71 protein-coding genes and 3 pseudogenes are annotated in these 107,180 nt (G+C 41.9%); 38 read left to right on the forward strand and 36 right to left on the reverse strand.

Going from position 1 to position 107,180, the window contains the following annotated elements; translation table 11 throughout:
* Positions 1 to 125: 125 nt before the first annotated feature.
* The 6 genes and pseudogenes from CDG79_RS05325 to CDG79_RS05350 all read left to right on the forward strand — a co-directional run.
* A pseudogene (locus CDG79_RS05325) lies at positions 126 to 278 on the forward strand (translation initiation factor); the annotation flags it as partial.
* Positions 279 to 419: 141 nt separating this feature from the next.
* Complete coding sequence (locus CDG79_RS05330) at positions 420 to 578, forward strand: YqaE/Pmp3 family membrane protein (RefSeq protein WP_094328686.1); 159 nt, start codon at positions 420 to 422, stop codon at positions 576 to 578.
* Positions 579 to 1,114: 536 nt separating this feature from the next.
* A pseudogene (locus CDG79_RS43425) lies at positions 1,115 to 1,306 on the forward strand (sugar dehydrogenase); the annotation flags it as partial.
* Between the two features lie 94 nt (positions 1,307 to 1,400).
* A complete protein-coding gene (locus tag CDG79_RS05340; RefSeq protein WP_189524888.1) occupies positions 1,401 to 2,804 on the forward strand; it encodes a glycoside hydrolase 100 family protein in 1,404 nt (467 codons plus the stop codon).
* 255 nt (positions 2,805 to 3,059) lie between these two features.
* On the forward strand, positions 3,060 to 3,362 hold the full coding sequence (locus CDG79_RS05345; RefSeq protein WP_094328685.1) for a hypothetical protein: 303 nt from the start codon (positions 3,060 to 3,062) through the stop codon (positions 3,360 to 3,362).
* Between the two features lie 104 nt (positions 3,363 to 3,466).
* On the forward strand, positions 3,467 to 3,940 hold the full coding sequence (locus CDG79_RS05350) for a hypothetical protein (RefSeq protein ID WP_094341204.1): 474 nt from the start codon (positions 3,467 to 3,469) through the stop codon (positions 3,938 to 3,940).
* Positions 3,941 to 3,997: 57 nt separating this feature from the next.
* Here the strand turns inward: CDG79_RS05350 and CDG79_RS05355 are convergent, their stop codons facing one another.
* The 3 genes from CDG79_RS05355 to CDG79_RS05365 all read right to left on the reverse strand — a co-directional run bounded on the left by CDG79_RS05355 (position 3,998) and on the right by CDG79_RS05365 (position 7,581).
* Positions 3,998 to 4,180, reverse strand: a complete 183-nt coding sequence (locus CDG79_RS05355) for a hypothetical protein (protein WP_094328683.1) — start codon at positions 4,178 to 4,180, stop codon at positions 3,998 to 4,000.
* Between the two features lie 109 nt (positions 4,181 to 4,289).
* The gene (locus tag CDG79_RS05360; RefSeq protein ID WP_094341205.1) at positions 4,290 to 7,319 is read right to left on the reverse strand and encodes a UPF0182 family protein; all 3,030 of its coding nucleotides are present in this window, start codon (positions 7,317 to 7,319) and stop codon (positions 4,290 to 4,292) included.
* Between the two features lie 46 nt (positions 7,320 to 7,365).
* A complete protein-coding gene (locus CDG79_RS05365) occupies positions 7,366 to 7,581 on the reverse strand; it encodes a hypothetical protein (RefSeq protein WP_094341206.1) in 216 nt (71 codons plus the stop codon).
* Positions 7,582 to 7,857: 276 nt separating this feature from the next.
* Here CDG79_RS05365 and CDG79_RS05370 point away from each other — a divergent pair, with 276 nt between their 5' ends.
* The gene (locus tag CDG79_RS05370) at positions 7,858 to 8,103 is read left to right on the forward strand and encodes a type II toxin-antitoxin system Phd/YefM family antitoxin (protein ID WP_223278019.1); all 246 of its coding nucleotides are present in this window, start codon (positions 7,858 to 7,860) and stop codon (positions 8,101 to 8,103) included.
* Between the two features lie 531 nt (positions 8,104 to 8,634).
* Here the strand turns inward: CDG79_RS05370 and CDG79_RS05380 are convergent.
* Entirely contained in the window at positions 8,635 to 12,855 is a 4,221-nt protein-coding gene (locus tag CDG79_RS05380; protein WP_094341209.1) for an nSTAND1 domain-containing NTPase, read from the reverse strand.
* 72 nt (positions 12,856 to 12,927) lie between these two features.
* Between CDG79_RS05380 and CDG79_RS05385 the strand changes: the two genes are divergently transcribed.
* Positions 12,928 to 13,263, forward strand: coding sequence for a CU044_2847 family protein (locus CDG79_RS05385; protein WP_094341210.1), 336 nt, complete (start codon positions 12,928 to 12,930; stop codon positions 13,261 to 13,263).
* A 373-nt stretch (positions 13,264 to 13,636) separates the two neighbouring features.
* Here the strand turns inward: CDG79_RS05385 and CDG79_RS05390 are convergent, their stop codons facing one another.
* Both CDG79_RS05390 and CDG79_RS05395 read right to left on the reverse strand, forming a co-directional pair.
* Entirely contained in the window at positions 13,637 to 14,110 is a 474-nt protein-coding gene (locus CDG79_RS05390) for a hypothetical protein (protein ID WP_094341211.1), read from the reverse strand.
* A gap of 152 nt (positions 14,111 to 14,262) precedes the next feature.
* A complete protein-coding gene (locus tag CDG79_RS05395) occupies positions 14,263 to 14,868 on the reverse strand; it encodes a transposase (protein ID WP_094341212.1) in 606 nt (201 codons plus the stop codon).
* Between the two features lie 167 nt (positions 14,869 to 15,035).
* Here CDG79_RS05395 and CDG79_RS05400 point away from each other — a divergent pair, with 167 nt between their 5' ends.
* From CDG79_RS05400 to CDG79_RS05410, 3 genes are all read left to right on the forward strand, one after another.
* Complete coding sequence (locus CDG79_RS05400; RefSeq protein ID WP_094341213.1) at positions 15,036 to 17,438, forward strand: GH116 family glycosyl hydrolase; 2,403 nt, start codon at positions 15,036 to 15,038, stop codon at positions 17,436 to 17,438.
* 1,879 nt (positions 17,439 to 19,317) lie between these two features.
* Positions 19,318 to 19,740: a HetP family heterocyst commitment protein gene (locus CDG79_RS05405; protein ID WP_094341214.1), complete on the forward strand. Its 423-nt coding sequence runs from the start codon at positions 19,318 to 19,320 to the stop codon at positions 19,738 to 19,740.
* Positions 19,741 to 19,985: 245 nt separating this feature from the next.
* Complete coding sequence (locus CDG79_RS05410) at positions 19,986 to 20,258, forward strand: hypothetical protein (protein ID WP_094341215.1); 273 nt, start codon at positions 19,986 to 19,988, stop codon at positions 20,256 to 20,258.
* Positions 20,259 to 20,525: 267 nt separating this feature from the next.
* On the opposite strand, the gene rpe is transcribed toward CDG79_RS05410, so the two are convergent.
* Positions 20,526 to 21,233, reverse strand: a complete 708-nt coding sequence (rpe, locus tag CDG79_RS05415) for a ribulose-phosphate 3-epimerase (protein ID WP_094341216.1) — start codon at positions 21,231 to 21,233, stop codon at positions 20,526 to 20,528.
* 212 nt (positions 21,234 to 21,445) lie between these two features.
* On the opposite strand from rpe, the gene CDG79_RS05420 reads away from it, so the two are divergent.
* Both CDG79_RS05420 and CDG79_RS05425 read left to right on the forward strand, forming a co-directional pair.
* Complete coding sequence (locus tag CDG79_RS05420) at positions 21,446 to 23,041, forward strand: S8 family serine peptidase (RefSeq protein ID WP_094341217.1); 1,596 nt, start codon at positions 21,446 to 21,448, stop codon at positions 23,039 to 23,041.
* Positions 23,042 to 23,726: 685 nt separating this feature from the next.
* The gene (locus tag CDG79_RS05425) at positions 23,727 to 25,058 is read left to right on the forward strand and encodes a serpin family protein (protein WP_094341218.1); all 1,332 of its coding nucleotides are present in this window, start codon (positions 23,727 to 23,729) and stop codon (positions 25,056 to 25,058) included.
* A 24-nt stretch (positions 25,059 to 25,082) separates the two neighbouring features.
* On the opposite strand, the gene CDG79_RS05430 is transcribed toward CDG79_RS05425, so the two are convergent.
* Positions 25,083 to 26,246 carry an AI-2E family transporter gene (locus CDG79_RS05430; RefSeq protein ID WP_094341219.1) on the reverse strand — a complete coding sequence of 388 codons (1,164 nt, stop codon included), beginning with the start codon at positions 26,244 to 26,246 and terminating at the stop codon, positions 25,083 to 25,085.
* 109 nt (positions 26,247 to 26,355) lie between these two features.
* Between CDG79_RS05430 and CDG79_RS05435 the strand changes: the two genes are divergently transcribed.
* The 4 genes and pseudogenes from CDG79_RS05435 to CDG79_RS05445 all read left to right on the forward strand — a co-directional run.
* Positions 26,356 to 26,814: a hypothetical protein gene (locus tag CDG79_RS05435; RefSeq protein ID WP_223278020.1), complete on the forward strand. Its 459-nt coding sequence runs from the start codon at positions 26,356 to 26,358 to the stop codon at positions 26,812 to 26,814.
* 286 nt (positions 26,815 to 27,100) lie between these two features.
* Positions 27,101 to 28,522, forward strand: coding sequence for an LCP family protein (locus CDG79_RS05440; protein ID WP_094341220.1), 1,422 nt, complete (start codon positions 27,101 to 27,103; stop codon positions 28,520 to 28,522).
* A 111-nt stretch (positions 28,523 to 28,633) separates the two neighbouring features.
* Positions 28,634 to 28,807, forward strand: a complete 174-nt coding sequence (locus CDG79_RS42105) for a hypothetical protein (RefSeq protein ID WP_189524889.1) — start codon at positions 28,634 to 28,636, stop codon at positions 28,805 to 28,807.
* Positions 28,801 to 29,163, forward strand: a pseudogene (locus tag CDG79_RS05445) (hypothetical protein); the annotation flags it as partial. The gene CDG79_RS42105 and the pseudogene CDG79_RS05445, both read left to right, overlap by 7 nt.
* Before the next feature lie 180 nt (positions 29,164 to 29,343).
* On the opposite strand, the gene CDG79_RS05450 reads toward CDG79_RS05445, so the two are convergent.
* The 7 genes from CDG79_RS05450 to CDG79_RS05480 form a co-directional block, all read right to left on the reverse strand.
* Entirely contained in the window at positions 29,344 to 30,396 is a 1,053-nt protein-coding gene (locus tag CDG79_RS05450) for an anthranilate phosphoribosyltransferase family protein (protein WP_094341221.1), read from the reverse strand.
* A gap of 79 nt (positions 30,397 to 30,475) precedes the next feature.
* A complete protein-coding gene (locus tag CDG79_RS05455; RefSeq protein ID WP_094341222.1) occupies positions 30,476 to 31,423 on the reverse strand; it encodes a LysR family transcriptional regulator in 948 nt (315 codons plus the stop codon).
* Between the two features lie 335 nt (positions 31,424 to 31,758).
* On the reverse strand, positions 31,759 to 32,004 hold the full coding sequence (locus CDG79_RS05460; RefSeq protein ID WP_094341223.1) for a hypothetical protein: 246 nt from the start codon (positions 32,002 to 32,004) through the stop codon (positions 31,759 to 31,761).
* Positions 31,988 to 32,263: a BrnT family toxin gene (locus CDG79_RS05465; protein ID WP_094341224.1), complete on the reverse strand. Its 276-nt coding sequence runs from the start codon at positions 32,261 to 32,263 to the stop codon at positions 31,988 to 31,990. The genes CDG79_RS05460 and CDG79_RS05465 overlap by 17 nt, the downstream gene beginning before the upstream one ends.
* A 49-nt stretch (positions 32,264 to 32,312) precedes the next feature.
* Positions 32,313 to 33,902, reverse strand: a complete 1,590-nt coding sequence (locus tag CDG79_RS05470) for a DUF262 domain-containing protein (RefSeq protein WP_094341225.1) — start codon at positions 33,900 to 33,902, stop codon at positions 32,313 to 32,315.
* 292 nt (positions 33,903 to 34,194) lie between these two features.
* A complete protein-coding gene (locus CDG79_RS05475; RefSeq protein WP_094341226.1) occupies positions 34,195 to 35,493 on the reverse strand; it encodes a HEAT repeat domain-containing protein in 1,299 nt (432 codons plus the stop codon).
* A 17-nt stretch (positions 35,494 to 35,510) separates the two neighbouring features.
* Positions 35,511 to 35,924: a QcrA and Rieske domain-containing protein gene (locus tag CDG79_RS05480; protein WP_094341227.1), complete on the reverse strand. Its 414-nt coding sequence runs from the start codon at positions 35,922 to 35,924 to the stop codon at positions 35,511 to 35,513.
* Between the two features lie 560 nt (positions 35,925 to 36,484).
* Here CDG79_RS05480 and CDG79_RS05485 point away from each other — a divergent pair.
* Positions 36,485 to 38,071, forward strand: coding sequence for a ferredoxin--nitrite reductase (locus CDG79_RS05485; protein WP_094341228.1), 1,587 nt, complete (start codon positions 36,485 to 36,487; stop codon positions 38,069 to 38,071).
* A gap of 3 nt (positions 38,072 to 38,074) precedes the next feature.
* Here CDG79_RS05485 and CDG79_RS05490 read toward each other — a convergent pair whose 3' ends face one another.
* The gene (locus CDG79_RS05490; RefSeq protein WP_189524890.1) at positions 38,075 to 38,365 is read right to left on the reverse strand and encodes a hypothetical protein; all 291 of its coding nucleotides are present in this window, start codon (positions 38,363 to 38,365) and stop codon (positions 38,075 to 38,077) included.
* A gap of 39 nt (positions 38,366 to 38,404) precedes the next feature.
* Here CDG79_RS05490 and CDG79_RS05495 point away from each other — a divergent pair, with 39 nt between their 5' ends.
* The 7 genes from CDG79_RS05495 (at position 38,405) to CDG79_RS05525 (ending at position 47,221) form a co-directional block, all read left to right on the forward strand.
* Positions 38,405 to 39,907 carry a NarK family nitrate/nitrite MFS transporter gene (locus CDG79_RS05495; RefSeq protein WP_094341230.1) on the forward strand — a complete coding sequence of 501 codons (1,503 nt, stop codon included), beginning with the start codon at positions 38,405 to 38,407 and terminating at the stop codon, positions 39,905 to 39,907.
* Positions 39,908 to 40,009: 102 nt separating this feature from the next.
* Complete coding sequence (locus tag CDG79_RS43430) at positions 40,010 to 40,237, forward strand: hypothetical protein (protein ID WP_223278021.1); 228 nt, start codon at positions 40,010 to 40,012, stop codon at positions 40,235 to 40,237.
* A gap of 347 nt (positions 40,238 to 40,584) precedes the next feature.
* Positions 40,585 to 42,798: a molybdopterin oxidoreductase family protein gene (locus tag CDG79_RS05505; protein ID WP_094341265.1), complete on the forward strand. Its 2,214-nt coding sequence runs from the start codon at positions 40,585 to 40,587 to the stop codon at positions 42,796 to 42,798.
* Positions 42,799 to 43,083: 285 nt separating this feature from the next.
* Entirely contained in the window at positions 43,084 to 43,542 is a 459-nt protein-coding gene (locus CDG79_RS05510) for a phosphate-starvation-inducible PsiE family protein (protein ID WP_094341232.1), read from the forward strand.
* Positions 43,543 to 44,013: 471 nt separating this feature from the next.
* Positions 44,014 to 44,466 (forward strand): nitrate reductase associated protein, encoded by a 453-nt coding sequence (locus CDG79_RS05515; RefSeq protein ID WP_094341233.1) that lies wholly within the window; start codon positions 44,014 to 44,016, stop codon positions 44,464 to 44,466.
* Between the two features lie 329 nt (positions 44,467 to 44,795).
* On the forward strand, positions 44,796 to 45,398 hold the full coding sequence (locus tag CDG79_RS05520) for a DJ-1/PfpI family protein (RefSeq protein WP_094341234.1): 603 nt from the start codon (positions 44,796 to 44,798) through the stop codon (positions 45,396 to 45,398).
* A gap of 440 nt (positions 45,399 to 45,838) precedes the next feature.
* On the forward strand, positions 45,839 to 47,221 hold the full coding sequence (locus tag CDG79_RS05525; protein WP_094341235.1) for a PrsW family glutamic-type intramembrane protease: 1,383 nt from the start codon (positions 45,839 to 45,841) through the stop codon (positions 47,219 to 47,221).
* A 341-nt stretch (positions 47,222 to 47,562) separates the two neighbouring features.
* On the opposite strand, the gene CDG79_RS05530 is transcribed toward CDG79_RS05525, so the two are convergent.
* The 4 genes from CDG79_RS05530 to CDG79_RS05545 all read right to left on the reverse strand — a co-directional run bounded on the left by CDG79_RS05530 (position 47,563) and on the right by CDG79_RS05545 (position 53,260).
* Complete coding sequence (locus tag CDG79_RS05530; protein WP_094341236.1) at positions 47,563 to 48,210, reverse strand: hypothetical protein; 648 nt, start codon at positions 48,208 to 48,210, stop codon at positions 47,563 to 47,565.
* A 147-nt stretch (positions 48,211 to 48,357) separates the two neighbouring features.
* A complete protein-coding gene (locus CDG79_RS05535; protein WP_094341237.1) occupies positions 48,358 to 49,938 on the reverse strand; it encodes a CHAT domain-containing protein in 1,581 nt (526 codons plus the stop codon).
* Positions 49,939 to 50,084: 146 nt separating this feature from the next.
* Entirely contained in the window at positions 50,085 to 52,352 is a 2,268-nt protein-coding gene (locus CDG79_RS05540) for a PP2C family protein-serine/threonine phosphatase (RefSeq protein WP_094341238.1), read from the reverse strand.
* 542 nt (positions 52,353 to 52,894) lie between these two features.
* Complete coding sequence (locus CDG79_RS05545) at positions 52,895 to 53,260, reverse strand: NAD(P)H-quinone oxidoreductase subunit M (protein ID WP_094328651.1); 366 nt, start codon at positions 53,258 to 53,260, stop codon at positions 52,895 to 52,897.
* Between the two features lie 891 nt (positions 53,261 to 54,151).
* Between CDG79_RS05545 and CDG79_RS05550 the strand changes: the two genes are divergently transcribed.
* On the forward strand, positions 54,152 to 54,436 hold the full coding sequence (locus tag CDG79_RS05550) for an Npun_R1517 family heterocyst differentiation transcriptional regulator (protein ID WP_069070488.1): 285 nt from the start codon (positions 54,152 to 54,154) through the stop codon (positions 54,434 to 54,436).
* A gap of 549 nt (positions 54,437 to 54,985) precedes the next feature.
* Here the strand turns inward: CDG79_RS05550 and CDG79_RS05555 are convergent.
* Both CDG79_RS05555 and CDG79_RS05560 read right to left on the reverse strand, forming a co-directional pair.
* Positions 54,986 to 55,681 (reverse strand): response regulator transcription factor, encoded by a 696-nt coding sequence (locus CDG79_RS05555; protein WP_094328649.1) that lies wholly within the window; start codon positions 55,679 to 55,681, stop codon positions 54,986 to 54,988.
* Between the two features lie 32 nt (positions 55,682 to 55,713).
* Positions 55,714 to 59,376, reverse strand: coding sequence for an NACHT domain-containing protein (locus tag CDG79_RS05560; protein ID WP_094341239.1), 3,663 nt, complete (start codon positions 59,374 to 59,376; stop codon positions 55,714 to 55,716).
* Positions 59,377 to 59,828: 452 nt separating this feature from the next.
* Here CDG79_RS05560 and CDG79_RS05565 point away from each other — a divergent pair, with 452 nt between their 5' ends.
* Entirely contained in the window at positions 59,829 to 65,453 is a 5,625-nt protein-coding gene (locus CDG79_RS05565) for a calcium-binding protein (RefSeq protein WP_094341240.1), read from the forward strand.
* An 89-nt stretch (positions 65,454 to 65,542) separates the two neighbouring features.
* Here CDG79_RS05565 and CDG79_RS05570 read toward each other — a convergent pair whose 3' ends face one another.
* Both CDG79_RS05570 and ctpB read right to left on the reverse strand, forming a co-directional pair.
* On the reverse strand, positions 65,543 to 66,532 hold the full coding sequence (locus tag CDG79_RS05570) for a glycosyltransferase (protein ID WP_094341241.1): 990 nt from the start codon (positions 66,530 to 66,532) through the stop codon (positions 65,543 to 65,545).
* Positions 66,533 to 66,680: 148 nt separating this feature from the next.
* Complete coding sequence (gene ctpB / locus CDG79_RS05575; protein WP_094328645.1) at positions 66,681 to 68,021, reverse strand: carboxyl-terminal processing protease CtpB; 1,341 nt, start codon at positions 68,019 to 68,021, stop codon at positions 66,681 to 66,683.
* A 310-nt stretch (positions 68,022 to 68,331) separates the two neighbouring features.
* Between ctpB and CDG79_RS05580 the strand changes: the two genes are divergently transcribed.
* Entirely contained in the window at positions 68,332 to 69,030 is a 699-nt protein-coding gene (locus CDG79_RS05580; RefSeq protein WP_189524891.1) for a YdcF family protein, read from the forward strand.
* Positions 69,031 to 69,036: 6 nt separating this feature from the next.
* On the opposite strand, the gene CDG79_RS05585 is transcribed toward CDG79_RS05580, so the two are convergent.
* A complete protein-coding gene (locus CDG79_RS05585; RefSeq protein WP_094341242.1) occupies positions 69,037 to 70,239 on the reverse strand; it encodes a 3-dehydroquinate synthase in 1,203 nt (400 codons plus the stop codon).
* A 473-nt stretch (positions 70,240 to 70,712) separates the two neighbouring features.
* On the opposite strand from CDG79_RS05585, the gene CDG79_RS05590 reads away from it, so the two are divergent.
* The 7 genes from CDG79_RS05590 to CDG79_RS42110 all read left to right on the forward strand — a co-directional run bounded on the left by CDG79_RS05590 (position 70,713) and on the right by CDG79_RS42110 (position 79,207).
* Positions 70,713 to 71,627: an EboA family metabolite traffic protein gene (locus CDG79_RS05590; RefSeq protein WP_094341243.1), complete on the forward strand. Its 915-nt coding sequence runs from the start codon at positions 70,713 to 70,715 to the stop codon at positions 71,625 to 71,627.
* 97 nt (positions 71,628 to 71,724) lie between these two features.
* Entirely contained in the window at positions 71,725 to 72,630 is a 906-nt protein-coding gene (locus CDG79_RS05595; RefSeq protein WP_094341244.1) for a TatD family hydrolase, read from the forward strand.
* An 82-nt stretch (positions 72,631 to 72,712) separates the two neighbouring features.
* Complete coding sequence (eboC, locus tag CDG79_RS05600; protein ID WP_317616571.1) at positions 72,713 to 73,645, forward strand: UbiA-like protein EboC; 933 nt, start codon at positions 72,713 to 72,715, stop codon at positions 73,643 to 73,645.
* Between the two features lie 469 nt (positions 73,646 to 74,114).
* Complete coding sequence (gene eboE / locus CDG79_RS05605) at positions 74,115 to 75,341, forward strand: metabolite traffic protein EboE (RefSeq protein ID WP_094341245.1); 1,227 nt, start codon at positions 74,115 to 74,117, stop codon at positions 75,339 to 75,341.
* A gap of 259 nt (positions 75,342 to 75,600) precedes the next feature.
* On the forward strand, positions 75,601 to 76,974 hold the full coding sequence (locus tag CDG79_RS05610; RefSeq protein WP_094341246.1) for an alkaline phosphatase family protein: 1,374 nt from the start codon (positions 75,601 to 75,603) through the stop codon (positions 76,972 to 76,974).
* Between the two features lie 207 nt (positions 76,975 to 77,181).
* Complete coding sequence (locus CDG79_RS05615; protein ID WP_094341247.1) at positions 77,182 to 78,675, forward strand: catalase; 1,494 nt, start codon at positions 77,182 to 77,184, stop codon at positions 78,673 to 78,675.
* A 211-nt stretch (positions 78,676 to 78,886) separates the two neighbouring features.
* A complete protein-coding gene (locus tag CDG79_RS42110) occupies positions 78,887 to 79,207 on the forward strand; it encodes a hypothetical protein (protein WP_189524892.1) in 321 nt (106 codons plus the stop codon).
* A gap of 239 nt (positions 79,208 to 79,446) precedes the next feature.
* Here CDG79_RS42110 and CDG79_RS05620 read toward each other — a convergent pair whose 3' ends face one another.
* The 3 genes from CDG79_RS05620 to CDG79_RS05635 all read right to left on the reverse strand — a co-directional run bounded on the left by CDG79_RS05620 (position 79,447) and on the right by CDG79_RS05635 (position 83,671).
* The gene (locus tag CDG79_RS05620; protein WP_094341248.1) at positions 79,447 to 80,739 is read right to left on the reverse strand and encodes a tetratricopeptide repeat protein; all 1,293 of its coding nucleotides are present in this window, start codon (positions 80,737 to 80,739) and stop codon (positions 79,447 to 79,449) included.
* The gene (locus tag CDG79_RS05625; RefSeq protein ID WP_094341249.1) at positions 80,733 to 82,181 is read right to left on the reverse strand and encodes an NB-ARC domain-containing protein; all 1,449 of its coding nucleotides are present in this window, start codon (positions 82,179 to 82,181) and stop codon (positions 80,733 to 80,735) included. Before CDG79_RS05625 ends, CDG79_RS05620 begins: the two co-directional genes overlap by 7 nt.
* A 314-nt stretch (positions 82,182 to 82,495) precedes the next feature.
* Entirely contained in the window at positions 82,496 to 83,671 is a 1,176-nt protein-coding gene (locus CDG79_RS05635) for a hypothetical protein (protein ID WP_094341251.1), read from the reverse strand.
* A 208-nt stretch (positions 83,672 to 83,879) separates the two neighbouring features.
* On the opposite strand from CDG79_RS05635, the gene CDG79_RS43435 reads away from it, so the two are divergent.
* Complete coding sequence (locus tag CDG79_RS43435) at positions 83,880 to 84,062, forward strand: hypothetical protein (protein ID WP_094341252.1); 183 nt, start codon at positions 83,880 to 83,882, stop codon at positions 84,060 to 84,062.
* A gap of 22 nt (positions 84,063 to 84,084) precedes the next feature.
* On the opposite strand, the gene CDG79_RS05645 is transcribed toward CDG79_RS43435, so the two are convergent.
* Positions 84,085 to 84,519, reverse strand: a complete 435-nt coding sequence (locus CDG79_RS05645; RefSeq protein WP_094341253.1) for a hypothetical protein — start codon at positions 84,517 to 84,519, stop codon at positions 84,085 to 84,087.
* 360 nt (positions 84,520 to 84,879) lie between these two features.
* On the opposite strand from CDG79_RS05645, the gene psbQ reads away from it, so the two are divergent.
* Both psbQ and CDG79_RS05655 read left to right on the forward strand, forming a co-directional pair.
* A complete protein-coding gene (psbQ, locus tag CDG79_RS05650; protein WP_094341254.1) occupies positions 84,880 to 85,335 on the forward strand; it encodes a photosystem II protein PsbQ in 456 nt (151 codons plus the stop codon).
* 146 nt (positions 85,336 to 85,481) lie between these two features.
* Positions 85,482 to 86,600, forward strand: coding sequence for an NAD(P)/FAD-dependent oxidoreductase (locus tag CDG79_RS05655; protein ID WP_094341255.1), 1,119 nt, complete (start codon positions 85,482 to 85,484; stop codon positions 86,598 to 86,600).
* Positions 86,601 to 86,648: 48 nt separating this feature from the next.
* On the opposite strand, the gene CDG79_RS05660 is transcribed toward CDG79_RS05655, so the two are convergent.
* The 7 genes from CDG79_RS05660 to CDG79_RS05690 form a co-directional block, all read right to left on the reverse strand.
* The gene (locus CDG79_RS05660) at positions 86,649 to 87,086 is read right to left on the reverse strand and encodes a hypothetical protein (RefSeq protein WP_094341256.1); all 438 of its coding nucleotides are present in this window, start codon (positions 87,084 to 87,086) and stop codon (positions 86,649 to 86,651) included.
* Positions 87,087 to 87,104: 18 nt separating this feature from the next.
* The gene (locus tag CDG79_RS05665) at positions 87,105 to 88,778 is read right to left on the reverse strand and encodes a GUN4 domain-containing protein (protein ID WP_094341257.1); all 1,674 of its coding nucleotides are present in this window, start codon (positions 88,776 to 88,778) and stop codon (positions 87,105 to 87,107) included.
* Positions 88,779 to 88,808: 30 nt separating this feature from the next.
* Entirely contained in the window at positions 88,809 to 90,842 is a 2,034-nt protein-coding gene (locus tag CDG79_RS05670; protein ID WP_094341258.1) for an ABC transporter ATP-binding protein/permease, read from the reverse strand.
* A 27-nt stretch (positions 90,843 to 90,869) separates the two neighbouring features.
* Positions 90,870 to 95,222: a non-ribosomal peptide synthetase gene (locus CDG79_RS05675; protein WP_094341259.1), complete on the reverse strand. Its 4,353-nt coding sequence runs from the start codon at positions 95,220 to 95,222 to the stop codon at positions 90,870 to 90,872.
* Positions 95,223 to 95,485: 263 nt separating this feature from the next.
* Entirely contained in the window at positions 95,486 to 95,992 is a 507-nt protein-coding gene (locus CDG79_RS05680) for a Uma2 family endonuclease (protein ID WP_094341260.1), read from the reverse strand.
* A 52-nt stretch (positions 95,993 to 96,044) separates the two neighbouring features.
* Entirely contained in the window at positions 96,045 to 103,805 is a 7,761-nt protein-coding gene (locus CDG79_RS05685) for a non-ribosomal peptide synthetase (protein ID WP_094341261.1), read from the reverse strand.
* Between the two features lie 109 nt (positions 103,806 to 103,914).
* Positions 103,915 to 107,085, reverse strand: coding sequence for a non-ribosomal peptide synthetase (locus CDG79_RS05690; protein WP_223278022.1), 3,171 nt, complete (start codon positions 107,083 to 107,085; stop codon positions 103,915 to 103,917).
* Positions 107,086 to 107,180 lie beyond the last annotated feature (95 nt).

Here is a 107,180-nt window from a genome sequence, read left to right on the forward strand (position 1 = left end):
GGTGAGGTGTCCGTACTGCATGAGCGGCTAGACACCATTGAACGGTTGCTAGAGGTTAAAGATGTTTTATCGCCTACTGAGATTGAAGCTTACCAGCCGGATGCCAAGGTAATTAAGGAGCGGGAACTTTGGCAGATTTGGTGAAGCAGTTGAAAACCCAGTGTGGGACAGGTGGAACACTTAAAGATAACGAAATTGAAATTCAGGGTGAACACAAGCAGAAAATTGTTGAGATTTTGACCAAGCTAGGTTATAAAGCCAAAATTAGCGGTGGCTAATCTTGAGTGCGGTTTACCGCATCTTAAGCGTGACCTCGATTGAGAGAGAGAATGTTATCTTTGAAAAGTACAAATATGCTTGAACAGTGGTGAATAACTTCCTCAACAAGCTATTTTAGTTGAGATTAATAGGAGGTTTAAATGGATTTAGTTCGGATTCTGTGTGCCATTTTCGTACCGCCTTTGGGAGTCTTTTTACAAGTAGGCTTTGGTACAGACTTTTGGATTAATATTGTTTTGACACTTTTCGGTTACATTCCTGGAATTATTCATGCAGTGTGGATCATTGCTAGGAAATAATTTTTTGTAGCGGTAGGTTGGGTGTCATTGGTGTTAACTTAACGCGAAATGGGCGGTTAGAAACCGCGTCTACACAAAGAAAATCCACCTCTGTGGGTTAAAAAGCCTTAATTTCGTGTTAGTTCGCGTAGGCAGACTTTGCCTGTGTAGCCGCGAATTATATTCGCTGGGGCTTAAGTTGACACCAATGGTTGGGTGTACCAATCTCGACAGAGGCAATTCCTGGATTGCCTCTATAACAAGGCTTATAAGTTTGATATCTGCACTAATATTTTACTTTAATACTGTAGAGAAGAAGTAACTATTTTTTTACTGACAATAAAACTTTTAAAGGCACTATAAATCATGTCTATAAAGTATTAATCTCTATAGGAGTTAATACCAAATTAGCTCTCATTCTTTAACAAGTCCCACTAGATATATTGAAAAGAATAATCTAAAATCCCAAATTGTTTGACTGAGTTCAAATTCAAGCAAAAGCAGCTTAGGGAGGAAATATGATAGGGTTATAGGGAAAGAACGCTTTAAGTCAGGCGATCGCTATCAGACTCGCTCAACAAGGGTGCAATATCGCCATAAATTACCGCAAAAACCCTGAAGCTGCGGTAGATAGAGAAGAAATGGCATTGCAAAAAGCCTGCGGAAATATCAAAAATTGGGGTGTGAAGTCGCTACTGCTTCAGGCAGATGTCTCCCAAGAATCAGACATTGTTGAGATGAATTCTGTATGCTGACTTTTAGAAAACCCGGTCAGCTTGAGATAAGGCTGGCGTACTTTCCACAATTAAGCCGATACATATTATGTAGTGGAATTAAACGCCCATGAATAGCGCGATCGATCCGAACAGTCAACTGGAAGCAGAAGCCTGGGAATTTTTGGAAAAGTCCATAATCTATTACCAGGGAAAACCCATTGGGACTGTAGCTGCCCACGATCCAGAGGTAGATGCACTCAATTATGACCAGTGCTTTCTCCGCGATTTTGTGCCTTCTGCCTTGGTGTTTCTGATGTACGGAAAGGCAGAGATTGTCCGTAACTTCTTAGTAGAAACACTGAAATTACAAAGTCATGAAAAGCAAATGGATTGCTTTGAAGCAGGAGCGGGTTTGATGCCTGCAAGTTTCAAAGTACATTTTAATGGGAATGAGGAATTTTTGGTCGCTGATTTTGGTGAGCAGGCGATCGCTCGTGTTCCCCCAATTGATTCTTGTATGTGGTGGATTCTCTTGCTACGGGCTTATGAAAAGGCTACAGGCGATTTGTCCTTGGCGCGTCAGCCAGATTTTCAAGCCGGAATCAAATTAATTTTGGATCTTTGCCTAGTACATCGGTTTTCCATGTACCCAACCATGTTAGTTCCCGATGGCGCGTTTATGATTGACCGTCGGATGGGAGTCTACGAACATCCTCTAGAAATTCAAGCTTTGTTCTACGCGTCTCTGAGGGCAGCTTGTGAATTGCTTTTATCAGATGGAGACGGCGATATTTACCTCGGCAAAGTCAATAGGCGATTGGGATCTTTGAAATATCATATCCGCAACTATTATTGGCTAGACCTAAAGCGATTGGGGGAAATATATCGTTATAAGGGTAACGAATTTGGTAAAGAAATTGTTAATAAATTCAATATCCACTCAGAATCAATCCCCACTTGGTTAACCGAGTGGTTGCCCGAAACTGGAGGATATTTAGCGGGAAATCTAGGGCCGGGACGGATGGATTTTCGCTTTTTTGCTCTGGGAAATCTAATGGCAATTTTAGCTTCCTTAGCCAGCGACAAAGAATCTGAAAGCATTATGAATTTATTTGCCCAACGCTGGCAAGACTTGATCGGCTATATGCCTGTTAAAATTTGCTTTCCAGCAATGGATGGTTTAGAGTGGAGAATTGTTACAGGATGTGACTCTAAGAACAGCGCTTGGTCTTATCACAACGGTGGTAACTGGCCAGTTTTACTGTGGTTATTTGTGGCTGCGGCACAGAAAGCAGGTAGAACAGAACTTGCTCAAGCAGCAATCGCGATCGCCGAAAAGCGTTTATTTAAGGACAAATTCCCGGAATACTACGATGGCAACAATGGTCGTTTAATTGGCAAAGAAGCCAGAATCAATCAAACTTGGAGTATTGCCGGATTACTGGCCGCTAAAAAGTTCGTGGAAAATCCAGATTACTTAGAATTAATCTGTTTTCCAGAGGGTCTTGAAGGCCCAGGCTGTAGCCTGTAGGTACTGAATACCTTATAAGGCTCTAACCCAAAGATGATTTCGCAGTCCGATTATTAAGGTGTCTCTGCTAACTATTTCCCCAGTCCCCCAATCCCTAGTCCCTTCTTCTCTAATCGTAAAAAGAGAAAATTAACCTCAAATTCTCAAAGACTCGATAACTGATACACTATATTGTAAGAGGTATCTGAAGTGTCATACTTAGTAATATCACCAGATAGTCTTTGCATAATTAACACGTTTTAACGTGTATAACACATGAAAACTACTTCAGATTTAATTCCAGAATTTGAAAAACTATTCAGACAAAAATTACAGCTAAATAATTGTAAGCTTAGAAAGAAAAGACAAGAGAATAATTATGAAATTATTACTCCAGCTAAAGACATTTTTTTGATGTATTGGTCTGAATTTCCAGACATTAACTTAATATATCAGGCTGTAGGTGTACGCACACAACAGACTAGTGTTTATGAGCGAGCTATCCGCTTGCATATTAGTTCTTGTTTGAGTAGTATCCAGGAGAATCCTACCTCTGAATCACCATTATTGGTGAAATAACTAATACTTAGATAACCCACATAATATTTACTAAGCTCTCGCCAGTTTTTGTCATATAACTGACGAGAGCTTCTCACCTAAAATCTGTTGATCGAGAGATAAAAATGCAATCCGAAAAAAATCAAGATCGAGATCAGCTAGATTATAAAACCTTGTTAGCCAATGCAAAGCAAGCCTTAAAACTTGAATACCAGAAATCAGCCGCTTTAGCATCCCAATTGCAAGCTATAAAAACTCAGTTAGAGCAAGTTCAGGCTGAGAACAAAACTCTGAGGGAAAGTGCTTATGAAGATGTAGTTAAGCACTTTGAGGCGCGGACTCAAGCAGCAGAAGCACTAGCATTAAAAACAGAAGTACACCAAAGATTTATTGAAGCAGATGGTTGTAAAGATGATGAGAGCTTCGATAGTCTATGGGATAGCATTAAAAATAAGATTCAGATCCAAGACGGTGAAGTGAGAATCGTTGCTCAAAATGGTACTCCTAAGTTCACCTTAACGGGCAGTATGATGACTTTGAGGGATTTTATTCAATCCCTCAAAAAAGACCCAATCTCTGAAAAATTCTTCTTGAGCTAGAGAACCAAATTAATAAAAGACTTTCGCTACAATTAGACTAAAGATTGTGGCAGAAAGCTATTCATCTTCGTCTCCTGGCGGTCTTTCGCTCTCGCTTTGTTGGGCGTTCCACTCCAAAATAATCCGTTCCAGCATCTCAGACTGCGTACAGTTATTAACATCGGCGTACATTTTAATCAACTGCCTCACTTTCGGACTAATGTGGCGGATCTCTAGTTGGTTACTTTGTAGCATGTTCATTAACTTTTAGTGTCTATTACATTATGTTGGACTATTAAACTATGTCTGTTGTAATAAATTTTGTTAATGGCAATCGCTCCCTGTCGCCTACTATGTTTTTTATAATCCCTTAACCTGGTGGGGCAACTTCTTCAAAAGGACGGATAATTGCAGGGGCTGGTGTAACTTCTGGTTTAAAAATTGCCTGCAATGCTTGCTCTAAAGTTTGGGCCATGACAATTCGATTTTCGTAAGCCACTACTACCCGCACCAAGGTTGGTAAGCTATTTTGTGCAGCTTCTAAATAGATTGGCTCGACATACAGCAGCGATTGCTCAATAGGAATTACTAATAGATTGCCTTGAATGGCTTTCGAGCCCTGGCGATTCCAGAGGGAAATTTGCTGAGAGATTACTGGGTCTTGGTTAATCCGCGCTTCGATTTGCTCTGGCCCATAGACCAGTCTTTCTTTAGGAAAAGTATATAACAATAACTTACCGTAATTAACACCATCCGATCGCGCCGCTAACCAAGCGATTAAATTAGTCCGTTGTCTGGGAGTATAGGGTAGAAGCAAAATAAACTCTTCTCTACCAGAGGCTGCGCCAACAACCGGTGCAGTGGGTAGACTAGTAATCAAATAGTAGGGCTCTACAGGACGGGGTTCACTGCCATAGATTTCATTAGGAATCTGCCACTGGTCTTCCCGATTGTAAAATACCTGGGGATCGGTCATGTGGTAGGTCATCAACCGCTCAGATTGAATTTTGAAAAAGTCCACAGGATAGCGGGTATGACTGCGGAGATTAACAGGCATTGTACTGAGCGGTTTAAACATTTGGGGAAATATCCCTGACCAAGTGGCAATTATCGGATCGCTGGAATCGGCAATATAAAAATTCACACTGCCGTTGTAGGCATCAACCACTACTTTGACAGAATTGCGAATGTAGTTGATCCCATCGCTACCAGTGTCTGAGTAGGGATAGCGATCGCTCGTTGTGTAGGCATCAATAATCCAGTAAAGATAACTGGGATTACTGGGGAAATCTTGATTAGCAACAGCAGCTACTAAATAGGGATCGCTATCAAATTTCAAAAAAGGTGCGATCGCTTGAATTCTTTGCTTGACATTTCGCCGCAGGAGCAATTTTGTCTCTGGTAAAAAGTCTTGCGTCAGCGCCATCTGCCAATCTTTCAAATGCATGGCAAATAACCAGCGTCGCCATGCTGAACCGATTTCAACGCCACCCAGACCATCGTAAGAGTTGTAAACATTGTCACTACCACTGGGGTAGTCTAACTCTCTAACTCTTGTGCCAGTCATTACATAAGTATTGGCTATTTCACCGTAATAAATTCGGGGTTGCCCAATAGGAATACTTTCACGAATGGCTTTACTGGAAGTTGTGAGAGCGCTACTATCATCACTAATATCTTTGACAAAATATTCTGGTAGTCCACCTGGCCCAACTGTATTAACTGGGCTAACAGTAAACCCGAAACCGTGGGTATAAATTAAATGGCGGTTAACCCATGTTTGAGCTTCCTGGGGTACAGCATTGTAGTCTAATTCTCGCGCAGCAATCAGTACTTGTTGCCGTTCTGTTGGTTCAATTGCTTCCTGCTTAGGTTCTGGTAACTTTTGGGACGCTAATGGTTGGCGTGAAGTTACATCTGTTTTCAGAGTATATCGATCGATATCGGCATCGGGAAACCGATAATACGGCCGAATTTGTTGTAGTTGACGGTTAGTTTCTAATAGTGGTCGCTGATCCCAAAGGCGAATATTCCGAATTGTCAAGTCATTTTTTTGAATATCAGCTTCAGTCAGTGTTCCTTGAGGATTGAAGCCTTTGGCATCGATCGCTTCTAAATCGAATGCTTGGCGAGTTAAGGCAATAGTACGCTGAATGTAGGGTTGCTCTCGCTGCAACTCATTCGGTTGGACAATTAAATATTCCACCATAGTAGGTAGAACAACGTCAGCTGCTACAACTAGTACTAGATAAATCCCCAAACTGTAAAATACTAAGAGACGATGCTGAGATTTAGGTTTCCAGAAAAACGTTCGCCAAAGTAGGTAAAAGGCGATCGCCACAGCCACAAAGCACAAAAAGGTGTAAGCTGGCAACTGGGCTGTGACATCCGTATAGCTGGCACCATAACTTACTCCCCGGCTAGAATACACGAGTTCATAGCGACTTTGCCAATAACTTAAAGCCACCACCAGCATCAACAAGCCACCCATACCGAATAAATGACGCTGCTGCTGGGGCGAAAAACCAGGGAAAATTCCCTGACTCAAACTGTCTGCTGACAAAAGATAAGTGAGGGTAACGGCGACGAAGCCATACAAACATAATCCCATCAGCCAAAGTTCTAACAGTTCCCAAACGGGTAAAGAAAATATGTAAAAGCTGATATCTCGACCAAATAAAGGGTCAGTGGTGTTGAAAGGGGTGGGGTGGAAATATTGCAGCACCTTTGGCCAGTGTTGGAATAGGATGAATGCAAAAATGGGACAGAATAAAATTGCGATCGCAGTGAGTAAAAATTGGGGATAGATTAAGATTGCGATCGCTACTCCCCCAATTAAACCGAGATACCAGACTTGAGAGACAATTTGCCTCAAGAGTTGCCAGATTGTCTCTGGTCGAAATAGAGCAGGAATGGGTAGAATACCCCGATCAACTGGAGAATGCCAGTAAGAAAGAGCAATTTGACCATAGTGAACCAGCATCAACCCGATTAACAAACTCAGTACTAGAGTTAGAGGTAATAACCCCCGCAATCTCAGTTTTTTAAAGCGTTGCGGCGGAAGTCTCCGGGTTTCGTTGCGTCTTGGATAACTAGGGCTGAGAAAATTTGTTAATTCACTGGTGAGTTCTGCTTCCTCACGCCTGACTTCTTCAATCTTCAGAGACTGGGAATATTTTAGTCGTTGTGCTAGAGCCAGATTTAATAGTAGATAGGCAGCAGTTACCCCAGCCACGACTACCCACAAAATACCGCGAGTCAACAGCCTCAAAAGAAAAACTTGGAGGTAGCCGACTTCCTGAAACCAAAAAATCTCTGCTCCCAGGCGGGAACCCAGATCCAGGAGTAGCCACAGCCCCAAGAATACAATTAATAGTCTAAAGCCCCATTTCCGATACATTCCGTGGCAGCCAAACTAAAGGTGCGATCGCGTAACTAACCCATGATTACAACTCGATTTCGTTAGGTGGTAGCAGTTCGTCTCTGTAGGACTCAAAAATGATACTTTCTACTACACCTTGATGTTGCATAATTGTTTCTGGCCAAGTCGTGGGTTTTGTTTCTAAGAAAGTAACAAAAACTCTGCTTTCACTAATACCTTGTGGTGTTTGGGCTAGTTCGATTTTGCCGTTTTTATAAATTCCTTCAATGGTTCGTAGCATTATTGTTTACCTCCTATCTAATTTCTAGTAGGGGCACAGCATTGCTGTGCCCCTACTGCGTGGTCTATTTACTGAAAATAGCTGTAAATGTGATTTGTGCCATCAGCGATCGCAAACAATGTAGTTCCAGTTTAGAATATCCGAGTTCTCAGGGTAAGCGTAGACGTACCATTAGACACCAAGCAATGGCATTTTTGATGATCAAAGCGATGCTCCCTACTTACTTGCATAAGTTTGTAGATAAACTAAAGTAAAGTTATCGTCAGCTAAAAAAGCATGATGTCTTCGCTTCCTGTCAACGATGCTCAAAATAATTTACAAGAACTGATAGACCAAGTTGCAGAGCAGGGTAAGCCTGTGATCATTCAGGGCGATCGCGGTAATGCGATTCTGCTGGCGGAAAAAGACTGGTCTGCAATTCAGGAGACTCTTTACTTGTTATCTATACCTGGAATGGGAGAATCTATCAAAGAAGGGCTAGCAACTCCGATCCAAGAATGCGATGAGGAGTTGGATTGGTGATTGTTTGAAAAGTCCTATTGTAGGTAGCAAAACGTTCTAGATCCCCCTAAATCCCTCTTAAAAAGGGGGACTTTGATTTCGGTTCCCCCCTTTTTTAAGGGGGGTTAGGGGGGATCGATAAGTGCCTAAAATCACAGCTAAATACTTTTCAAACATCCTCTAAGTGATTGTAATCATGTATCTGTTAATTATGGATTGACTATTAATAATCGCCCTTCACTCAGCATGATTGAGCCTGGGATCTCGGATGTTGCTGTTCTGAGCATGAACTTCCGAGTTCAGAGGTCAAAGTTCCGAGTTCAAAGGTCGAAGTTCCGAGTTCAGAGGTCGAAGTTCCGAGTTCAAAGGTCAAAGTTCCGAGTTCAGAGGTCGAAGTTCCGGGTTCAAAGGTCGAAGTTCCGAGTTCAAAGGTCGAAGTTCCGAGTTCAGAGGTCGAAGTTCCGAGTTCTGAAGGTGAAAACTGGAGTTCTGAGCCTAAATGGTGGAGATAATAAGTACAGACCATTGTAGGGGCACGGCATTGCCGTGCCCCTACCCATGTTCTTTACTCCAAACATATTTACGGCAGACTTCGCAAGCGGCTTTTGCTTCCTCAGTTTGCGGATTGGTGAAGATGGGATGGTAGCGCAACCTGTTGCAACAGACTTGCAACCATGCACGCCAACCACCCCGCCACAACCGCACTGTGCCGTCTTTACCGCCACTGACAATCGTCTGCCCATCGGCACTGATGGCGACAGAATAGACAGAACCTTCATGACCACGCAAAGGTTCAGTTAAGGACTGGCCTTGCAGGTTCCACAATCTCACTGTGCTGTCTTTACCAACACTGACAATCGTCTGCCCATCGCCGCTGATGGCGACAGAATAGACAGAATCTTCATGACCACGCAAAGGTTCAGCTAAGGACTGACCTTGCAGGTTCCACAACCTCACTGTGCTGTCACTACCACCACTGACAATTGTCTGCCCATCGCTGCTGATGGCGACAGAATAGACATAACGTTCATGACCACGCAAAGGTTCAGCTAAGGGAAGACCTTGCAGGTTCCACAACCGCACTGTGTTGTCACTACCGCCACTGACAATCGTCTGCCCATCGCCGCTGATTTCCACAGAATGAATAGAACCTTCATGACCACGCAAAGGTTCAGCTAAGGGAAGACCTTGCAGGTTCCACAACCTCACTGTGCCGTCACGACCGCCACTGACAATCGTCTGCCCGTTGCCGCTGATAGCGACAGAATGGATAGAACCTTCATGACCACGCAAAGGTTCAGCTAAGGACTGACCTTGCAAATTCCATAACTGCACTGTGCCGTCACGCCCGCCACTGACAATCGTCTGTCTATCGCTGCTAATGGCGACAGAATTGACAATACCCTGATGACCACGCAAAGGTTCAGTCAAGAACTGACCTTGGCGGTTCCACAACCGCACTGTGCCGTCACGACCGCCACTGACAATCGTCTGCCCATCGCCGCTGATGGCCACAGAAGTAACCCAACCCTCATGATTACGGAATGATTCGGCTAAGGGAAGACCTTGCAGGTTCCACAACTGCACTATACCGTCACGACCACCACTGACAATCGTCTGCCCATCGCTGCTGATGGCAACAGAACTGACATCATCTTCATGACCACGCAAAGGTTCAGCTAAAGACTGACCTTGGCGGTTCCACAATCTCACTGTGCCGTCACGACCGCCACTGACAATTGTCTGCCCATCGCCGCTGATGGCTACAGAAGTGACAAAATTGCTATGACCACGCAGTGGTTCAGCTAAGGACTGACCTTGGCGGTTCCACAACCGCACTGTACCGTCACGACCGCCACTGACAATTGTCTGCCCATCGCCGCTGATGGCGACAGAATAGACAACACGTTCATGATCGCCTAATGGTTCAGGTAAGGACTGACCTTGGTGGTTCCACAATCTCACTGTGCCGTCACGACCGCCACTGACAATCGTCTGCCCATCGCCGCTGATGGCTACAGAAGTGACAACACGTTCATGACCACACAATGGTTCAGGTAAGGACTGACCTTGGCGGTTCCACAATCGTACTGTCCTGTCTTCACCACCACTGACAATCGTCTGCCCATCGTCACTTATGGCCACAGAAGTGACAACATTGCTATGACCATGCAAAGGTTCAGCTAAGGGAAGACCTTGCAGGTTCCACAACCTTACTGTACCGTCACTACCGCCACTGACAATCGTCTGCCCATCGCTGCTGATGGCCACAGAACTGACATCACCTTTATGACCAAGCAAAGGTTCAGCTAAAGACTGACCTTGGCGGTTCCACAACCGCACTGTGCCGTCACGACCGCCACTGACAATCGTCTGCCCATTGCTGCTAATGGCGACAGACCTGACATAATACTCATGACCATGAAAGGGAATGGAGACTATTGCTTTATTTGTCACTTTATTCAAGCTGTTCTGAACTGGTGCGAGAATCTGCTGGGGTAGTTTATCCAGATTCTCACCCATAGCTTGAATTGCCAAAACTAGACTTTCTAGGGGTTGGACTGTCAATAAATTGTCTACCCTCGTAGCTTTCTCTCGCAATCGTGATTCAGTGAGTGCCGTTTCCAGTTCGGCAATGCGGTCTTTTTCGTGGGCATCGCTGCGCTGGTAAAAATCCTCATCTTCTTGGGGTGATTGTAAATGGGGCTGCAATTGTTGCCAGCTATCCCTCACTTCCGCCAGCAATCCCCCTTGCATTAAATATTTGTCATCCTGCCTTTTGTTCACCCATTCCAGCCGCGTATCTTTTAACCTTTGACTCAACCGCCGCAAATCTCGGTCTTGTTGTCGCCACCAAGCAAACTGCTGCCAACTTTCAATTAAAGCTTCATGGGCTAAATCAATCCAAGCTTTTCCTTGTTCATCTTTCCCTGTAACCAACAAGCGTCCCTTAACTAATCCCGCTTCCCCATCTAGTAACTCACTAAGTTGTTGCTGCTGATTGGCGTCATCACCTGCAATATTTAATAGTGTGGCTTTTGGTTGGCGCTGTCGGGTGTCTTTTTCCGCCTCTCCCGTTCGTACTAAGCGCAGAAAAATTCGCTCAATCCATTCTTTTTCCTGCTGAGTGCGTTCTTGGGTTGGGGATTCCTCCTCATAATTTTGGTAAAGATAAACATTTTCTGCATGGAGATTCAACGCCCCTGTTAATTCTCCCAATTTTTCATATTCTTCTAGGGTGAGTTGATGTTGATTGCGATCGCGTTTTTCCCAGAGTTTGGTTAAAGCAAACTCCAACAGAGGCAAAAACCCTGGTTCTTGTTTCACATCTTCAAAAATCTTCAGTAGTAGCCCTTCTTCAACACTATGACCTTGAAGTTTGGCTGGTTCGGCGATCGTGTCCTTTAAATCAACTCCGGTTAAAGGTGGCATATAAACAGCCTGGGTTTGAATTAACTGAGTCAGGGAGGGATATTGCAAACAGGGTTCGAGAAAATCCGCCCGCATAGTAATCACAACTGCTAACCGCGAATCGGTAATCTCTACTACCTGAGTCAGTAAGTCAATAAATCTCTGCTTTTCTTGCTGACTAGCACCGCCAGTAAATACTTCCTCAAACTGATCCACTACCAATAAAAGTTTTACTGAACTAGGAAGATTTTCGAGAATTGCAGATAAATTATTCTGCTCATTGTCAATTAAATCCTTCAGTTGCTTCTCTTTTCTAGCCCCTGGAAAAAATTGTTGAAAAGCTCCACGCAACTTAATTAAAGGTTCAAATCCTGGTTTAATTGGTTCTAAGACTTGCCACTCACTATCATCTAATTGTGGAATCAAACCCGCCCGCACTACTGAAGATTTGCCACTCCCCGATGCGCCAATGATCGGGACAAATTTCGCCAAGTCGAGTTTCTGTTGAATATGGTTAACTACTTTTTGACGACCAAAAAAGAATTTTGCGTGTTGCTTGTCAAAAGCTTCTAAGCCCCGATAGGGACATTCGTCAAGTACTTTTGTAATAACTACTAATTTCTTGGGTGGATACCAAACCAAAGGAATTGACCTACCACCGCCCATGTAAATAGGTTCTTGTCCACTCTGCTTGAGTTCTCGTGAAATGAAGCTCATCAAGTCATTGACATTAATTTCCCCGGTTGCTTCATCAGCTTTATCCTCAGCAAGTCCTTTGAGAATTGCTTTGGTGAAAATTCCACCTTCGTCATCTTCACGCGCTCTTTCAAAGGCACGAGAGGCTGTAATTAAGCTGTAGTCTTGTTTGCTGTTGAAAACGGAGAAACCAGACTTGATAAAACTCCTCTCCAGAAAAGACCCCGCATAGCAGCAATCCAGCAATACTACTAAGCTGCTGAGTTGAGATTTACCAATTAAAGTGTTGAGGTCATCAAAGGCGATCGCATTCTGTCCATCTACTTTATTACAATCCGATGTTGCCAAATACCCTTTAGCTTCACCTGTGTTGCTGAGTGCTTCAAAGCCATGTCCGGCAAAATAAATCAGTGCATCACTACCTTTGGCCTTCTCCAGCAGAAATGTTCTCAGTGTTTGACCGAGTTCTTTACCAATTAACTTTTTATCCGGTGTGACTTGCCAGCGATTTTCACCCTCGATTAGCTTACCCGGTAACGGCTGAACATCAAACCTACCAAGTTCACGCAGCAACTCTGCTATTTTTTCTGCATCGTTGACAGCTTTTGGTAAGTTTGTCAAATTGTCATACTTAGCAATGCCAATCACCAGGGCATATCGAGGCATAGCGTCTAATCAGGTATCTGTTTTTACGTAATATTACAAGAGTAACAACTCAAACATTAACTGAGGCTACTAATGTCACAAGTGCAACGCCTGATTGTCAAAGAAGATGATCGAGAGTACGAAATCTATGTGGAATCAAACACAGCCGCAGACGTTCCAGAAGAAGAGGAACCGGGATACCGTGATGGTTTACCTACGGTTAATATCAGAGATTTTCAAAACAAAGTTCGTGATTATGCCAAGTTAGCGGTTGGTGCATTCAAGAATTTACCTGACGCTGAGGAGATAACAGTTAAATTTGGCATCAAGCTGGGTGGTAAAACTGGCATTCCCTTTTTAACTGAGGGTTCGGCTGAGAGTAACTTTGAAATTGAGGTTAAGTATAACTTGGCGCAGAAAAAACCATAACTCTACGCGCTCAACTCACCATGATTCACTCTTGGATCTCGGACGTTGCTGTTCAAAGCACGAAGTTCCGAGTTAAAAGGGAGAGCGATCGCCTTTGGATCTCGGATGTTGCTGTTCAAAGCACGAAGTTTCGTGTTCTCATCTCGAAATTTTGTGTTCAGAGGGTGAAGCTTCGAGTTCAGAACTCGGAACGCCGAGCAATTTACTCCAACATTCGAGTTCTGAACCTTAACATTGCACCTTGTAGTATTTCAGTTTAATAATGATACAAATAGTTTGGTAGGGGCATGGCAATGCCATGCCCCTACAAGAAATCTATATGTATCAGGATTTTCGTGAATTGGTATTAGAAGTGCGATCGCCGAGCTATTTTCTACAACGCTGCTGCTTGAGGCTTGACTTTCCGAGATTTACGGGCGAAGCGTTGCCCCATTTCCTCAACTACTGTCTCTAAACCAGCGCCTTGTCCACTAGCTTTGGCATAAGTATACACCTGCAACGCGGCTGCATAGGCTTCACTACCCACTGCTAAAAATGTATCATCCACCAATTCATGGAATTGTGACAGAGACAGCAATACTGGATACAACGCCTCAAACAATTGTACATCCTTCCGCATTTCATCCAGGTCAAACGATCGCGGTAAAAACTCTGGGTTCTGTGTCGCCACCTCTAATGCTTTGCTTACAAAGGCGCGGCTTTTATCTCCCATCTTGGGTAAACCTTTCCGTTCCTCGTTAGTTAAATCAATCAAAAATGGTAGCTTTTCTTTAATTGTAGCGATCGCTTGCAACACAGCATCTCTTTCTGATTGCGCTAGTGTTGCACTAATTGGGGCTGTGGACATAAAAATTAGTCTCCGGTATGTGGCTTACTCTTAGAGTTCCCACATATACAATTTGAATTTCAATGACACCAACAAAGATTACCAAGTAGGGGCACAGCAATGCCGTGCTTTAACGAGGTAGGGGCACGGCAATGCCGTGCCCCTACAATGAATCAGAAAGGTATATCGAATAGGAATTCGCAATCATCAGGATTATGCTGTGGATTTTCTGGATCATCTGCCCACCTCTGAGGATTGTCTAGGATATATTGTCGGATGCGATCCAAAGGTTTTTGATCTCGGCTAATGTGTTCGTAAAAATTGCGTTGCCAGATTGATTGCCCCTTGGTGTGCCAAATAATATTAATACTTTTGCTGACAGCGCTTTTATAGCTGCGAATCACGGTTGAAATAGAACCGCACACGGGTTTGCCAAATTGTTCTGTTGTAGAGGCACGGCATTGCCGTTCTGTTGTAGGGGCACGGCATTGCCGTGCCCCTACAGACGTGTCAATAATCACTAATACCCCATGTAGATGATTAGGCATTACCACAAAAGTATCTAATTCAATGTGCGGAAAATGATCGGGAATTGCCTCCCAGCAGTTGAAGGCAATATGACCTAAATAATTTAATTGCATTTTGCCTTTGACCACATTGCCAAATAAACATTGCCGCCCCTGCGTACAAAGCGTAATAAAATAGGCTCCTGGTTGACTGTAGTCATGTTCTTTTAGGCGAATAGAACGACGGTGATGTATTCGCGGGTCGTAAGGCATTAATTTTTAAGTACGGTTATTTGTAAATTGTGTTTATATTAACCTGAAGATTTCTATCTAACGTAGGGGAACGGCAATGCCCTGCCCCTACATCGTTGTGCCCCTTGAGAAAAATCACACATCGCGCTAGTCTTCATTGACGTAACTGCACGCTGTAACATTAGGCGATGACAAATCAACTTTCTCCGAAAATTCCCTCTTGCACTTGGAGCCGTCCTATCGGTTTAGGCTGGGAAAAACCTTATACCGTCCGCTATGAAAGTAATATCGATGATGGCCCTTGGCATGGTATGCCTCTAGGCGGCTTTGGTGCAGGTTGCATCGGTCGTTCTTCACGGGGAGATTTTAACCTGTGGCACATCGATGGTGGTGAACATACCTTCAAAAACATTCCTGCTTGTCAATTCAGTGTGTTTGAATCGAATAGCACATCTTCCCAAGCCTACGCTTTATCTACCCAAGCGCCTGATGATGGCACTCTCAAAGCTTGGCAATGGTATCCGACACTTGCAGAGGGGACAGGAAATTATCACGCACTATATCCACGTAGCTGGTTTGTGTATGAAAATGTATTCCAAGCACAGTTGACTTGTGAGCAATTTTCACCAGTTTGGGCAGGTAATTATCAAGAAACTAGCTACCCTGTGGCAATATTCCTCTGGAATGCCCACAACCCCACAGATGCACCAATCACTCTCAGCATCATGCTCACTTGGCAAAATATGGTAGGCTGGTTTACTAATGCCCTGAAATCTCCCCAAGTGCGGGTGCGTGATGATGGTAGTCCAGTTTACGAATACCAACCACGCTGGGGCGAAAGTCAAGGTAACTATAACCAAATAGTTGAAAATACACAACAGTTTGGCTGTGTTTTAAGTCGGGTTGGTAGTGATGAACCTTTGCAAGAAGGTGACGGAACTTGGTGTATTGCCACACTGAAGCATCCCCAAGTGGAAGTATTTCACCAAACTCGCTGGAATCCTGAAGGAACGGGTGAGGAGGTGTGGCAAAGCTTTGCGAAAGATGGTTCTTTGCCCAATTATATAGATACAAATCCAGTAGCAGAAGGTGAACAGTTAGGGGCTGCGATCGCACTCCGTTTCACTCTCCAACCAGGTGAAACTCTGGAAATCCCCTTTGTCCTCGCTTGGGATTTGCCCATTACAGAATTTGCCGCCGGAGTCAACTATTATCGCAGATATACAGACTTTTTTGATCGAAGTGGAAATAATGCTTGGGCGATCGCATCTACTGCGCTACAAGAATACCAAAGTTGGCGATCGCAAATTCAAACTTGGCAACAACCCATTCTCGACCGGGAAGATTTACCCAACTGGTTTAAAATGGCTCTATTTAATGAGCTTTATGACCTCACTAGCGGCGGTACTCTCTGGAGTGCAGCATCAGAACTTGACCCCATCGGTCAGTTTGCGGTGCTGGAGTGTCTAGATTACCGATGGTATGAAAGTCTAGATGTGCGATTATACGGCTCTTTTGGACTGCTGATGCTGTTTCCCGAACTGGAAAAATCGGTGATGAGGGCATTTGCACGGGCGATTCCTCAAGGTGATGATACACCCCGGATAATCGGCTATTACATGACAATTAAGGCAGAAAGCCCGATTGCAGTTCGCAAAGTTGCAGGTGCAACACCCCACGATTTAGGCGCACCGAATGAACACGTTTGGCAAAAAACCAATTACACCAGCTATCAAGACTGCAATTTATGGAAAGATTTAGGTAGTGATTTTGTCTTGCAAGTATACCGTGATTTTTTGCTCACAGGTGCTGACGATGTAGAATTCTTAGCAGATTGCTGGCCTGCGATCGTTCAAACCCTCGATTACCTAAAAACTTTTGATCTTGATGGCGATGGGATTCCTGAAAATTCTGGTGCGCCCGATCAAACCTTTGATGATTGGCGGTTACAGGGTGTCAGCGCCTATTGTGGTGGGTTGTGGTTAGCGGCGCTAGAGGCTGCGATCGCTATTAGTGAGGTTTTATTCGAGAGAAACCTTGTGAATCTAGGGGACTTAGTAGTTAAAAAATCCATCTATCAAGCTTTGTTGGCAAAATCTCGCCCCATATACGATGAAAAACTCTGGAATGGGCAATATTACAAACTCGATAGTGAAAGTGGTTCCGATGTGGTAATGGCAGATCAGTTGTGCGGACAATTTTACGCCCGACTGCTGGACTTACCAGATATTGTACCGAGCGATCGCGCCCTTTCTGCCCTGAAAACTGTTTATGATGCGTGCTTTTTGAAATTCTGCAATGGTGAGTTTGGTGCTGCTAATGGTGTTCGTCCTGACGGTTCACCAGAAAACCCTAAAGCTACTCATCCCCTGGAAGTTTGGACAGGGATAAACTTTGGGCTAGCGGCTTTTCTTGTGCAAATGGGAATGAAGAATGAAGCCTTGAGGTTAACACAAGCTGTAGTGCAGCAAATTTATAACAATGGTCTCCAATTTCGCACCCCTGAAGCTATCACCGCAACTAGTACTTTCCGCGCTAGCACTTACTTACGAGCAATGGCAATCTGGGGAATTTACTTAGTTATTCATTGATAAGCTATCAAAACGGTTCTCATTTGGATGTAATACACTTTTACCTCTCTAAACCTCTTTCTTAAAAGGAGAGATGCTTTAAATCTTACTCTCCTTTCCTGCAAGGGAAGGGGCTGGGGGTTAGCTCTAGATTACATCCAAATGAGAACCGCTATAGTATTGTATATATGCAGAAGTGTTGCCAAATTTAGCCTATCTTTAATCTGAGAAAGCAGAGTCTAGATTGGTGATTTTATTTTCCGAGTGTTTCCGGAAGCGAAGGAAAATTTTAGTAATGGTAAGAGTTGAAGGATTGAGAACTCCAGACTACTCTATGCCGACTATATCTTTGTTCTAGACCGAGGTATTCTTGTTGAGCAAGGCACTCATCACTAACTCATGTCAATGGGCGGTTTTTATTAGTATTTAGCCTAACTGCCGCAACATCCTTAGTCTCAACTTTATAATTTTTTTAATATTAAGACACATAAAATTTACTGCTGAATGAACTTAAGAGTTTTATATGTTAATCGGCTTTATCTCTATTACTAAATTTCCTAATATTTTATATATATAACTATCGGTTATATATTTATTAGTTTATTCAATTGATGATAATTAAAAATAGTTATCTATATTATCGTTAACCAGTAAGTTTTTTCCAAACTAGGCTATCTATGATTACTAGCTGATAATCATGAGATATTCACAAGCACTTTACAGCAAGTTTATTTAGGTAAGCTGAAGCTGTAGTTCTTGAAAATCAAGAAATATAAGGATAACAAATATCATTATCTAATTGAACTTATTAAAAAAATATGTTCAATCACCTGGTTGTGAACGTTTTTTTATTTAGCTTTTACTATTTTGAGAAGTTGTTTTAGATCATAGTTAATGGTAGTATTTTTTAGTGACTCGACAATAATAAAGGGTTTAAATTGAGATTGTGTGGGGGGTCAGACCCCTCATAAATTCGCAAAGGAGGACAAAATTAAAAGTTGCACAATATGCAAGTACATATCTAAATACATTCAGTAAATTTAACTTAGAAATCTACTAACTTAGTAGATGACATTAACGACAAAAAATAGTATATATACGAATGACATTGTTAAAGCTCAAAGATAAATAAATTTTTTCCACTAATCGAAAAAATATAAAAAATTGCCGGAAATTGCTTAATTAAGCAGTAGTAAGAAATACAGGCGTTTTAACAGAGGAAATTTATTGAATTAGGAGTCAATAAAGTTTCAGAGGAAAAAACTACATCTACCAAGAGCTATGCTGAGACTTTTGTCCTACCAGTCAAAGGAGAAGACAAAAGATAAATTTTTACCTTTCACTTACTAACAAGCTCTAAGCAAAATTTCCTCAATTAATCGGAGGGAATCTGGATAATTAGGACTGAGCAGCCAACAAACTTAATTAAAAACTTGATTGTTTTTAATTAAAGGTTAGTTCATGAAAAAAATCATCAGGTCAAATGCAGTCGAAACCTCAAGCCAAGGGGACAGTTCAGCAATGAATCTATATAATTTGTATCCCTACTACAAGCTAGCTCTTGCCAAAACTAGTTTACTAGGGGAGTTATCAGCCAAAATCACTAAAACTCTGCTTAACTGCGCCAAGATAAAGCTCAAACAGCAGAGAAGTTTCAGCCTGTATCTTTACCGCTCAAAGCTGCGGGAGCTAATCAGAGTTTGGGAAAGTTATGTACGCATCTGTTGATTGATGGGTTTTTATCTCACGTCAACATCCAACACCGCCAAATTGCTGATAATTTCCCGAAAGCGATTTAACAACTGCAAAAAGGTTAGTGCAGTTTGTAAGCCTTAATTGAAACGCCAATAATCGTAGAAAGATAACTAGTTTACTTCATCCAAGATAACTAAACACTATGATGAATCAAGACATTGCTGGTATTAGTAGTAACTTAGATACAACAGTGAAGGCTCAACAATTTGATAAAGTAGTTGAAGCAATTATTGCTGGAAAGTACTCTTGGGCATGTGTTTTAATGCTACGTTTTGCTGGTTATAATCCTCTCCATTACATTCCGTACCGTACCTACAATCGATTACTGAAAGAAAACTCTCAAGCCAACAGAATAAAACAACAGCAAAGTGAAAATCTAAAAATGCTGAAACACGCTAATGATTCAAGACCTGCTTATCTTGAAGTAGTTGGAAAGCAAAAAACAGAAATGCGTGGTGGTTTAGACCAAAGATTGGGACAGCCAATTAACGAAAATCAATCAAGGAAATCGTCATTAAAACCAGAAGTTAATCAAGATATTTCCTTGAAACGTTGTGGGGTCAATTAAAAACAATTTGGAATCAAGAGATTCTGCTCTAGACTTGATTAAGTGTCTGAGAGCCTACCATGCGAGTTTAAACTTTATAGCATGGTAGGTTTTCGATCGCAGTGATTAATTTGATATTTTTTTGCAAAAATCTGCCAAAATGGCAATATATATACTTACAACATTGGTAAACTAATAACAACTACAACTTCAATACAAATAGAGGTGATTGGCGGCAAAGAAGTTAAGTTTAAAAAATAAAATCAATGATTAGTTCTGACTATGAAATAAATCAAACTGATTACAAAAGTAGTCAGTATTTCATGGAGAAAATAACTCCTATACCAAGACAAACGATTCAACCGTTGCTACTGGTGGTTCTTTTTCTGAGGAAGTCTGAGCAAAGAGAATTTGGGCAGGTGGATTTCCCCAATCCAAATCTTACACAGCTTTCATTGACTGCAGACAATGGGAGTAATGCTTATAAAACTTTCTATCCTGTGGTTGGTGTTGCTTTAGTTAATAAAGCAAACGCTTAACACCAATAACAAGAACAGAAACAGAAAAGTTACGGTGAAATCGTTGTCGTGGCTGGTGGAACTAGTAGGTCATACGCTTCTCTTTCAACTATTCTAATCCTAGTCCTCCCAACCTGGATTATCTCTGCTTTCTAAATTTTCAATTTATATAACAACTACTGGAAGTTCAAAATTTGAATAGCTTCCAGTTTTTTATGTGTGAATAAAAATAGGGTGAGCAATTTGCCCACCCTACTTTTTGTAGAGAATGGTTAATCTAAAAATGAATTAAACCTTGGCTAATTCAGGGGTAGGACGCTTGCTGTTGCGAATTGATGTAATCGCCTCAGCATAATTCTTAGCGTTAAATACAGCTGAACCAGCGACAACTGCATTAGCTCCCGCTTCCAAAACTTGCCAAGTATTATTTGCTTTCAGTCCCCCATCCACTTCAATCCAAGGGTCAAGACCGCGTTCATCACACATTTGACGCAGCTTGCGGATTTTTGGTAACACACCAGGGATAAAGCTTTGACCACCAAAACCAGGGTTGACGCTCATAATCAGTACTAAATCGCACAAATCTAGAACGTATTCAATTAGCTCTAGAGGGCTACCAGGATTAAGTACAACTCCAGCTTTCTTACCAAGCTCTTTAATTTGACCCAAAGTACGGTGTAGGTGTGGAGAAGCATTATGTTCGCAGTGTACGGAGATAATATCGGCACCCGCCTTAGCAAATCCTTCTACATACTTTTCTGGTTCCACAATCATCAAGTGGACATCCAGTGGCTTGGCTGTAACCGGACGAATCGCCTCCACAATCAGAGGGCCTATCGTAATATTAGGTACAAAACGACCGTCCATTACATCAACATGAATCCAATCTGCTCCGGCCGCATCTACGGCACGAATTTCGTCACCCAGACGACTAAAATCGGCTGATAGGATGGATGGAGAAATTACAATGGGCTTTTGAGATAGGTTTTGGGTCATGGCTAGTGGATTTTTAAGCGTCCTCGTCTGTACGCATTGTAACAAAACATTGAGCAAGACTCATAACTTTGATCCCGGCTTTTTTGAGAGTGGGGAGTAGGGGGAAAATAACCAATGCCCAATGCCCAATGCCCAATGTCCAATGCCCAATGACCAATGTCCAATGACTAATGTCCAATGTCCAATGACTAATGACCAATGACTAATAACTAATGACTAAAAAACTAACCTGGATAATTTGGGGATTAAGTGCTTCTTGTTTGAGTGCGCCGGTAATTGCTTCAGCTTTAGAATCTGCTCTGGGAACTAACGGCATTGATGCTCTGAAGCTACACCAAGCTCCTTATAATTTAATCGGTCGTAAAATTGCTATTGGTCAAGTGGAAATTGGCCGACCGGGAATGTTTGGGTGGGATAAGGCAGTGTCTAAAAATCGCGCCATATCTTTAGCGGCAGTATTCTTACGTAATGGGCCAGCTAAATCAAATACTGGTGTTGATCCCCACGCCTACAACGTTGCTGGTATGATGGTAAGCCAAGACAAAGCTTTGCCGGGAGTTGCTCCAGGAGCGCGACTGTATTCGTCTGCGGTGGGTTCCACTAAAAATATGGGTCAGCCAGAAGAGTGTTTATCGGCCCAGCACATAGCGCTACAAAATGGTGGCGATGTCCGTGCCATTAACTTTAGCTTTGGCGAACCTCTGAGCCGCGATCCTAGACCAGAGGCTGTTTTAGACGGCAATGCTTTGCTAACTTTATGTGTTGACTGGTCTAGCCGTGTTCATGATGTTTTGTATGCGATCGCAGGCAACCAAGGTAAGGGCGGTATTCCCATTCCTACAGATAATTTTAACGGAATGAACGTGGCTTTTTCATCCAGTAGAGGGGGAGTTTTTAACAAAGTAGATGTGGCTAATCTGGCGGGCGCTAACCAAGGAGTGAGTGGAAGGCTTGCTGGAAGGGAATTCGATCTTGGTGGCCGTCGTGCTATCAGTTTAGTTGCTCCTGGGAATAATATTCCTTTGCTCAATCCAGATGGCAAATTGAATAAGGTTACGGGTACGAGTTTTGCAGCGCCTCAAGTTACGGCTACTGTTGCTCTATTGCAGGAATTTGCTGACCGACAGATACGGACAAAACAACCCCACTGGAGCATCGATTCTCGGCATCATCAAGTAATGAAAGCTGTATTGCTGAATTCAGCAGACAAAATTCAAGATAGCGGTGATGGCTTGCGGTTAGGAATGAGCCGGACGCTAATTGATAAACAAAATCAAAACTGGCTAGATTCTGATGCTTATAAAGATCCAAAGATTCCTTTGGATGCTCAAATGGGAGCGGGTCATTTGAACGCATTTCGCGCTTATGAGCAATTTAGTGCTGGTCAATGGCAGCCATCAGCAACTGTACCAGCTATTGGTTGGGATTATGGCACAGTCACTGTTGGAGCATCTGTTGACTATGTGTTAGCAAAACCATTAAAGCAGGGGAGTTTTGTTGCTGTTACCTTGAGTTGGGATCGAGTGGTGGAACTCAACGATAAAAATAAAAACCAGCAATATGACGTGGGTGAAAATTTTCGCGATCGCGGCTTAAATAATCTCGACCTATACTTAGTAAAAGCTGATGCTCAAAATTCAGATGCTGGTGCTGTTTGCTCCTCAATTAGCCAAATTGATAGTGTAGAACATATTTTCTGCCCCGTTGCTGCTACAGGCAATTACAAAATCCGCGTCCAGTTTCGTCAAAAGATAAATGAAGCGACTCAACCTTATAGTTTAGCTTGGTGGAGTGTACCTATAAATTAAAATATAGGACTAGTATTTGATTTTTTAAATCTTACGTAGGGTGCGTTAGCAGGGAGAGTACGGCACCATCAGCTTGGGATGGTGCGTTACGACGTTCCGTCTAACACACCCTACAAATACTTATATTTTTTCAAAAATCAAATATGATTCCTATAGCGACACACAACTTTTATCTGTGTCAACTTACAGCGTTTTCATTTATTTTAACAACACTATTTTATCGGGGCGCATAGCTGTGTGTCCCTATGAAATTTCTGTATTTCATGCAACTAAAAAACGTTATTTTATCTCATGACTTACGAAAACAATAGCCGAAAAGAAAGATTTTCAGGTAGGGGTAATTCACGAATTACCCCTACCGCGTTTAGTTTTACGTAAGTCCTATATCTATAAAAACCTAATACAAGTGGTTATTTTGTGATTAGGTAGTCTACAATACTGTTATTCATAAATAGAAAATTTCCTCAAAAGCGAGATTTTCCATAATTTGTCTGCATAGTCGCCTCAATTAAGAATTAGCAGCTTTAATAAGCTGTGTTTAATTCCTCTGAGCCATTAACTCGCTGTTACAAAAACTGTAACAGTCTAATTTTCTATTGGAGTAAATGCAATAGTTAATCATTGACACAGCGCCTGCGTCAACCATGAGCACAGATCGGGAATCTTTGGCAAGTGAGGTAGCAGAATGAATCGGCAAAAGTTTAGCGATGCAAAAGAAAATTTTCTGCAAAGACGTTACGGTGTTAGTCTAGGCAGACGTTATGCTCTGGCAGCTGCAAGTGTTGTTCTATTCAGTGTATTAGGGTGTTCTCAAGTAGAGAGTAACAAAAGTGCCCTCGCCCAATCTAGTTTACCCCAGCCAGAAACTCCATTGCAAAAAAAAACAGTCAATACTAATACAAAAATAGTTGAGTCTAGCAATAAGTTTGGCTTCAAGCTGTTTTCACAAGTTCTGAAAGATGATACGGGTGAGAGGAATGTTTTTATCTCACCTTTGAGTGTCGCTAGCGCCCTTGCTATGACCTACAATGGCGCTAGCGGCTCGACTCAACAAGCAATGGCAAAAACCCTGGAATTACAGGGGATGAATCTACCAGAAATTAATTCTTCTTACGCGGCGGTATTAAAGCAGCTTTTAGAAAATCCAGATACGAAAGTACAACTGAGTATTGCTAACTCGCTTTGGGCAAATCAAGATGTTAGCTTTGCACCAGACTTTCTTAAGAGAACCCAGGATTTCTATCAAGCTAAGATTAGCAATTTAAACTTTAAAGATGCCGCCGCATCTAACATTATAAATAACTGGGTAAAAGAAAATACTAAGGGGAAAATCACTAAAATCGTCGAAAAGATTGAACCTAATCAAGTATTGTTTTTGATTAATGCCATATATTTTAAAGGTAATTGGAGTAACGAATTTGACAAAAATAAAACTGCTCAACACCCTTTTTACATTACATCTAACAGACGAAGACAATACCCAATGATGTCACAAGAAGGTGACTATAGATATTATGAGAGCGAAGAATTTCAGGCAGTTAGTTTACCTTACGGTAAAGATGGAAAAACCAGTTTTTATATCTTCCTGCCCAAACAGAACTCTAATCTCAAAGCCTTATATCAAAACTTGAATTTTGAAACCTGGGAAAAATGGATGACTCAGTTCAACAAACAAAAAGGGTTTATCCGCCTACCCCGCTTCAAAACAGATTACGAAGTTACACTTAATGATGCTTTGAAAAGTTTAGGCATGGAAGAGGCTTTTAGCAACAAAGCCAATTTTTCTGGTATGGGTAAAAATTTTGCCATTAGCCAAGTTAAGCATAAAACTTTTGTCGAAGTGAATGAAGAAGGGACTGAAGCGGCTGCGGCTACTTCTGTGGGAATAGTAGCAACATCTTTGAGGGAGGAACCAGAACCATTCCGAATGATTGTTGACCGTCCCTTCTTTTGTGCTATTAGGGATAATCAGACGGGAAACATTTTATTTATGGGTTCCATCATTGAGCCACAATGAAGAGGCAGGAAACCTCCTGCCTCCTTAAGGTAATGTCGCTTCAGAAATACTGAGACTGTTTTTAGGGTCAGTTTTTGAGGACTCATTGGCTGCAACTGTTGTAGTTTCCCCAGTAGCGCTGTCGTTCGCTTCGCCACCAGGACGCAAGGCACTTAAAGCGGTTTTAATCACCACTGCTGTGGGTACTGCCACAATTACACCCAACAATCCGCCAATTCTTGCCCCTGTTAAAACTGAAATTAAAATCCAAACTGGATTTAAACCTGTAAAACTGCCTAAAATTCGGGGGGCAATTAAGTTTTCGAGAATTTGCTGGACAATTACTGCTGCAATCAACACTCTCACACCCATTGAGAAATCTTGCAGTGCTACCAATAGTGTAGTCAAGGCGATGCCTATAGAACCACCAAAGGGCACAAGAGCCATCAGACCAATAGTTAAGCCGAATAGCAGACCAAATGGCACTTTCAGCCACAAAAAGGTAGGAATGAGGGCTGAGGCCATGCAGGTAGATAAAATCAACTGGGTGATGAAGAAATTTTGAAAGCTCATGCGGACTGTTTTAGAGAAAGGATCGCGAAATTTAGAAGGTAGCCATTCCACTAAACTTTCCCAGAGTTCGCTGCCATGCTGTAAAAGGTAGAAAGTCAAAACCATCGTCAAGAGGATATCTAGCAGACTGGTGACTGTAACTACCGCCAGATTTAAAACTTGTCCAGCGATCGCTTGCAGTTGTCCCTTGACGCGATCGTTGATTTGCACTACCAGAGCATCGAGGTTAATCGGTAAGCCAAAAGTCTCAGCTTTTTGGTTTAATATCATTAGCTGAGAGCGTCCAGAGTCGATCAATTCTGGCAAACGAGCCACCAGTTGTTGAGCTTGGGTAAGGGCCAACGGAAAAAGTGTCACACCCAACGCCAATAAAATCGATAAAGCCAGGAGAAATACTAGGATGGCAACTTGATCTCGTTTAGCACCATGATGTTCCAGCCAACTCACGGGGTAGTTGAGCAGAAATGCTAGGACTGAGGCTCCGACTAAAATGACTATGAGAGAATGGAAATAATTAAAAAAGACCGAAAGTGCCCAACCATTTAGAACTAGCAGCGGAACGAATAACGCGATCGCCCCGATTCGCGCTATTGGTGTGAATGTTTGCCACCAGTCGAGTAGCTTGCGTGTCTGCATTTTGAGCTGATTGCTGGATAGAACTAAGTTAAATCTTTCTTTACAGCTTATTATCTCTAACTATATGAGTCTTATTCATCCTTCTAGTTTAGGAGTTAGACTAAAACGCATGGAGAATTTTGAACCAAAGGCGACTGGGGACTTGGGACTGGGGACTGGGGAGCAGGGACAAGGAAGAATTCTTGAAGAAGTCTCTCCTTTGTCTCCTCCCAATCTCCAATCCCCAATCCCGAAAACCCAGTTGCTTTTATATTTGATTCCGATTATCGGCTTTTTTCCATCTTTATGGACTCTTTATCGTGGCCAGGGGAGTCGGGAACAACTTGCTATTAGTCGCCTGTCTATTACTTTGGCACTTACTTGGCTGTTGGGATATTTATTATTAAGTACCGGAGCAGCAACTTCAGATTTTTTTCCGCTACGTCTATTTATCCTGAATAGCTTTCTCACATCGGGTTACTTTTTAGTGAGTATCTGGTTGATTTTGCGCCTGACACAGGGTAAATCTGGGCGTTTACCAGGGTTTAGTACTTTAGCAGAACGAGTGTTTGGCAAGTATTTATCTTAATTTTTTAGAGTGATAATTTATCAGTGTTTCTACTTATTTAATAAAAAATTACGGTTGATTCATTTATATATCTAGTCAAATCCAGTTTATTATTGCCATACTTCAGTAAAACATATCTAGATTCTCCCAAAAGAAGGAAAAATGCTGCTATAAGTGTTGTGGTTGACACTACATTAAAAAAGTTAGCACTGATAATTAAGAGTTAGCTATTATGGGTTGATTTGTCTGGATGTTTTTGGTCTGCAAATTTACCGAATTTAATTATTGAGTAAGTGTGAGGAAGTCTGTGACCATTCAAAGAAGTTCGGCGGAAGAAAACCAGTCGGGAAAAGCCTCAAAGTCCAATAAAAAAATTGCTCAGAGCTCAAAATCTGGACGTTGGCTGTGGTTTTGGGTAGGGATGAGTGGGATTGCAATGGTGTCAGCAACAGCAGGGGCACTTTTGGCGGTGTCTTTAACCAGTACGCCTTTGCAGCAAGCCCAGCTAAGTCCACAGGAAGAGGCGGCCTTTGATGGCGATCGCATTTCTGGAGGTGTGCTGCGATTTTCAGAATTAACTCGCCCGGTGAATCTCTTAGTTATGGGGATGAGTGTACTTCCCCCAGATATCCAAAACCCTCCCCCAGAAACGAAAAACCTCAGATACCAGCCCCAGGTAAACTCCTTTGATGGTCTTTCGGATGTAATGCTCTTGCTTAAATTCGATCCAGAGACGAAAAAAATAATTATGCTCTCCATCCCCAGAGATACCCGCACACAAATAGAGGGGTATGGAGTGAAAAAAATTAATGCTGCCAATGTTGACGGCGGGCCAGCTTTGACTGCCAGAACCGTCAGTAATCTCTTAGGTGGCGCGGGAATCGATCGCTATATCCGAATTAATGTTTTGGGAGTTGCCAAGCTAATTGATGCTTTGGGTGGCGTAACAGTTTATGTCCCCAAAAATATGAAGTATCAAGATGATTCTCAGCATTTGTACATCAATTTGAAGGCGGGTAAGCAGCATCTCTCCGGCGATCGGGCATTGCAATTGCTGCGGTTTCGCCATGACGAACTTGGTGATATTGGTCGGATTCAGCGCCAGCAAATGGTCATTCGGGCTTTGATGGATCAAACACTAAACCCAACTACTGTTGCTCAATTACCTAAAGTTCTGGATGTAGTTAAAGACCACATCGATACCAATTTGACAGTTGAGGAGTTAGTGGCGCTAATGGGTTTTGGGGTGCGAACTAATCGCTCTAATATGCAAATGTTAATGCTGCCAGGTCGCTTTAGCGAGAAAGGCGAGTTTGATGCTAGCTATTGGTTGCCTAACAAAGATGGTATTGCTAAACTCATGGCTCAACACTTTGGTTTAGAGTCAGAACAGAGTCAGCAGACGACGACCGATCCACGTTCTTTGCGTGTAGCAATTCAAGATAGTACAGGTGGCGATCGCTCTAATCTTCAACCATTAATTAGAGCTTTGGAAAAATCTGGATATCGTAACATTTATATAGCTAAGGCATGGGGTGAACCTTTAGATGTGACTCATATTGTCGCCCAACAAGGAGATGGTGACAGTGCCGAATCAATTCGCAACACTTTGGGATTTGGCGAAGTGCGTGTGGAAAGTACTGGCAATCTTGGCTCGGATGTCAGTATCCAAGTCGGTCAGGATTGGTTGCAACAAAAATCTATTTTGGAGAAGTCGCCGACGAAATAATTCCTATCAAGGATCTCAATAAATTCCCCTGTTTGGAGTCACAAAATATTAAACCTTGGTTAACAATGCTCCTTGGTTAGTTATTAGGATACTACAGTGTAGAAAGATACATTGCAAAACCCTCTCCAAACAGACAATAGCGATCGCATCTCTACCAACAGGAGAATTCAAACTGATATAAAAAAATCGCGTTGCTCCTGTTCTCTGTGGTGGTTTGCAGGAGGTGAAGTCGTAGGGGGATTGTTTGCGATCGCTCTGATGATTAGTACGATCCCTGTATGGTAAGCACAAGAGCCAATATTTCTGGATATCGCATCAGTGAAGAACTCTACAATGGTTCCAGAACCCTGGTTTATCGAGGGTATCGAGAGACTGACTCATTACCTGTAGTGATTAAACTGCTGAAGAGTCCATATCCGAGTTTCAGTGAACTGGTACAGTTTCGCAATCATTACACCATTGCCAAAAATCTTAACTCACCTCTAATCATCCAAACCTATAGCCTAGAACCCTATCAAAATGGCTATGCGTTGGTGATGGAAGATTTTGGGGGGATTTCTCTAAAGGAATGGAGAGTGTGGGAAACCCGACAATCTATCAAGGAGTTTTCAGAGATTGCGATCGCCCTCTGGAAAGCCTTACAGGAAGGACTAATTATAGTGACCCTATGTTACAAAAAGGCTATGAATTGGGAAGCCTATACTGACCTGACGGTACAGTGTAGGTAGTTCACGATAGCAATTCCAATTACAAGTAAGTAAGTCAGTGGGAAAATTTATAAGTGTATAACGAAAATTTGAGCAAAGCAATTAGAGTTAAATTTAAAGTGAATTTACTATCTGGCTAAGTTCTTGGAGTTTAGCTGCTACTGTACCATTGGTTAATAATTCTTCTGCTTTAGCTAAACCCTCTGGCATATCTGAACAAATACCACTCCGCCATAGATAAAATCCGCCATTCCACAAGGCTGTTTGCATTAGTTCACCTGGTTTACCTGCCAAAATCTCTTGAATATCTGCCACCAGTTCTTCAGTAGTTCCAAGGGGTACGTTCTTGGTAGTAAAGCCGTAATCACGTGGTACGAGGTGCAATCGTTCTACCTCTTGAGATGCTACGGATGGAGATAAGCTGATAATTGCAGTGCGATCGCGCGGTAAGTCGCAACTACCTTCCAATCCTTTCACTAATGTAAATTTTGTTACTCCCCGCAGCCCCAAAGCTATTTTAAACATCCCTTCTGTCGGCGGATGAACAAACCCAGCAATGACGTGAGCATCCCCAGCATAAGGACACCAAATTAGCTCCATTGTCGCCAAGGGTGGACGTTTGCCAAGTTGGTCGCGGTATTCCCAAATACTTGTAGTTAGGGGAAAATGCTGAGGTAGATAAATAAAGCCAATTCCTATTTGCTCAAACACTTGCTGGGTTTTTGCTAGTGGTAGAGTAGTCCAATCGACTCCTAAACCTTGCCAAATATCGATCAGAGGTAAACCGTACTTTGTTGGGAGGCGATCGCCACCGTGCATTACCACTGGTTGTCCAACTGCGGCGAGTATTAAAGCTGTCACCGGACTAATTGGTGCTGTACGGGTTCTGCCATCATAAGGGATACCAAGAGCGATCGCTGTTTGGCCAGAGCCGAATGGTTGCAGTTTTGGCCCTAGTTCATCATAAGCATCCAACATTCCCGCCAACTCTTCCCCCGTAGGACGTTTGATTCGATGAGCAATCAAAAACGCTCCGATTTGGGCTGGTGTCGCTTCACCCAGCAGCATCATTTTAGTGGCGGTGGCTGCTTGGACGCGAGTTAAATTCTCGCCTGTGTGGTTTCCGCTACCTACTTTTTGCAGTAATTCCCTAAATACATTACTCATTTGTCTTTTGTCATTTGTCTTTTGTCCATTGTCCTTTGTGAATAACCGAAAATGACCAATGACTAATGACCAATGACGTTTAAGAAACCGATCGCTTCCGATCGATTTGTAATGGGATATTTTCGCGCACGAGTTGCCAAAAGTGCTTGATGGGGGGAATTTGCAGTCGGTCTTGAGTTGTTACCATAACTACCCGCCGAGTCAAACTCGAACCATCTGCTAAACCACTAATATTATTGTTCTCTAAGGAACGAATCGCTAGGGTTGGATCTTGGCGTGCTTCCATTAATGCTGATTGAGGAAGCAAAGCTATCAGTTCTCCTTGGCGCACTACTCCCCGGAAGGCATCTAGAGTATTTACCTCTAAAGCCGCCTGGAGTGTAGCTTCCATTCGGTCAAATCTATCTTGTATTAAACGCTGCATTCCATAACCATCTTTAAAAACCACTTGGGGATAACGAATTAGCTCCGACCAAGGGACGAATTCATATTGAGCTAAGGGATGATTGGCTGCGGTTAAAACTTCTATTGGTTCATCATAAAGTACTTCTACCACCATTTCTCTAGCAGTGGTTAAAAAGCGATTATTCATCACAATTGCTAAATCCACCAATCCATCTTTAAGAACTTTCAAGGCGCGATCGCTTCCCAATGAAGTCACCCGCAATTGCACATCTGGATAATCATGACAAAACTTTTGCAACACTGGTGGTAAGTAAGAACCACATAAAGAGTGAATCACGGCAATGCAAAGCTCTGGTTGCTTTCCGGCGATTAAATCAGCTAATTCTTGTGTAGCTGTCTCCCATTCTTGGCAAATTTTGCGAACACGGGGTAATAAACATTCACCTCCCAGTGTCAATTTTGCATGAGTTGTTCTGTGAAATAGTTCTACACCCAAATCTGCTTCTAATGCCTGGATTTGTCGGCTAATCGTTGATTGGGTAACACCAGATGTTCGCGCTGCTTGTTGAAAGCTGCCGGTTTGTGCGATCGCTAGAAAGGCTTGCAACTGCTCTAGGCGCATTTTTATGTAGCCTGAATTACATTTATCGGTTTCATTAAGTTAACGGGTTTTTACCCACAATTTAGTATAGTTTGTTACAGTAATTTTTAGATGATTTACATTTGTCTAAATAACGTTTGACTACCTTAATCGTCAATTATCCGCTTTGCACGGATTTTTTCGGAAAATATCGCCAAAAAAAATTGACTATTTTCTGCTGAAATATATGAATTTTTAGATAAGACTTTTAAAATATGCGGCGGATTATGAGGTTTTAGTAGCACAAGTTTCTGTACAACCTCAAGCAGATAGCTGTGCAACTTGCATTAACTAATTACGAATTATGTTGACTATTCCTATTCTGTCTGCTGCACCCCAGTGTCAGGCTGCTGGCGTTGAGCAACCTGAATTAACAACCTCAATGCGTCATTCACGCTTTTATCATTAGGAAAAGCTTGGGCAACATCGGGATCTAAAAGTACTAAATTTGTTCCCTGACGATACCGCTCAATATACTTGCCTCTGATGCCTCCCTCCATTTGAACAAAATCGTACTCAGAACGTAATTCGTCTTCCATTTCATTCTCAATTTCTTTCTTCATAAAACCTTTTCTCCTGACGGGTGGCTTTTCGAGCGCTGATAATTCGTAGTTTTTCTCCTCGATCGGTGTGTGCAACGACTAAGAGTTGTCCAAACCTAGATATACCAATGATAATGTAACGAATTTCTCCAATAGAGTGGTCAGGATCGAGAAAGGTTACAGATAGCGGGTCGTTAAACACGGTTGCGGCTTCAGGAAAGGAAATACCATGTTTCTCAAGGTTTAACGCCGCTTTGTCTGGGTTCCATTCAAATTCCATGTCAAATGCTCCTGCCGTCTACTTAACTTCACTGGAACGGTCTAGCATACTAAATAACCTGTGACAGTTCTTTTGCTTTTTTTAGAAGCAATTCAGCCCTTGAAGTTAAAAAGCTTTCATAATCGTCTGTAAACACATTAATTGGGCAAAAATGCGTTGCCAATATTTGGTCAAGAATCTGATCATCAGTAGGCATTTCAGAACGATACTTACTAGGTGATTGGTCTTTAATTTTGTTGTTATCTGTTCTGGAAAGCACTGAGAAGTTGGCTAGACAATTGATTTGTTCATCTTTATATTGATTTTCTGACCTTTGTAGATGGGCTTTAGGAAAGATATGATGAAACTCTTTTCGATTGCCTTGAGACAAAACATCCTGTAAAGATATATTTGTACCCTGAATAAAGTTTAATGGTTTAGCCTGTGCTAGAAGGAGAATGAAAGTATTAGTTGCCACTGAAGACATTCTGAAGACGTTTTTTGTGAAAAAATCAGCGTCTAACGATACGTCAAAATCACCGAGATTATGAGCTTTACCAGCCTTAATTTTCTCAACTTCTAGCAAATCTTGATCAGTACTTTTAGCTCCTCCTCTTGCATATCTCTGAGAAAAACATGCACGCCAAAACCACCTTCTTATAACTTCATATTGATCTTGAGGAATAGGGGGAGGTTGTTTTTGTGAAGAAGCGAAAAATGCCGTAAGAACAGTTAAGATATTCTCCATTGGTAGGAGCTTGAGAGAGAAAACATTTAAATCAGTTTTTAGAAAGTCTATAGCTCTAAATATACCTGTCCTGATTTCATAAAATTTTTCTCTTACTGCACTACCGGGAAGCTCCATAAAATTCTCTGGGTCAGCACGATTCATTACTACCGCAGAAGAACACTTTAGAAGTAAATCTGAACCGATTTCTTTAAAGCCAAATGGTTGTAACTCTTCAGTAAGTTCCTTAAACTTTTCTTGAAGATCAAAATCTTCACTCCAGTTCCATACAGATAAAAGCTGAAAAGTATCTAACTCAACACCTTGCCGATTTATCCTCTCAAAAACAGTTGCAACGTATTTTCTTTCCTCGCTTTCAAAACGTTCCACCGGTATTCGAGCTTTTGTAAATTTTTCAACTAAGTTGTCTATTTGCTGTGCTAAACTTTCGTCTAAGTTTCTAGTAAGCTGTCTATATTTAGGAGAATTAAAGACATATTTTAGCGGAAAAAACTTCTGGTTGTCATAATTGGTGAAATCATTTAGGTGCTTAAATGGAACTGATTCTTTACTATTAAGTTCAAAGAACAAATTTGTCCAATCAGTTCCTTCGTCCTCTTCAGCAATAAGAGAATTTTGAAATATCCCAAAAATAGAGGTTATTCTTTGCTGCCCGTCAAGAACGTAATCTATAGGGTACTCTGGATCATTCTCAGGAAGCCTGTAAGGCCCAAGATTTCTTTCAGTTCGTAGAGGATTTTTAGTTCTCCATAGTAATACAGAACCAAAAGGAAAACCCTTATAAATACTGTCTATAAAATAGGCAACGCGATTTGGTTCCCAAACAAAACCTCTTTGAAAAGATGGAATCTTGATTCTTCCTCTTTCCAAATCATTAATCAAGTCTTTAATAAAGCAATAAGTGTCAGCCATAGAAAAACGGACTCGAATTTAGCTGGTGGTTTTCGATAATGAAAAGACAAGATATTCTTGTCTTTATCGAAGATACTTGGTTTAATGACATATTGTAACTCAAAAAGCCATAAATCCTTGATTGTGGAGATAATATTTGTCAGAGGCGGTTTGTAGTAAAATCCTTATAGAGTAAAAACTATAGAGTTATTTTAAAAAGACCTTGAGCTATATTTATAACTGTGAAATCTGGGTTTGACACAATTGCTAAGACAAATTACTCTTGTTGCCCCCGATCTTTGTTTAAGAGAATTTACCACTCAGCTAAAGCGATCGCTATTCCTTGTTGCAAATCTGGTGTGAGTGCAGCATTATTCGCTAATTGCTGCAATTTTTGATGTGCGGCTTCCCCATCCAAATTTTTGAGTGCAGCGATCGCGTGTAGTCTCACTGATACATTAGAATCAGCTAGCAGCCAAATCAATGGTTCAATTGCTTGTATTTCCCCTAACTGTCCTAAAGATAAGGCGATCGCACTTTTTACACTAACAATCTCTATGGCTAGATGCTGGGATTGCAGTATTTGCAATAATATTTCTGCGGCTTGTGTAGTTTGCGGCTTTTGTACTCGCCCCAAAACTGTGACAATTTCTTGCCAAAGTGTCTCTGAAGTGCATTGAGTAAATGCTATTTGCAAATATTCCAAACTAGATGGTGTCTCCATCCAACTTAAAGCACGGATAGTTTCTAATTGCAGCTTTATCGGTGTTTGGGGTGAAATCAGCAAATCAAATAAATGTTTTGCAGCCTCATCACAACCCATCCGAGAAAGGGAAACTGCGGCTGCACAACAAACATCAAGATTAAAGTCGTAAAGCTTGAGTTGAAATCTCGTCACCAAATCTAAGGCTTCGCGTAAGTCGGGGCGAAAACCTAAACCAAGCACTGCTGCACGCCTAACTGTAGCAGCGATATCATCCAAAGCGTTTAACAATATTGGTGCTACACGTTCGTCATGAAAACTGCTAAGGGCTTCAATTGCAGCAGTGCGGATTATTGCTTGTGAATCTTGTACTACACTCAATAGGGGTGTGATGGTTTCTGTTTGGGGAATACAAGAAAGCGATCGCACTGCAACAAGTCGTGTATCTTCATCTAATAGAAGTTCAGAGAAGGCAGCGATCGCAACAGTACCCATTTGCCCTAGTGCTGTGGCTGCGATCGCTTTGAGTTCTTCATCCTCATCAGTTTTCAATAATTCAACCAAGGGTGCGATCGCTTCTGGCTGCTGAAATTCGCCCAAAGTTCGCGCTGCATACCAGCGTAATTCTTCTTCTGCATCTTCATCTTCTAAGATTTCAATGAGTGGTGGGATGGCAATATTTCCCAAGTTAGTCAACACCTTGGTGATTTCCCAGCGTTGCTGAAAATCTCCCACCTCTAAGATTGAAAGTGTTAATTTCAGTAGATATTCTCGATTTTTAACTATCTCTGGATGTTGCGAATCTGCCCCTAAAATTAATTGTTGTAAATATTGAATCAGTGATGACCAATCAGCTGCATTGTATGCTGTCTGGGCTTGCACCAAAAGCTGGTTGATATTACTCACCATACTCTGAATTGTATTGTTTAAGTTGGCTTGACTACAACTGAATTACCCTCAATTTTGGCGGCGTAAGTTTTAAGTGCTTCTGTCGCTGGGCCTTTTAGCACCTTACCATCAACCCCATATTCTGAACCATGACAGGGACAAGCGAATTTTTTTGCCTCAGCTTTCCATGCTACGGTGCAACCTGCGTGAGTACAGGTAGGGTTAACAGCTGTCAGACTTGCGCCTTTAGATGTGCCGACTACCAACACAGGCCCAGCAGGTGAGTTTTTAGCCAGCAATTGACCAGTTTTATCTAAATCTGCCGAAGTGCCTACTGTTTGCCAATCGCCAGTTGCGGAAGTTGTTTGAGAAGAACAAGCTGCGATCGCTACGGGTAGAGAACTCGCTATCAAACCCAAACCAACCCAATTAATAAAATCACGACGTTTCATAAGTGCCACACTCAATTTTGGATTTTGGATTTTGGATTTTGGATTAATCTATCGCAATCCAAAATCCCTTCGATCATCTCAAACACTCTTCATCAAGCGGTTTGTGTGGCTGATTGGCTGAATTGGATGCAAAAAATGCATATTATGTATCCTTTTTCAGCAATTTTACCAAGAAATCGTAACAATTTATACGATTTTAACAGAAAACTCACCTTAAGTTATGAGTATCGAAATTGTTACATGAACATTATCTAAACCTACTTGACAAATTTCCAAGATATAAATGGCGACAAGTTTTCCTTAACTAACCACGGGTTTGAACTTTCACGTTGGAATGCTTTTGAGTAGCAATAATCAGCCGTAACCAAATATTAAGTTTTTATTCCCTAACCCTCGTAAATACACCACCTAATGGAACTACGGGTTGATTAATAATTACTAATTCATCGTTTTTTAATTACGAATTACGAATTACGTTAGCGAAGCGGGGCGTAGCCCATTACGAATTATTTATTGATATTGGGCAATTAGCAGCACAAATTCTCACGAGAGTCAGCCTCATGACAGACACAACAAAGACTACCAGCCTCAATAAGTTCGAGAAGTTCAAGGCGCAAAAAGATGGACTCGCCATCAGGGATGAGATAGAGAAATTTGCCGCTTTGGGCTGGGAAGCAATGGACGAAATCGATCGCGATCATCGACTCAAGTGGGTAGGCGTGTTTTTTCGCCCAGTTACCCCAGGCAAATTTATGATGCGGTTACGGATGCCTAACGGTATTCTTTCCAGCAGTCAGATGAGTGTTTTAGCTCAAGTGGTGCAGCGTTACGGAGAAGATGGTTGCGCTGATATTACTACCAGACAGAATATCCAATTACGGGGAATCAGAATTGAAGATTTACCAGATATCTTTAATAGATTTCACGCAGTTGGCTTAACTACTATCCAATCGGGGATGGATAACGTCCGCAATATCACAGGCGATCCGGTGGCGGGGTTGGATGCAGATGAGTTGTACGATACGCGAGAGTTGGTACAGCAAATTCAAGATATGCTCACCAACAAAGGCGAGGGAAACCCAGAGTTTAGCAATTTACCACGGAAATTTAACATTGCGATCGCAGGTGGAAGAGACAATTCAGTTCACGCTGAAATTAACGATTTGGCTTTTGTTCCGGCATTTAAGGAAGGGACTGGGGATTGGGGACTGGGGACTGGGCAAGAATTTGGTTTTAACATTCTTGTGGGTGGCTTTTTCTCAGCTAAACGTTGTGAGGCGGCGATTCCTCTAAATGCTTGGGTGGCTCCAGAAGATGTGGTAACAGTATGTAGAGCGGTTTTGGAAGTTTTTCGTGACAACGGGCCGCGTGCTAATCGGCAAAAATCCCGCTTGATGTGGCTAATTGATGAATGGGGTTTAGAAAAGTTTCGAGCAGAAGTAGAAAGCCGTTTGGGTAAATCATTATTACCCGCAGCCGTAAAAGACGAGATCGACTGGGAAAAACGCGACCACATCGGAGTATATAAACAAAAGCAAGCAGGATTAAATTACGTAGGGTTAAATATTCCCGTTGGGCGGTTGTATGCCGAAGATATGTTTGAAATCGCTCGTTTAGCAGAGGTTTTCGGCAGTGGTGAGATTCGGTTTACCGTTGAGCAAAACATTGTCATCCCCAACATTTCTGACTCACGGTTAGCAATATTTTTAACGCAACCGTTACTAGAAAAGTTTTCGATTAATCCAGGTTTACTGGCGCGATCGCTAGTATCTTGTACAGGCGCACAATTTTGCAACTTCGCCCTCATCGAAACTAAAAACCGCGCCCTGGCAATGATTAAAGCCTTAGAAGAAGACTTAATCTTCATCAATCCAGTCCGAATTCACTGGACAGGTTGCCCGAACTCTTGCGGCCAGCCCCAAGTTGCAGACATCGGCTTGATGGGAACTAAAACTCGCAAAAATGGCAAAACCCTAGAAGGCGTTGACATATATATGGGCGGCAAAGTTGGCAAAGACGCTCATTTAGGAACTTGCGTTATCAAAGGCATACCCTGCGAAGACTTGCAGCCAGTATTGCAAGATTTACTGATTAAAAACTTCGGAGCGAAACTCAAGCAAGAAGCCCTAGTAGTTAGTAACAGCTAGTACTTATTGGGGATTGGGGATTGAGCGAAATTCATACTTCAACCTTAAAGGCTCAATGTTCAGGCTCAAAGGTGCAACTTCCGAGCAAAAAGGTGCAACTTCCGAGTAAAAAGGCTCAACTTCCGAGCAAAAAGGCTCAACCTCCGAGTAAAAAGGCTCAACCTCCGAGCAAAAAGGTGCAACTTCCGAGCAAAAAGGCTCAACCTCCGAGCAAAAAGGCTCAACCTCCGAGCAAAAAGGCTCAACCTCCGAGTAAAAAGGTGCAACTTCCAAGTTCAAAGGCTTAACTGCCATTATCTCTTCTCTGTGTTTTATTCAATTAGAAAGATTGGAATGCTTAAAAACTTATTTTCATTTAGCGATCGCTACCGCATCTTACATCAGACTTGGTTTGCTTTCTTTCTCACCTTTGTCTGTTGGTTTAACTTTGCTCCCTTCGCTACAACTATTGGCAAAGAGCTACATTTAGCGCCTGAGCAAATCAAAACTTTGGGCATCTGTAATCTCGCCCTCACAATTCCCGCCCGGTTAATCATTGGGATGCTTCTGGATCGTTTTGGCCCCAGAATCACCTACTCAATCTTGCTGATGTTTGCAGTGGTTCCTTGTTTAGCAACAGCCCTAGCGCAAGACTTTAATCAATTAGTCATCAGTCGTTTGCTGATGGGAATTGTCGGATCTGGGTTTGTTGTCGGTATCCGTATGGTGGCAGAATGGTTCCAGCCGAAGGAGATGGGGGTTGCTCAAGGCATTTATGGCGGCTGGGGTAACTTTGGGGCCTTTGGTGCAGAATTTGCCTTACCGATACTTGCAGTTTCTACTAGCTTTTTCGCTGGTGGCGCTTCTAACTGGCGATTTGCGATCGCACTTACAGGGATCATTGCAGCTATTTACGGCGTAATTTATTACAACACCGTCCAAGATACGCCCACAGGCAAAGTCTACAGTAAACCGAAAAAGAATGGTTCCCTAGAAGTGACTAGCATCAAAAGCTTCTGGGCGATGATGATCTCGAATTTCGGTTTGATTTTCGCCTTGGGTTTATTAGCTTGGCGCTTGGAACAAAAGAACATTCACTTCCTAACTCTGAGTCAAATGTATTTGACTTGGTTACTATTAGCAGGATTGTTTGCTTACCAAAGTTATAAAGCTTGGGAAGTAAACCGAGAATTACTCATTGGCAAGAAAACTTACGCTACATCAGAACGCTTTCAATTTGGACAAGTAGCTTTACTCGAATTTACATACATAACTAGCTTTGGCAGCGAACTAGCAGCCGTTTCTATGCTCCCGGCATTTTTTGAAAAAACCTTTGGTTTAGAGCATGTTATCGCTGGCATGATTGCTGCTACCTATCCTTTTTTAAATTTGGTTTCTCGTCCTAGTGGTGGCTTAATTTCTGATAAATTTGGTTCGCGGAAGTGGACAATGACAATTATCAGCGTTGGGATTGGTGTTAGTTATTTGATGGCACATTTTATTAATGGTAACTGGCCGATTCCAGTTGCGATCGCAGTTACAATGTTTGCCGCCTACTTTGCCCAAGCTGGCTGCGGTGCAACCTACAGCATCGTACCCATGATTAAAAAAGAAGCCACTGGACAAATTGCTGGCAATGTCGGAGCTTACGGTAATTTTGGCGGTGTAGTTTACCTGACAATTTTTAGCTTAACCGACGCTTCCACACTATTTAGCACAATGGGTATAGCTGCACTAATCTGTGCTTTTATGTGTGCCTTCTTCCTCAAAGAACCAAAAGGTTCCTTCGCCGCAGCTTATGAAGGTGAAGCAGGAGAAACCGCAACTAAAAACCCTACTTTTTTAGCAGAAGAATAGACTTCTTACATAAATCAAAAATAAGAATTCCACCCCGTCTTTGACTTACATCAAAGCCTCCTTTCCCCGCTTGCCTATAGTATCTCTCGATCTGCAATGCCAATGCATCGAACTACATTGCTAATGCAAGACTTTACAATGCCAATGCATCGACCTGCATTGCTAATGCAAGACTTTACAATGCCAATGCATCGAACTACATTGCTAATGCAAGACTTTACAATGCCAATGCATCGACCTGCATTGCTAATGCAAGACTTTACAATGCCAATGCATCGACTTGCATTGTTAATGCGAGACTTGGAAAAATTAACTCACCCTATGCATTAGTACCCGCATTTCTCACAAGTTTGAAATGCAGAGGGGCAGAGGGGCGGAGGGGATTGAACTTGGCACATTGAACTCTCCTCTGCTCCCCTGCTCCCCTGCTCCCCTGCTCCCCTGCACAAGCACAGGCTTTGAGCATTGGTGAGAAATCCTGGTAGTAGGGTGGGTTGAGGAAGGAACTGAACAATTAGCGTTTAATTTTGGGATCGGAGGAGCAAAACCCAACTTACATATCCTTAACCCAAGCATATTGATATCTTTATCCAGAATTGGCGTGCAACACAGGAATTTCTCAAACTGTCGCTACATCTGAGGTTGCACAATCAAAACAACAAAATGGTACAACTGCCATGAGTGAATTTACCAAAACCCTCTGCCCTTACTGTGGTGTTGGCTGTGGACTAGAAGTTTCACCCCCAGCCCAACTTGGCAAAGCAACTAATCGAGATAGTCAAGGAAATCCCACTTGGCGGGTGCGGGGCGATAAAGCCCATCCATCGAGTCAAGGAATGGTTTGTGTCAAAGGCGCAACGATCGCAGAATCTTTAGATAAAAATAGATTACATTACCCAATGGTGCGAGACTCTTTAGATCGAGAGTTTCGGCGCGTTAGTTGGGATGAAGCTTTTAATCTCATTACGCAACGCATTCAAACAGTCCGCTTCACCCAAGGGCCAGAAGCCTTATGTATGTACGGTTCCGGTCAGTTTCAAACTGAGGATTATTACATAGCCCAGAAGCTCATGAAAGGCTGTCTGGGTACTAATAATTTTGATGCCAACTCCCGTTTATGTATGTCTAGTGCTGTGGCTGGCTACATTCAAAGCTTTGGCGCAGATGGGCCGCCATGTTGTTACGAAGACCTAGAGTTAACTGACTGTGCATTTTTAATTGGCACTAATACAGCCGAATGTCATCCAATCGTTTTTAACCGACTGGCAAAATATCACAAAAAGAACCGCAAAGTCAAAATGATTGTGGTAGACCCCCGACGCACACCAACCGCAGAAGCTGCGGACTTACATTTAGCGATTCGTCCCGGTACAGATATCGATTTGTTGAACGGCATCGCCCACTTGTTGATGCGCTGGAACTACATTGATACCATGTTCATGGACGATTGCACCAGCAACTTTCCGGCTTATGCTGAAGTGATTCGCCACTATCCCCCGGAAGTAGTGGCTCGTCAATGTGGAATCAGCATTGAAGATTTAGAAACAGCCGCTCGTTATTGGGGTCAATCTGAGCGAGTACTATCTTTGTGGTCAATGGGTGTGAATCAATCATCAGAAGGGACAGCTAAGGTAAGAACTATCATCAACCTGCATCTGATGACTGGACAAATTGGCAAACCTGGTACAGGCCCTTTTTCTCTCACAGGCCAACCAAACGCAATGGGAGGAAGGGAAGCCGGAGGTTTGGCGAATTTATTACCAGGTTATCGGGCGGTGAAAAATCCTCAGCACCGCGCAGAAGTTGAGGAGTTTTGGGGACTCAAGCCAGGACAGATTTCGCCCAATCCCGGTTTGAGTGTTTGGGAAATGATTACTGGCTTGGAAAATGATGCTGTCGGGTTATTGTGGATTGCAGCTACTAATCCAGCTGTAAGTATGCCAGATTTGGAGCGAACTAAAAAGGCATTGTTGCGATCGCCTTTCACTATTTACCAAGACGCATATTATCCCACAGAAACCTCTGCTTACGCTCATGTTCTGTTACCAGCAGCCCAGTGGGGTGAAAAAACTGGTGTGATGACAAACTCCGAACGGGTGGTAACTTTGTGTCAAGCATTTCGCCAACCACCAAGAGAAGCTAAAGCCGATTGGGAAATTTTCGCCGAAGTTGGACGGAGATTAGGTTTTGAAAAAGAGTTTGCCTTTGCTAACTCTGCTGAAGTTTATGCTGAGTTTGTCCAATTAACTCAAAATCGCCCCTGCGAGATGACAGGTATCAGTCACGCGCAATTACAAGTAGAAGGCCCGACTCAATGGCCCCATCCTGAAGAGAGCAGGGGGAGTAGAGGAGCAGGGGAAGCAGGGGGAGAAACCTCTGGAAAGCGTTTATATACCGATTTACGCTTCCACACCCCTGACGGACGCGCTCGATTTGGGGCATATTACTCAAAGGGATTGGCAGAACCACCAGACCCAGATTATCCTTTTGTGCTAACTAATGGGCGACTTTACGGACATTGGCACACCCAGACACGCACCGGTCGCATTGAAAAAATTTGCAAGATGCACCCCGAACCGTTTATCGAAATTCATCCCCGTGATGCTGCGAAGTTAGGCATTGTAGATAACCAGAAAGTGCAAGTGCGATCGCGTCGGGGTAAAGCTCAGTTTCCTGCTAAAGTGACAAAAGCGATCGCACCTGGTACAGTTTTTGTCCCCATGCACTGGGGTTCACTGTGGGCAGATAATGCCGAAGCTAACGCCCTCACCCATCCAGAATCTTGCCCCGATTCCCTGCAACCAGAATTAAAAGCCTGTGCAGTGCAGCTAATCCCAATTTCTGTAGAAGTTACAGTCAAAAATCATCAAATCCAGTCCTTGCAATGGTAAGCTGCCAAGTGTATTTATAAAGAGGTAATTAATAATCACTAATAGGTAACTTAGTCAATATTAGATAACTAATAGTTATTATCATTTTTTATGACTCTCTCCTCTTGACTCATAGCAATTACCATATATCAAGAGACTAAATTTCTAGTAACCAGAGGTTTTACTAGTGCCGAGTTTATATATGGGAAAGAAGAAAAATCAGATAATAAACTTACAAATCATCTTTTTTTAATCCTCTAGATCGATCTATGGGATTTTATTTTATTTAAAAATCGGGTGCAGCACATGAAAAAGTTACTAAGGGGAATTCTCGGAGCTACTAAAGATGAGAACTTCATGCACGTCATTGAAAACATAGAGGTACTAGTTTCTAAAGTTCTATCTATTTTTATGGTAGTTGTAATTTTAGTTGCGATCGGGGACTTAGGAATTTTTATTTTTAAAGAGTTATTTACAGCCCCTTACGCTAAGTTTAACACAACATTATATAAGATTTTTGGCTTGTTTTTGAATATTTTAATTGCTTTGGAAATCTTAGAAAATATCACAGCTTATTTGCGAAGACACGTTTTCCAGGTTGAATTAGTTATTGTCACTTCTTTAATTGCTGTCGCCAGAAAAATTATTATTCTTGACTTAGAAAAAGTCCCTGGTATTGATATAATTGGTTTAGGAATTGCTATTCTCGCCCTTTCAATTAGTTACTTAATCATTCGTCTCAGTAATGACAAAAGGATCAGTTAAAAAGAGAGCTTGATAAGCTGTTGTCAGACATAAAATTTAGGAAGACATAGGTTAGTCTGAATCTCACAGCAAGATCGGATATAAGAATCATATTTGATTTTTGAACAAAATTAGGTATTGTAGGGTGCGTTACGAACTGCGTTCTAACACACCACAAGCAAGGGTTTGGTGCTGTACTATCCGCGCTAACACAACGCCAGTGACGCTAGGCACAGTTGCTAACGCTCAAGTCGGGAAACCCGCCCACACGACTGCCTCCCCTGCGTATCTTTTCAAAAATCAAACCGGATTCCTATAAGTAGGTGGGTGAGAAAATTTATAACTATGTCATTGCGAACGCAACGAAGTGGAGTGAGGCAATCACAAGGTTTTCACCGCTTTTACTTTTCGTTACATAGTTATATTTATTTGTGCCTGCCTACTTAGTTAAAAATCCTTAATTTGAAATGAGCGAATTTTGAATACTTGATTATGACAGATTTCTTTCAATTTGAAGCAGACTTTGTTGATTCCCTGCGTTGCATCCCCATGCAGGTGCGTTTTAAATTAGATACTTGTGGCATCAAGCTAAAATTGTCTGACTGGAATCGAATGACTACAGCAGAGCGTCAAGCTCTAGTTGAGTTACCTTGTACTACAGAAACGGAAATTCAGTCTTACGGCGAGCATATCCAGCGATTAATTATACAAGGGACGGGGATAGCACCTACAAAATTGCCCATTGAGCCTTATCCTGCATGGCTTGATTTTGCCACTGTACCAGCCAGCCTCCAGGAAAAAGCTCAAGAAATCGGTGTTACCCTGACACAGCAACATTGGGCAGCTTTAACGCCCTTACAGCGTTTTGCCTTGATTAAACTCAGCCATCCAGGACATGAAAACAAAAACTTTCCCATAGCGATCGCAGAATTTCATTTGCTTTAATCGATCGATATAGCAATCCTATCTGATTTGTGAAAATTCGCAGTGCCAAGATCCCAAACTTCGTAAAAATTGTTGGGTTTCTAATTTTTCACAAATGATTTAGGACTGCTATATCGTCATTCCCAGAGCAAATATGTAGGGTGTATTACACTTTGTTAACTTGCCGCCTTAAATGATATATTCCCGCAGAGTTAGTGCTGTAATATATCAAAAATTCGTGTAGATGGGAACACCTAATGTACCTAACTCTAAATTAATATTTACTTTATAAACAACTGTTAAATATTCGCTTTAAACTATTGACTATTAACTAATAGGTGAGGGGAAATATGGCTGCCAAGAAACTTTTGATGCTGGTTGGTGACTATGTAGAAGACTATGAAGTGATGGTTCCTTTCCAGGCATTACAAATGGTGGGACACACTGTTCATGCAGTTTGCCCAGACAAAAAAGCTGGTGACAAGGTACGGACAGCAATTCACGACTTTGAAGGAGATCAGACTTATAGCGAAAAACCCGGTCATAATTTTACTTTAAATGCTAGCTTTGCAGAAGTAGAAGCCACAACATACGATGCCTTAGTTATTCCCGGAGGAAGGGCACCAGAATATATCCGCTTGAATCAGCAAGTGCTAGAAATCACCCGTCACTTTGCCCAAACGAATAAACCTATTGCTGCCATCTGCCACGGCTTACAGTTATTAGCAACTGCGGATGTATTGCAAGGGAAGAGATGTACTGGATACCCCGCTTGTAGTCCAGATGTTAAAAGTGCTGGAGGGTTTTATGTCGATATCCCTGTTGATGAGGCAATAGTTGATGGTAATTTGGTAACAGCCCCAGCTTGGCCTGCTCACCCCCGTTGGCTGGCAGAATTCCTCATAGTACTTGGAACTAAGATTGAACACCCAGAACTGGCTAAAGTGGTTTGAAGCAACACACCAAAAATATTTTGGTGCAATATTCGGGGCAGTTTATTTTCCCACTCTCTACTTTTAATAGATTGTGGCAAAAACAACTGACAACAGACCACCAGAAATTATATATTTTCTAAATGAAACTAAATGCAGTGAAAACTACTGTTTTTTAATAAATTGCCTTGGGTTAAATTTGCAGCTAGGATGTCAAAAGCAGACAAACCATCCAGTCTGATTTATCCGGATGACAAGCCCGTTTAGGACAAACTCTCAGTACATGGAATACTTATTAACATTAGGTGAAACAATTTGAAATTTTCCATCTAGAATTTTAAATTTCTTAGCAGTAAGTGAAGCTATAGTGGATTTAGCAATGCTGCTGTTAATGTGGCTAAGGTTAGTCCTGTTGCCAAATATATGAAGAAGAATTAATTTAGAAAAGCACAACTAACTCGATGACAGGCAAAAACGCAAGACATAATGCATTTCTGCGGCTAGTGTCTGGTAATGGGGCAGCTTCTGGATCGGAATCTCGCTACTCGCTGCCCCCCAGTAAAGAGATGGTAATTGGACGCGACCCCAGCTGCCAAGTTGTCTTGGATGCCATGATGTACCGGATGGTATCTCGTCGTCATGCGGTGGTTCGTCCCCTCTCTTTATCCCCAGATAGCAAATTCAGCTGGGTGCTTTGTGATTTAAATAGTGCTAATGGCACTTATTTGAATGGACAACGCTTATATGAATGTCAGGAATTGCACCCAGGCGATAGCATTTCTCTAGGTGCTGATGGCCCACAATACGTTTTTGAGTACGAGTTTACTTACCAAACCCCGGCCACAACAGTTAACCAAGTTACACCATTACCTTCGGCGACAAACTACCACAGCCACACGCAATTAAAGCAGCCAGATTCTGTTAGCTTCACCCAGCTTTTCCCGATTATTTCCACAGGTAAAGATTTAACTCGTAAAGCTTACCTTGTACCGGGAATACTGACCGTAATTTTTGTAGTGTTAATGTTTGCTACAGTCGGTCAGCCCCAAGCTAATCAAGTTATCGTCGCAACTTACATCGCCTTTGCCGCCTACTATTTTGTTTACCAACTTTGCGGTAAACAGAAACCTTGGTGGGTGCTAATGGCTGCGGCATTGGGTACAACGGCGATTTTGCTCAGTCCAGTGTTGGATCTATTTATCTTCGTGTTTCGCGGCATCCTTCCTGGAAGCTTGCCCTCACCCCAAGAATCTATCACCTTCACAGAATTGCTGGTACGGATGTTTTTTGGTGCTGGGTTGATGGAGGAATTACTGAAGGCATTACCTGTGTTAGGGGCGTTTGCCATCGGTAGAATGTTATCTTCACCTTGGCGGGAAAAGATCGGTGTCTGGGAACCTCTAGATGGTATTCTCCTGGGAACTGCTTCTGCTGTAGGCTTCACTCTCTTGGAAACTCTCGGACAGTATGTGCCGGATATCACTCAAAATGTGGCGCAACAGGTGGGTACAGGTGCTGCTGGTCAACTAGCGGGTTTACAGCTGCTAATTCCGCGAATTTTAGGCTCTGTAGCTGGACACATGGCTTATAGTGGCTACCTGGGCTATTTTATCGGGTTGGCTGTTCTCAAGCCCAGTAGAAGTTGGCAAATTCTCTCTATTGGTTATCTTAGTGCTGCTGCGCTCCACGCTCTGTGGAATGCTACAGGATCTATCAATGCCTTGCTGTTGGTAGTTGTTGGGGTATTATCTTACGCCTTTTTGATGGCGGCAATTCTCAAGGCACGGGCACTGTCACCGACACGATCGCAAAATTTTGCTACCCGATTTTTGGGCCCAAAATAAGAGATGAGGGAGCAGGGGTGTAGGGGAGATAAGAACAATGCCCAATGACTATTCAATATTTATATCTTTGGATAGATGGCCTAGTTAGAAAAGAAGCGTACCGTAATCTAACACTGGGTTAACTATGCCTAAAAAGTAAAAATCATTAAACTTCTTGCAAAAGTCTTGATTTTCGACTCTTTTTTTCTGCCTCTGCGTAATGTAAATCAACATCTTTGCAAGAGATGCCTCTAAACAGAGTGTGTACAAAGCGCGGGCTACGCTAAAACAGCGCATGATGAAAATTTTAGCTTTGTCTACTTTTTCTATTGCCCGTTAGCTACTGTCACTTGTTCCCTAGTTTATAGTTCAGACTGAGACTGGTTGAGTTGAGTAAAAGCATAAAAAGCGATCGCTAAACTAACCTTTGCTTTCTCTACTTCTGATAAAGCTGTCCATTCGCTATTATTAAGACTACTGATGGCAGATGCCGCGTTTTTCGATTCGCTACTCCGCATAGCGTAGGCAAAAGGACGAGCTAAGACTAAAAGATCCTCTGTTCCCCAAGTTGGTAGTACTGTTTGAACACATTCAACTAGTTGTTCGCCCATTGATTGCTGGGCAGCAAAAATCTCAGCAGCTTTCTGGGCGATGGTATTGAGCAATGTTTGGGGGACACAGGCGGCAAAAGTAGTACGGAGTGTTTCTTGAAGATTCAGCACTAATGCGTGTTGAGGGTGATGAGGATGGCTTGAGGCGAGGGAGACATTAGACCAAAGTGTATCTAGATTGCTATAAAAATCTTGCGATCGCGTCGTCAGTTCTTCCTCTAGTAAATCTTGCATTCCGAATTGTTGTTCTAATTCCTGAAAATAAGCTTCTGATTCCTCATCAGCTGGGTTCCAGGGATAGGTAGCATCGTCTGGTTCTAGTAGCGCTTCTAATAAATCTAAATCTACTTGAGATGGCAAAGAAGAGAAAGTGTCTGAGCCGTTAATTTTTTTAGCCATTTTTTATTGTCTCCCGATTATTTGGTGGTATTTACAGCTACAATCCTTCAAAATAGATTTCCGCAAAAACAGTTGATTTTTTCTTCGGGAAAAATAGATTTTAAAAGCTGATATTCAACATCAAAATTCACCTACGCAGTGGCTACACTAGGAGTCTTCAATAATAAACTCCCAGGTTTCACCCCTAGCACTTCCAAACTTTAACTGCATTCCCGATTTCAAAGGGACTTCCTCTCGGAGGATTTGTTGCCAGCCATTAGGCCCTAAAAACCAGGTTGTCCCGTAGGTAGAAAAATCTTGTAAATAATAAGTTCGTACCAATGTAGCATCAGTAAGAGTATTACGGCAGAAAATTTCGGCGTGGCGTTTGGATACAGATGGTTCGGCGATGACAATATCATTGTCCTTCGTGCGGCCGATGCGAGTGACTCCATAACGCAGTAACCAGGTTTTCCCTTTTGGAGCGAGCGATCGCAATGAAGCAGTGGGAAGCAGGGAACCCATATCAGGAATCGCTGTATCTGGTAGTTCGGTAATACCTTCATCTAAATTCTTAATGAGTTCGCCATTAAAATCTGGATGCAGGTAGAGAACAGGCAAAGTCCAAGCGGGTTGATTAAATTTATACAGTGTCAACAACTCTTGCCTAGCTAGTGCTACGGCTTCATCAATTGGTTTGTGCGATCGCAAAGCTTCGGTAAAAGCTTGAATAAAACTATGGCTTTCGCGATCGGCGATTTCATCGCGCATCCCCAAAACCGCAGGCACACCATGACGAATCAATACTTCTGCTAAACTGCTGGCAGGTATAGCTTGATGATTGATTGCAGCTGGTTGTGCGCCCCAACAGGCGTTGAAAAGCGCCAGTTTCACACCTGTACGGGTCAAAACTTGTGCCAATTCTATCCCATTCAAGGGCATGTCTGGTCGCAAAAATAGTAACCCTCCATCTGGCCCTGGCAAACCATGTCCAGCGTAAAAGAAAACGTTGTATGCTTTGGTTTCTAATTCTTGAATCAACTCCTGTGGAGTTGGTTGTATAAGTTTATTTACTATACAAGGTGCATATCTTTGGGAATTACCACCCACAGGTGTATCTACAAGACTTTGCTGTAAAATAGCCGCTTCTTGTTCTAGTTGCAGCTTTTCATCATGGCCTAAAACTAGCAAGATACTTAAAGCCTGATCGGTTCGCAAATAAGGTAAGGGGTCAACTTCGCTACTGGTACGACTAAATAGCAAATCTTGGGAAAGAGACATCGCCGATTGACCAGGTTCGCGCTGCATAATTTCCCAAGGCAGAGCAATCAGATCCGGGTCACGAATTTCTAGCTGAAAGCGCAAACGTGTATGCTGACCCATAGCAATCCCGCGACTGCGTTCTAGACTACCGAGAATTTGCCCGTCGAATATCCAGCGCCATAAATTCATTCCCAAGTATTGCATCAGACGACTGCTGTAGGGGCCAGTAGTCTGAGATGAAGGGGGTGAAATCCAATCTATGGGGAATGGGTTGGACTTTTGAGATGTTGGGTTTGAGGAAATATCTAGACGACTATGGCCAGCAAACATCTGCTGCCATTCTTGCCAAACTTGATTGAGTTCAACAGGCCATACAGAGTCACGCAAAACGTAGCCACTCGGATAGGGAGCCTTGACCACCCAAATGGCGAAGTTGTCAGTGCCAGTGTTTAAGAGACGGGCGATCGCCAAATTCAGGGATGGCATGGATTCATAAAACTAAAAGCTAAAACAAATAATTTCAAATAACAATTCTTCAAGGTAAAAGGTTTCTATTTTTTTACCTTGTAAGTTTTTTACTCTCGTTATATCTGTTATTATTCCAGGTTTTTACCAGTTTATCGAGTATTTGATTAAGTTGGACTGGTGTCGGATGATGGAGTTGCTGGCGTGACGGTTGTACACGGATTTTGTACATTTGATTGTAAAACAGATACACCAAAGCGTTTTAGTTGGGATAAGTCTAGCAATACTGTTTCCGGCAAAGGTTTCAAATTGGGTGGAACTGAGGTAGTTACTATTGGTTTATTAGTATTAGCTGGAGTTTGCGTGCTTTTATTGGCACAGACTCGCATAGACACTGCAAAATTTCCCGAAGTAGGTTTAGGATTTGGATTTGTGTCGATCGCTTCTAAAAAAGATCCAGGGGGAAGCGATTGGTTATTTTTCAAGGGGATTTGATTGTTGGTTTTAATTACCCAACCTGGAGAAAGGTTATCAAGCGATCGCGGTTCGGGTGTCGCTTCGATGCTAGGATTTTGAGTTTGTAATGGATTGGCAAAAATTGGCAATGAGCCTGATGGCTCACGCAGTTGCCTCACGAACAATCCTAGACAGCCTGCTAGTACCACAAATATCAAAGGAACAATCCACTGTAGCGGTAAACTGGGAGTTTTAGCAGGTTCGGTGTCTGGAATCACCTGAGTTTTCTGGTTTGGGCTACCTAAAAGGGGAACATCTGTCGCCTTGGATGCCAAATCAACAGTTTTGGCAGAATAACTCTCTGGAATGAAGGCTTTGATGGTAATTTCTGGTTCCCAGTATTGGACTTGATAGTGAACTAAAGCGATCGTGACATTATCATGTCCATTTTTAGTATTAGCGATTTCGATTAATCTATCCGCAACACTTGCTATATTTGCTTCTCCAGCTAGAATCGGCAATATTTCTGTTTCCCAATATTCCTCCACCCGATCGAAATCACTCAAACCATCGGATGTGAGGAGAAAAACTGCATCTTCATCGAGCATAAACCGTGTCGATGTGGGATGTAATGAAGTGCTAGAACCCATGCCCAAAGCCTGCACAAGAGAGCCAGCAGAACTTTGTTGGACAGCATCGCGGTAAATGGCATAGCCTAGCCGCACCTCGCGGGAAGCGACATCATCATCAAGGGTGACTTGATAACAGCCTTGGCGGGTAATCCAGTAAGCACGACTATCACCTACGTGGGTAATGTACATTTCGTGGGCAACAGGTAATGCCATGACTAAAGTCGTGCCCATGCGCTGCCGCCCTTGGCGATTTTCTCCGTCATTCCGCTGACTAATTTTGTCATTGGCAATTGCCACTGCTTTTTCTAGGTCATTCAGCAGTAGTGAGGGGTCTATGTGGTCGTAGGGAACTTTTGTTAGTTGTTGTACTTGCTGCTGAATGGTTTCAATGGCTAAATTTGAGGCGACATTGCCACCTTCGTGTCCACCAATGCCATCACAGACAATTGCTAAAGCTGTTGGCTGGGGTGGTTTGCTCACCATCGTTCCACTGGGAGGACTACAGGCATCTTCGTTGCGTTGGCGACTTGGGCCAGTGTCGGTTTTGGTGATAATTTTGATTGTGGGTGTTTGCGATCGCCCTAACCCAGCCAGTCCTCCATCTAAAACTCCGATTAATTGGTCGGTTGAGTTAATCTCTCCCTGAATTAAGGCAAGGCTAACGCGATTAACAAATTCAACTATGGCTGGTTTCGCACTACTAACCAACTGCTGCCAAAATTCGCCTAATTGGGGCAATTCTGGTGATGTTTCAGAGTCGAAACGCAAATCCAACAACCTGACTAACGATCCTTCTACCCGTAATACAGATGAGTCAAGCAAGCTAGAGGCGACACCTTCACTTGCAAGAGGTTGCCACAGATGAGCTATTTGCCATAACCAATTGAGTTGGCGCATCGATGTAGCATCACGCCAAGCGGTGGTTAACTCACTACCCAAATGCACTTTTTGGCTTGTGTCATCTATTAATAGTGGCGGTTTTTCTAAGAGCAATATTTCTCTTTCATGGGAAGAACCGTCAGCGATAAATAGGACTCCATATACCTGCGGTACGTGTAAGCGGTAGGGAATGAGTCTCAAATAAGCTCTTAGAGGCTGTAAATTCTCTAACTCAGGCGTTAGGGATAAAAAACCAGGTTTCGTATCTAAAAGAACAAATTTATCAATGACTAAATAGCGATCGGCTAATATTTCTCCAGGGCTACCCACACTTGGGCCATCTACCACAGCCCAGAGATAATTTTTGGGTAAGGGCGTGGAACATCGCTGGCAAAACTTGTGAGTCAGGGGGTTGGCAGCCCGACAATTTTCGTTTGGACAGTAGAGCGTTGCCGCGTCATTTTCCATAGTTTTCGCACCGATCAGCGATTGGCAATTTCTTTAACAGCATTAGTAGGGACAATCTAGACCGCTCATCTTTCTTAAACTTGACATATCCAGACTTTAGATGATGATTTTAGCTGGCGGATATCAGCAGGTGCTAATACTTAACTTATCCAAAAAATACGCTCCTCAGTCAACTCTACAGCCTCATCATAGCTTCTATTGCTCTGTGACTCTTCATCGCCAAAGCAACTAGCTCCAACCCTGTTACCAAAGCATAACCCAAGCATAACTGCGCCCCAAGCTTTTGCTGAATTATCGCATCATCAAGAGGCAGATAATGTTGGCATTTATTTAGTTTATAAGTAAGATAGCAAGAATTAACTTTAATTAAGAATTAAGAATAGCAAATACAATTTTGGCAAAAGTACCTGACGAATCCAGAAAACCTCCCTCGAAATATCTCTCCTGTTAGGAGAGATACTTTGAATTTACCCCTTTCCCTAGTCGGGAAAGGGGTTAGGTTTTCGTAGGTTTTTCCAGTTCGCCTGAATTGTCAGCAGGGTTTAGGCAGTTTGCTTGTTGTCAATTGCAACTTGAGGGACTCCCATACTGTAGTTGGTAACGCGGGCAGAGAGATTGTAGCTGATTTCGCCGAGTTGCAGGAGCGATCGCAAATAATGCTCTAAATCTGACCCCACACGGCGCAAGTTATAGTCCGTGAGGTCTTCGCCACTAGATGCTTCTACTAGTTCATCAAATTTTCGATAAACTTTTTGCAGCGCATCTTCATTCCAGTTAAATTCGTTATCTGGGTCAATATCTAACGTTAAGACCTGTTGACTGGGAACTAGATCGCCATCCCGGTCAATTTCGCCTGCAAAAATGCGGACATGCCGGGTTGTGGACTTGAGCAGCATCGGGTTATCCATAAATAAGGTGTAAGATTTGGGTGGATTACACTGAAATTATTGTAAACGCTATATTCAAGCGATGAATGCTCTCAATTTACAAGCTTTGAAGGCAGTTTCAAAAGGGTATATTGAATGGGCATAAGTAAAAATATCACCTGTACTGATTAACTTACTACTTTTGTTAGGAGTTGAAGACGCAATTAGTTGCTGGTACTGACAGTAGTCCAATTATTTTCTGTAAAAATTACTTGATAAAATCTTTTCATTTGGAGTATACAAACAACTTAAAGCGATGTGCTAATCTTACCTACTGCTAAAATTTTCCTATTCCTCAAGTCTAAAAGCCAGTAGGGTAAGGGACTCGCCAAGAATAACTCGATCTGTGTAATTTTTTTTCTAGAGAACAAAAGTCTTTACCTTAATAATTGCGCTCATCAATTTCTTCGGGATTTTCTATTGCAAAAAACGTACATCAAGTAATTTTACTGAATAGCGCTACATCGACCTCTGGCTGTAATAAGTTCCAAAAAATTAAGCGATTTTACTTACGTATAAACACCAAATTTAGAGTAGCAAGTCAAACTTTTATTGACGTTAACATAAAGTTGATGTAAAAACCTTTAAAAAGGTTGAACAACATCTTACAGAAACTTTATTGTGTAGAATCTTAAAAACTGAATAATAGTTATGGCTTACCATAAGCTACATCTGGTACAGGAACATCAAAATCTAGACAGTGAAAATTGAGCTTGTAAAAAAAACACAGGAGAGGAAAATGGAATACAAAAGTGATTGATGAAGAAAAATTCTTAATTCAAGCACTTTGGATTCAAAAGGGATATAAAGAATTTTTGCTGGGCATCTACCTCCTTACCCTCATGACAACCAAGTAAAGGAATCTCAATAGTTATGAACTCCAAAGCATTACCACGCCAGATAAATAATCTCGAAGTAGGTGTTTATGAGTGCGAAATCCATCTTAAATTCCGGTTGATTGAGGAAAAGAGTCTATTGAGCGATCGCGAGCAACTCTTACAGGTGCTACTTGATGCTTTAACTGAAGGTTCTGATGACTTTCTAGAGACGCTACAAGCGTCCGTTAAAGCCCAGGAAGTGTCTGAGTTTAAAGCTTCACCTCAAATGCGACGTCAGCTTATGCGCTTGCGTAATGCTGCTGAAAATCCCCAAACTTGAATGTGTAATTTAAGTGGTGAAAAACATGAATTGAGCATCAAATCAAATGTTGATCCGATAGCCCCGTTGCCATAAAAACTAATCAGCAAGTAGAATTCATAAAATATTGTGATTTCTACTTTACGAAAGTCTTCTTTAGCAGCGCAAAGTCCCAGGAACAGTCTCCTCTATTAAAAACTTTGTAGCAAAGGGTACTGGTAGAATCTGAGAATAAACTCAGCCGGGTGCATTTTACCGAGTTTTTATCAAAACATTGTAGGAATAACAAAATTCTGTGTCTTTACAGATGGGGAATTGGACAACAGGCGCAAATCCAATGAAAACCTAAAAGACCAAAGTAAATATAAATAACCTTCCTTTTAGCTTTTTGCTTTAGTTAAGTGCTTGATTTGCTGAAATACTTATGTTTTATGTATTACTGGTAGTAGGTTATGGTTTAGCAGCCAGTTACCTATTACCAATTACCCACGTCACAAGATAAGAGGACATGGGGAATGGGGAATGGCGAGAAGAGGGATAGGAAAATAAGCAATTCCCAATCCCCAATCCCTATTTAGCCAAACCGTGTTCTAGAGCAAAACGAACTAACTCTGTACGGCTATTAGTGCCAGTTTTGCTAAACAAACGACTGACGTATTTCTCTACATTGCGGACGCTGGTTTCTAAACGACGGGCGATTTCTTTGTTCATCAACCCTTCAGCGACCAAATTTAAAACACTTTGTTCTCTCGGTGTCAAATCAATTTTAAAAGGGGCTGGCGATTGGGAAATAGCATTTCTTTGAGTTAATAATGCCTTAATTTGGGCAATCTGATTGGCTAGTTCGGCAAGATCGGGGGTTTCAGCGTCATCTCCCGTACTTGCGGCCTTAGCGGCGCGACGGGCTAGCAAATTTTCGACTATAGCCACTAACTCGTCTGGATCGAAGGGTTTGGGTAGATAGGCATCAACACCAGCGTGATAGCCTTGGATGCGATCGCCTGTCATCCCTTTAGCAGTTAAAAATACTACCGGTAGTGCCTGGAAGCGAGGGTCTTCTCGCAGTTGTTTGAGGAACTGATAGCCATCCACCTGGGGCATCATCACATCAGAAATTACTAAGTCAGGTGTATTCATCTGCATCCATTCCCAACCTTCAAGGGCGTTACTGGCGACTTGAACGCTGAAACCGCTCTCTTGCAAATAGTCTTTCACGGCTTCCCGTATCCCTGGTTCATCATCCACCAGTAACAATTGTGCTGACATTTAAAATTCCCTTGAGTTTTCCTTTTTCCAATTTAGCGAAAGTTGACAGTCATTGAACAATCTGAATTCACCTCTACCGCCCCCAAAGCTTTTAAAGTTGACATCTCTGCCTCGGTCAACCCTTTAACCTCTGTAATAATTGTGCCTTCATAAGGACGGGCTGGCCGTAAAGTTGTCCAGCATTCCCCTGTAGTAAGATCCCAGCAATTGATTGTTTCATCCTGGCTACCACTGAGGAGAATTCGATCGTTGTGGCTCAAACTGAGCGACCATACCCAATTTTGATGATTGTCTAGTGTCGCAAGGCAGTCTCCAGTAGCTAGATGCCAAATTTTGATGGTGCGATCGCTACTACTGCTAATCATCCGACTACCATCGGCGGTGAAGAGAATACAAACAATTTGGCCGATATGTCCTTGGAATACTCGCTGACAACTTCCAGTGTGAATATCCCACAATTTGACTGTCTGCTCATCACCACCAGTGGCAACGTATTGACCATTTGGACTGACGGCAATTGCCCAAACGCGGTTTGAGTCTGCCTGCCAAGTATTCAGACAGATGCCTGTTTCAACATCCCACTGTTTAACTATCTTTTCATGGCCGCTACTGAATAGAGTTTTGCCGTCAGGGTTAAAAGCGATCGCTAGCACAGATCCAGGATGCCCCTGCAATGTTTGCCAACATTCCCCAGAATGCACATCCCAAATCTTGATTGTATGGTCGTGGCTGGCACTAGCAAGTAAGTTATTGTCTGGACTGAAAGCAACTGCCCAGACCCAACTCCCGTGACCGTGCAAAGTATTCAGACATTTTCCTGTATGGGGACTCCAAAGTTTAATAGTCTGGTCGGCGCTGCCACTGGCGAGAAATTGCCCGTTGGGACTAAAGGCAACACAGAAGACCCGATTGCTGTGTCCGTGGAGTACACAAAAAGGCTGGAGGCCAAGCTTTAACTGTTGCAGGGCATTGAGGTTGACATCCCAGAGTTTGATTGTCTGGTCTTCATGTCCGCTAGCAAGAAGGTTTTGCTGCCAACCGTGGGTCATGTCTGTGGCGGACAATGCTAACGCATAAATCGCATTTCTATATCCTTGTATGGTTTTGGTACACTGTCCAGTCGAAACTTCCCAGACTCTAGCTGCATGGTCATCTCCACCGCTAGCGATTAAGCGTCCTTGGGGATGAAAAGCAATTGACCAAATCCGGTTTGTATGCCCTTTTAGGGTATCTAGACATTTTTCGGTATGTATATCCCAAATCTTTACAGTTTGGTCATAGCTGCTACTTGCTACTCGATCCCCTTCGGGGTTAAATGCTACTGATGTGACAAATCCTGTATGTCCTAGCAACGTCATCACACACATCCACACCCCAGTCCGCAGATCCCAAAGTTTCACCGTTCGATCGAAACTGCCACTAACTAACCTTTCCCCTTCTGGACTAAAAGCGATCGCTTTTACCCAATGCTGATGCCCGTGAAGGGTTTGTACGCAGCATCCAGTTTCTAGATTCCACAACTTGATTGTGTTATCTTCACCAGCTGTTGCTAGGGTTTTTCCTGTGGGATGAAAGGCGACACTCCACACACACTTATCATGTCCTTCTAGAGTTTGCACGCATTCTGCTGTTGTCAGATCCCAGAGTTTAACTGTGCGATCGTCGCTAGCACTGGCCAGAATTTGTCCATCAGGACTAAAAGCCAGGGCTATAACGATGCTGGTGTGTCCATGCAGCGTTTTCAGATATTTTCCTGTGGTAGTGTCCCAAAGTTTGATAGTGTAATCTTGACCGCAACTCGCTAAGACCGGATACACAGGGCTAAAGGCAAGACTCCACACCCAACTGTTGTGTTCTTTACAGCTAAAGAGTTGTTTGCCGTTGTTGGCATCCCAAATATAAATTTCACCGTTGGTATCACTGGTAGCAAGACAACATCCATCTGGACTAAAGACAACGCTAGTAATACCGCCAAAGGTCGCAGCAAATGCACACTCTCGAAATGTTGTTTGGGTAAAGTTAACTTGATGTAAGTTGAGCGATGCCTGGGTTGGGCTGCGCCTACGCAAGTCTGCCTGACGAATGTTGAGACGCGAAAAATCATACCCAGTCAAATTGGTTTCTAATTGAGCCAACAAATTCAGCAGGTTGCCACCACCATACCCAACTGTATCTATAGCTTCATCTTGCAATTTATTAATTAGTCTCCCAAGTTTATGCTCAAGCTGACGAGTAGAGCCAAGGGTTACTTGCAGTCGATCCAGGATAGGGCGCACAATCAGGTGAATTTGACTATCGCGGATATAGTCCTTTGCCTGAGCTTTCATCAAGGCATGACTCAGCAGATATCGCGGCGATTCCGTGACAATTTCCTGACATCCTTGCTCAATCAAACAGTCTGTCACATATTCCATCACGACAGGTTGCTGTGTAAATCCCCCAGTGTTGCTTTCAATCAAGCTACGCCAGCATAAAGACTCCAACACTTCTATTAACTTAGGTTTAGACACTGGTGCTGCAAGATTGGTTTGCAATTCTGCCACAGAAACGCTTTCCCGGTGAATCGCCAACCAGTACATGACTTGTTGCTCCAAGACAGAGAGTCGTTGGAATTGCTGATCGATGAGATTGCCAATTCCATTAAATACCGTTGTCCCTTCGGTAAAAAAGCGGATAATGCTACCTTCATACAAGTCTCGAATTGAAGTTGCAGCAATTTTCAACGCTAGGGGATTACCACGGTAACAGTCAATTAGTTGGCGGGTTTCGTGGTCTGTACTTAATAGCCCTTTGAGGGAGAGAATTGTTTCTCCGGCTGCGATTTCTAATCCTGAGAGAGCAAGGGTACGAACTGGTAAACCATCACCTTCCAAAGCCGCAACTTGAGCCGGTTTTTCCCGACTGGTGAGTAGAACACAGCTTTGATGCCGAGTTTCTCCTAATCGCCACAAAAGTTCACCGTAGGATTCATAGCCTTCTCGGTAACAGCCTGTCTGCTTACCATGCTGCAACAGAGTATCAAAGTTATCTAAAATCAGCAAACAGCGAGATTTACGAAAGGACTCGATTAAACAGGTGATTTGTTCGTGAGGGTCAGCAGGTAACGCGATCGCCTGTTGATTGGAAAGAATTTTGATGCAGTCCGTCAGTTTGTCATGAAAAAAAGGTGCGTGTCGGAGCGATCGCCAAATCACATATTCAAATTCTCCCTGTAATTGTTCTGCCAACTTTACCGAGAGCGCGGTTTTACCCATACCACCCATACCTAGCAGTACCACTAGACGAGTGCGTGAAGCGTAGCTGTCGCCCTTAGGCGAATCGCCCACAATCCACTTGCTCAAAGTTTCTAATTCAGTTGTCCGTCCATAGAAGTGGGAAACATCGATGGCCTCTCCCCAATCGATGTGAGGCGTGAAGGTTGGGGAGGTGTTTGTAGCATTAAACTGTTGTGCGGTTCGGTTTAGGACTCCGTGCAGATTATTCTTGGTAACTTTTTCATTTAAAGCTTGAGATAGCGATCGCCATAGTTGCGAACCAACATCTTTGATGTGACCTGGGTCATAAGTGACTTCTCCCGCCATTTCTAGGTAAGTTTTCCCTTCCCAGGAGTAGCGAAATACAATCTCTTGCGCTCTCGTTAAGCGTCCCCGTTTCAATAATCGCTCAACGATTGCGATCGCTTCTTCAACCGTCATTTATTTCCGTAGTAATACAGGCTAACTACAATATTCCCACGAGAAAGTTGATTTTTTCGCAAAAGTTTACGTAAATCTACCAAAAAGACCCGACCTTTTCCCGACCTTTTCCGACCGTCAAAGTTGATACAAGGCTGTAGAGTATTGATGTGATTCAGTTGTAGTACAGGAATTTACCTAATGATTAAACACAGGTAAAGTGTTTACCCAAACACCGGAAGGTGTTGAGTGCGATAAATTTTTCATCTAGTTGAGCCATAGCAGTTGTGAGCGGCGATATTTATTCGTTCGCTAGTTTTTTCTGACTAATGGTTTGGAATTGGGATGCGATCGCACTTAAGTTATCGGGATTTGGGAGGGGCGAATGTAGATCAAGAAAGTCTTTTTCAATATCTGGCAACTGTATTTCTGTTTTTTTGAAAAAATTTGAGTTTAAATAGGATTTAATTCACATGGTAACAGTACAACAAGCTCAAGGTAGTTTATCACAACTCAGCAAGATTTTAGAGAATTTCAAAACTCCTAGTATTTTCAATACTGACTTTAAAGAGTTACAGAATAGTATTGGAGATTCACTAAAAATAATAAATTCTGTCCCTGAAAATGAAATTTTTAAGAACATAGAGACAATCTTTGATAATCATTTTATTAGTCGATTAGGTGATATAAAATGGGTTGACGTTGACAAGGGCGAACTAAATTTGGATGCTCTCTCTCTAAAAACAAATTTTGGAAAAGGTTTACCACAATTTACAGTTGTCGGTTCAGATTTTTCTCTAGCTGTTCCAAATTCTAGTCTTGCTTTTAAAGTTGGACTGGATACAGACTCTTTAGTGCAGAATTTCACTAAGCCAGTCTTGGGCGAAATTAACAAAGTTATTAAACCATTAGAATCAATTAATCGTGTACTTACTACTAATATCCCTGGGTTAGACAAAGTTGGTATCAAAATTAATTTGTTAAACATTGCAAAAACTTATAACAGTAGTGGAGGAAAAAAATTAGAGACTTTCTTTAACACTATTAAACAAGTATCATCACTTATTACAACAGCAAACAACCTATCTAATAGTAGCAATTCTATTTCATTAGGAGAATTTACGCTGAATACAAGTGGTATTGTTAATCCATTACCTAATAAAGATATTTTAGGGGAAATAGGTAAATCCAACTCAGGGCTTAAAAGTTTTTTAGATCAAGCAAAGGGACTTCCTGGTAGTGGTCTAACATTTCCGATTTTAGAAACACCTAAAACTGCCTTTGACTTACTTTTAGGAAAAGATGCCAATTTAATCAAATTCAATATTACTGGTGTTCCAGATGTTAAGTTTACATATAACCAATTATACGGTGTCATCCCGATTCCTCCTTCTCCAATACCCTTAACTGTCACGTTTTCTGGCAATGCAACTTTGTCGGCTCCTGGGCTAAACTTTGGTTATGATACTTCTGGATTAAAACAGAACAATCCACTTCAAGGATTATTCATTGATGGTAGAGAAGCCATTTTTAAACTTAGTGCTGGTTTAAGCGCCGAGCTGAAGGCAGAAGCTGGTCTTGTAGCAGCAGGAGGAGAAGTTGGAATTGATGGAAATGTCAATTTCTTCTTGCCAGGAAAACCAGAAAAATTCCATCTCTCAAAAATTACTAATTTATCTGGCTTTGATATCTTTGATATTGAGGGTGGAGATGTTAAACTTCAGGGTTCTTTAATAGCCAGAATTGGTTTCCCCTTCCCCCTGCCGAGCAAGAAATTTGATGTAAAGCTTTTCGAGACTACATTATTTAATTTTGGTGGTGGCAGTGGTTCATCTGAAGAGTTTAAACCAAATCTTGGAACATACGATTCTGCAACCCGCAATTTACGTCTTAATGTGGGTTCGGAACAAGACCGCAATAAACGGAAGGTGAAACCAGAAGAAATTAATGAAGAATTTCGGATTTCTGGGAATGCAAGTAATCTAATAGTCGCAGCATTTGATCAGCAAGATTCTTTCGTCAATGTTGGTAAAATTATTGCCTTTGCCGATACAGGCAAAGATACTATCATTATTGATGCGAATGTCGCTTCCGAACTATACGGTGGTTCAGAAGATGATGTATTTGTTGGAGGTTCTAACACCGATGTCTTTTATGGAGGAACTGGAGATGACCAATTAACTGGTAATGAAGGTAATGACTCTCTCCACGGTAATCAGGGCGATGATGTACTCCTTGGTGGAGATGGCATTGATAAACTGTGGGGTGATGAAGAGGACGATATTCTAAATGGTGGTCTCCAAGGCGATATTCTAAATGGTGGTTCCGGTAATGATTTTCTCATTGGCGGTAATAGTTTCACAGACGACAAAGGAAATAAATTTGTAGATGGAGATGACATTCTAGATGGGGGTTCTGGAGATGACTTTTTGGACGGTGAGGCAGGCAATGACCAACTCTACGGAGGTATTGGTATCGATCAACTCTACGGAGGTATTGGGAATGACACTCTCAATGGTGGTGCGGAAAATGACAAACTCTTCGGTGAAGGCGGGAATGACTTCCTCTATGGCGATGCTGGCGATGACGAACTAACAGGTGGTGCTGACAGCGATCGCCTCTATGGGGGTACAGACAATGACACTCTCAATGGCGGACTAGGCAATGATAGCCTGTATGGTGAAAGCGGAAATGACTTCCTCTATGGCGATGCTGGCGATGACGAACTAACGGGTGGTGATGACAGCGATCGCCTCTACGGAGGTATAGACAATGACCGTCTTTATGGAGAAGCTGGAAATGACAAACTCTTCGGCGAAGACGGCTATGACATTCTTAATGGTGATGCTGGCGATGACGAGCTAGTGGGCGGGGCTGAGACTGATAGTCTATACGGCGGGGCTGATGCTGACACTCTATACGGCGGTGCTGACGATGATCAGCTGTTAGGTGAATCAGGCAACGACCTGCTGCTGGGAGAAGCAGGTAATGACTTTATTAACGGTGATACTGAAATCGATACCGTCAGCTACGACAACTCACCCAGTGGTGTAGTTGTAAATATTAATGAAGCAGAGAACTACCAAAATCCCGGCGGAACTTTCCACACAACCATAGTTACAACCAGCCTCATACCTACCGACACAGAACCAAACTTTACGATCGCCCCAGGCACAGCTTTAGACGGCTTTGGCACTACAGATACCCTACGAAATCTAGAAAATATCATCGGCTCTGGATTTGATGATGTTCTAATTGGCAACAGCCTAGATAACCGCATCTCCGGCTTAATCGGGAATGACCTGTTAATTGGCAATGCTGGCAATGACTCTCTTGACGGAGGCGATCGCATTGATACCGTTAGTTATCGCCGCGATCCTAACCAAGTCATAGTCAACTTAGAGCAAAACTACGCTAAAGACGGCTTTGGCGGTACTGACCAAATCTTTAATGTTGAAAATGTCATCGGTTCTGCTTTCAATGATGACATCATCGGTGATGCCAAAGCCAATATCATCCACGCTGGAGAAGGCGATGACGTTGTTAACGCCAGAAATGGCAACGACATCATTTTTGGCGAGGGTGGTAAAGACACTCTCTCTGGCGAAAACGGTGACGATTTCCTAGTTGGGGGTACGGATGCCGATAATCTCAATGGCGGAGATGGCAATGACACAGCTTCTTATTTCACCTCAGCGACACGTGTATCTGTTAGTCTCACAACGGGTACAGGCTTGGCTGGAGATGCCAAAGGCGATCGCCTCCAAGCCATTGAAAACCTCGAAGGTTCAGAATTTGAGGATTTACTCTTCGGCGACGCTGGCAAGAATATCCTCAGTGGGTTGGGTGGCAATGACCTAATTTACGGTGAAGCAGGCGATGACTGGCTTGATGGCGGTACAGGAAGCGATCGCCTTTACGGTGGAGACGGCAACGATCAACTCTACGGTCGAGCCGATGAAGACCTCCTCAAAGGTGAAGCTGGCAATGACGACCTGAATGGAGGAGACAGCAACGATCAACTCTACGGTCAAGACGGCAGCGATACCTTAAATGGCGATACTGGCAATGACTATCTCGAAGGTGGCGCAGGCAATGACCTCCTTTATGGCAGCAATGGCAATGACCAACTTTATAGTCAGGAAGGCGATGACCTCCTTGATGGTGGCACAGGGGATGACCTCCTTGATGGTGGCATAGGCAAGGACTACCTCAATGGAGGAGACGGAGACGATCAACTTTATGGTCAGGCCGATAAAGATACCCTAAATGGCGGGTTGGGTAATGACTTCTTGGATGGAGGTGATGGCAATGACCGACTTGATGGTAACGAAGGCAACGATCGCCTCTACGGTCAAGTCGGTGAAGACACCCTAGATGGCGGGTTAGGCAATGACCTCGTAGATGGAGGTGATAGTAATGACCTACTTTATGGCAACGACGGTAACGATCAACTTTCCGGTCAAGCTGGTGATGACAACCTCTACGGTGGAGTGGGAAATGACGCTCTCTACGGGGGTACTGGTATAGATTTCCTCTTAGGGCAAGCGGGGGATGACTACCTCGATGGTGGATCGGGCGATGATACACTCAATGGCAACGAAGGTAGCGATCGCCTTTATGGTCAACAAGGTGATGACCTACTTAACGGTAATACTGGCGATGACTACCTTGATGGCGGGTTAGACAATGACGAACTCAATGGTAATGAAGGTAACGATCGCCTCTACGGTCAGCAAGGCTACGATATCCTAGATGGTGGCGTTGGCGCTGACTTCCTCGATGGTGGGACTGAAGATGACTATCTCTATGGCAGAGATGGTAGCGATCGCCTTTACGGTCAAGCAGGTCAGGACTATCTTGATGGCGGCAATGACGATGACCGCCTTGAAGGGGGCACGGGTGATGACCAACTCTTCGGGCAGCAAGGACGTGACTACCTCGATGGTGGCATCGGCGACGACTTCCTTTATGGCGGTAATGATGCTGATAAGCTGCTAGGACAGACTGGCAATGACTACTTAGATGGTGGTTCTGGTGCCGATCAATTAGATGGTGGCGACGGCAACGACCAACTATATGGTGGAGATGGCAATGACATCCTTGATGGCAGTGTTGGCAATGATTACCTTGAAGGTGGAAACGGTGATGACCAACTGACCGGAGGCATAGGTAATGATTACCTTTACGGTCAAGACGGTAGCGACACCCTCAATGGCGGGGCTGATAATGACAACTTATATGGTGGAGTCGGTGATGACAATCTCTTGGGAGGCGATGGCAACGATCTCCTCTCTGGTCAAGAAGGAAACGACATTCTTAATGCGGGTGCTGGCGATGACTACCTAGAAGGTGGGTTAGGCAATGACCAAATCCTAGCCGGATCGGGCAACGACCAACTCTACGGCGGCGCAGGTAACGATATTCTTGATGGTGACGCTGATAATGATTACCTAGATGGTGGATTGGGCGATGACCAGATTATAGGTGGTGAAGGTGACGACCAGCTATTTGGTCAAGAAGGTAACGACACTCTTTATGGAGGCAGTGGTAATGACAATCTTCAGGGTGGTGACAATGCCGATATCCTGAAAGGAGAGGATGGAGATGATTATCTCTTTGGTAATGACGGCGACGATCAACTTTACGGTGGCGCTGGTAACAACTCGCTAGATGGTGGTGCTGGTAACGATGTACTTTACGCCGATATCCCCCAAGCACAGGGTGGATATAATCTCTTCGGTAATGACGGTAAGGAGCCAATCTACAACAGGGGTGGCAACGACTATCTTACAGGTGGCGGTGACAATATCCTGAATGGTGGAATAGGTGAAGATACGTTTTATGGCGGTAGTGGTCGTGATATGTTTGTGCTGGCAAGCGAGTCTGGAAGTGACACCATTTTCAACTTTACGGTCGGTAGCGATTACCTGGGTTTAATGAGTGGTCTGACCTTTGAACAGCTCGCTATTACTCAAGGTATTGGCACTAATAGCAGTGATACTCTAATCAGTAAACAGGATGGTGAACTCTTAGCCACACTCATTGGAGTAAAAGCCAATACCCTTACTCTGTGGGATTTCAGCAATCTAGGATGATAATTATTGTCCCTTTGCTGACTTGCAAAGTGTAAGAGAGAATTAATAGGTAATGGAATAGGGGCGCACAGATGTGCGCCCCTATTCCATTACAATCGATCGATTATCTTGGCATTCTCTGGCAGCTTGGCATCTCTTTGCCCAGCAGTCCGCGCCCTCGCTGTGAACAAACCAATGGGGGTATTTAATAAATCTACAAGGGTGGCTTGACTTGCGATACCTGGGTTGGGCTGTGCCAACGCCTTCTTAATATCCCTTGGTACTTCCTTCAATAACCAACGTACCAAACGATAGCCGTATTCTTTGGGTGTCATATCTCGCATCAACTCTACACCGTGTAATTCGTGCAGATAGCGATTTGAGCGTCCATAACGCTGCCATTGACTTTGCAGTTCTTGAAGTGTGGCGCGATGGCGGTGCTGAACGATCGCATTCGGGGCAAATTCCAAACGCCCGATGTTTTCCCCCAAAATCCGCCAGCAAATATCGGCATCGCCACCAGTGGTAAGATAAGGACGAAATAAACCCGCTTTTTCTAAAGCAGTGCGTCGAATCGCCAAATTAGCCGTTTGTCCATAGGGACGAAAGGCATGTTTAAGGGTATGCTTTTGCGACAAAGTTTCTTCACGGTCTGCGTGTTGTTCTAGCAGAGTTGTGCCTGGTAATGCCAAAATTTCCCCAGCGACAACTACCACTTCTTTATTGACAAAAGGCTGAATTAATGTATCTAACCATTGCGGTTGTGGGCGACAATCTGCATCGGTAAAAACGATAATCTCACCCGTAGCGGCGCGAATCCCAGTATTCCGAGCGGAGTATGAGCTTTGAATTTGGGTTTCGCTCAAGGGGCGAATTGTAATTGGGCAGTTTTCGGCAGATGTTTTGAGGATACTGAGAGTGCGATCGCTACTGTTATTGTCCACCAACAAGTACTCTACCCGCTCTTTTGGGTAAGTTTGAGACAACAGACAATTGATTAATTCTGGTAAATCTGCCTCACCGTTATAAATAGGAACAACCACCGACACCATTGGTAAAAAACTGGTGGCGGTGGTTGCATCAACTGGCTGATGATTCATAAATCTGAGATTTGGGAGATGGGATTACTAGCTAGTATTCCCAAACCAAAATCTTAGAACGGTATATTGAGCAGTTTTCGTAACTCCATAAATTTGGATTTGGGAATACTACTATATAAACACCTGGTAAGAAATCATTTGCGTCAATCTAAAATTTCAAGCTATCGGCGCGGCTCATAGGGCGAGTGGGCTGATTTGCTGGTGGCTGGGCAAAGTTATTATTTGATAAAATTGCGATCGCTCGAGCATATTGCGGATCGCTCTTAGTTCCGATTAAATCTGGATTAGAAGCTAATTGCCGCTCTTGTGCCTCTGTCAAGTCTAGCTTGATATCTGGGGCAATCCCTTTATGGTTAATATCTGTTCCCGCCGGGGTATAGTAATGGGCAATGGTGACAGCCAAGCCGGAACCATCTGCAAGTTCATGAACTGACTGCACTAGTGCTTTACCAAAGGTTTGACCACCTACGACTACTGCCCGCTTATTATCCTTGAGTGCCCCTGTGAGGATTTCGCTAGCACTAGCTGAATTCCCATCTACTAGGACTGCTAAGGGACGATTTGTTAAAGCAGTGCGATTGGCTTTAGTTTCCTCAGTGCCGCCTACACGGTCTACTGTCTTGACAATTCCGCCGTTATCGTACCACATGCGAGCGATTTCAATACTCGCTTGTAACAACCCGCCAGGATTTCCCCGCAAATCTAAGACATAAGAATCAACTTTCTTACTGTTCAAATCGCGGATAGCTCGTTGCATTTGATCTGCGGCGTGGGCGCTAAATTCTCGCAAACGGATATAACCGACGCGGCGATTTCCTTCTTGTCTGAGGGTATAACGTACCGTTGGTACTTCAATACTTGCTCTGGTTAGCTTCAATTCAAAGGCATTTTGCCCTGCTCGTCCCAGCTTTAGCTTGATGGGACTACCCGCTTTCCCGCGAATTAACTTGGAAGCGTCATCCACTTTCATTTTGAGAGTGGATTTGCCGTCAATTGCCAAAATTTCATCACCTGCTTTGATCCCAGCTTTCAGTGCTGGAGAATTTTCTATGGCTTCGACGACAGTGAGGCGCTGAGTTTTTTCGTTGACTTCCATCCGAACGCCAATACCAGAGACTTCACCAGATGTTTGGCTAGTTAAGGCTTCAAACTGTTTGGGATCCATGAATCGAGTGTAAGGATCTCCCAACTTTTGTAAAGCTTCGCGGATGGCAGTGTATGCTTCTTCCCGAGAAGAATAGTCTTTGCTCAACAGGCTTTGCCTGGTTGCTTGCCAATCTTGTTGATTAAATTTACCATCAACATACTCATGATTCACCAGTTGCCACACTTGGTCAACTATCACTTTCGGGCTGTCTTGTAGGGCTAGAGCGGCACGGACATCACGAGTCCAAGCAGGGCCGAACACAGACATCGTAGCAGTTGTGGCGATCGCTCCACCAATCAAGGCTACTTGGAGCGGTGAGTAACTTTTCGCAGATTGGTTCATGTATATTAGCTGGAATAATTGTGTTGTTGACAGTTTAGCAATCAGGCTTTCCAGAAATTTTTAAGTTTTTATACCCCAAACTAAGCTATGCTCTCTTCATCATTTTTATTGTTGTAATGATGCCGAAAATACTGCATTATTAACAACCATTTCTCAGTTTGTTAGCCGTCTCCGGAAGGCTATACTTAACATGTGACACTTTGATTAGCGTCATGTTTGTACTGATTCATTACTTTTATAAGATAGCACTTTGATCGCTTAATTGCAGGACTGTTAGACAGCTATTAAATCAGGTTTTCTTACCAAAGTCATGAAACGTAAATTTACCATCAAATCGTTAATTTCTATTAAAAAAAAAATTGCTAATCTGTGGCAATTGTTACGAAAACTAACTGGCGTATTGTACTTTGTTTTGGGCAGTTGGCTGATTTTTACTACTATAACCTTAGTTTTTGCTTCTTCACAGCCAGTAGATGCCTTCTTTGTGCTTGGTGGCAGTATTCGTCGAGAAACTTATGTTGCCCAATTAGCCAAACAATACCCGCAAACCCCAATTTTAATTTCTCATGGTTCCCCAGATCCTTGTATATGGTTAATTTTTCAGCCGGAATTAGCAGAGTTACAAAACGTTTGGTTAGAAAAGTGCGCGAATTCTACTTTTGAAAATTTTTATTATGGTATCCCGATTCTCCGGCGTTGGGGAGTGCATAAAGTCATGTTGATTACTTCGCCAAGTCACTTACCCAGAGCCTTATGGATGGCACAGATTCTCTTGGGCGCTCATGGTATTTGGGTAGAGCCACAGATTGTTGAGGAGTTGGGTGTTCCTGGTAATAATGAATCTTGGCGCAAAACTGGATTAGATTTAACCCGCAGCCTGTTGTGGGCGATTTTAAGTCAAATTATTCAACCACAATGCTCAAATGTGACAAGACTTACCGAAGTAGATATGCAAGCTTGGGAGCATAAAGGTTTTCATTGCGAACACCAAGGGGGGTTGAGGAGATAAGGAGAGTTAATGCGAAAGTTCCCAATCTTGCAGCATCAAAATAGCATCTCTATATAAAGACAAATCCACCTGGTGAACTTCTATTCCTTGTCCGATTCCTTGTAGAAGAGTGATTGTCAATTTTCCTCCCAAGTGTTCGCGGAACTCCGTAAGCCCCCTAAATAGACAATGGGGATGGTCAAGTCGATCTAATTGTTCTGTCAGTGCTGATACATATAAGGTAAAGCCCAATTTACTGAGTGTAGTTATAACCCTTTGCCACTCAGATTGCAATAGTTGCCCTGTTAAATATGAATAGGTTGTATCTAAAGCAATGCCGATCGCTACAGCTTCACCGTGACGTAAGCTGTAATTAGTTAAATGCTCTAGTTTGTGAGCAGCCCAGTGTCCAAAGTCCAAAGGACGCGATGAACCCATTTCAAAGGGGTCGCCGCTACCAGCAATATGCTCTAAATGTAACTGCGAACAGCGATAGATCAGCCTTTCCATTATGTCCATGTCTCGATTAGCCAATTTTTTGGCATTAGTCATAATGAAATCGAAGAAATCTGCATCTTTAATCAGCGCTACTTTTACCGCTTCTGCAATACCCGATCGCCAATCTCGATCGTCAAGGCTAGTAAGAAAATCAAAGTCATTCAATACAGCATAAGGTGGCATGAATGTACCTAAAAAGTTCTTCTTGCCAAAGGCATTGATTCCGTTCTTTACCCCTACGCCCGAATCGTTTTGCCCTAATACTGTTGTTGGTACTCGTAGCAGCCGAATTCCTCGGTGAGCCGTTGTTGCTGCGTATCCTACCATGTCTAGCACGGCTCCACCTCCAATTGCTAAGACGTAGGAGTGACGACACAATCCAGATGCATTGATTTGCTGATGAATTTGCTCTATAAATCTAGAATCGTTTTTGACTGCTTCTCCACCCGGAACTACCATCGGCTCACCAGCCAAAGCGATCGCATCTCCATAACACTGGGCGTAAACTGATAATTTTTCTAGCAACCTATCCTGATACTGTAAAAATCCTCCATCTACCACTGCTAGCACTTGTTTTGGAGTTGTCTCTCCTTCTGTAGCAATCACTTGTGCTAGTAAAGGATTATCTAACTCAAACAGACCTTTAGTGAAGTGAACATCATAATTAAACGTGACGCGGACACGTTGGTTAATTGGTTGCAGAGTCAGAGCAGTTTTTTGTTGAATAGCCATTGGGATATTAAAAGTTTTTAACTAACTGGAAATAGAGGCAATAAAATTAAATTTGGCAGCAGAATTAACACAATAATTAAATTGAGAACTTCAATATATAAATAATTTACTAGACAAGTATAAACACTAAAAAAATATGTTTTTTAACTGCTTTTACCTAGTAGGATAAAGTTAAAAATAACATTAATTTCTAATTTGATTGATGCCTAGATTTTATATCTGAGGTTGGCAATAGATATCATCATTACATAAAAATTCTAAAGTTTTTACGTAAGATAAATTTCAAATTTATCTAATCAAAATTATATCTTTACAATATCTTCTTTAAAGTTAGGAGATTTTTATAGATTCGGTGAAGTTCTGATATTAGTAGTATATTATCTAGCTGCTTTAATCACAAACTATCAAGTTTAGTGGTAAATTTTATACTTAGTTGTCACAAAAAAGTTGGGCAACTTCTCCTGAAATTCATCATGAGTAAAGTAAACAAGTTACTGCATCACTGGCTGTTAAAGTCTGTTTCAGAGAAAGCTTTTGCTTGGCTGGAACAGAAGCAGACACAGATTGCTAGCGGCGCTGCTGAGAGAGTTTTTTTCACGGCATTTAGTGCTGTGCCGCGTTATCTAGGTAAACAGGATTTGCAGCTAACATTCCAGGACTTGGAATCAGCACAGGACGCGATTCCAGGTTGGTATCCTGGTAATTGGAGTGTAGATCGAGCGGGTCGCACACTCTTGCTTCTAGCTTTGCCCCACGATGATGCTGAGGGGTATGTGCGATCGCTCGATCGAGTCTTTTCTACTGCCGATATGGGGGAGTTAGTTGCCCTGTATCAAAGTTTGCCCTTGCTACCACATCCAGAATTACATCGCCACCGCGCTGCTGAGGGAATTCGCAGCAATATGAGTAATGTATTTCAAGCTATAGCACTACGTAACCCTTATCCAGCCGATTATTTAGATAATGCTGCTTGGAATCAGATGGTGCTGAAGGCTGTGTTTGTCGGCAGTCCTTTGCATCTAATTTGGGGACTCGATCGGCGTGCTAACCCAGAATTAGCGAGGATGTTGGCAGACTATGCCCATGAACGTTGGGCAGCTAAACGCTCAGTTACGCCAGAACTTTGGCGACCTGTAGGGCCGTTTGCAGATAGCGCCATCATCACAGATTTGGAAAAAGTACTAGCTCGTGGAGATACAGACGAGCAACAAGCAGCAGCGTTAGCTTGCGCTGAGTCTCCTTTACCCGAAGCACAAGCATTACTTTCTCGTTACCCAGATTTACAGTCATCCATTCAACAAGGTAATCTGACTTGGAGCAGTTTTAGCCGCAACGCTTGCGACGGGCTGCGTGCCAACGCCTCTTTGTTTACAAATAGAAGGGAGTGAAGAAGGGAATAAGTAACAGGTTACAGATTATTCTCGATCGCCTGTTACCTATCACTTCTCCCCTAATCCCAATGCCCAATTATCAAACCACACCGTCATGTTTATCGATCCTCACATTCACATGTGTTCCCGTACTACTTACGATTACTTAGTAATGCGGGAATATGGCATTGTTGCCGTTATTGAACCAGCTTTTTGGTTAGGACAACCGCGAACCAACGCGGGCACTTTTAAAGACTACTTCAGCAGTCTTGTAGGTTGGGAGAGGTTTCGTGCTAGTCAATTTGGCATCCAACATTACTGCACAATCGGCCTAAATCCGAAGGAAGCTAACAATGAGGCATTAGCGGCAGAAGTTATAGAACTGCTACCACTTTTTGCCTGTAAAGAAGGAGTTGTTGCCATTGGCGAAATTGGCTATGACGATATGACAGAAGCAGAAGATAAGTACTTTTGTCAACAGTTAGCATTAGCCAAAGAACTCGATATGTTGGTACTAATTCATACTCCCCACCGCAACAAGAAAGCGGGTGCAATTCAGAGTATGGAACGCTGTATTGAATATGGTTTAGATCCTTCACAAGTAATTATCGATCACAACAATGAGGAAACCGTTGAAGAAGTATTAGCAAGAGGTTTTTGGGCGGCTTTCACGATTTATCCACAAACGAAGATGGGTAACGCCAGGATGGTAGAAGTTGTCCGTAAGTATGGATGCAATCGGATCATTGTAGATAGTAGTGCTGATTGGGGTATTAGCGATCCTTTGGCAGTTCCGAAAACGGCTCAGTTGATGTTAGATAGGGGCATTTCTGAAGAACATGTGCGAGCAGTTTGTTATGAAAATGCCCTAGCTGCTTACAGTCAAACGGGGCAGATGAAAGCGTCAGACTGGCTCAATTCGCAATCTGTCGATCAGCGTCAGTTATTTAGTGGTAATTCTGTGCTGCGGGGACAGGAACCAGGAATCGAATCAGTTTCAGATTATGTGTTGATTGAGTAAAAAATTGGGATTGGGGTATGGGGGATTGTAAAAGATATTTCTATCTTAATTTTAAGAAATTAGTAGGCATGGAGGCAGATAAGTGAATGTTGCAAGCTTAAATTTTCAAAGCTGGCGGGGTTATCTGGAATTGATGCGTCCTGCTAATATTGTTACTGCTTGGGCGGATATTCTTGTTGGTTTTGCTGCTTCCGGCTCTGGGAGTATTTTGACTGAATTAATCAATGGAGAAGTAAATTTAGCCATACTAATTCCATTAGGTTGGTTGCTATTAGCGACAACTGGTTTATACGGCGGCGGTATAGTTTTTAATGATGTTTTCGATGCGGAATTAGACGCAAAAGAGCGACCAAATAGAGCAATTCCCAGTGGTCGCGTATCTCGTCAAAATGCTACTTTATTGGGGAGTATACTGTTTGCAATCGGCATTATAGCTGCTTTCCAAGTATCGTTGTTGAGTGCTGCGATCGCTACATTCATCATTCTTTCATGCCTCCTGTATGATTCACTCGCCAAACATCATCCTTTTTTCGGCCCGCTTAATATGGGTTTGTGTCGTGGCAGTAACTTATTATTAGGCGTAAGTGCTGTACCAGAAATTATCAGAGAACGCTGGTATTTAGCGCTGATTCCTATTATTTATATTGCTGCTATCACCGCAATTAGTCAGGGTGAAGTTCACGGAGGTAAGAAAATTACGGGAGTAGTTGCACTACTGCTAATTGCAATAGTTTTGACGGCAGTTTTAGCTTTAGGATTATTAGGAGAGTATACAGCGATCGCAGCACTACCATTTGCTGTTTTATTAGCTATCCGAATCTTGCCTAATTTTATCAAAGCTGCGCGGGAACCGATAGCCGAAAATATCCGCAATGCCGTCAAAATAGGTGTTTTATCTCTAATAGTCTTAGATGCAACCGTTGCATCTGGTTTTGCTGGTTTGTATTACGGTTTATTCGTTCTAATTTTGCTACCATTTTCGATGAAGTTAGCAAAAGTATTTGCTGTTACTTAAATTGGAATGTATACACCCAGTAATACCATTAATTGGCTGTAGGGGCGTATAGATTTGCATTGATGACAACGTTTTGCCCTCACCCCCAGCCCCTCTCCCCAAGGGAGAGGGGAGCTAGACATTCAATTCCCCTTCTCCCTTGGGAGAAGGGGTTAGGGGATGAGGGCGTGAGGGCAAAACGCCTGTCCGATATAGTTTTCGGCTTAAGTTGACACCAATGAATAGATGTGCGCCCCTACACATGAATATGTAGCAAGTATTTTGTGAAATAGTTTAAGCCAAAGAAAACAGATTACATATATAGGACTCCTATTTGATTTTTGAACAAAATTAGGTATGTAGGGTGTGTTAGAACGAAGTTCGTAACGCACCATTATCAAGGGTTTGGTGTGTTAGCGACAGCGTAACGCACCCTACGTATCTTTTCAGAAATCAAACCGGATTCCTATACAAGGGATCAAACTAGAAAATGAAAATTACAAAAAACAGCAACTTTCACTTAACTTATTGCACCAATATTCATCCTGGTGAAAGTTGGCTAGAGGTTTTCGCCAATTTAGAAAAGTATATTCCCGAACTCAAGTCACGTTTATCGCCTACAGAATCTTTTGGTATTGGCTTGAGGTTAGCAGATATTGCAGCAACGCAACTTTTAGAAAATAATAATTTAGCTCAATTCCAAGCATGGCTAACTCAACATAATTTATATGTTTTCACCTTAAATGGATTCCCTTATGGCGGATTTCATCGACAGGTAGTAAAAGACCAAGTTTATGCACCAGATTGGTCTACACAAGAACGGGTAAATTATACATTAAACTTGGCACAAATTTTAGCTGTTTTGTTACCCGAAGGACTAGATGGTGGAATTTCTACACTGCCATTATCTTATAAGCCTTGGTGGGTAAAAGACCAAGAAACTTTCGAGACTGTTCTGAAAAAGAGTTGTTTGAATATAGCATCAGTTGTTGGAGAAATGATTCGTATCTATGAAGAAACTGGAAAGATACTTCATATTGATTTAGAACCTGAGCCTGATGGTTTAATTGAAAATACCTCAGAAGTAATTGATTTTTATCAAAATTGGTTATTGCCCATTGGCAGTAGTTATTTATCAGAAGAATTCAATATTGAGCAGGATTTAGCAGAGGCTAAATTGCTAGAACACGTTCGGGTTTGCTATGATACCTGCCATTTCTCTGTTGAATATGAGGAACCAGAATCTGTATTTGCACGTTTGCAATCGGCAGGAATTAAGATTGGCAAGATTCAAATTAGCGCTGCAATTAAAGTAAAAATACCTACTGATGTTGAGAAGCGTAGTTTGATAGTTGAACGTTTACGTCCTTTTGCAGAATCTACTTATCTCCACCAAGTAATCGAACGTCGCAGCGATGGTACACTCCATCACTATCCTGACTTAATAACTGCATTACCACATTTAGAGCAATCTCTCGCTGAAGAATGGCGCACTCACTTCCATGTCCCAATTTTTATTCATGATTATCAAATTTTGCAATCTACCCAAGATGATATTGCTACTGTTTTACAGCTACTTCAGACAAACAATGCTTGCTCACATTTAGAAATTGAGACTTACACTTGGGATGTATTGCCATCAGAAATGAAGATAGATATGCTGACTTCTATTCAGCGAGAATATGAGTGGGTATTAAAATTAATTCGTAATTCGTAATTCGTAATTCGTAATTAATAAATTAAGATTTAAGCTGGGTTTTCTGGTTTAAATCTGTAGAGATGCGTTATTGTGCTTTTTTAGTCAAGTAAGTAGGCGAGAATAAATCAAAGTAGATTAAGTAATATAAAACACATTAAGATGAGTTCGTAGTGAGGACTTTAGTCCTCTTTTGAGGGCTGAAGCCCTCACTACAAACCTTCAATTATTCACGCCGCTCTACTTAGTTTTTTAATTGGTATAAGAGAGGATTTAGTTTATGCATAAAACGGTTGTTCTAAATGTCGTGGGATTAACGCCTAGTTTGCTAGGAGAAAACACGCCGTTTTTATCTTCTTGGGCGGCTATTGGGCAAGTGGTTCCTATCAAAAAAGTGCTACCTGCTGTAACTTGTTCGGTTCAGGCTACTTATTTAACAGGAAAATTGCCTGACGAACATGGTATTGTCGCTAATGGTTGGTACTTCCGTGATGAATGTGAAGTGAAGTTTTGGCGACAATCTAATAAACTAGTCCAGGCTCCCAAAGTTTGGGAAATAGCTAAATCAATTGACCAAAATTTCACTTGTGCCAACCTTTTTTGGTGGTACAACATGTACTCTACAGCAGATTATGCGATTACGCCGCGCCCGATGTATCCCGCAGATGGGAGAAAATTACCTGATATTTATACCCATCCTAGTGATGTGCGATCGCAAATTCAATCTGATTTAGGAAACTTCCCTCTGTTCGATTTCTGGGGGCCAAAAACTTCTATTAGTTCTAGCCAATGGATTGCCAATTCCGCAAAGTGGATTGAGGAACGCTATAGCCCGACATTATCACTAGTTTATCTACCACATTTAGATTACTGTCTGCAAAAGTTTGGTAACAATCAAACACAGATTCAAGCAGATTTACGAGAAATTGATGCTGTTTGTGGGGATTTAATTGAATATTATCAAGCACGTAATACTCAGGTAATTATTCTTTCTGAGTATGGCATTACCCCAGTCTCTAAAGCTGTGGATTTGAACCGCGTATTACGGGAAAATGGTTTAATTGCTGTGCGGGAAGAATTAGGGCGAGAACTGCTCGATTTTGGGGCTAGCATTGCCTTTGCTGTTGCCGATCACCAAATTGCTCATGTATATGTGAACGATCCGGCGTATATCCCGAAAGTGCGATCGCTTTTAGAAGCGACTGAAGGCGTGGCGCAGGTATTGGATGAAGAGGGTAAACAAGCCTACCATCTCGATCATCCTAGATCGGGAGAGTTGGTAGCGATCGCTCAATCTGATGCTTGGTTTACCTATTATTATTGGCTCGATGATGCCAAAGCGCCTGATTTTGCTAGAACTGTAGATATCCACCGCAAACCTGGTTACGATCCTGTAGAACTTTTCCTCGATCCGCAAATTAAGTTTCCTCAAGGAAAAATTGCTCTCAAGTTACTTAAGAAACAACTGGGTTTTCGCTACTTAATGGATGTGATTCCTCTGGATGCTTCCCTGGTGCGTGGCTCTCACGGTAATATCACCACTTCTCCATCTGAAGGGCCTCTATTTATCACCCACCAAACTGATTTAGTTAATGAACATCAAATTGAGGCGACAGATGTTTGTTCGTTGATTCTCAAACATTTAAATACCTGAAAAGCAGTATAGAGGCGATATATCCCTTCTACATCTTAGTAAAATACAAAAAAATTCCTTGTAATTCATAATCATATCGAGTATGCTTTATATATAAACTCGTTATGACTATGAATTAGATTGTTTTATCAGTAGGCATCCGTCAATCTACTGACTAAAATGTACTGTGGGCAATCTGAGTAACTTACATGGAGAGCTTCTTTAACCATGACTGAACCCCAAAACTTGACAACTGCTGACGGTATTCCAGTTAGCGATAACCAGAACTCACTTACAGCTGGAGCGCGCGGGCCTGTATTAATCCAGGATTTCCACCTCATAGAAAAGCTGGCTCATTTCAACAGAGAACGTATTCCTGAAAGAGTTGTCCACGCTAAAGGTGCGGCGGCTCACGGTACTTTGACTATTACCAATGACATTACCCGCTACAGTAAAGCCAAACTTTTTTCTGAAATTGGCAAGAAAACAGAACTTCTCTTGCGCTTTTCTACCGTTGGAGGAGAAAAGGGTTCAGCAGATGCCGAGCGCGACCCTAGAGGTTTTTCCCTCAAGTTTTATACTGAGGAGGGTAACTGGGATCTTGTAGGTAACAATACCCCGATTTTCTTCATCCGCGACCCTTTGAAGTTTCCTGATTTCATCCATACTCAAAAGCGCAATCCCCAAACCAATTGCAAAGATCAGAATGCAAAGTGGGATTTTTGGTCACTCAGTCCAGAATCGCTTCACCAAGTGACGATCCTGTTTTCAGATCGGGGAGTTCCGAAAACCCATCGCCACATGGACGGCTTTGGTAGCCATACCTTCAGTTTAATTAATGCTGAAGGCGATCGCGTTTGGTGCAAATTTCACTTTAAGACTCTGCAAGGGCATCAAACCTTGACAGAGGAAGAATCAGCTAAGATTAAGGGCGAAGATCCCGATCATGCGACTCACGATCTGTTTGAAGCGATCGCTCAAGGTGACTATCCCAAGTGGCGGATGTGTATTCAGGTAATGACTGAGGAGCAAGCGGAAAAACATCCAGATAATCCTTTTGACTTGACCAAAGTTTGGAAACAAGGCGAATATCCTTTAATTGAAGTTGGGATATTAGAGCTAAATCGTAACCCTGAGAATTATTTTGCCGAAGTAGAGCAAGCTGCTTTTAGCCCTAGTGCAGTGGTTCCGGGTGTTAGTTTCTCTCCAGACAAAATGCTTCAAGCTCGGATCTTTTCTTACCCAGATGCTCAACGGTATCGCTTGGGTGGTAACTATCAGCAACTACCCGTTAACCAGCCCAAATGTCCAGTGATGCATTATCAGCGAGATGGCTTTATGGCACCGGGGAACAACGGCGGTAGCGTTCCTAACTATGAACCCAATAGTGCTGAGGGTACGCCCAAAGAAAATCCAGCTTATGCAGAACCACCTAGTCATTTGGGCGATGTCACAGTCGATCGTTACAGTCATCGTGAAGGAAACGACGATTATACCCAAGCAGGTAATCTGTATCGGTTACTAACTCCTGAACAGCAAGAACGTCTGGCTAAAAATATTGTTGGTAGTCTCTCTCAAGCAAGGGAAGACATCCAAATGCGCCAACTTTGCCACTTCTTCCGGGCAGATGTTTCTTATGGTCGCCGTGTAGCTGAAGGATTGGGCATTTCAATCGATCCTTCAATGCTGGGTGCTACTGCTCAACCTGTAGGTAACTGGTAGCCTCGTAGTTTCGTAGGGTGTGTTATGCCGTAGGCTAACGCACCGAAAACCTGGATGGTGGGTTACGTACTTAAGCTAGATTAAAATCCCCGACTTCTTCAAGAAGTCGGGGATTTGATCAATGAAAACAAACTCATTAGGGACTTCCAAAAAATAAAATATACAGTAGGGTGTGTTAGGCGAAAGCCGTAACGCACCGAGATATCTGGCGGTGCGTTACGCTATCGCTAACGCACCCTACAAAATTGGATATTTTTTTAATTGGAAGTCCCTTAACGGAGTTCAAAGGCTGATTAATGGAGCTAAAAAACTCATTAATGGAGTTCAAAGACTCTTTAATGGAGTTCAAAGACTCATTAATGGAGCTAAAAGACTCTTTAATGGAGCTAAAAGACTCTTTAATGGAGCTAAAAGACTCTTTAATGGAGTTCAAAGACTCATTAACGGAGTTCAAAGGCTGATTAATGGAGCTAAAAGACTCTTTAATGGAGTTCAAAGGCTCATTAATGGAGTTCAGAGGCTCATTAAGTAGATAAACAAAAATATTTACAGTTAGTGCGATCGCACTCTTCGCAAAGCATATCGTAGAGAAGTAGTTTTAGGTTGTGCGATCGCTTTATTTGGCTTCACTGCATTTGCAATGACATTGTGTAATTAATTATCTTGCCTACTTATTAGACTAAGATTTGAATCCCAGACGGGTAATGCAGCCGATGCAGATTACCTAAATTACTGAAACCAACGGGAGACAAAAGCAACCATTCTCCTGAATCAAGGCTGACGATTGCGCCGTAACTCTTCCAGATTTTCACGGTAGGTTATTGTATCGGGATGATTTGCCCCCAACCGTTGTTCAGCAATCGCCAAAGCTTGGATGTACAAAGGTTCGGCATCGCTGTACCTTCCCTGTGATTTGTAGAGTAATGCCAAATTGTTCAGGCTAGCTGCCACAGAGGGGTGTTCATCCCCCAACAAGCGTTTCTTCATCGCCAAAGCTTCGATATACAAAAGTTCGGCATCGCTGTACCTTCCCTGTGATTTGTAGAGTCCTGCCAAATTGTTCAGGCTAGCTGCCACAGAGGGGTGTTCATTCCCCAGCAGGCGTTTTCTCATCGCCAAAGCTTCGATATACAAAAGTTCGGCATCGCTGTACCTTCCCTGTGAATCGTAGAGTGCTGCCAAATTGTTCAGGCTAGTTGCCACAACGGGGTGTTCATCCCCCAGCAGGCGTTTTCTCATCACCAAAGCTTGGATATACAAAGGTTCGGCATTGCTGTACCTTCCCTGTGATTTGTAGAGTCCTGCCAAATTGTTCAGGCTAGTTGCCACAGAGGGGTGTTCATCCCCCAGCAGGCGTTTTCTCATCGCCAAAGCTTCGATATACAAAGGTTCGGCATCGCTGTACCTTCCCTGTGAATTGTAGAGTGCTGCCAAATTGTTCAGGCTAGTTGCCACAGAGGGGTGTTCATCACCAAAACGTTTTTTAGCAACTGATAAACTTTGTTCATGCCAAGGTAAGGCTTGCACGTATGCTCCTTGACCTGTGTAAAACCTAGCCGAGCCTATAAAAGGCCAGATTAAATCATCATCGCCTAACCAAGCTTGGTAGACTGTGGCAGTTTCCGCCAGGTGTGGAATGGCAAGAGTTGCTTGAGCAATATCTACCAATGTGGGTGTATGAGGAATATTTCGTGCTACTACTACCATTGCTTGACAATAGCCACGCTTGAGTTCATCTGCTTCCGCTAATTTCTCTAACTTCTGCTGCAATAATTCCCGAATGCGATCATGAATTTGGTAGGTGTCCTCTGCCAATTCTTGCAGTAAATAACGCTCAACTAAAACAGCGCAGTTAGCTTTAAAGTCAAATTCCAAATGGCTAGCACTTGCTGCTGATTCTACCAAAGACCAAGGGATAGGAGCCAAAGCAAACAAACTCAACAGACAAGCCAATTTTTGCGCCTCTGGTTTCAAGCTTTGCCAATTCAACTCAAAAGCTGCTGCTACACCAGACTCACCTGTTAATGCTTGCTTTTGTAGCTGTGCGAGAATGTCTGCTAGCATGATTCGCTCCCTGGCTCTCGGCACTGTGCTGCTATTTGGTAAAGTCCAATAGGTACATAATCCACAAATCGGCAAAGTCCCTTAGCAAATTCTAATTCCTTCTCAACCCTATCTTTTCCCAGCAGGGTTGTTAATAATTCTAAGGCTCCATCTGCTGACAATTTACCTAACGGCAGTGATGGATATACTAACCCTGTATTTAGACGAGTGGTAATCAACACCTTAAACCGAGAACCTTTAGGTGGCAGATAGGGTTGAATTTGCTTCCAGTCTTTAACATCATCAAATACTAATAAAACTTTGCCAGCTTGCCAATTCTTCCAACAAGAAGCAACTTGACCCGCTAGACTTAATGCATTAGGTGGATTGAAGTTAGATAAATTTACAACTCCAAACTCTACTAACTGGGTTCCCAAATCAATACCTTGGGGATTTAACCAACAACACCCGCCAGAATAATCTTCTAAATATTGCCATGAGTATTGAATAGCTAACTCTGTTTTACCCACGCCACCTTGCCCAGTCACATCGCTAATAGCCACAACATCATTTGCTTGTAATAGCTGATGCAATTGTTCTATTTGCTCATCCCTGCCAACAAACTTACGAGCTTGACTCTGTGGGATATTATGCGGGATATCAAACGGGTTGAAATGAGATTTTTCAATATCTCCATCCCAACTGCGGGAATAAAAATAAGTCGGCAGTTGTTTTTTATCTAAACTGGTAAATCGCTGCTTAACTGCCTCAGTCACTTCCCTCATATTCGGCGGAAAATTCCCATTAGCTGCCGCGAAAGCTTCCCGCACAGCTTGAGAAAAGTATCCTGTTTTATTTTCATAATATACCTTAGCTTGCTCTCCTTCTCGCGTAGCCAGTAAGACAAATTGTTGACTATCTTGCTTTGGCTGACCACTCAAAAAAGCTTTGCCACCTAAGTTAGTTGGTCTTCCCTTCGACTCTAAAACATAATTGGCACAGGCATCAATAATACAAATATGATTACGAATCTGAAATCTATCTGAAGCCAAAAAATCTAATAAAGACTTTAAATCTAAATTCTGCCAATTCTGTTTATTTGCATCAGCACAAAGCAACCGACGCTCTCGTTCTGAGGTAATCAAACCATGTCCCGCCCAAAAAATGTAGAGTAAATCCCCTGACTTTGGGGATAAAAAGTTAGTCACAATGTCAGAGATATTTTGCTCTGTTGCTAACTCTACATTTAAGCCACATTCCCCAATTAACTGATGATTTTCTTCCAGTGCTGATAAACATAACCGGATATTCTCTTTCGGTACACCGTGTAGATGCAGCCAATGAGCAAATTTCAGCGCGTCATCGGCTGGCCCTCCACCTGTAACGTTCCAAGCAGTTTCGTGGTACTTTTCAATACCCACAATTAAGCCAAAAGTGCGATCGGGTTTAGCCGTCAACTGCATGATGACTTAGCCTCTCACGTGATGGGGAAAATAACCTAACCCACTAGGGTGTGTTTTCAAACCTTTCTTGAAGCACCTGAGTCTTTGGAGATCCCCCCAACCCCCCTTAAAAAGGGGGGCTTTTAGAGTTTCTTTTTCCCTCTTAAAAAGGGGGGCTTTTAGAGTTTCTTTTCCCCCCTTCTTAAGGGGGGTTAGGGGGGATCTTCGACTTTGAAAAAAGTCCCTAACTCCTTTCCCTAATTGGGAAGGGGAAAAATTTAAAGCCTCTCTCGTTGTAAAAGAGAGGTTTTCTAGACACCGTAAAAAGTAAACCATTATGGCAACCTCGAAATAATCGCCTCCCAGGTTTTAGCATTTGTCCAATAAGCACCGTGGGAACGGGGAAATGGTTGTCTGTTATCCACTCGCACATCCTGCACGCGATCGGGGAAAATTTTATTACCCACGTAACTGAGAAAATCCCGTAAATCGTAGATATTCAACCATTGCGGGAAATGCTCTGGCAATAACTGCCCATATTCTAAGCTGTAAAGGGCGTTAATCTCATATAAAAATGGTGCTTGGGAACCAACTGTTACCAATAATTCCACCTGAGACAACTGCTGCTGCACTAGCAAATCTACACAAGCGATACCTCCCAAACTATGGGCGATTAAAACTACTGGCGGTTCTGCTTGGGCAATTTGTTCCTGGATAAACGCCCTGATTTTTTCACCCCGCGTCTGATACAACAAAATATCACCAGGCATAGGCGAAATTTTATCAGTTAACTCAAGGCGGTTTCCTCTTATATAATTTGTTCCGCCGTGCTGCGCTAGTTCAACAAGTGGCTTTAAGAACCAGCCACCCAATCCTAACTCCGGCTCTCCTAAAACCAGAGTCAGCAATTCCACAACATCATCCCGCAATTGGGCATCGGTGAGTATGGGGGGAAATTTTTCTTGCTGTTCGCTAATAAACATTGCTTGAGCCACAACTGCTCTAACTATTGGTGCATAATATTCACTCAAATCAGATTCGGAAACTGTGAGCAATGCCCGTTGATATGGTTCACTGTGGATAACCGCCTCTCGTGCTAGCTCAAATACCTCTGCAATTCCCGCCTCTTGCAACGTAGCTTGCAGTTCCAATGCTGGAGTGAAACTCGCTACACGAGATTGTAAAATATCCCCTGGTTCTTCCCCAAAGGGATTTCCTGACTCAATCGGTAGCAAATAAAACAGTCGCAATTCATACAGAGGATCGCGGTATAATTGCCCCCACAGTATAATCTCTGCGTCTTCTTCTCCTTGAGATAAAGCCAGTGTTGCATCTTCCAAGGGTACTGATGCCCGATTATCATTGAACTTCGCACCTAATACACCCCAAAGACAGGGAGAAACTTTGATATCAGGACGTTGAGCGTGAATCTTTTGCTCAATTATCTGAAAGGTTTCGTTGTATTCTCGTTCTCTAATGCCTGTGCCATGTACAAATATTACGGTAGTCATTGTGATATGGGTGGCTAGCGATCGCAATCCTCTGTATTATTCCTTACTACTTTCTCTGACACAAGTTGATTTCATTCACTTGGGTTATAAAACTTACGCACAAGAGATCCCCCAACCCCCTTAAAAAGGGGGCTTTTATCATTCCCCCCTTTTTAAGGGGGGTTAGGGGTAGTCTGTTGACTCTGCGCCTTTTTAGGAGTTAAAAATCATGCAAAATATGTGTAGTCATTGCGAGCAAAGCGAAGCAATCCCAGAGACTTTGCGATTGCTTCGCTTTGCTCTCTACGAGACGCTACGCGAACGCAATTACAAAAAAGAGATTTTGCGCTCCCACAAAAATAGCATGAACCAAAAACCGTCAAATCTTACCAAAGTCAACAGCCTAGATTAGGGGGGATCTAGGTTTAAGGTTTTTAATGCGTAAGTCCTGGTTTATTAAAAACTTCTAGAATCTGTCGGCAAATCTGTTTGAGCTTATCCTCGATTTCACCAGAAGGCGAAGATGCGCCGACAACATTCCAGTTTTCTACCGTAGAAAGTCGCCACGCTTCACCGCGATGATCGAATCCAGCTACCTCTACGCCGATCGCACGCCGGGAATTATTGATGGGATCTTGATAAAATCGGATTTGAATTAAAATACTACGACTTCGCCAAGATTTGCTAATACCAGGAAAGTGAAAGCCAATATCTATAGAATCTGGATCGACTAACTCCCTAGTTTCTGGGTCATTTTTCCAGGGTTTGAGATCGGATTTGGCATCAGGAAACTCGAATTTGAACAAATTAACTACCGTGGCAATGTTGCTGGCGAGTTCAAGGTTCGTTGCCTGTTCAGCTGCGTTCACTAAAAAACACTCCTATATTGCGTCGGCATCTTCGGGGATGTGAAGACAGAAAAACCGCCAAAAGGCTTATATATATTGGTGTTTCAGCTTATCAAGACCTTTGAGATTTAGCAACTCTAAATCATACTTCCCTAACAATATCAGTTACTAACAGAAACCAAAAATCGCTTCTTGTTGGGACTGCCTAACACCTATTAAGTAATTGTACTTAAAAATTACTCAAAAGCAGATGGAACTCTGCTCTTTGGAGAAAATATCAAGATTTTCTGCAAAATCCTTGGCTGACAAGAACGATTGACTGCGCTAGCGATCTAAAATGACACTGTGAATCGGTAAACCAAAAGCAATTAAGTTGAATATATGGTGCGTCAACGCTCGATTTTTTCATTTTTCCTAGTACTATTGGCCACATTCCTGATTAGTTGTGGTGGCCCTGGTGTTGCGATCGCACCTCCGACTTACACAGCAGTACAACTTGAAAAAATTCAGGCTTATGTTCCTGAAATTCAGGCTGTGCGCGATCGCTCAGAAGAGTTGACAAGTCTGATTAAAAAAGGTGATTGGATCAATGTGCGTAACTTTATACATGGGCCCATAACAGAAGCAAAGCTGAATCTGACTTATGTCACTCCCAACCTTCTACCCAAAGACCAACCCACAGCCCGTCAAATAACGCGAGATTTTTTTAAAGACCTGGTTAAACTCGATAAAGCTACTAGTGCTAGCAATCCTCTAGTTGCCTTGAACCAATCCCAGGCTGCTTTTGCAGAGATTGACAAATTCCTCGATCTGCTTCCTAAAAAAGAAGAGGGTTAATAATTAGAGACGCGATTCATCGCGTCTCTACAAGAGTTAGGAGTTAGAGACGCGATGAATCGCGTCTGTACAGGAGTTAGGAATTTTAAATTTTTAACTCCTGAATTCTCACTCCTAACTTCTCACTTTCACTTCAAGCACAAGTAATGAATGTAGTAATTATCGGTTGTGGTGTAGTTGGGGCTGCGATCGCTTATGAACTGAGTCTAGTAAAAGGACTCAAAATCACAGTTTGCGATCGCCAACCACCCGCACAAGCTTCCACAGGCGCTGCACTTGGCGTTTTGATGGGCGCAATCAGCCAAAAAATCAAGGGTAAAGCTTGGCAGATGCGACAAACTAGCATCCAACGCTATGAAACTTTGATTCCTGAATTAGAAGCTTTAACAGGTCGCAAAATCCCTTTTAATCGTCAGGGAATTCTCATGCTTTTGTCTGATTCTTCCCTAGAAGTGATGTCAGCATGGGAAAAACTAGTAGAAATTCGCCACTCTCAAGGCTGGCATTTAGAAATATGGGATACAGCTAAACTCCAGAATATCTGTCCTCAAGTCGATTGCGAAAAAATTACTGGCGCTGTCTATTCTCCCCAAGACCGTCAACTCGATCCAACTGCTCTCACATTAGCTTTAGTTGAAGCTGCCCAGCAAAACGGCGTAACATTCAAATTTGGCGTGACTGTTTTGGATGCCCAAACCTCACCACCTGAATCTTCTTCCCAATTTTGCGTACAACTTGAGACTACAGAAGGAAAAATAGGCGCAGATTGGTTTGTAGTCGCAGCAGGGCTAGGTTCAACACCATTGACGGCAAAATTAAATCAGATAATTGACATCCGCCCCGTACTTGGGCAAGCCTTACAAATGCGTGTAGGGCATCCATTAGGCAATCCCGACTTCCAGCCAGTGATAACGGGTAACGATGTCCATATTGTTCCTGTAGGCGGCACAGATTATTGGATAGGCGCAACAGTGGAATTTCCCTGCAATGGAAATGAGATACCACCAAATCAAGAACTACTGGAATCTGTTAGAGAACAAGCGATCGCATTTTGCCCAGAATTAGCCACAGCAACAATTCTCCGCACTTGGTCGGGGTTACGTCCCCGCCCTGAAGGTCGCCCAGCCCCAGTTATTGGTAAGTTGCCAGGGTTTAGTAATATCCTCCTGGCTACCGGACACTATCGCAATGGTGTTTTACTAGCACCCGCCACAGCTTATGCAATTCGAGAGATGATTAGCGATCGAGCAGTAGCAAGTAGGTAAACCTAGCTGTCTGTAATTTGATTATTTTTAATTTTTAATTTTTAATTGTTAAGTGTTACCCCGCATTCCTGATGGGGTATTTATTTTTGTACCAATAATTGATTGTTCTCCATCCTTTAGTAAAAATTTAGAACTATTAATTTTAACAAATTCATACTTTTCGGCTGTAAATAAAGAACCCAAAGTAGCTACAATATCTGCAAAAGAAATTTTAAAAGCTAGGGGTATTTGTAAATTTAAAAATGAGTTGGGGATGCTTTTAATATTTAGATGCAGTTTGCGCTCGGTTACGTACCATACACCATTAAATTTATTCCCTGTTATCAGTTCTTTAGGTTTATATAGAATAAATGTTTGAACCCTAGTTTGTTCGTAAGTCATATCATCTTTAAAGATAATAGATATTTTTTCCCAAGCTGTATCAAAACGCCATTTTCCAAAAAGTAAAACTTCTATTTCTATATCAGAAAGATTAATATTATCCATGCTGATGTTTTAAATTTATTAAAGTATTGATGTTCGGTTACAAAATTTTGCACGAGAAAAAAATAAATGCATCTGCCAAACTAACCAAGACCCCACCCGCCACGCTCCCATTGAAAGGTCTTCTGTAGATGACTTTGAAGATAAGTCAAAGGTATGTTGGTCATAGTGTAGCCATTTAGCTGGTAAATGTCCCATCGGTGTCATGGGGGACAATTTAAAAGTTAGTTGTTCGTAGTCTAACCAGTTTCCCTCTTTTCGCCAACCAAGGCGATCGCCAAGTCTCTTTTCTGTTTCATAGTCTACTTGACCACCCATTTCACTCCAGATACTTTCCTGAACACTGAAGCCGAAGTAACCATAACTGTATTGTTCCCAAAGTCGATCGATGGTGTGGAGGTCTTGACAAGAGAAATTATCAATATCTTCCTTATAAACTTCATTCCAATAAGTCTTATTCATGACTTGTAGAATTAATTTAGTAGTTTCAATGTCAGCTTCTTTCCACTTGTGCTGCGCGAGGAGATCCCGCAGTTGGGTATAATCGATATTTCTATTGCTTTGGAACGTAATATTGTTATTAGTCAGTTCCATCAATCCTGTTTCTTGAACAGAAGATAGAGGCACTGTAGAGACAAAGTTTACTTCTGTTATACCTAGTAGTTTTCTTTGATCGGTGAGTTCACTAGATATGTAATTAGATATTAAATCAATCCCTTTATCTAAAAAGACATCATTTTCACTCAAATCAAAATTATTGATTTGCCAATCTAATAATTGAGACTCAATAAAAGCATCTTTTAATCTGGTTTGTTTCTCATAACTTGTCACCATAAAATCAAGAAAAGTATCAGAAATTGTCTCGTTTGTTTCAAGGTTTAATAAATTGAACTTGTACTTCAAAATATTATCCCCTAAAATTTTAATATCTCCAACAGTTTTATAAAAATATTCATCTACTTTAACAACTTCATCTATTAAAGATTGAAACGGACTAAAATAATCTTGGAGAGAATTTTCAAAATTGATTGCAGTATGAGCAATTTTAGCTATTTCCTGACGGATTTTATTAGCTTTTATTTGATATTCATAAATTTCTTGATAGACTTCTAAATCTCTAATTATTTGCTGAACAATTTCTTTTTGATTTTTGGTATCCTCTGTAAGATTTTTAATTCCTTTACTAAGCAATTTTATTTTCTCTAACATCATAAAATAAGCATTGCTTAATAATAAAACTGCTTTAAAGTTTTCTTGCTTTTCCCATCTTAACTCATCAACTATTTTCAGATTTTCTTTATTTTTTATCTCTAGTTTGCTTCTTTCATCTTCTAAGCTTTTTATTTCCAGATATTTTTGTTTAAATAATTTTTTTAAGTCATCCGTAAGTTTTAACAAAAAGTCATGATAACTATCTTTATAGTTTTCTAGTAAATCAATAATATTAATGTAGTCCTTAATGAATAGTTGGATCTCCTCAAAAATTTCTCCCTGACTAATTTCTTCTTTCCGTTTAATTATCCCCCCAAACTGATGGTTATATCGAACGCCTTCTTTAATTAATCTTTGACGTTCTCTAATTTTTTTTTGAACTATTTTTACACCGTTATTTTTTAAAACGGGCAATTTATAAGTTTGTTCGTAAATGGAAATATTTTCGTAAGCAATTAGTTGTCTTTGCTGTTTAGTTAGCATGTTCCTAGTTTTCAAAAGTATAAATAGTTGTTAAGCTCTTATCCATTTCAACACATTGGGGTCTTTATCATAGCGGTAGGTAAAGCCATCCTTAGTAGTAATGGATTTTCCCAGACTAGCTTTGCTTCTAATAGTGTTAATAGAAGAGTCTGTTAATGTTTGCATTTCCTTGTGAGAAAGTCCAGCAATTGTGCTTGTCTCAAGAGATATTTCTGGTTGATTTGGGGATTGATTATTGGGTAAAACATCTATTGTGACTTCAGCCTTTACGGGTGGGTTTTTGACAATTTGATTTACTTTTTTAAGCCGATAATCTTCCACAGTTACAAGTTGCCAACTAGAATCTTGTGATAATTCTAAAACCCATTGATGATAATTAAATAAACTTTCTCTATGTCCAACACTGATAAAAGTTGTTTTCGTTGATTGTAACTGTTGATACAAATTCCCTTCATTATTCAAATCTAAAGCACTTGTTGCTTCATCTAATATAGTAAAGCTAGGATGAGTGACTAATAATCGTGCGAATGCAAGACGCTGTTGTTCACCCAACGAAAGTATATTCTCCCAAGGAACTTCAGTATCAAAACCATCTACTCGACTCAGCAAGTTTTGTAAGTTAACTTGTTGCAAAATTGCTTCAAGTTCTCGATCGCTCATTTTACGATTTGTTTGAGGATAGAGTAACTGTTCGCGCAAAGTTCCCAAAATGATATAAGGGCGTTGGGGCAAAAACAATACTTCATCTAAGGGAGGTCGCACCAGACGACCATTTCCAGCATTCCACAAACCAGCGATCGCTCTCAACAGAGAACTTTTACCTCGACCACTCGGCCCAACAATCAATAAACCTTCTCCAGGCTCAACAGAAAGTGATAAGTCTTCGACGATTAACTGCTCATAGTTTGGTGTTTGTAAGGTGACATGCTCGAAAGCAAGACGCTTTTCTTCTATAGTTTTAATCGTCTTTACATTCTCTGGTTCTTTGGTAACAGCTGCTAACGCATTTGAAAACTCACCTAAACGCTCAACGTAACTAGAAAATCTTCCAGAAGTTCCAAATTCATTGATTACTTCTGCCATAGCATTAGCAAACAGATTGCAAGCTAAACTAGCTTGACCAACTTCTCCAAAATCAATTTCATCTCTAATATATAAAGGGCCGAGTACTATAAAGGGAAATATTTGGATAACAGCCTGATATCCTCTGCTAAAAATATCTTTATTTCTCTCCCAATTAATCTTGCATTTAGCACTTTTTAGAATATTACTAAATCGACGCTGAATTATATTCAATTCTTCTTTTTCTCCCTGAAAAAAAGCTATCGATTCAGCATGATTCCGAACATGGGTTAGAGCATAAGCATAATCAGCTTTAAATTCAAGTTCCTCTTGATTAATCTGATTCAATTCTTGAGTCAAATAAACAGCAATCACATTACCTATGATGGTATAAGCAACCAAAGCAACTGCGACAAATTGGGAAATTGACCAGAGAATTACTAAAAAAGTCATCATTTCCAGCGTTTTTTCTAGTAAAGTAGCTGAAAAATTTAGAGCGCTTCTGGTAATAGGTTCAATTTCTTGAGATAGACGTTGATCTGGGTTATCAATATCAGATTTAAAGTTTATTTTATAATAAGCTCGATTGCCGAAATATTTTTCTAATGTGTGATTATTTAGCCATTCATACCAATCAAGAGCAATTTTTTTTCTGATAAATTTCGTAAATCCTACTAAGAGTGTTATACAGACAAGAGCAGCACCATAAAGCGATACTGTCTCAACAAATTTATCAAAATTTTTCTCTTCAATAATGACATCGACCAAATAGCGACTAATGAAGCTATTAAAAGCAGTTACACCTACGAGCGCAATTATTAATAATATTAGGAGGATGAGCATTCCCCATGCGCGAATCACATTTGAAAATACTCTTCCCTCTGCCTTGGTAGGATACCAGTAAGGCCCTGTAATCGCTTTAACATCCTCCCAAAATTGAGTAAAAGTTGAAATAAAAGAATCTTTCTTTAAGGGTTGATCGCGAAAAGTTTTGGATTGCATATCGTACTCCTCTTTTGGTATTAATCTTTACCATGCTCCATCTGCGATCGCAAGCTGTAATTTTCTGGCTAAGATTTTTACATTGGGTTCATAAAGCATTCGACCGTGGTTTCCAGGTACTTCGATCGCCCTGACAGCATGTTGAGTATAGGTTTGCCATCCCCAATCAGGTAGATCGCAATCGGAAAAAGCTTGGAGTTCTTGCAAAACAATCTCCTGAATTTCTTGAGCGCGGAATAAAACAATGGGTGCAGAAATTGGATGATGAGGCTGATATTTAGCATAATTGAGCGTCAGTATTTTCATTACTTGCAGATTTGTTTTCAATAAAGAGAGGGTTGAGTGTTCCGGTAGAACATTATGACGGTACAAATATTCTGCCGTCAGTTCCCATCTGGTTCGATCATCAGTTTGAGCGGCTAAATCAGCATATTGCAGACCTAAAGAGATTCCCTTCAAGGCTTCAATTCGTTGAATCGTTTGCCAAATCCAATCAAGGTCTGTTCTATCAGTAATATACTCAGCACGAGAAACTATTCCGGCATCAAAGATAGCTAGTAAACTCACCATTTCACCTTGCTGTTCGAGTTGAGAAGCCATTTCAAAAGCAACGGCACAACCTGAAGAATATCCTGCCAATATGTACGGACTGTTGGGTTGCTGTTGGCGTAATTGCTCAATCAGTTGACGAGCATGAAGCTCAACTGACTCAGGGAGCGCGGTAGAGCCGTTTCTTCCTGGAGTTTCGAGTCCATATACTGGCCGTTCATTAGTGAAATTGATTGCTAAATCTCGAAAATAGAAGCTGTGTCCATTTGCACCAGGAAGACAAAATAGAGGGGTTGCATCTCCTAGAGGTTGAAGTACAAGTAAATCAGAATTTGATTTTTTAACCTCATGATTACTTAGTTGTTGTGCCAGTTGAGCAATAGTAGGATTCTGAAATAAACTACTTAAAGAAAGTTGTTGCTCAAATACCTGTTGAATATTATTGAGCAGTTTTACCGCTAGTAAAGAATGTCCCCCCAAATCAAAGAAGTTATCATGAATTCCAATTTCTTGACGTTCGAGAACAACAGACCACACTTGCGCTAGCTGTTCTTCGACTTCATTGCGTGGGGCTTCATATAAGCCTTCAATCTCACCATTGGGAGCGGGTAAAGCTTTTCGGTCAATTTTGCCATTGGCACTTAAAGGCAACTTATCTAAGACAATAATCTGAGTAGGTATCATGTAATCGGGCAGACGGGATTTAAGTTCATTTTTTAATTGCATAGATAAATCACTAGTAATTCCTGTTAGATATGCAATTAAACTCTGGTTGTTCTCAGTTTTATATAGAGTTACAATTGCTTCTTTAACTAAGGGATATTGCAATAAAATTGATTCAATTTCACCAAGTTCAATCCGAAATCCTCGTAATTTAATCTGCTCGTCAATGCGACCCAGGTACTCAATATTACCATCAGAATTCCATTTTGCTAAATCACCAGTTTTGTAAATTCGCTCAGTTTTACCGAATAAGTTAATTTGAATAAACTTTTCGGCAGTTAAATCGGGACGATTCAAATAGCCTCGTGCTAAACCTACTCCCGCGATGCACAATTCCCCTGGTATTCCTGGGGGTAATGGTTGGTTATGAGTATCTAAAATGTAGATGCGGATGTTGGATATTGGTTTACCAATGGGCGGTTTTTTGCTATTAGGATGACACCGAGCAATACTCGCACAAACTGTAGATTCTGTGGGGCCATAGCCATTGAAAAAACGTCGTCCAGTTGCCCATTGTCTAACTAATTCTGTTGGGCAAGCTTCACCAGCAACAACTATAGTTTGCCAATCGGGTAAAACAGCTTCAGGTAATAGAGATAAAACCGAAGGAGGTAATGTAATATGAGAAATTTTGTGTTTTGCTAAGAAGTTTACTAAGTCTTGGCTGGGTAACAAAGTTTCTTTCTGGGCAAGATATAAACAACCGCCTGCGGTCAGAGTAGTAGCAATTTCCCAAATTGAGGCATCAAAACTAAAAGAAGCAAACTGAAGCAGACGACTTTGGGGTTCAATTTCCAAAGCTTTGTTAATTACCAAAGTCAAATTTACCAGTCCTCGATGCTCAATCATTACCCCTTTAGGTCGTCCCGTCGAGCCAGAAGTATAGATGACATAAGCTAAATGATGAGGTCTAATTTGGGGATTGGGATTATCTGACGCGATGTGCAACTTATTCTTAGAACCCCTCTCCAAACCTCTCCCCCACAGGGAGAGAGGCTTTGATTCTTGCTCCCCAATGCTAGTAGGGAAGGGGTTGGGGGTTAGGTTTGAGAGAAAGTTGCACACGGCGTTATCTGTTAATACCTCACCAAGATTTTCTTCATCCAAACAAATTACCTGACAAGGATTTTCCAGTTCAGCTAGGGGTAATTTGTCTTTGAGGAAACTTTGAGTTAGTAAGACTGATGTCCCAGAGTCTTCTAACATCAATTGAATCCGATCTTTTGGATAATTGGGGTCAATCGGTACATAAGCACCACCTGCTTTGAGGATAGCGAGTAAACCAATAATCATGTCCAAAGACCGTTCAACACAGATACCAATTAAGGTGTCTGGCTGAATTTGGTAATTTTGAATCAGGTAGTGAGCTAATTGGTTCGCTTTTTGATTAAGTTGTTGATAAGTTAGGCTTTGGGATTCAAAAACCAAAGCGAAATTATTAGGGGTTTGAGCAACTTGTTGTTCAAATAGATCAACTAGAGTTTTATCGTGAGGATAATTGATTTCCGTTTGATTCCAGCGTTGCAGTTGCAGAAGTTCGGCGGCTGTCATCAAAGGTAGAGTTTTGATCGGTTCTTGAGGTTTATCAACAATTCCCTTAAGCAGAACTTCAAACTGCTCCGCCATTCGTTGGATAGTACTTTTCTCAAAGAGATCGGTAGCGTATTCCCAAAAGCAATTTAACTGGTTGTCAGATTCTATGACCATAAGTGTGAGGTCAAACTTAGCAAATGGACAATAGAAATCGAGCCATTGAATCTCTAATCCTGGCAAACTCAAGTCGGGACTTTGATTATTTTCCAGGGTTAACATGACCTGGAATAAAGGATTATGACTCATACTGCGTTCTGGCTGTAACTTTTCTACCAGAAACTCAAAGGGAATATCTTGATGAGAGTATGCATCTAAACAAGTTTGGCGAGTTTCTTGAAGCAACTCAATAAAGCTTTGCTCAGGTTTGATATGGTTACGCAGTACTAAAGTATTGACAAAAAAGCCGATTAATGATTCAGTCTGGCTATGAGTGCGGTTAGCAATGGGAGAACCAATACATAAATCTTCTTGGCGACTGTAACGAGAAAGTAGAATATTCAAAGCCGCCAACAAAGTCATAAATAGGCTTGTCCCTTGTTCTTGGCTTAAAGCTTTAATACCAGCGCTTAATTCCGGCGTTAGGGAGTAGAGATAACGTGCGCCTCGGTAGCTTTGCAATGCTGGACGGGGATAATCGGTAGGTAACTCCAATAATGGGGGAGAATCCTGAAGTTGATGTTTCCAGTAGTTAATTTGAGTTTCTAATACTTCACCCTGTAGCCAGTTTAGTTGCCAGTTTGCGTAGTCGCTGTATTGAATGGGTAATGGTGCAAGGCTTGGTGTCTGATTTTGGGCAAAAGCCGTATAAGCTTGCCTGAACTCACGGACAAACACCCCCATTGACCAGCCGTCACTGACAATGTGGTGCATATTAATCAGCAACACATATTTTTGCTCTTTGATTAGCAGTAGTTTCGCTTTAAATAAAGGGGCAGTATTTAAGTCAAAGGGTTCTTGAACATGAGCATCGATAAAATGTTGAATGGTTGAGGATTGGGGATATTCATCAATATTTCGGCAGTCTTGTATCGTTAAAACTTCGATGTCGTCTAAATTTGCGTAGTTTACCGCCGCAGGCATCGCAACCTGGGGATTTCCTGCCACTGTGGGAAAATACATCCGTAGGCTGGCATGACGGTTAAGCAGATAAGCGAAAGTAGAGTGCAGAGCATCAATATTCAGGTTGCCATCCAGTTGTAAAACCATCGGCATATTGTAACTAGCTGACGGCCCTTGCAGTTGTGCTAAAAGCCAAAGGCGTTGTTGAGCAAATGAAAGAAACTTTGGGGCATCATCTGGTAAGGTAGGAATTTCCTCTGCCATGACAGTTGTAGCTTTGGCAGAATTTAAAAATGCTAATATATCTGCTTTGTTAGTTTGAATTTCCTGCTTTAGTTCAGAAGTGAGGGTATTTTTACTAATCCGAATTCGGAGCTTATCATCTTCAGCCCAAATTCGGCATCCTATATTCTGTAAACGCAGCATTAAACCAACAACTTGCTCATTTTTAATCATAATTTTAGTCGGACAAAATCAAAGGTGATTGTTGATATTAGGAATTAATTGTTAACAGAAAATAGTATTTTTTAACCTATTTTTGATTGTTTGTAGTAAGGACTTTAGTGCTTAAATTAAGAAGGACTAAAGTCCTTACTACGAACTTCCTAGAGGTAGAGATTTTACATTTTTTAAATTAGTTCTGGTTTTTCTGTCACAGCCTCCAATTCTACATTGTCGTAAAGGTCGGTAAAAGTAGCGGTTAGGTTAATGCTTTTGAGTTAAAATATTTGGTCATCAGGTGTATAGGTTTGTAGCACCCATAAGCCTTGCTCATTACGGCGGAAGGTTTCAAATCGTTGGTGTTTGCTGTTAACTAAAACATATTCTTCTAGGCTATCAATGGTTTGATAGTCGTTGAATTTATCACCTCGATCAAAGCCTTCCGTGGACTCGGATAAAACTTCAATAATAAGTTTAGGAAAACGTTTATAAGTCGGGGTTTCTCGGTCTTTAGAATCACAGGTTACGATAATATCAGGATAATAAAAGCGGTTACGTTTTTCAAGTTTTGCTTTAATATCGGCAAAGTAAACTCGACAGCCTGATCCTCGAAAGTGATTACGAATCAATAAAGCCAGGTTTAGGGCAATGGTGTTATGGATGTCAGTTGTTCCTGCCATTGCATAAACTTGTCCATCGATATATTCGTGTTTGATGTTGCTTTTTTCTTCTAGTTCTAAGTATGTTTCAGGAGTGAGAAAAACGGAATCAGATAGGGCAATCATAGGTTAAGTTAAAGATAATTTTACTTGAAGACGTGTTTTCAGCCGTGGTACTTTAAAATTCGATTTCCTCTTCGTCTGAGTTGAGAGACTGCATATTTTTATCGGTGGAATTAACCCAAATGCAGGTATCAAGATAATTAGCTAATTCACTGAGGATAGGGAATTCAAATACCTTCCGCAAAGGCAGTTCCACCTTAAATTTATCACGGATGCGGGCAATGAGTTGGGTTGCTAATAATGAATGTCCCCCTAAGTTGAAGAAGTTATCATGTCGGGCAAGCGTGTCATATTTAAGCAGGTTCACCCACAATTCGGCAAGCAACTTTTCTGTTGCTGTTACAGGTAATTCAATATCTGTTGTTGGGACTCCTCTATCTGGCGCAGGTAAGGCTTTATGGTCTACTTTACCATTCGGTGTTAATGGCAGTTGCTCTAAAATAGTGAAATGGCTAGGAATCATATAATCAGGGAGCATTTTTCCCAGAAAATCTCGCCATTTAGCTAACAAAATTGAATCAACTTGATTAGTGTGATATTGTAACGGTTGGTTTGCGTAATCTTGCCAAGGTTTCAGTTGTAAATTCTCCCCTTGCGTAAATCGTGGTAATGTCACTTTTCCAGAAATATTCCGTTGAAAAATAACATCGTAATTAGAAAATTCGGTAGGATTATATTGGATAAAAGGTGTATAGGGCAAATTTACTGCTAAAGTTCGGAATGCTTCGGGTTCTATGTCTAATTTGGTTTGAGCAATTACCGCTTTTAAATCTGCAACATTACCATCTAATTGAGCAATTTCTTCTAATAGCATCATTTCTGAGGTGAGACGAGCATTAGGAATATTCTTGATACCTAACAAATCTGGTTGCTGAATCGTTAAAATTTTCTCGATTGTTTCCAAATTCAGGTGTTCACCTTGCCAATCTAACCATTGAGGTGACGCAATGGGAATATCTACTCGATCCAAATGTAAAATAACGTCATAACGAAAACGGCTCATTTCCGTTTGGGCATAACCCCGTTGCAATTGAATTTGCAGATGGCTAATTCGCGGAAATCGTTGTTTTAAGGCAATAAATAAATCAGGATCAATCAGTAATTCACCTTCAGTTTCAATGCTTTTTTGAATTTGTTGACACAAGTCCTTAATTGATAACTCATCGGGGGCGCGATGAAACTCGACTGCGGTGTGGAAAGCTTTCAAGAGATTTAGATTTCGCACATCCCCAATAAAGATTTTTCCCTGAGTCGTTACGGTATTGATAGCTCCCTCCAATACTGATAAAAGGTAATCCAATGAGGGAAAATACTGGATCACTGAATTCATGATTACTAAGTCATAAGCATTTGTTTCAATGTCGTCAAACTGGTTTGCGGCACTGGCTTTTAAGCTAACTTTATCTTCGAGAGATTGCTGTTTGAGATGTCGTTCAATATAGTGCAATGCTTCAGGTGAAAGATCCGTACCTAAGTATTGCTGACAATGAGGCGCAATTTTAAATAACAACAGCCCTGTTCCGCAACCAATTTCCCAAATCCGTTGCGGTTGCAGTTCCAAAATTTGGGCAACTGTTGTATCTCGCCATTCCTCCATCGCCGCTTGGGGAATTGGTTTTCCTGTGTAGCTATCATTCCAGCCCGCTAGATTCAAGGTTGGATTGTCGGTTGGGGCTTGTTGCTGAGAGTAGCTATCATTGAAAACTTGCTGCCATAATTCAACCTGTTCAACTTGCAGACTTTTGTCTTCAAAGTTGTTATCTGTTGGTGTGGGTACAATATAAGCTAACAAGCGTTGTGCGATCGCACTTTCTCCTGCTAAAATCACAACTGCTTGCCCAATTTTGGGGTGTTGAGCTAATAAAGCTTCAATTTCACCCAATTCAATCCGAAAGCCCCGCAGTTTTACTTGGTTATCAATCCGCCCCATATATTCTAAGTTCCCGTCTCGCAACCATCTTGCCAAATCCCCGGTTTTATAAACTCGTTCTTTTTCCCCAAATAATTCCAGTTCGATGAATTTTTCTGCTGTGAGTTCGGCACGGTTTAGATAGCCACGGGCTAAACCAGCACCCGCAATACAAAGTTCGCCAGGAATTCCAGGAGGTAGCGGTTGATTTTGGTTGTCTAAAATGTAAATTCGTGCATTGGCAATTGGTTTTCCGATTAATAAATCGCCTACTACATCCGTTTTTCCAGTTGCTTCGTAAACACAACACCCCACAACCGCTTCTGTAGGCCCATATTCGTTAATTAAGCGAGTATCAGGGGCATGAGTCAGCCACGGAATTATTTGGTTAGCGTGTAATGCTTCACCACCTAAAACAAAGGCATTAACTCGATTTGGCATAGCATCAGCATCGAGTTGCTGATTTAAGATTTCCAAATGGGACGGCGTGATTTTGACGAGGGAGAGATGATTGTTTTGTTTGACGATATTTGCTAAAGCTTCAATTTCTTGTTTTTCTCTCACCAAGGTGGTGGTACGCCCACAAATTAGAGGTAGATAGAGGGAGGTAATGGTTGCATCAAAACTCAGGGAAGACTGTACAGGCGTACCTTGCCCTTCCGTTACTGCATAGAAGTCTTTTGCCCAGTGCAAATAGTTACTTAAACCACGGTGCAGTATTTCTACGCCTTTTGGTCGCCCAGTAGAACCTGATGTGTAAATGACATAAGCTAAATCATCTTGATTTTGGATTTTAGGATTTACTATTCCCTGTTCCCCATTCCCCATTCCCCATTCCCCATTCCCCATTCCCTCTCGATCGAGATAGAGTACTTGGTATTGCCGAGCGCATTCTTTAATTCCTAATCTATCTTTAAGTTGACTATGAGTTAGCAAAACCCTTGCCCCACAGTTTTCCAGCATAAAACGAATCCGCTCTTGCGGATAGTTGGGGTCAATTGGCACATAAGCCCCGCCTATTTTGAGAATACCAAACAAGCCAATGACCATCTCTAGCGATCGCTCCACACAAATCGCTATCAATGAATTATCAGGTAATTGTTGCTCTTTTTTGAGTTCTAATAGCGAATATGCCAGTTGATTAGCTTTTTGATTCAGTTCTTGGTAACTCAGGCTGCAATCTTCAAACACCACGGCAATATTATCGGGGGTTTGTGTAACTTGTTGTTCAAATAGAGTTACGAGCGTTTGCCCTTGAGGATAATCGATGTTAGTTTGATTCCAAACTCGCAGTTGTTGAATCTCTGCTGTTGTCATCAAGGGCAGTTTACTAATCGGCTGTTGAGGATTTTCGATAATCGCACTAAGCAAGACTTCAAAGTGTCCCGCCATCCGTTGAATGGTTTCTGCCTCAAATAAATCGGTGGCATATTCCCACATACAATGTAGTTGCTCGTCCCTTTCGCAAAGATCGAGTGTCAAATCAAACTTGGCATAAGGATAACTTTGATTCAACCATTTAATATCAAGCCCTGGTAGACTGACATTTGTTCCCGCCCCTTCGGTGTTTTGCAACACTATCATGACTTGGAATAAAGGGTTATGGCTGAGACTGCGTTCTGGCTGTAACTGTTCTACCAAATACTCAAAGGGAATATCTTGATGAGCGTAGGCATCTAAGCAAGTTTGGCGCGTTTGCTGGAGTAACTCGTTAAATCCTTGCTCTGACTTTATTTTGCTCCGTAATACTAAAGTATTGACAAAAAAACCAATTAGTGATTCTGTATAACTATGGGTGCGGTTAGCGATCGCAGAACCAACGCATAAATCTTCTTGACGGCTGTAACGCGATAGCAAGATATTAAAAGCCGTCAACAAGGTCATAAACAAACTAACCCCATATTTTTGACTCAAGATTTTGAGTTTCTGAGTCAGTTCATGACTCAAACGATATTCTTCGCGTCCACCTTGGTAACTTTGTTGCGCTGGACGGGGATAATCGGTAGGCAAATCTAGTAATTGGGGAGCCTCGCGTAGTTGTTGTTTCCAGTAATTTTCTTGACTTTCTAAAATCTCCCCCTGCAACCAACTGCGCTGCCAAGCTGCATAATCACTATACTGAATCGGCAATGGTGATAATTTTGGAGTCTCCCCCGCAGCAAAAGCCGAATAAGCCTGTTCCCATTCGCGTTTAAATACCCCCATTGACCAGCCATCGCTGATAATGTGGTGCATATTCAACAGCAACACATTTTTCTGTTCGCTTAATTGCAGTAATGTTGCTTTGAAAAGAGGGCCAGCATTTAAGTCAAAGGGTTCTTGAGCGTGGTTATTTGATAACCTTTGTACGGTTTCTGCTTGAGTCTGGGAATCGAGTTTTTGTAAATCTGCGATTTCCAGCACTTCAATGTCTTCTAAATTTTGGACAACTACTTGCGCTTCTCCCTCCAAAGCTGGAAAATAAGTACGGAGAATGGCATGGCGATCGAGGAGATAATTAAAACTTGCCCGCAACGCCTCTATATTTAACTTGCCATCAAGCTGCAAAGCCCTTGACATATTATAAGTAGTCGAGGTTCCAGTGCCTTCAAGTTGGGCTAAAAACCAGAGTCTTGATTGAGCAAAAGAAAGAGTTTTGGGAACGTTTTCAGGCTGTGGTGTAATAGGAGATAAAGCGATTCCTGAAGAAGCTTTGTCAATTTCTGTTGCCAACTCAGACAAAATACTCTGCTCAAATACCTTGCGTACAGGTATTTCCACCCCAAAACTATCACGAATGCGGGTAACTAATTGAGTCGCTAATAAAGAATGTCCACCCAGTTCAAAAAAGTTGTCTCGACGACCAACAAACTTAGTTTTTAAAAGACTTTGCCATAAAATAGCCAGTAGTTCTTCTGTTGGCGTAACAAGCATTTCAAAGTCATTGGAAGCGGTTAAATCTGGTGTTGGTAGTGCTTTCCGATCTAGTTTACCGTTAGGTGTAAGTGGCAGCTTATCCAAAATCATAATCTTGCTAGGAAGCATATAATTTGGCAGGCGATTTTTCAGATAATCTTTGAGTTGATTTGCTAAATTACTAGACTTTTGTACCGCCGTGATATATGCTACTAACCGGGGATTACTATCAGTTTTATATAAAATAACAACTGCTTCTTTAACTGAAGTGTGTTGCAATAGTAACGATTCAATTTCACCCAATTCAATACGGAATCCCCGTAATTTAACTTGAGCATCAATCCGATCTAGATACTCAAGATTACCTTCAGAGTTCCATTTTGCTAAATCGCCAGTTTTGTAAATTCGCTCAGTTTTACCAAATAAATTCACTTGAATAAACTTTTCGGCGGTTAAATCAGGACGATTCAAATATCCTCGTGCTAAACCTACTCCCGCAATGCACAATTCCCCCGGTATTCCTGGGGGTAAGGCTTGATTGTGAGCATCTAAAATATAGATGCGAATATTAGATAATGGTTGACCAATAGAAGGTTTTTTCCCATTGGGTTTACAACTAGCGATAGTAGCAATAACTGTCGATTCCGTCGGCCCATAGCAATTGAAAAAATGTCGTCCTATTCCCCATTGTGTCACCAATCCGGCTGCACAAGGCTCCCCACCAATGATTATGGCTTGCAAATTAGGTAAGGTGGCTGGAGGTAATACAGATAAAGCGGAAGGAGGTAACGCGAAATGGGAAATTTTGCAATCAGCTAACAAGTCAATTAAGGCTTGACTAGGTAATAAAGTTTCTTTCTGGGCTAAATATAAAGAAGCACCTGCGGACAAAGTAGTAGCAATTTCACCAATAGATAAATCAAAACTAAAAGAACCAAACTGAAGCCAACGACTTTGTGATTTAACTTGAAAAGTTTTCGCCCAGGCTAAGGCTAGATTAACAATTCCTTGATGCTCAATCATCACCCCTTTGGGTCGTCCTGTTGAACCAGAGGTATAGATTATATAAGCTAAATTATCAGGTAGAATTTGAATATTTAGATTATCTATTAACGCCGAACTAAAAGTTTCCTCATCTAAACAAATTAACTGATGTTCCAGTTCAGATAGAGGTAGTTTATCTTTAATAAAACTTTGGGTGAGCAATAATGATGTTCCACAATCTCGTAGGATAAACTCAATCCGCTCTTGTGGATAATTGGGGTCAATCGGTACATAAGCAGCACCCGCTTTGAGGATACCGAGTACGCCAATAATCATTTCTAAAGACCGTTCAACACAGATACCAATTAAAGTGTCTGGTTTAATTTGGTAATTTTGAATTAGATAATGAGCGAGTTGGTTAGCTTTTTGATTAAGTTGTTGATAAGTTAGACTTTGGGATTCAAACACCAAAGCGATATTATTAGGATTTTTCGCAACTTGTTGTTCAAATATTTCAACTAAAGTTTGATTCTGAGGATAATCGGTTTCCGTTTGATTCCAATGTTGTAGTTGCTGACGTTCAACTTCTGTGAGTAACGGTAGAGTGTTAATCGGTTGTTGAGGATTATCGACAATTCCTTGAATCAAAACTGCAAAATTTCCTACCATTCGTTGAATGGTTGTAGCTGCAAACAAATCGGTGGCATATTCCCATTCTGTTGTTAACCCTTGGTCAGTTTCCCGAACAATTAGGGACAAATCAAACAGCGTTGTTGTGTTTTCCCATTTAAAGGGATTCAGGGTTAATCCAGGGATTTCTAGCGTCTCTTGCATTTCATTTTGCAAGCCAAAAGCCACTTGAAATAGGGGATGATAGGAGAGCGATCGCTCTAAACCCAATTCATCAACTAGCTTCTCAAAGGGTAAATCCTGATGGTCGTAAGCATCTAGGGTTACTTGCCTCACCCGTTCGAGTAATTCTAAGAAGGTTGGATTCCCTTGTAAGTTGGTACGTAATGCTAAGGTATTGACAAAAAAGCCAATTAATGGTTCTATTTGACGAAGGTTGCGATTAGCGATCGCAGAACCAACAACAATATCCTCCTGTCCGCTGTAGCGCGAAAGTAACAGCGCAAATGCTGTCAGTAAGGTCATAAACAAAGTTGTTCCTGACTCCTGACTCAAACGCTTCAACTTCTGAGTTAAATTTTGATTGAGTGCGCCAAACTCGCTACGCCCCCGATAGGTTTGAGTTGACGGGCGTGGTCGGTCTGTGGGTAATTCTAACAGTGGCGGAACTGCGGCTAATTGTTTTTGCCAGTAATTGAGTTGCTTTTGGAGAACCTCTCCCTGTAACCATTGTCTTTGCCAGTGAGCGAAATCGGCATATTGCAGCAATAATTCTGGTAAAGGAGAAGGTTTACCAGCACAGAAGGCAGTATAAAGTGCGAATAATTCCCGGCGGAATATCTGCATTGACCAGCCATCACAAACGATATGATGGATAACGAGGAACAGCAGATGGGATTGGTCACTCAGTTGCAACAACTTTACCCGCAGCAAAGGTGGGTTTGATAAATCAAAAGGTTGTTGTAATTCTTCTATCGCTAACTGCTGCGCTTTCTTTAACTGGTCTGCTTCCGTCAATTGTCGCCAGTCTATCAGTTGCATCGTCAACTTGGGATTGACATGAATCACCTGTATCAGCAACTCATTGACAACACAAAAGCTAGTACGCAAGACTTCATGACGTTGAATAATTGCTGTAATAGCTTGTTGTAAAGCTGCTATCTGAAGACACCCGCTAATTTGCAAGAAAAACGGGACATTGTAGACACAATTTTCGCCTTCTAGTTGGTCGAGAAACCACAGTCTTTCTTGAGCAAAAGAAACAGGAAGCGGTTGTTGGCGCGAAATCGTAATTAGTTTGTTGTTGGATGTAGATTGCTGTTGCTTTTTCAGTTTTTGTAAGACTAACTCTCGCTTTTCTGGCGACAGGGTTTCAAGACGTTTTAGTATATCGCTCATATATATTGTTGAAAATTAGTTTTTTATTGAACCACAGAGACACAGAGAAAAATCTTTTACATCTTCTGCTTTTTCAAACTTAGTATTATCGAGTCATTAAATTTATCACTCAAAACAGTAATTGTTGTGTCAATTCTTGTTCTGATAACCGATCGACCTCCGCTAAAATCTTTGCTAGTTCCTCATTTTCTGCTTGTTCAATTTGTTGAGCAATCACTTTTTGAGAGAGTTCTGCAATAGTCGGATTTTCAAATAAGTAACGCAGAGAAAAATCTAGAGAGAAGACTTCTCTTAATCGAGAAATAACTTGAGTAGCCAGTAAAGAATGTCCCCCTAACTCGAAGAAGTTATCGTGAATTCCAACCTGTTTTACTTTGAGAACTTCAACCCAGATTCTAGCTAATTCTTGTTCGGTAGGTGTGTGAGGAGGAATAAAATCAACCTCTAGATTTCTTTGGGAATTATCTGCGGCGGGTAAAGCACGGCGATTGATTTTACCATTAGGCATTAAGGGTAACGCTTCTATAAATACGAAAGCGGCGGGAATCATGTAGTCAGGCAGCTTTTTCTTAAGGAAGTTTCGCAGGGTGCTAGGCGTTAGTTGATTATCATTGGTAACGAGATAAGCCACTAAATATTTGTTTCCAGGTTCATCTTCCCGCACAATGACAACAACTTGCTTGATGTCAGAATGTTGAATTAAAATCGCTTCAATTTCTGCTAATTCAATGCGGAAACCGCGAATTTTTACTTGTGTATCAATTCGACCGATAAAATCTAGATTTCCATCAGAAAGACGGCGGACTAAATCTCCGGTTTTGTAAAGGGTATCTCCCTTAATAAAAGGATTAGGAATAAATTTTTCGTTGGTTAATATTGGTTGATTTAAGTAACCTCTAGCAACACTCGCTCCACCCACATAGAGTTCGCCATTAACACCAATTGGAAGTCGGTGTAAGTTTTCATCTAGTAAGTAAACTATCCTATCTCCAATGGGTTTACCAATGGAAATTGAATGGATATTTTGAGCAAGTTGTTTAGGAATTGGATAGCAAGAAGTAAAAACTGTACATTCTGAAGGGCCGTAAGCATGAATAATTTGGGTTTTCGGTAATAGTTCTAAAGCCCGACGAACATGAGATACAGAAACGGACTCTCCCCCAAACATCAGTTGTTTAATTTCTGAAAATCCTTGTGGCATTGTATCAATCATGAGATTGAATAGGGCAGTAGTCAGATACAGGATGTTAATTCCTTGCTCTCGGATGATGCGGCTTAAGTTCTCAGGTGTCAGAATTTTGCCTGGGTAAAGCACACAACGCCCACCGTAAAGTAAGGCCGGCCAAAGTTCTAAGGTGAGTCCATCCCAAGAAATTGATGAATGTTGTAGCCAAATCTGATTTGCATCAAGGTGAACGTAATCAACCCCAAACATAAAACCAACAATGCTCCGATGGGGAACTTCTGTACCTTTTGGTGTTCCTGTTGTACCAGAGGTGTAGCTTATCAAAGCTAAATTTTCTGGATTAACGTTACTGAGCAAATTGTCCTCTTTGTATTGGGAAATGATTTCCCAATCTGTATCCAGATTCACCACAGTTTGATTATTGAGTGGGAGCAGATGTTGTAAATGAGTTTGCGTTATTAAGATGGGTGCTTGTAAATCTTCCACCATAAACGCTAATCTTTCAGAAGGATAAGCGGAATCTAATGCAACGTAAGCCCCACCCGCTTTGAGAATAGCGATTATTCCTACTACCATTTCCAGCGAACGCTCGACACAAATTCCCACCCGTACTTCTGGTTTAACTCCTAGCGAATCGCTACGCGACAGCAAAGCTGAACGCAAATAATGCGCTAATTGATTGGCACGCTTATTTAACTCCCGATAAGTTAAATATTCTTTTTCATATACAACGGCTACCGCATTAGGAGTTTTTTCTACCTGTTCTTCAAATAAAATATGAATACATTTATATCTAATATAATCTATATTTTGACTGCTTTCTTGGATTATTAATTCTTCTTCTTCGGCTGCACTGAGCAGAGATAATTCAGAAACATTTTGTTTGAGATTGGCTGCCATTCCCGCGAGCAATGTTTGGAAATGTCCAATCATCCGCCCAATTATCTCTGGCTCAAAACGACTGGCATCATAGACAATCCTTCCAGACAATTGTGATTGAGGATTAACTACCACTGTTAACGGATAATTCGTGCGTTCAAAACAACGAATATGACTAATTTCTAAAGTTTTTTTGGTGTCTTGTTCAGCAGAATCTAGTGGATAATTCTCAAAGACAAAAAGACTCTCGAACAAAGGCATTCCTGGGGGAACATCACTCAAATGCTGAATTTCTGCCAAAGAATAATAAGCATACTGTTCCTGTTCATAAGCTTGGCTTTGTAATTCCTTCAGCCAGGGTAATAATTCCACTTTTCCTGTAACTTGTACCCGCATGGGGAGAGTATTGATTAGTAGCCCCACCATCGAATCCACTCCTACAAGGGTTGGTGGACGACCAGATACAGTTGCACCAAATACTACATCACTTTCCCCACTGTAGCGGGAAAGTAGCAATGCCCACGCTCCTTGAACCAAATTATTCAGAGTTAAATGGTGCTGTCGCGCCGCATATTGCAATTTCTCAGTTACCGTTTGAGATAATTGAAAAGTTTGCTGATTGTATATTCCTTGTTCTTGTTCTTTATTCCCGATTAAAGATTTAGGAAGCTCCAAACCCTGGAGAGTTTGTTGCCAGAAGTTCTTTGCTTGCTCGATATCCTGTTGCTGTAACCAATTAATATATTCTCGATAGGGGCGAGAGGGTATCAGGCGTAAATGTTCGCCTCGCTGGTGTGCTTCATAGAAAGCTAAAACTTCTTTGAGGATAATCTGCATCGACCAGCCATCAAAGAGAATATGATGATGACTCCAAATAAATTGGTAAGTATATTCCTCTAGCTGGATGATGGTGAAGCGCATCAGAGGAGCTCGATCTAGTTCAAATCCTTTTTGGCGATCGCATTTCAAAAAATCCTCTAGATGCTGTTGTTGTTCGTCGGCTGTGAAATTTTGCCAATTCAGTTCTTCCCACGGGAGATCCACTTGCTTACTCACCATTTGCAAGGGTTTTTCTATCTCCTCCCAATAAAAGGAACTACGTAAAACTGGATGTCTCGCCACAACCTGCTTCCAAGCTTGGATAAACCCAGTAAAATTTAATTCTCCTTGGAGAATACAAAGCAACTGCTCAAAATAAGGTTTAGTGACTGGCAATGTGGCACTGACACCCATCCAACAGTGGTTTTTCGAGCAGAAATTCGCCGAACCTGATTACTTTAACCAATCAGCCCTTCTAGAAGTACCGCCAG

The organism is Nostoc sp. 'Peltigera membranacea cyanobiont' 232, assembly GCF_002245985.1.
Taxonomy (GTDB): Bacteria; Cyanobacteriota; Cyanobacteriia; order Cyanobacteriales; family Nostocaceae; genus Nostoc.

Excerpts from the sequence above, each read along its gene's own strand:
- CDG79_RS05330 (WP_094328686.1), top strand. The coding sequence starts at position 420 with ATGGATTTAGTTCGGATTCTGTGTGCCATTTTCGTACCGCCTTTGGGA.
- CDG79_RS05340 (WP_189524888.1), top strand. The coding sequence starts at position 1,401 with ATGAATAGCGCGATCGATCCGAACAGTCAACTGGAAGCAGAAGCCTGG.
- CDG79_RS05345 (WP_094328685.1), top strand. The coding sequence starts at position 3,060 with ATGAAAACTACTTCAGATTTAATTCCAGAATTTGAAAAACTATTCAGA.
- CDG79_RS05350 (WP_094341204.1), top strand. The coding sequence starts at position 3,467 with ATGCAATCCGAAAAAAATCAAGATCGAGATCAGCTAGATTATAAAACC.
- CDG79_RS05355 (WP_094328683.1), bottom strand. The coding sequence starts at position 4,180 with ATGAACATGCTACAAAGTAACCAACTAGAGATCCGCCACATTAGTCCG.
- CDG79_RS05360 (WP_094341205.1), bottom strand. The coding sequence starts at position 7,319 with ATGTATCGGAAATGGGGCTTTAGACTATTAATTGTATTCTTGGGGCTG.
- CDG79_RS05365 (WP_094341206.1), bottom strand. The coding sequence starts at position 7,581 with ATGCTACGAACCATTGAAGGAATTTATAAAAACGGCAAAATCGAACTA.
- CDG79_RS05370 (WP_223278019.1), top strand. The coding sequence starts at position 7,858 with ATGATGTCTTCGCTTCCTGTCAACGATGCTCAAAATAATTTACAAGAA.
- CDG79_RS05380 (WP_094341209.1), bottom strand. The coding sequence starts at position 12,855 with ATGCCTCGATATGCCCTGGTGATTGGCATTGCTAAGTATGACAATTTG.
- CDG79_RS05385 (WP_094341210.1), top strand. The coding sequence starts at position 12,928 with ATGTCACAAGTGCAACGCCTGATTGTCAAAGAAGATGATCGAGAGTAC.
- CDG79_RS05390 (WP_094341211.1), bottom strand. The coding sequence starts at position 14,110 with ATGTCCACAGCCCCAATTAGTGCAACACTAGCGCAATCAGAAAGAGAT.
- CDG79_RS05395 (WP_094341212.1), bottom strand. The coding sequence starts at position 14,868 with ATGCCTTACGACCCGCGAATACATCACCGTCGTTCTATTCGCCTAAAA.
- CDG79_RS05400 (WP_094341213.1), top strand. The coding sequence starts at position 15,036 with ATGACAAATCAACTTTCTCCGAAAATTCCCTCTTGCACTTGGAGCCGT.
- CDG79_RS05405 (WP_094341214.1), top strand. The coding sequence starts at position 19,318 with ATGAATCAAGACATTGCTGGTATTAGTAGTAACTTAGATACAACAGTG.
- CDG79_RS05410 (WP_094341215.1), top strand. The coding sequence starts at position 19,986 with ATGATTAGTTCTGACTATGAAATAAATCAAACTGATTACAAAAGTAGT.
- rpe (WP_094341216.1), bottom strand. The coding sequence starts at position 21,233 with ATGACCCAAAACCTATCTCAAAAGCCCATTGTAATTTCTCCATCCATC.
- CDG79_RS05420 (WP_094341217.1), top strand. The coding sequence starts at position 21,446 with ATGACTAAAAAACTAACCTGGATAATTTGGGGATTAAGTGCTTCTTGT.
- CDG79_RS05425 (WP_094341218.1), top strand. The coding sequence starts at position 23,727 with ATGAATCGGCAAAAGTTTAGCGATGCAAAAGAAAATTTTCTGCAAAGA.
- CDG79_RS05430 (WP_094341219.1), bottom strand. The coding sequence starts at position 26,246 with ATGCAGACACGCAAGCTACTCGACTGGTGGCAAACATTCACACCAATA.
- CDG79_RS05435 (WP_223278020.1), top strand. The coding sequence starts at position 26,356 with ATGGAGAATTTTGAACCAAAGGCGACTGGGGACTTGGGACTGGGGACT.
- CDG79_RS05450 (WP_094341221.1), bottom strand. The coding sequence starts at position 30,396 with ATGAGTAATGTATTTAGGGAATTACTGCAAAAAGTAGGTAGCGGAAAC.
- CDG79_RS05455 (WP_094341222.1), bottom strand. The coding sequence starts at position 31,423 with ATGCGCCTAGAGCAGTTGCAAGCCTTTCTAGCGATCGCACAAACCGGC.
- CDG79_RS05460 (WP_094341223.1), bottom strand. The coding sequence starts at position 32,004 with ATGAAGAAAGAAATTGAGAATGAAATGGAAGACGAATTACGTTCTGAG.
- CDG79_RS05465 (WP_094341224.1), bottom strand. The coding sequence starts at position 32,263 with ATGGAATTTGAATGGAACCCAGACAAAGCGGCGTTAAACCTTGAGAAA.
- CDG79_RS05470 (WP_094341225.1), bottom strand. The coding sequence starts at position 33,902 with ATGGCTGACACTTATTGCTTTATTAAAGACTTGATTAATGATTTGGAA.
- CDG79_RS05475 (WP_094341226.1), bottom strand. The coding sequence starts at position 35,493 with ATGGTGAGTAATATCAACCAGCTTTTGGTGCAAGCCCAGACAGCATAC.
- CDG79_RS05480 (WP_094341227.1), bottom strand. The coding sequence starts at position 35,924 with ATGAAACGTCGTGATTTTATTAATTGGGTTGGTTTGGGTTTGATAGCG.
- CDG79_RS05485 (WP_094341228.1), top strand. The coding sequence starts at position 36,485 with ATGACAGACACAACAAAGACTACCAGCCTCAATAAGTTCGAGAAGTTC.
- CDG79_RS05490 (WP_189524890.1), bottom strand. The coding sequence starts at position 38,365 with ATGGCAGTTAAGCCTTTGAACTTGGAAGTTGCACCTTTTTACTCGGAG.
- CDG79_RS05495 (WP_094341230.1), top strand. The coding sequence starts at position 38,405 with ATGCTTAAAAACTTATTTTCATTTAGCGATCGCTACCGCATCTTACAT.
- CDG79_RS43430 (WP_223278021.1), top strand. The coding sequence starts at position 40,010 with ATGCATCGAACTACATTGCTAATGCAAGACTTTACAATGCCAATGCAT.
- CDG79_RS05505 (WP_094341265.1), top strand. The coding sequence starts at position 40,585 with ATGAGTGAATTTACCAAAACCCTCTGCCCTTACTGTGGTGTTGGCTGT.
- CDG79_RS05510 (WP_094341232.1), top strand. The coding sequence starts at position 43,084 with ATGAAAAAGTTACTAAGGGGAATTCTCGGAGCTACTAAAGATGAGAAC.
- CDG79_RS05515 (WP_094341233.1), top strand. The coding sequence starts at position 44,014 with ATGACAGATTTCTTTCAATTTGAAGCAGACTTTGTTGATTCCCTGCGT.
- CDG79_RS05520 (WP_094341234.1), top strand. The coding sequence starts at position 44,796 with ATGGCTGCCAAGAAACTTTTGATGCTGGTTGGTGACTATGTAGAAGAC.
- CDG79_RS05525 (WP_094341235.1), top strand. The coding sequence starts at position 45,839 with ATGACAGGCAAAAACGCAAGACATAATGCATTTCTGCGGCTAGTGTCT.
- CDG79_RS05530 (WP_094341236.1), bottom strand. The coding sequence starts at position 48,210 with ATGGCTAAAAAAATTAACGGCTCAGACACTTTCTCTTCTTTGCCATCT.
- CDG79_RS05535 (WP_094341237.1), bottom strand. The coding sequence starts at position 49,938 with ATGCCATCCCTGAATTTGGCGATCGCCCGTCTCTTAAACACTGGCACT.
- CDG79_RS05540 (WP_094341238.1), bottom strand. The coding sequence starts at position 52,352 with ATGGAAAATGACGCGGCAACGCTCTACTGTCCAAACGAAAATTGTCGG.
- CDG79_RS05545 (WP_094328651.1), bottom strand. The coding sequence starts at position 53,260 with ATGGATAACCCGATGCTGCTCAAGTCCACAACCCGGCATGTCCGCATT.
- CDG79_RS05550 (WP_069070488.1), top strand. The coding sequence starts at position 54,152 with ATGAACTCCAAAGCATTACCACGCCAGATAAATAATCTCGAAGTAGGT.
- CDG79_RS05555 (WP_094328649.1), bottom strand. The coding sequence starts at position 55,681 with ATGTCAGCACAATTGTTACTGGTGGATGATGAACCAGGGATACGGGAA.
- CDG79_RS05560 (WP_094341239.1), bottom strand. The coding sequence starts at position 59,376 with ATGACGGTTGAAGAAGCGATCGCAATCGTTGAGCGATTATTGAAACGG.
- CDG79_RS05565 (WP_094341240.1), top strand. The coding sequence starts at position 59,829 with ATGGTAACAGTACAACAAGCTCAAGGTAGTTTATCACAACTCAGCAAG.
- CDG79_RS05570 (WP_094341241.1), bottom strand. The coding sequence starts at position 66,532 with ATGAATCATCAGCCAGTTGATGCAACCACCGCCACCAGTTTTTTACCA.
- ctpB (WP_094328645.1), bottom strand. The coding sequence starts at position 68,021 with ATGAACCAATCTGCGAAAAGTTACTCACCGCTCCAAGTAGCCTTGATT.
- CDG79_RS05580 (WP_189524891.1), top strand. The coding sequence starts at position 68,332 with ATGAAACGTAAATTTACCATCAAATCGTTAATTTCTATTAAAAAAAAA.
- CDG79_RS05585 (WP_094341242.1), bottom strand. The coding sequence starts at position 70,239 with ATGGCTATTCAACAAAAAACTGCTCTGACTCTGCAACCAATTAACCAA.
- CDG79_RS05590 (WP_094341243.1), top strand. The coding sequence starts at position 70,713 with ATGAGTAAAGTAAACAAGTTACTGCATCACTGGCTGTTAAAGTCTGTT.
- CDG79_RS05595 (WP_094341244.1), top strand. The coding sequence starts at position 71,725 with ATGTTTATCGATCCTCACATTCACATGTGTTCCCGTACTACTTACGAT.
- eboE (WP_094341245.1), top strand. The coding sequence starts at position 74,115 with ATGAAAATTACAAAAAACAGCAACTTTCACTTAACTTATTGCACCAAT.
- CDG79_RS05610 (WP_094341246.1), top strand. The coding sequence starts at position 75,601 with ATGCATAAAACGGTTGTTCTAAATGTCGTGGGATTAACGCCTAGTTTG.
- CDG79_RS05615 (WP_094341247.1), top strand. The coding sequence starts at position 77,182 with ATGACTGAACCCCAAAACTTGACAACTGCTGACGGTATTCCAGTTAGC.
- CDG79_RS05620 (WP_094341248.1), bottom strand. The coding sequence starts at position 80,739 with ATGCTAGCAGACATTCTCGCACAGCTACAAAAGCAAGCATTAACAGGT.
- CDG79_RS05625 (WP_094341249.1), bottom strand. The coding sequence starts at position 82,181 with ATGCAGTTGACGGCTAAACCCGATCGCACTTTTGGCTTAATTGTGGGT.
- CDG79_RS05635 (WP_094341251.1), bottom strand. The coding sequence starts at position 83,671 with ATGACTACCGTAATATTTGTACATGGCACAGGCATTAGAGAACGAGAA.
- CDG79_RS43435 (WP_094341252.1), top strand. The coding sequence starts at position 83,880 with ATGCAAAATATGTGTAGTCATTGCGAGCAAAGCGAAGCAATCCCAGAG.
- psbQ (WP_094341254.1), top strand. The coding sequence starts at position 84,880 with ATGGTGCGTCAACGCTCGATTTTTTCATTTTTCCTAGTACTATTGGCC.
- CDG79_RS05655 (WP_094341255.1), top strand. The coding sequence starts at position 85,482 with ATGAATGTAGTAATTATCGGTTGTGGTGTAGTTGGGGCTGCGATCGCT.
- CDG79_RS05660 (WP_094341256.1), bottom strand. The coding sequence starts at position 87,086 with ATGGATAATATTAATCTTTCTGATATAGAAATAGAAGTTTTACTTTTT.
- CDG79_RS05665 (WP_094341257.1), bottom strand. The coding sequence starts at position 88,778 with ATGCTAACTAAACAGCAAAGACAACTAATTGCTTACGAAAATATTTCC.
- CDG79_RS05670 (WP_094341258.1), bottom strand. The coding sequence starts at position 90,842 with ATGCAATCCAAAACTTTTCGCGATCAACCCTTAAAGAAAGATTCTTTT.
- CDG79_RS05675 (WP_094341259.1), bottom strand. The coding sequence starts at position 95,222 with ATGATTAAAAATGAGCAAGTTGTTGGTTTAATGCTGCGTTTACAGAAT.
- CDG79_RS05680 (WP_094341260.1), bottom strand. The coding sequence starts at position 95,992 with ATGATTGCCCTATCTGATTCCGTTTTTCTCACTCCTGAAACATACTTA.
- CDG79_RS05685 (WP_094341261.1), bottom strand. The coding sequence starts at position 103,805 with ATGAGCGATATACTAAAACGTCTTGAAACCCTGTCGCCAGAAAAGCGA.